The organism is Prochlorococcus sp. MIT 1318 (genome assembly GCF_047304505.1).
GTDB classification, from domain to species: domain Bacteria; phylum Cyanobacteriota; class Cyanobacteriia; order PCC-6307; family Cyanobiaceae; genus Prochlorococcus; species Prochlorococcus marinus_D.
Genome location: NZ_CP138958.1, coordinates 2,279,904 through 2,395,246, shown reverse-complemented (window position 1 = coordinate 2,395,246; position 115,343 = coordinate 2,279,904). Strand labels below are relative to the sequence as shown.

106 protein-coding genes and 1 tRNA gene (2 of these 107 cut by a window edge) are annotated in these 115,343 nt (G+C 51.1%); 53 read left to right on the top strand and 54 right to left on the bottom strand.

The annotated features are described in order from the left end of the window. From ffh to SIB66_RS11990, 8 genes are all read left to right on the top strand, one after another. Positions 1-809, top strand: partial view of a signal recognition particle protein gene (ffh, locus tag SIB66_RS12025; protein ID WP_063406127.1) — the 3' portion only. It extends 685 nt beyond the left edge of the window; 809 of the gene's 1,494 nt are visible here — the last part of the coding sequence; the start codon falls outside the window, past its left edge; it ends in the stop codon at positions 807-809. A gap of 80 nt (positions 810-889) precedes the next feature. Continuing rightward, positions 890-1,258, top strand: a complete 369-nt coding sequence (gene rpsP, locus SIB66_RS12020) for a 30S ribosomal protein S16 (protein WP_011826578.1) — start codon at positions 890-892, stop codon at positions 1,256-1,258. A gap of 8 nt (positions 1,259-1,266) precedes the next feature. Next, entirely contained in the window at positions 1,267-2,238 is a 972-nt protein-coding gene (locus SIB66_RS12015) for a PhoH family protein (RefSeq protein WP_063406128.1), read from the top strand. A gap of 76 nt (positions 2,239-2,314) precedes the next feature. Then, complete coding sequence (locus SIB66_RS12010; RefSeq protein ID WP_011129731.1) at positions 2,315-3,055, top strand: Bax inhibitor-1 family protein; 741 nt, start codon at positions 2,315-2,317, stop codon at positions 3,053-3,055. A 109-nt stretch (positions 3,056-3,164) separates the two neighbouring features. Next, a complete protein-coding gene (locus SIB66_RS12005) occupies positions 3,165-4,607 on the top strand; it encodes a sugar porter family MFS transporter (protein ID WP_236073702.1) in 1,443 nt (480 codons plus the stop codon). 98 nt (positions 4,608-4,705) lie between these two features. Then, complete coding sequence (locus tag SIB66_RS12000) at positions 4,706-6,028, top strand: carbohydrate porin (RefSeq protein ID WP_236073704.1); 1,323 nt, start codon at positions 4,706-4,708, stop codon at positions 6,026-6,028. A gap of 3 nt (positions 6,029-6,031) precedes the next feature. After that, the gene (locus SIB66_RS11995) at positions 6,032-6,214 is read left to right on the top strand and encodes a hypothetical protein (RefSeq protein WP_236070195.1); all 183 of its coding nucleotides are present in this window, start codon (positions 6,032-6,034) and stop codon (positions 6,212-6,214) included. A 53-nt stretch (positions 6,215-6,267) separates the two neighbouring features. After that, positions 6,268-7,122, top strand: a complete 855-nt coding sequence (locus tag SIB66_RS11990; RefSeq protein ID WP_063406130.1) for a bile acid:sodium symporter family protein — start codon at positions 6,268-6,270, stop codon at positions 7,120-7,122. A gap of 131 nt (positions 7,123-7,253) precedes the next feature. Here SIB66_RS11990 and SIB66_RS11985 read toward each other — a convergent pair whose 3' ends face one another. Next, the gene (locus tag SIB66_RS11985) at positions 7,254-7,775 is read right to left on the bottom strand and encodes a hypothetical protein (protein WP_063406131.1); all 522 of its coding nucleotides are present in this window, start codon (positions 7,773-7,775) and stop codon (positions 7,254-7,256) included. Between the two features lie 66 nt (positions 7,776-7,841). Between SIB66_RS11985 and era the strand changes: the two genes are divergently transcribed. From era to larB, 4 genes are all read left to right on the top strand, one after another. Then, positions 7,842-8,777: a GTPase Era gene (gene era, locus SIB66_RS11980; protein WP_063406196.1), complete on the top strand. Its 936-nt coding sequence runs from the start codon at positions 7,842-7,844 to the stop codon at positions 8,775-8,777. A gap of 177 nt (positions 8,778-8,954) precedes the next feature. Continuing rightward, a complete protein-coding gene (gene trmD, locus SIB66_RS11975) occupies positions 8,955-10,187 on the top strand; it encodes a tRNA (guanosine(37)-N1)-methyltransferase TrmD (RefSeq protein WP_074160826.1) in 1,233 nt (410 codons plus the stop codon). Next, positions 10,184-10,618 (top strand): TIGR03792 family protein, encoded by a 435-nt coding sequence (locus SIB66_RS11970; protein WP_063406132.1) that lies wholly within the window; start codon positions 10,184-10,186, stop codon positions 10,616-10,618. Before trmD ends, SIB66_RS11970 begins: the two co-directional genes overlap by 4 nt. Beyond that, the gene (gene larB, locus SIB66_RS11965) at positions 10,615-11,298 is read left to right on the top strand and encodes a nickel pincer cofactor biosynthesis protein LarB (RefSeq protein WP_063403358.1); all 684 of its coding nucleotides are present in this window, start codon (positions 10,615-10,617) and stop codon (positions 11,296-11,298) included. The genes SIB66_RS11970 and larB overlap by 4 nt, the downstream gene beginning before the upstream one ends. On the opposite strand, the gene SIB66_RS11960 is transcribed toward larB, so the two are convergent. The 6 genes from SIB66_RS11960 to SIB66_RS11935 form a co-directional block, all read right to left on the bottom strand. Continuing rightward, positions 11,292-11,459 (bottom strand): hypothetical protein, encoded by a 168-nt coding sequence (locus SIB66_RS11960; RefSeq protein WP_011129738.1) that lies wholly within the window; start codon positions 11,457-11,459, stop codon positions 11,292-11,294. The genes larB and SIB66_RS11960 overlap by 7 nt on opposite strands. A gap of 65 nt (positions 11,460-11,524) precedes the next feature. Further along, positions 11,525-11,692: a hypothetical protein gene (locus tag SIB66_RS11955; protein ID WP_236070211.1), complete on the bottom strand. Its 168-nt coding sequence runs from the start codon at positions 11,690-11,692 to the stop codon at positions 11,525-11,527. A gap of 128 nt (positions 11,693-11,820) precedes the next feature. Continuing rightward, complete coding sequence (locus SIB66_RS11950; RefSeq protein WP_063406133.1) at positions 11,821-12,798, bottom strand: DUF1517 domain-containing protein; 978 nt, start codon at positions 12,796-12,798, stop codon at positions 11,821-11,823. Between the two features lie 25 nt (positions 12,799-12,823). Then, the gene (thiS, locus tag SIB66_RS11945) at positions 12,824-13,036 is read right to left on the bottom strand and encodes a sulfur carrier protein ThiS (RefSeq protein ID WP_011129741.1); all 213 of its coding nucleotides are present in this window, start codon (positions 13,034-13,036) and stop codon (positions 12,824-12,826) included. Further along, a complete protein-coding gene (locus tag SIB66_RS11940; protein ID WP_063406134.1) occupies positions 13,033-14,094 on the bottom strand; it encodes a thiamine phosphate synthase in 1,062 nt (353 codons plus the stop codon). The genes thiS and SIB66_RS11940 overlap by 4 nt, the downstream gene beginning before the upstream one ends. A gap of 178 nt (positions 14,095-14,272) precedes the next feature. Beyond that, a complete protein-coding gene (locus SIB66_RS11935) occupies positions 14,273-15,205 on the bottom strand; it encodes a bifunctional riboflavin kinase/FAD synthetase (protein WP_074160827.1) in 933 nt (310 codons plus the stop codon). Between the two features lie 45 nt (positions 15,206-15,250). Here SIB66_RS11935 and SIB66_RS11930 point away from each other — a divergent pair, with 45 nt between their 5' ends. Beyond that, complete coding sequence (locus SIB66_RS11930; protein WP_063399584.1) at positions 15,251-15,814, top strand: DUF3611 family protein; 564 nt, start codon at positions 15,251-15,253, stop codon at positions 15,812-15,814. Here SIB66_RS11930 and surE read toward each other — a convergent pair. Then, positions 15,799-16,608, bottom strand: a complete 810-nt coding sequence (gene surE / locus SIB66_RS11925) for a 5'/3'-nucleotidase SurE (RefSeq protein WP_063406135.1) — start codon at positions 16,606-16,608, stop codon at positions 15,799-15,801. The genes SIB66_RS11930 and surE overlap by 16 nt on opposite strands. Positions 16,609-16,678: 70 nt before the next feature. Between surE and pheS the strand changes: the two genes are divergently transcribed. The 3 genes from pheS (at position 16,679) to SIB66_RS11910 (ending at position 19,221) form a co-directional block, all read left to right on the top strand. Then, complete coding sequence (gene pheS / locus SIB66_RS11920; RefSeq protein ID WP_063406136.1) at positions 16,679-17,686, top strand: phenylalanine--tRNA ligase subunit alpha; 1,008 nt, start codon at positions 16,679-16,681, stop codon at positions 17,684-17,686. A gap of 102 nt (positions 17,687-17,788) precedes the next feature. Then, positions 17,789-18,697, top strand: coding sequence for an NAD(+) kinase (locus SIB66_RS11915; RefSeq protein ID WP_063403353.1), 909 nt, complete (start codon positions 17,789-17,791; stop codon positions 18,695-18,697). Beyond that, positions 18,694-19,221, top strand: a complete 528-nt coding sequence (locus SIB66_RS11910) for a DUF192 domain-containing protein (RefSeq protein WP_328585316.1) — start codon at positions 18,694-18,696, stop codon at positions 19,219-19,221. Before SIB66_RS11915 ends, SIB66_RS11910 begins: the two co-directional genes overlap by 4 nt. On the opposite strand, the gene SIB66_RS11905 is transcribed toward SIB66_RS11910, so the two are convergent. After that, positions 19,218-20,513 carry a bifunctional cobalt-precorrin-7 (C(5))-methyltransferase/cobalt-precorrin-6B (C(15))-methyltransferase gene (locus tag SIB66_RS11905; RefSeq protein WP_063406137.1) on the bottom strand — a complete coding sequence of 432 codons (1,296 nt, stop codon included), beginning with the start codon at positions 20,511-20,513 and terminating at the stop codon, positions 19,218-19,220. The two genes, SIB66_RS11910 and SIB66_RS11905, sit on opposite strands and share 4 nt — an antisense overlap. Before the next feature lie 77 nt (positions 20,514-20,590). Between SIB66_RS11905 and SIB66_RS11900 the strand changes: the two genes are divergently transcribed. Further along, positions 20,591-20,875: a hypothetical protein gene (locus SIB66_RS11900; protein ID WP_063406199.1), complete on the top strand. Its 285-nt coding sequence runs from the start codon at positions 20,591-20,593 to the stop codon at positions 20,873-20,875. Between the two features lie 320 nt (positions 20,876-21,195). On the opposite strand, the gene SIB66_RS11895 is transcribed toward SIB66_RS11900, so the two are convergent. Both SIB66_RS11895 and SIB66_RS11890 read right to left on the bottom strand, forming a co-directional pair. Then, positions 21,196-23,517 carry a tetratricopeptide repeat protein gene (locus SIB66_RS11895; protein ID WP_063421518.1) on the bottom strand — a complete coding sequence of 774 codons (2,322 nt, stop codon included), beginning with the start codon at positions 23,515-23,517 and terminating at the stop codon, positions 21,196-21,198. Positions 23,518-23,889: 372 nt separating this feature from the next. After that, on the bottom strand, positions 23,890-24,123 hold the full coding sequence (locus tag SIB66_RS11890; protein WP_236070197.1) for a guanylate-binding protein: 234 nt from the start codon (positions 24,121-24,123) through the stop codon (positions 23,890-23,892). An 85-nt stretch (positions 24,124-24,208) separates the two neighbouring features. On the opposite strand from SIB66_RS11890, the gene SIB66_RS11885 reads away from it, so the two are divergent. The 4 genes from SIB66_RS11885 to ribD all read left to right on the top strand — a co-directional run bounded on the left by SIB66_RS11885 (position 24,209) and on the right by ribD (position 29,011). Further along, the gene (locus SIB66_RS11885) at positions 24,209-24,664 is read left to right on the top strand and encodes a calcium-binding protein (RefSeq protein WP_063421520.1); all 456 of its coding nucleotides are present in this window, start codon (positions 24,209-24,211) and stop codon (positions 24,662-24,664) included. A 105-nt stretch (positions 24,665-24,769) separates the two neighbouring features. Then, positions 24,770-27,283, top strand: coding sequence for a GH116 family glycosyl hydrolase (locus tag SIB66_RS11880; RefSeq protein WP_063406141.1), 2,514 nt, complete (start codon positions 24,770-24,772; stop codon positions 27,281-27,283). An 81-nt stretch (positions 27,284-27,364) separates the two neighbouring features. Then, positions 27,365-27,901, top strand: a complete 537-nt coding sequence (locus SIB66_RS11875) for a DUF3122 domain-containing protein (protein WP_413681310.1) — start codon at positions 27,365-27,367, stop codon at positions 27,899-27,901. A gap of 3 nt (positions 27,902-27,904) precedes the next feature. Further along, positions 27,905-29,011: a bifunctional diaminohydroxyphosphoribosylaminopyrimidine deaminase/5-amino-6-(5-phosphoribosylamino)uracil reductase RibD gene (ribD, locus tag SIB66_RS11870; RefSeq protein WP_063406201.1), complete on the top strand. Its 1,107-nt coding sequence runs from the start codon at positions 27,905-27,907 to the stop codon at positions 29,009-29,011. 902 nt (positions 29,012-29,913) lie between these two features. Here ribD and SIB66_RS11865 read toward each other — a convergent pair. From SIB66_RS11865 to SIB66_RS11855, 3 genes are all read right to left on the bottom strand, one after another. Continuing rightward, the gene (locus SIB66_RS11865) at positions 29,914-30,549 is read right to left on the bottom strand and encodes an ion channel (protein WP_413681309.1); all 636 of its coding nucleotides are present in this window, start codon (positions 30,547-30,549) and stop codon (positions 29,914-29,916) included. Between the two features lie 560 nt (positions 30,550-31,109). Continuing rightward, a complete protein-coding gene (locus SIB66_RS11860; protein WP_063406143.1) occupies positions 31,110-31,766 on the bottom strand; it encodes an SOS response-associated peptidase in 657 nt (218 codons plus the stop codon). A 102-nt stretch (positions 31,767-31,868) separates the two neighbouring features. Beyond that, the gene (locus SIB66_RS11855; protein WP_236073708.1) at positions 31,869-32,081 is read right to left on the bottom strand and encodes a hypothetical protein; all 213 of its coding nucleotides are present in this window, start codon (positions 32,079-32,081) and stop codon (positions 31,869-31,871) included. 1,099 nt (positions 32,082-33,180) lie between these two features. Between SIB66_RS11855 and ftsH the strand changes: the two genes are divergently transcribed. From ftsH to SIB66_RS11835, 4 genes are all read left to right on the top strand, one after another. Further along, on the top strand, positions 33,181-35,058 hold the full coding sequence (ftsH, locus tag SIB66_RS11850) for an ATP-dependent zinc metalloprotease FtsH (RefSeq protein WP_063406144.1): 1,878 nt from the start codon (positions 33,181-33,183) through the stop codon (positions 35,056-35,058). A gap of 54 nt (positions 35,059-35,112) precedes the next feature. Continuing rightward, positions 35,113-36,069 (top strand): ornithine carbamoyltransferase, encoded by a 957-nt coding sequence (gene argF, locus SIB66_RS11845; protein ID WP_063406145.1) that lies wholly within the window; start codon positions 35,113-35,115, stop codon positions 36,067-36,069. Positions 36,070-36,204: 135 nt separating this feature from the next. Beyond that, on the top strand, positions 36,205-36,828 hold the full coding sequence (gene lexA / locus SIB66_RS11840; RefSeq protein ID WP_063395477.1) for a transcriptional repressor LexA: 624 nt from the start codon (positions 36,205-36,207) through the stop codon (positions 36,826-36,828). A 61-nt stretch (positions 36,829-36,889) separates the two neighbouring features. Beyond that, positions 36,890-36,962 (top strand) — tRNA-Ala (locus tag SIB66_RS11835). Between the two features lie 357 nt (positions 36,963-37,319). Here the strand turns inward: SIB66_RS11835 and SIB66_RS11830 are convergent. Further along, positions 37,320-37,553 (bottom strand): hypothetical protein, encoded by a 234-nt coding sequence (locus SIB66_RS11830; protein ID WP_063406147.1) that lies wholly within the window; start codon positions 37,551-37,553, stop codon positions 37,320-37,322. After that, complete coding sequence (locus tag SIB66_RS11825; protein WP_236070199.1) at positions 37,550-37,732, bottom strand: hypothetical protein; 183 nt, start codon at positions 37,730-37,732, stop codon at positions 37,550-37,552. The genes SIB66_RS11830 and SIB66_RS11825 overlap by 4 nt, the downstream gene beginning before the upstream one ends. A 234-nt stretch (positions 37,733-37,966) precedes the next feature. On the opposite strand from SIB66_RS11825, the gene SIB66_RS11820 reads away from it, so the two are divergent. The 3 genes from SIB66_RS11820 (at position 37,967) to SIB66_RS11810 (ending at position 39,338) form a co-directional block, all read left to right on the top strand. Continuing rightward, entirely contained in the window at positions 37,967-38,290 is a 324-nt protein-coding gene (locus SIB66_RS11820) for a lactate dehydrogenase (protein ID WP_328585317.1), read from the top strand. Next, positions 38,274-38,597 carry a hypothetical protein gene (locus tag SIB66_RS11815; protein WP_063406149.1) on the top strand — a complete coding sequence of 108 codons (324 nt, stop codon included), beginning with the start codon at positions 38,274-38,276 and terminating at the stop codon, positions 38,595-38,597. The genes SIB66_RS11820 and SIB66_RS11815 overlap by 17 nt, the downstream gene beginning before the upstream one ends. Before the next feature lie 462 nt (positions 38,598-39,059). Then, positions 39,060-39,338, top strand: coding sequence for a hypothetical protein (locus tag SIB66_RS11810; protein ID WP_063406150.1), 279 nt, complete (start codon positions 39,060-39,062; stop codon positions 39,336-39,338). A gap of 1,240 nt (positions 39,339-40,578) precedes the next feature. On the opposite strand, the gene SIB66_RS11805 is transcribed toward SIB66_RS11810, so the two are convergent. The 3 genes from SIB66_RS11805 to SIB66_RS11795 all read right to left on the bottom strand — a co-directional run bounded on the left by SIB66_RS11805 (position 40,579) and on the right by SIB66_RS11795 (position 43,048). Continuing rightward, entirely contained in the window at positions 40,579-41,157 is a 579-nt protein-coding gene (locus SIB66_RS11805; protein ID WP_063406204.1) for a peptide deformylase, read from the bottom strand. 128 nt (positions 41,158-41,285) lie between these two features. Next, positions 41,286-41,945, bottom strand: coding sequence for an alpha/beta family hydrolase (locus tag SIB66_RS11800; RefSeq protein ID WP_063406152.1), 660 nt, complete (start codon positions 41,943-41,945; stop codon positions 41,286-41,288). Positions 41,946-42,307: 362 nt separating this feature from the next. After that, the gene (locus SIB66_RS11795) at positions 42,308-43,048 is read right to left on the bottom strand and encodes a 3'-5' exonuclease (protein WP_063406205.1); all 741 of its coding nucleotides are present in this window, start codon (positions 43,046-43,048) and stop codon (positions 42,308-42,310) included. 248 nt (positions 43,049-43,296) lie between these two features. Between SIB66_RS11795 and SIB66_RS11790 the strand changes: the two genes are divergently transcribed. Together SIB66_RS11790 and SIB66_RS11785 are read left to right on the top strand one after the other, a co-directional pair. After that, on the top strand, positions 43,297-43,758 hold the full coding sequence (locus SIB66_RS11790) for a peroxiredoxin (RefSeq protein ID WP_063406153.1): 462 nt from the start codon (positions 43,297-43,299) through the stop codon (positions 43,756-43,758). Then, on the top strand, positions 43,755-44,483 hold the full coding sequence (locus SIB66_RS11785) for a DUF1350 family protein (RefSeq protein WP_063406154.1): 729 nt from the start codon (positions 43,755-43,757) through the stop codon (positions 44,481-44,483). Before SIB66_RS11790 ends, SIB66_RS11785 begins: the two co-directional genes overlap by 4 nt. Positions 44,484-44,495: 12 nt before the next feature. On the opposite strand, the gene acs is transcribed toward SIB66_RS11785, so the two are convergent. Beyond that, a complete protein-coding gene (gene acs, locus SIB66_RS11780; RefSeq protein ID WP_063406155.1) occupies positions 44,496-46,472 on the bottom strand; it encodes an acetate--CoA ligase in 1,977 nt (658 codons plus the stop codon). 966 nt (positions 46,473-47,438) lie between these two features. Between acs and SIB66_RS11775 the strand changes: the two genes are divergently transcribed. Further along, positions 47,439-48,116 (top strand): HAD family hydrolase, encoded by a 678-nt coding sequence (locus SIB66_RS11775; protein WP_063406206.1) that lies wholly within the window; start codon positions 47,439-47,441, stop codon positions 48,114-48,116. 5 nt (positions 48,117-48,121) lie between these two features. Here the strand turns inward: SIB66_RS11775 and sds are convergent, their stop codons facing one another. From sds to SIB66_RS11750, 5 genes are read right to left on the bottom strand one after another with little or no spacing between them, the layout of a single operon-like run. After that, entirely contained in the window at positions 48,122-49,093 is a 972-nt protein-coding gene (gene sds / locus SIB66_RS11770; RefSeq protein ID WP_011129771.1) for a solanesyl diphosphate synthase, read from the bottom strand. 22 nt (positions 49,094-49,115) lie between these two features. Then, the gene (gene murI / locus SIB66_RS11765) at positions 49,116-49,922 is read right to left on the bottom strand and encodes a glutamate racemase (protein WP_063406156.1); all 807 of its coding nucleotides are present in this window, start codon (positions 49,920-49,922) and stop codon (positions 49,116-49,118) included. Continuing rightward, positions 49,919-51,013 (bottom strand): N-acetylmuramoyl-L-alanine amidase, encoded by a 1,095-nt coding sequence (locus SIB66_RS11760; protein WP_063406157.1) that lies wholly within the window; start codon positions 51,011-51,013, stop codon positions 49,919-49,921. Before SIB66_RS11760 ends, murI begins: the two co-directional genes overlap by 4 nt. A 4-nt stretch (positions 51,014-51,017) precedes the next feature. Further along, entirely contained in the window at positions 51,018-51,839 is an 822-nt protein-coding gene (locus SIB66_RS11755; protein ID WP_063406158.1) for a carbon-nitrogen hydrolase family protein, read from the bottom strand. 42 nt (positions 51,840-51,881) lie between these two features. After that, positions 51,882-52,613: a 2-phosphosulfolactate phosphatase family protein gene (locus tag SIB66_RS11750; RefSeq protein ID WP_063406159.1), complete on the bottom strand. Its 732-nt coding sequence runs from the start codon at positions 52,611-52,613 to the stop codon at positions 51,882-51,884. Between the two features lie 64 nt (positions 52,614-52,677). Here SIB66_RS11750 and SIB66_RS11745 point away from each other — a divergent pair, with 64 nt between their 5' ends. The 5 genes from SIB66_RS11745 (at position 52,678) to SIB66_RS11725 (ending at position 61,823) form a co-directional block, all read left to right on the top strand. Continuing rightward, positions 52,678-54,240 (top strand): UbiD family decarboxylase, encoded by a 1,563-nt coding sequence (locus tag SIB66_RS11745; RefSeq protein ID WP_063406160.1) that lies wholly within the window; start codon positions 52,678-52,680, stop codon positions 54,238-54,240. Between the two features lie 351 nt (positions 54,241-54,591). After that, positions 54,592-55,614, top strand: coding sequence for a cyclic nucleotide-binding domain-containing protein (locus SIB66_RS11740; RefSeq protein ID WP_063406161.1), 1,023 nt, complete (start codon positions 54,592-54,594; stop codon positions 55,612-55,614). 10 nt (positions 55,615-55,624) lie between these two features. Beyond that, a complete protein-coding gene (locus SIB66_RS11735) occupies positions 55,625-58,420 on the top strand; it encodes an ATP-binding cassette domain-containing protein (RefSeq protein ID WP_413681308.1) in 2,796 nt (931 codons plus the stop codon). 42 nt (positions 58,421-58,462) lie between these two features. After that, positions 58,463-59,581 (top strand): efflux RND transporter periplasmic adaptor subunit, encoded by a 1,119-nt coding sequence (locus SIB66_RS11730; protein ID WP_063406162.1) that lies wholly within the window; start codon positions 58,463-58,465, stop codon positions 59,579-59,581. A 19-nt stretch (positions 59,582-59,600) separates the two neighbouring features. Next, positions 59,601-61,823, top strand: coding sequence for an NHLP family bacteriocin export ABC transporter peptidase/permease/ATPase subunit (locus SIB66_RS11725; RefSeq protein ID WP_063406163.1), 2,223 nt, complete (start codon positions 59,601-59,603; stop codon positions 61,821-61,823). A 666-nt stretch (positions 61,824-62,489) separates the two neighbouring features. Here SIB66_RS11725 and SIB66_RS11720 read toward each other — a convergent pair. Both SIB66_RS11720 and SIB66_RS11715 read right to left on the bottom strand, forming a co-directional pair. Further along, positions 62,490-62,744: a hypothetical protein gene (locus tag SIB66_RS11720; RefSeq protein ID WP_236070202.1), complete on the bottom strand. Its 255-nt coding sequence runs from the start codon at positions 62,742-62,744 to the stop codon at positions 62,490-62,492. A gap of 1,348 nt (positions 62,745-64,092) precedes the next feature. Continuing rightward, positions 64,093-64,695: a hypothetical protein gene (locus SIB66_RS11715; protein ID WP_413410182.1), complete on the bottom strand. Its 603-nt coding sequence runs from the start codon at positions 64,693-64,695 to the stop codon at positions 64,093-64,095. Positions 64,696-64,972: 277 nt separating this feature from the next. On the opposite strand from SIB66_RS11715, the gene aroA reads away from it, so the two are divergent. The 3 genes from aroA to glmU all read left to right on the top strand — a co-directional run bounded on the left by aroA (position 64,973) and on the right by glmU (position 69,015). Beyond that, positions 64,973-66,298, top strand: coding sequence for a 3-phosphoshikimate 1-carboxyvinyltransferase (aroA, locus tag SIB66_RS11710; RefSeq protein WP_063406165.1), 1,326 nt, complete (start codon positions 64,973-64,975; stop codon positions 66,296-66,298). Next, positions 66,273-67,220, top strand: coding sequence for an MnmC family methyltransferase (locus SIB66_RS11705; protein ID WP_063406166.1), 948 nt, complete (start codon positions 66,273-66,275; stop codon positions 67,218-67,220). Before aroA ends, SIB66_RS11705 begins: the two co-directional genes overlap by 26 nt. A gap of 454 nt (positions 67,221-67,674) precedes the next feature. Beyond that, positions 67,675-69,015 carry a bifunctional UDP-N-acetylglucosamine diphosphorylase/glucosamine-1-phosphate N-acetyltransferase GlmU gene (glmU, locus tag SIB66_RS11700; RefSeq protein WP_063406167.1) on the top strand — a complete coding sequence of 447 codons (1,341 nt, stop codon included), beginning with the start codon at positions 67,675-67,677 and terminating at the stop codon, positions 69,013-69,015. Between the two features lie 26 nt (positions 69,016-69,041). Here the strand turns inward: glmU and SIB66_RS11695 are convergent, their stop codons facing one another. From SIB66_RS11695 to menD, 6 genes are all read right to left on the bottom strand, one after another. After that, on the bottom strand, positions 69,042-70,439 hold the full coding sequence (locus tag SIB66_RS11695; RefSeq protein ID WP_063421524.1) for a UDP-N-acetylmuramoyl-tripeptide--D-alanyl-D-alanine ligase: 1,398 nt from the start codon (positions 70,437-70,439) through the stop codon (positions 69,042-69,044). Next, the gene (locus tag SIB66_RS11690; RefSeq protein WP_063397455.1) at positions 70,439-71,158 is read right to left on the bottom strand and encodes a hypothetical protein; all 720 of its coding nucleotides are present in this window, start codon (positions 71,156-71,158) and stop codon (positions 70,439-70,441) included. The genes SIB66_RS11695 and SIB66_RS11690 overlap by 1 nt, the downstream gene beginning before the upstream one ends. Before the next feature lie 120 nt (positions 71,159-71,278). After that, positions 71,279-72,778 carry a glycogen synthase GlgA gene (gene glgA / locus SIB66_RS11685; RefSeq protein WP_063406169.1) on the bottom strand — a complete coding sequence of 500 codons (1,500 nt, stop codon included), beginning with the start codon at positions 72,776-72,778 and terminating at the stop codon, positions 71,279-71,281. Positions 72,779-72,837: 59 nt separating this feature from the next. Then, a complete protein-coding gene (locus SIB66_RS11680) occupies positions 72,838-73,416 on the bottom strand; it encodes a L,D-transpeptidase (protein WP_236070203.1) in 579 nt (192 codons plus the stop codon). A gap of 21 nt (positions 73,417-73,437) precedes the next feature. Next, on the bottom strand, positions 73,438-74,331 hold the full coding sequence (gene menB / locus SIB66_RS11675) for a 1,4-dihydroxy-2-naphthoyl-CoA synthase (protein WP_063406170.1): 894 nt from the start codon (positions 74,329-74,331) through the stop codon (positions 73,438-73,440). Between the two features lie 5 nt (positions 74,332-74,336). Then, complete coding sequence (menD, locus tag SIB66_RS11670; RefSeq protein WP_413410181.1) at positions 74,337-76,163, bottom strand: 2-succinyl-5-enolpyruvyl-6-hydroxy-3-cyclohexene-1-carboxylate synthase; 1,827 nt, start codon at positions 76,161-76,163, stop codon at positions 74,337-74,339. Positions 76,164-76,213: 50 nt separating this feature from the next. Here menD and lepB point away from each other — a divergent pair, with 50 nt between their 5' ends. Both lepB and SIB66_RS11660 read left to right on the top strand, forming a co-directional pair. Continuing rightward, positions 76,214-76,834, top strand: a complete 621-nt coding sequence (gene lepB / locus SIB66_RS11665) for a signal peptidase I (RefSeq protein ID WP_011129786.1) — start codon at positions 76,214-76,216, stop codon at positions 76,832-76,834. Between the two features lie 15 nt (positions 76,835-76,849). Then, positions 76,850-77,200 (top strand): DUF760 domain-containing protein, encoded by a 351-nt coding sequence (locus SIB66_RS11660; RefSeq protein WP_011826503.1) that lies wholly within the window; start codon positions 76,850-76,852, stop codon positions 77,198-77,200. Here SIB66_RS11660 and SIB66_RS11655 read toward each other — a convergent pair. The 3 genes from SIB66_RS11655 to SIB66_RS11645 form a co-directional block, all read right to left on the bottom strand. Further along, positions 77,190-78,413 carry a DUF4336 domain-containing protein gene (locus SIB66_RS11655; protein ID WP_063421526.1) on the bottom strand — a complete coding sequence of 408 codons (1,224 nt, stop codon included), beginning with the start codon at positions 78,411-78,413 and terminating at the stop codon, positions 77,190-77,192. The genes SIB66_RS11660 and SIB66_RS11655 overlap by 11 nt on opposite strands. A 54-nt stretch (positions 78,414-78,467) precedes the next feature. Further along, positions 78,468-78,710 (bottom strand): hypothetical protein, encoded by a 243-nt coding sequence (locus SIB66_RS11650; RefSeq protein WP_063406172.1) that lies wholly within the window; start codon positions 78,708-78,710, stop codon positions 78,468-78,470. Between the two features lie 595 nt (positions 78,711-79,305). Further along, positions 79,306-79,608 (bottom strand): Nif11 family protein, encoded by a 303-nt coding sequence (locus SIB66_RS11645; protein ID WP_063399547.1) that lies wholly within the window; start codon positions 79,606-79,608, stop codon positions 79,306-79,308. 330 nt (positions 79,609-79,938) lie between these two features. Here SIB66_RS11645 and SIB66_RS11640 point away from each other — a divergent pair, with 330 nt between their 5' ends. After that, complete coding sequence (locus tag SIB66_RS11640; protein WP_236070210.1) at positions 79,939-80,670, top strand: prohibitin family protein; 732 nt, start codon at positions 79,939-79,941, stop codon at positions 80,668-80,670. 578 nt (positions 80,671-81,248) lie between these two features. On the opposite strand, the gene SIB66_RS11635 is transcribed toward SIB66_RS11640, so the two are convergent. From SIB66_RS11635 to SIB66_RS11595, 9 genes are all read right to left on the bottom strand, one after another. Then, positions 81,249-82,343 (bottom strand): type III polyketide synthase, encoded by a 1,095-nt coding sequence (locus SIB66_RS11635; protein WP_063403318.1) that lies wholly within the window; start codon positions 82,341-82,343, stop codon positions 81,249-81,251. Further along, on the bottom strand, positions 82,334-83,491 hold the full coding sequence (locus tag SIB66_RS11630; protein WP_063399545.1) for an NAD(P)/FAD-dependent oxidoreductase: 1,158 nt from the start codon (positions 83,489-83,491) through the stop codon (positions 82,334-82,336). Before SIB66_RS11630 ends, SIB66_RS11635 begins: the two co-directional genes overlap by 10 nt. Position 83,492: 1 nt before the next feature. Continuing rightward, positions 83,493-84,212, bottom strand: a complete 720-nt coding sequence (locus tag SIB66_RS11625) for a class I SAM-dependent methyltransferase (RefSeq protein ID WP_063421528.1) — start codon at positions 84,210-84,212, stop codon at positions 83,493-83,495. 22 nt (positions 84,213-84,234) lie between these two features. Then, entirely contained in the window at positions 84,235-84,531 is a 297-nt protein-coding gene (locus SIB66_RS11620) for a hypothetical protein (protein WP_063421530.1), read from the bottom strand. Positions 84,532-84,757: 226 nt separating this feature from the next. Beyond that, positions 84,758-85,627 (bottom strand): metal ABC transporter permease, encoded by an 870-nt coding sequence (locus SIB66_RS11615; protein WP_063421532.1) that lies wholly within the window; start codon positions 85,625-85,627, stop codon positions 84,758-84,760. After that, positions 85,624-86,421 (bottom strand): metal ABC transporter ATP-binding protein, encoded by a 798-nt coding sequence (locus SIB66_RS11610; protein WP_063406175.1) that lies wholly within the window; start codon positions 86,419-86,421, stop codon positions 85,624-85,626. Before SIB66_RS11610 ends, SIB66_RS11615 begins: the two co-directional genes overlap by 4 nt. Beyond that, positions 86,421-87,377, bottom strand: coding sequence for a metal ABC transporter substrate-binding protein (locus tag SIB66_RS11605; protein ID WP_413410178.1), 957 nt, complete (start codon positions 87,375-87,377; stop codon positions 86,421-86,423). Before SIB66_RS11605 ends, SIB66_RS11610 begins: the two co-directional genes overlap by 1 nt. A 189-nt stretch (positions 87,378-87,566) precedes the next feature. Continuing rightward, a complete protein-coding gene (gene psbA, locus SIB66_RS11600; RefSeq protein ID WP_011129798.1) occupies positions 87,567-88,643 on the bottom strand; it encodes a photosystem II q(b) protein in 1,077 nt (358 codons plus the stop codon). Positions 88,644-88,800: 157 nt separating this feature from the next. Beyond that, positions 88,801-90,168, bottom strand: coding sequence for a YcjF family protein (locus tag SIB66_RS11595; RefSeq protein WP_063407003.1), 1,368 nt, complete (start codon positions 90,166-90,168; stop codon positions 88,801-88,803). Positions 90,169-90,183: 15 nt separating this feature from the next. Here SIB66_RS11595 and SIB66_RS11590 point away from each other — a divergent pair, with 15 nt between their 5' ends. The 4 genes from SIB66_RS11590 to SIB66_RS11575 all read left to right on the top strand — a co-directional run bounded on the left by SIB66_RS11590 (position 90,184) and on the right by SIB66_RS11575 (position 92,935). Next, positions 90,184-90,393 (top strand): hypothetical protein, encoded by a 210-nt coding sequence (locus tag SIB66_RS11590; protein ID WP_063406609.1) that lies wholly within the window; start codon positions 90,184-90,186, stop codon positions 90,391-90,393. Further along, positions 90,390-90,992, top strand: coding sequence for a hypothetical protein (locus SIB66_RS11585; RefSeq protein WP_063403232.1), 603 nt, complete (start codon positions 90,390-90,392; stop codon positions 90,990-90,992). Before SIB66_RS11590 ends, SIB66_RS11585 begins: the two co-directional genes overlap by 4 nt. Before the next feature lie 3 nt (positions 90,993-90,995). Continuing rightward, entirely contained in the window at positions 90,996-92,009 is a 1,014-nt protein-coding gene (gene trpS / locus SIB66_RS11580; RefSeq protein WP_063403233.1) for a tryptophan--tRNA ligase, read from the top strand. Between the two features lie 320 nt (positions 92,010-92,329). After that, on the top strand, positions 92,330-92,935 hold the full coding sequence (locus SIB66_RS11575) for a glycoside hydrolase family 104 protein (protein WP_063407005.1): 606 nt from the start codon (positions 92,330-92,332) through the stop codon (positions 92,933-92,935). Between the two features lie 192 nt (positions 92,936-93,127). Here SIB66_RS11575 and SIB66_RS11570 read toward each other — a convergent pair whose 3' ends face one another. Beyond that, positions 93,128-93,268: a hypothetical protein gene (locus SIB66_RS11570; RefSeq protein ID WP_236070291.1), complete on the bottom strand. Its 141-nt coding sequence runs from the start codon at positions 93,266-93,268 to the stop codon at positions 93,128-93,130. 379 nt (positions 93,269-93,647) lie between these two features. Between SIB66_RS11570 and thrS the strand changes: the two genes are divergently transcribed. From thrS to SIB66_RS11535, 7 genes are all read left to right on the top strand, one after another. Beyond that, a complete protein-coding gene (gene thrS, locus SIB66_RS11565) occupies positions 93,648-95,570 on the top strand; it encodes a threonine--tRNA ligase (RefSeq protein ID WP_063406611.1) in 1,923 nt (640 codons plus the stop codon). A gap of 468 nt (positions 95,571-96,038) precedes the next feature. Further along, positions 96,039-97,100, top strand: a complete 1,062-nt coding sequence (glk, locus tag SIB66_RS11560; RefSeq protein WP_063406613.1) for a glucokinase — start codon at positions 96,039-96,041, stop codon at positions 97,098-97,100. 14 nt (positions 97,101-97,114) lie between these two features. Then, entirely contained in the window at positions 97,115-98,065 is a 951-nt protein-coding gene (gene thrB, locus SIB66_RS11555) for a homoserine kinase (protein WP_063406614.1), read from the top strand. Between the two features lie 56 nt (positions 98,066-98,121). Then, a complete protein-coding gene (locus SIB66_RS11550) occupies positions 98,122-99,693 on the top strand; it encodes an NAD(P)H-quinone oxidoreductase subunit 4 (protein ID WP_011826484.1) in 1,572 nt (523 codons plus the stop codon). Between the two features lie 3 nt (positions 99,694-99,696). Continuing rightward, a complete protein-coding gene (locus SIB66_RS11545) occupies positions 99,697-101,844 on the top strand; it encodes a M3 family metallopeptidase (protein WP_063421733.1) in 2,148 nt (715 codons plus the stop codon). A gap of 4 nt (positions 101,845-101,848) precedes the next feature. Beyond that, a complete protein-coding gene (locus SIB66_RS11540; RefSeq protein WP_063406616.1) occupies positions 101,849-103,339 on the top strand; it encodes a hypothetical protein in 1,491 nt (496 codons plus the stop codon). A 437-nt stretch (positions 103,340-103,776) separates the two neighbouring features. Continuing rightward, the gene (locus SIB66_RS11535; RefSeq protein WP_063406617.1) at positions 103,777-105,378 is read left to right on the top strand and encodes a hypothetical protein; all 1,602 of its coding nucleotides are present in this window, start codon (positions 103,777-103,779) and stop codon (positions 105,376-105,378) included. 850 nt (positions 105,379-106,228) lie between these two features. Here the strand turns inward: SIB66_RS11535 and SIB66_RS11530 are convergent. The 8 genes in view from SIB66_RS11530 to SIB66_RS11495 are tightly spaced (at most 58 nt apart) and all read right to left on the bottom strand, a layout consistent with a single transcriptional unit that may run on beyond the window. After that, positions 106,229-107,314, bottom strand: coding sequence for a hypothetical protein (locus SIB66_RS11530; protein ID WP_063406618.1), 1,086 nt, complete (start codon positions 107,312-107,314; stop codon positions 106,229-106,231). 20 nt (positions 107,315-107,334) lie between these two features. Next, on the bottom strand, positions 107,335-107,847 hold the full coding sequence (locus SIB66_RS11525) for a hypothetical protein (RefSeq protein ID WP_063407007.1): 513 nt from the start codon (positions 107,845-107,847) through the stop codon (positions 107,335-107,337). Between the two features lie 52 nt (positions 107,848-107,899). Continuing rightward, entirely contained in the window at positions 107,900-108,601 is a 702-nt protein-coding gene (locus SIB66_RS11520; RefSeq protein WP_063403242.1) for a hypothetical protein, read from the bottom strand. Between the two features lie 58 nt (positions 108,602-108,659). Then, on the bottom strand, positions 108,660-109,280 hold the full coding sequence (locus SIB66_RS11515) for an esterase/lipase family protein (RefSeq protein ID WP_063406619.1): 621 nt from the start codon (positions 109,278-109,280) through the stop codon (positions 108,660-108,662). A gap of 21 nt (positions 109,281-109,301) precedes the next feature. Then, positions 109,302-109,715 (bottom strand): dihydroneopterin aldolase, encoded by a 414-nt coding sequence (locus SIB66_RS11510; protein WP_063406620.1) that lies wholly within the window; start codon positions 109,713-109,715, stop codon positions 109,302-109,304. Next, on the bottom strand, positions 109,682-110,998 hold the full coding sequence (locus SIB66_RS11505; protein ID WP_063406621.1) for a glutamate-5-semialdehyde dehydrogenase: 1,317 nt from the start codon (positions 110,996-110,998) through the stop codon (positions 109,682-109,684). The genes SIB66_RS11510 and SIB66_RS11505 overlap by 34 nt, the downstream gene beginning before the upstream one ends. A gap of 34 nt (positions 110,999-111,032) precedes the next feature. Further along, complete coding sequence (locus SIB66_RS11500; protein WP_063403246.1) at positions 111,033-111,947, bottom strand: ROK family protein; 915 nt, start codon at positions 111,945-111,947, stop codon at positions 111,033-111,035. 4 nt (positions 111,948-111,951) lie between these two features. Further along, positions 111,952-115,343 carry the 3' portion of a translocation/assembly module TamB domain-containing protein gene (locus tag SIB66_RS11495; protein WP_063406622.1) on the bottom strand. The gene runs 1,045 nt beyond the window's last position, so the window shows 3,392 of its 4,437 coding nt (coding positions 1,046-4,437); its start codon lies beyond the right edge, outside the window; the stop codon is at positions 111,952-111,954.

The window sequence follows — 115,343 nt, the reverse complement described above, 5'->3', positions numbered from 1 at the left end:
CTGAACTCACTCGGGCCTTCCACGACAAGGTTGGTATCACTGGATCTGTTCTCACCAAGCTGGATGGTGATTCCCGCGGTGGGGCTGCGCTTTCGATTCGCAAGGTGAGTGGTCAGCCGATCAAGTTCATCGGTACTGGAGAAAAAGTTGAGGCTTTGCAGCCTTTTCATCCGGAACGCATGGCCAGCCGCATTCTCGGTATGGGCGATGTGCTCACCCTGGTGGAGAAAGCTCAGAAGGAGGTGGAGCTCGCTGATGTTGAGAAGATGCAGAAGAAGCTGCAGGAAGCTTCGTTTGATTTCTCCGATTTCCTGCAACAGATGCGACTGATCAAACGGATGGGTTCTCTCGGTGGTTTGATTAAGATGATGCCGGGCATGAACAAGCTGGATGACGGCATGCTCAAACAGGGTGAGCAGCAGCTCAAGCGCATCGAGGCCATGATTGGCTCGATGACTGCTGATGAGCGCAATCAGCCTGAATTGCTTGCTTCACAGCCTTCTCGTCGTCGTCGTATCGCTGGTGGGAGTGGCCACAGCCCCGCTGACGTGGACAAAGTTTTGGCTGATTTTCAGAAAATGCGTGGCTTTATGCAGCAGATGAGTAAGGGCGGTGGCATGCCTGGAATGCCTGGAATGCCTGGAATGCCTGGAATGGGTGGTGGGTTGCCCGGTATGGGGGGGGCTGGTGGTGGCATGCCTGGCATGGGAGGCGCAGGCATGCCAGAGCCAGCTTCAGGTGGTCGCGGTGGTGGTTCCCCCAGGCGTCAGCGACCGGTGAAAAAGAAGAAGGGATTTGGAGAGTTGTAATTGGCCGCAGGTTATGGTTGTTGTTTGGCGTGTGTGTAAAACACCGCTGAACCATCCACCTTTTCGAACTTAGGGCCACGATGATCAAGCTCCGCCTGAAGCGGTTTGGCAAGAAGCGGGAAGCGAGTTTCCGCCTTGTGGCCTGTAACAGCACCTCTCGTCGTGACGGTCGCCCTTTGCAGGAGCTTGGCTTTTACAACCCTCGCACGAAGGAAACGCGGCTCGATACTGAGGCACTGCGTTTGCGTCTTAGTCAGGGAGCTCAGCCCACTGATGCAGTTCGATCTTTGTTGGAGAAAGGCGGGCTGATCGAAAAGACTGTTCGTCCTGCTGAGGTTGTTGGTAAGGCTAAGCAGGCTGAAGCTCGTAAGGCTGGTGCAAAGAATGTGGCCAAACAAGCTGCAGAAGCAAAGGCTGAGGAAACTCCTGCTGACAACACAGAAGCCTGAGTTGTTGCATGGCCGGAGTTACCTCAGAGGGTCACTTCGTTCTGGATCTTCCCGATACTGACGCTGCGCTAGCTCTTGCAGGCAACGGTGAACAGACCTTGCATCACCTTCAGGCCTTGACCGGGGCTTCTTTGGTGATTAGGGGTCTTCAGCTTGTGATCGGTGGCCGCCCCACTCAATTGGAACGTGCCGCAGCAGTTGTTGAGTTGATCAGACCTCTGTGGCAAGAAGGCCAGGCTGTTTCAGCTGTTGATTTACAAGCGGCGCTCACGGCTCTTGATACCGGCCGTAGGGATGCTCATGCGGAATTGGCTGATCAGGTGTTGGCCCGCAGTCAGCGAGGCAACCTGCTGCGGCCGAGGACATTGCGTCAGAAGGCTTATGTCGAGGCGATGGAGCGCCACGATCTCACCTTCGCTCTTGGGCCTGCAGGAACTGGTAAAACTTTTTTGGCTACAGTGTTGGCAGTGCGCATGCTCAGTGAGCGAAAGGTTGAGCGCCTGGTGCTAACTCGGCCAGCGGTTGAGGCTGGTGAAAGATTGGGCTTTCTGCCCGGTGACCTACAGCAGAAAGTGGATCCTTATCTGCGTCCGCTTTATGACGCTCTTCACGCCCTACTAGGAGCTGAGAAAACCACCACATTGCTGGAGAAGGGGGTGATAGAAGTGGCCCCCCTCGCTTATATGCGAGGACGCACCTTGGAAGAGGCTTTTGTGATCCTCGATGAGGCTCAGAACACAACGCCGGCTCAGATGCGCATGGTGCTTACTCGACTTGGGGAGCGTTCGCGCATGGTTGTCACGGGTGACACCACCCAGGTGGATCTGCCACCGGGCCAGCTCAGCGGCCTTGTGGATGCTGCTGAGGTGCTCGCTGATATCAACGGTGTCGCTGTCTGTCGCCTCACCTCTGCAGATGTGGTGCGTCATCCGCTTGTGCAACGGGTTGTGGATGCTTATGCGCGCCGAGATCAACGATAGGGAGACCCGCACTCAACAAACTCAGCAAACTTTTTTTTTGATGGCAAAGTAAAGGGGTTACGTGATCTGGTGAGCCATGCCGGCAAGCAGCAATTTCCAGGAGGCCATTCGCGAGGCGCAATCCAGCGCCTTGGTTGGCCCCAATGTCGTTAACAAGGCCCTCCCCTATGTGGGTGGTGGCATGGTTCTCACCGCCGGTGGCGTGTTGGGAGGGATCGCCACTGTTCAATCCATGGGTTGGCAAGCGTTCCAGCCCTTGTCGCTGATTGCGATCATCCCTTGGTTCATCCTTTTCTTTGTTGCTCAGAATGCAGCAAAAAAAGGCAATAACGCCACCGCTCTTCCCCTGCTAGCCACCTTCAGCCTGTTGACGGGTTTCACCCTCACTGGTTTGGTTCTTCAGGCTGTTGCCGTTGCTGGTGCGGCCTCTATCGGTATTGCCGCTTTGGCGACTGGTCTCACCTTTGCGATTGCCTCGGTTGTTGGTAGGCGCATGAGCGACAGCGTCGGTCAGGCCCTCTCAGGTGTGGTTGGTCTTGGTCTGATCGGCCTGATCATCGCCATGGTTGTGCAACTGATTGGCAGCATTTTTGCTCCGCAGGTTTTCGCGATCGGCACCTTTGAATTGATGATCGCCGGCTTTGGTACGGTGCTCTTTGTAGGCATGGCGTTCGTAGACTTCTACACGATGCCTCGCACCTACACGGATGATCAGTACCTTTCAGGTGCTTTAGGGATGTATCTCACCTACATCAATCTGTTCATCTTCATTTTACGTCTAATCATTGCCATTCAAGGTGGCGGTCGACGTAACTGAACTCAGAAAGAAAACTGCTTCAGCCCCGCCTATGCGGGGCTTTTTTTGTTTCTTGATTCAGTTGAGATCTGTTGCGCTACTGGTTGAAGGGTCTTAAATCAGGGTTGCATTGCAGTTAGCAAATAAGCAGCTTTTGGACTCCTCTAATCAGCTTTCTGATCAGAGAAATAAGAGACGACGTTTACGTTTCATTCTTCAGATCGCAATTTCAGCAGCCTTAGGCGGGTTTCTCTTTGGCTACGACACGGCAGTGATCAATGGAGCTGTCGGTGCGATCGGTACCGCCTTCACCGTCTCCAAAGAAACCCTCGGCTTTGCTGTGGCCTCAGCTTTGCTGGGTTCCGCATTGGGAGCGTTCACCGCTGGTTGGCTGTCTGATCGAATCGGTCGTCGCAACAGCATGCTGGTTGCTGCACTGATGTTTCTTGTTGGTTCCCTCGGCTCTGCTCTTGCCCCAACGATCACCATCCTGATCCTCTGGCGGGTCGTTGGAGGTCTGGCTGTCGGTTTCGCCAGTGTGTTGGCGCCCGCTTATATCGCCGAGATCTCTCCTGCATCGATGCGCGGACAGCTTGGCTCACTACAGCAGCTGGCGATTGTTATCGGTATTTTCCTGGCGTTGCTGTTCGATTACGTCATCGTTCTTTTTACTTCTGATCAGAATCCCGTTTCAGTGATCGGTCCTTTAGCGGCCTGGCGCTGGATGTTCATGTCTGAAATCATCCCTGCAGCTCTTTACGCAGTATTGGTGATCGGCATTCCTGAGAGTCCTCGCTATCTCGTACAGAAAGGTTTGACGCAGCGTGCCAAGGCGGTGATTGAAAAAACGCTGCATGAACCTGCAGATCAGGTGATCGCCAGGATCCAGAGCAGCCTGGTTAACACCCATCAAGGAAAGTTAAGTGAACTGTTTGATCGCCACACCATCCTGCTGCCGATTATCTGGACCGGTGTGATGCTGGCGATCTTCCAGCAGTTTGTAGGCATCAATGTGATCTTCTATTACTCCAGCGTCCTTTGGCAGGCCGTTGGTTTCAGCGCCAAGGACAGTCTGATCGTCACGGTGATTACCTCGATCACAAATGTCGTCACCACTTTCATTGCGATTGCATTTATTGATCGTCTCGGCCGCAAACCCTTGCTTTTGGCTGGTTCGGTTGTGATGGCGGTCAACCTCGGTGTGATGAGCTGGGCCTTTGCCGGTGCCCCTCTCGTCAACGGATCGCCCCACCTTGCCGGGGCAGGAGCCATTGTGGCTTTGATTGCTGCCAATCTGTTCGTGTTCGCCTTCGGTTTCTCCTGGGGACCGGTGATGTGGGTGATGCTCGGAGAAATGTTCAACAACCGCATCCGTGCGGTGGCAATCGGGCTGTGCGCCATGGTCAATTGGATTGCCAATTTCTTAATTTCCGACACCTTCCCTGGCTTGCTGGAACGCTCGGGACCTGCACTCGCCTACGGCCTGTACGCCACGGCTGCTGCGATCTCTTTCTTCCTCGTGCTGTTTTTCGTCAGGGAGACCAAAGGCAAGGAGCTCGAGGAGATGGCCTGATGCTCTGATCAGCAAGGCTCTTTCTAAGGGTGTATTCGCCTCAAGCCTCTTTCTCCCTGTTCGTGATGCGTTCTTTTTGCGTTGGACTCCTAAGGGCTATGGCCTGCCTGAGCCTGGTGGCATCGTCATTGAATGCTGTTCATGCTGAAGCGCGCGAAGACCGCAGCGAGCTATCCCCTGATGTCGAACGGCTCGAAGTGATTGCGCAGCCCTGGTTGCATGACTGGCTCTGGCTTCCAGAGTGGATTCGCCTGTCGTTCAACTACACCAACGAGATTGACGCTAACCCGAGTGGAGGCAATCAGCAGACAGGAACCTATACCCACAACGTTGCCATTAATTCGGCCTTCTCAAGCGGCTTCGGCAAAGAGGCGAGCGAATGGCAGGAGATCGATCACTGGACGTTGAATATCACGGCGTCCCAGCGATCAGGCACCAGCCTTTCGCAGAAGATTCCCAACGAGCTCGCCGTTCAGCAGATCTACGGCTATGGGCAGACGTTCCGGTTGGCGGGACTCTGGCTGGAGCGCAATCAAGCTGAGGATGGCCTGCTGAAGATGAAGTTCGGCAAATTCGCCACCTTCGATGACTTCGCCTCATCGCCACTTTATTGCTTTTACACCAACAACGGTTTTTGCGGGCAGAACTGGGGGATTCCCAATTCCCTGCCGGTGATGGCCTATCCGGCCAACCAATATGGGTTCGTGTTTTATCTCGGTGAGGTGGACGGATCTCATCTCCGTTCAGGGACCTACCAGATCAACCCCGATGGGGCGGAACCGGCCTTTCATGGCGCTGATTTTCAGATACGCGATAGCGATGGTCTGGCCCAGTTCGTGCAGTTAAATGTGCCATTCGGTTCCGGGAAGCCTCAGGCGGCCAGACGTCTCGAGGATGGCTCCGTGGTGCTCGTTCCAGAGGATGAGCTGGAGGTTGACTACGTGTCAGGTCTTCCCCAACCGGGGTTGCAGCTGGGTGGATGGATTGGCAACTGGCAGTTCCCACTGGTGAATGGCAGTGGCAAGACCTCTGAGAGCAACGAAGGTGTCTATGGCCTCGTCTCAGTGCCCTGGGACTTCGGGGGGCTGGTGCTCGATGGCCGGTTGTGGGCCAATGCAACTTATGGTTTGACTCAGAGCGTCCAGGATGTTCCCAACACTTATGCCGGGGGCTGGGTCGGCAAAGGTCTGTTCCGCAATCGCCCTCACGATACCGTTGTGATCGGACTGGCGAATGCCAACTGGAGCCGAGACATCCCTGACGGACCGATTTGGGAATCAGCCCTGGAATTGGGTTATCAGTTCATGCTCGGCAGCAATGTCTCGATTCAGCCGGGGCTTCAATACATCTTCAATCCGATGGGCAAGGGCGATGTGGATGATCCATTGGTGCTCGGTCTGCAGATGAGCTTCTCCTTCTGATTGGTGAATTGGCTCTCGGCGATGGCGGCTTCAACACGTCAGCATCGCCTTGATTTGCGCCAGATCAAACGGGATGACTATTTCTATACCGATCAATTTTCGATCACGACGGCTACGGCGACTGCCCTGATCATGATCGGAGCAGTTGCCTTGGTGTTGCTCATTAAAGCCGCTCAGACCGGCTGAATTTGTTCGTTCTTATGGCTTCTCTTTTGTCCCTTTAAGACACAACTGTATTGATGAACGTACTGATTCCTGGAGCACTATTCCTGATCATGTTCGCGCTAGGGCTCAACCTGCGCGACAACCACTTTGATTTGATCCGAAACCGCTCAGCCTTGTTGCTGCGCGTTTTGCTGGGCACCTGCGTGCTGGTGCCGTTGGTGGCGATGATCATTCTCTGGCTTCCGCTCAGCTTTGAGTTATCTCAGCCTGCGAGATTGTCGATTGCTCTGATGGCGGTTTGCCCAAGTGCTCCGCTCACACTGCGCAAAGCGGGAAAAGCAGGCGGCAATGCTCAGATGGCTGTCTACTTGCAGATGGCTGCGGCGATTGCGGCGATTATTTCCATTCCTCTGATGGCTGAGTTGTTCACGACTGTCTTTAAAGGGCAAGGTTGGGAGATCAGACCTATGCAGGTGGCGATGAATGTGGGCCAGGTTCAGATCCTGCCGTTGTTGTTAGGTCTGTTTCTACGCCGCTGGTTACCAGCTTGGGCCGAACGTGCTGAGCCGTTCTTCAACAAGCTTGCCAATTTGCTGCTGCTGCTGCTCCTGGTGGTGATTGTTGTTAAGGCCTTTCCCTTACTCATTCCTTTTGCCAGCAAGAACCTGCTGGCGCTGGCATTGATGGCCGTCATGGTGATCGCATCGTTGCTGATCGGTTATCTGCTAGCGGGGCCGGACCCCAAAGAGCGAACCACTGTTTCACTGGTGATCTCCATGCGAAATCCAGGCTTGGCACTCTTGTTTGCCCAGATCAATGCTCCGCAGATGCTTGAACTCAAACTATCGATCCTGACCTATTTAGTACTCACAATTATTTTTTCGATTCCTTTCTTGAATTGGCGCAAGCGGTTGGCGATGGGAACTTGAGCTGTTTCTTTGATTTCCACTTTTAACTTCCACTGTTTTATTTTCACTGTTTGCTATCAAGCTGAACTCAACCTGAGTACTAGATCAATAGACAAATCAACAGGCCAGTCATTAGCCATTGCTTAAGCCATTCATGTTTCTGCGATGGCCTCGATTGAGGCTGTAATGGCTTGCTTTTGCTCGTCGTCATAACCCCAGCGATTGAGGAAAGCGACATCTTCCCCACGGGTGTGCTCAACAGCCTCAAGCAGTTGTTCCAGTCTTGTTTTGACGGACATAGGTTCGAGCAGACGCAGCAGTTCAGTGCAGCGAGATGTCACTTTCTTCGATCCAGCCTGCTGTGCCATATCGCCTGCGCGTTGATGGTGCATGGCCATCGCTGTGCTCATCGCTAGGTTGCGGACGGTCAGGTCAACGACACCTTCTCCAGCAGCCCTTAATTGCATCACCAGGGCTTCGGGGAGGCGATCCATCAGTGGGGAATCCCCTGCCAGGCTCACTACAAAGAATCCACGGGCGCCATCACGACTGGCCACCAATTCCGCGACCCGGTCGGCGAGTACTTCATCGCTGAGTTCGCCCTCTTCCCATAGCCTCAGCCACTGAGCGGTGATTTCAATCGCTTGTTCGAAGCTTGGCGCTGGGGTGCTCATGGATGTTATGCATGCTTTCAGTCAGGCTATGGGGCCACATTGAGCCAGGTCATGTCACCTGACGCCATGGAGTCTCTCCCTGAGGGATATCGTTCCGGTTTTGTTGCATTAATTGGCAGGCCCAATGTGGGCAAATCCACCTTGGTGAATCAGTTGGTGGGAGAGAAGGTGGCGATTACTTCTCCTGTGGCGCAGACCACGCGCAATCGGCTGCGGGCCATCGTCACCACCCCCGAGGCTCAGATGGTGCTAGTGGACACCCCTGGAATTCACAAACCTCACCATTTGCTTGGTGAACGGCTGGTGCAAAGCGCCCGTGCAGCCATTGGTGAGGTTGACCTGGTGTTGCTTCTGCTTGAGGGCTGTGAACCTCCCGGTCGTGGCGATGCTTTTATCGTGGAGCTGCTACGCCAGCAGGATCTGCCGGTGTTAGTTGCTCTTAATAAGTGGGATCGTGTAGCCGAGCAGCAACAAGACCCGGCGGAGGAGGCTTATCGGCAGCTGTTGGCAGACTCTGCTTGGCCGCTCATACGTTGCAGTGCGATTAGTGGTGAGGGATGCAATGGTCTTGTAGAAGCTTTTGTGGGGCACCTGCCACTAGGCCCCCAGCTCTATCCAGCGGAGATGGTGTGTGATCAGCCGGAGCGGGTGCTGCTGGCTGAACTGATTCGCGAGCAGGTGCTGATGCATACCCGTGAGGAGGTGCCCCATAGCGTGGCGGTGAGCATTGATCGGGTTGAAGAGATGCCTGTTGCCAATGGACGGCCTGGTCGACAGGGGAGGACGGCTGTGTTGGCTACCGTGCTGGTGGAACGCAAGAGCCAGAAGGGGATCCTGATCGGCAAGGGAGGCTCGATGTTGAAGACCATTGGTCAGGGAGCGCGCTTGCAGATGCAGACCTTGATCGATGGCCCTGTCTACCTAGAACTGTTTGTGAAGGTGGTGCCTGATTGGCGCTCTAAGCCAGCGCGATTGGCGGAGCTTGGTTATGAGGGCAAGTGATTATTGCCCGTTTCAAATGGGCTACTGAGAGGATTGATGAATGCTTGATCATCCAAACCCCTTTTTTAAGTCTTTTGGGCTGAAGTTATTTCTTCAGGGATGCTCTGATCAGCGGATGAGCTTGCACAGCGTCTGTACGCAGATCCTTTGGTTCTCCCATTTAGCGGCCTGAAGGTGATGGCTCCTTTTCGCCTCGATGTAGTGACTTTGGTGCCACAGGCGTTTACGCCTCTTGGTGAACTCGGGGTAATTGGTCGTGCTTTTGCCTCTGGCATCGCTGTCTTGCACACCCATAATCCTCGCGATTACACCACGGATCGCTACCACAAGGTTGATGATCAGCCCTATGGCGGTGGTGCTGGCATGGTGCTTAAGCCAGAACCGGTCTTTGCTGCTGTTGAGGCGATTCCTGTTCAGGCACGACGGCGGGTGCTGCTTCTGACTCCTCAGGGAAAACCTCTATGCCAGAAGGATTTGCATCGTTGGGTAGAGGACCACGATCAGCTTGTGCTGATCTGCGGTCATTACGAAGGTTTTGATGAGCGGATTAGAGGTTTGGCAGATGAGGAGGTGTCTGTAGGGGATTTTGTGCTCACCGGTGGTGAGCTGCCAGCCATGACGGTGATCAATGGGGTGGTGAGGTTGTTACCGGGAACTGTTGGAACGGCAGAGTCGTTGCAGGATGAGAGTCATAGCGATGTTCTCCTCGAGCATCCTCACTACACAAGGCCAGCGAATTTTCGCGGCATGGTTGTTCCAGATGTGTTGCGCAGTGGTGATCATGGTGCGATTGCTCTGTGGCGACAGCAACAGCGGCAGCTGCGTACGCAGATGCGTCGTCCGGATCTCTATGTTTGCTGGTCTGATCAGCAACAATCGTCAACACTGACAATGGAGTCCCATGGTTCTGCCTCCATGCAGTTTCGTATCGGCAACGGGTATGACATTCATCGCTTAGTGCCCGGCCGCCCCTTGATTCTTGGTGGCGTGACACTTGATCATCCCGATGGGTTGGGGCTCGATGGTCACAGCGATGCTGATGTTCTTGTTCATGCGCTGATGGATGCCTTGCTTGGGGCTCTTGCTTTAGGCGATATCGGTAAATATTTCCCGCCGGATGATCCCCGCTGGAAAGGGGCCGATAGCTTGATGCTGCTTGAGCAGGTTGTGGCTCTGGTACGAGATCGCGGCTGGCAGATTTTGAATGTGGATGCTGTGGTGGTGGCTGAGCGTCCCAAGCTCAAGCCTCACATCAATTCGATGCGCAGCAACCTGGCACAACGGTTGGGGGTGGAATTGGATGCCGTGGGTGTGAAGGCCACCACCAATGAAGGGCTTGGACCGGAAGGTCGAGAGGAGGGGATGAGTAGTCAGGCAGTCGCACTGTTGCAGCAGATAGGCCTGACATGAATTGCAGAAGCTTGTCTAGGTTGATTTCCTTTGTTCTTAGCTTTCTGGTGATGTTGTCCGGTCATCCTGATGTCGCGATTGCCGCTCGTCATGATCCTGATGGCGGCGATGACGTTGCTGTCGTCGAGCATCTGCGCATCAAGGTGCCGGCCCATGCACGGGAGGCTTGGCTCAAAGCTGAGCAGGGCAGTTGGGAACCCTGGCTCGCGAAGCAGAGTGGCTATCTGGGGCGGGATATTTTTTGGGACGCTGAACAGGAGGAGGGCATCTTGCTGATTCGTTGGGCCAGTAGAGAACAGTGGAAATCGATTCCACAGGCTGAGGTGGATGTGGTGCAGGCACGCTTTGAACAGCTGGCCCGTGAGGCCACAGGTCAGGCCAGTAGTCATCCTTTCTTGATGCAATTTGAAGGCGAATTGGTGCCTCAGTGACTGAGCCGCAGGTACGGCTGGATCTACAGCGGCGGCAGCGGCTTGGCATGGTGGAGGCGATCTTTGGTGAACACAAGACCAGTGAACAGATCGCAGCATGCCTGAGTCGTCTTGAGGCTGCGGGTGAACTGGCCTTGGTTACGAGGGTTGATCAAGCCAAGGCGGCGGCCGTGGCAGATCTGCTTAGCAATGTGCAGTTTCATGCTCAGGCTCGTTGCCTCACACTCGGAGATCCGGCGATCTTGCTTCCTGCACTTGGTGAGGTCGTGGTGCTTAGTGGTGGTACCAGTGATTTGCCTATAGCGGCGGAAGCCGCTTTGGCGTTGCGTTGGCATGGCATCCAGAGTGAACTCTTGCTGGATGTGGGTGTTGCTGGTTTGCAAAGGCTTCTCGATCAGTTGGTACGGCTGCAACGAGCCAAGGTATTGATTGCCTGCGCAGGCATGGAGGGTTCACTGCCGACTGTGTTGACAGGGCTTGTGCCACAGCCAGTGATTGGTGTTCCCGTGTCAGTGGGTTATGGGGTCAGTGCAGGAGGCCGTACAGCCCTTGAGGGAATGCTCGCCAGTTGTGCACCTGGTCTGGTGGTGGTGAATATTGATAATGGCTATGGAGCTGCTATGGCGGCACTGCGAATCCTTAAAGCAGCCATCACAGGCGAAGTAGCTGTCAATCAATAATCAGGATCGTGAGACAGCAACTGGTGAGAATCCTGGGGGCTGAGTTCAAGTAGCTGTTCAACCCAGAGCTTCATTGATCGTGGCAAGCGATTCTGTTCGTAGCGCATTAGGGCTTCCGCCAAAACGGTTGTATTCACCCAATGCAACGAACGTGAACCCATGCATTTTTCTTGATTGAGCGAACGATGGGGTACCTAATTGAATCGCGCAAGGGGAGTGCCGGGATTCACTCTGTTTCTTCGTATTTGGCACCAAGTCGCCATAGTTCATTGCGGTGACTTGGCAATTCAACATCACGCAAACGGCGAACTAGTTCAAATAGATCACCACGAGCCAATTCACCATTGGTTTGCCATTCCATTGCACGGGGGTCAGGTCGGGACGCGGCAGACAAGGTGGGTGCGGGAATGTGTTCGAATCAAGGTATCAATACTTAGGCCTTGTGTTTGGTTCATGACGATCATTCTTTGTGGAAGATTTTGTGAAGACCTGTCTTTGGGCCTTCTTGATCGGGGTATGCAATCAGAGGTGCTGCAGGTTGGGGTAGGACGTCACAACCTCTTCTGCGCTCAGAACATCACCTCGACCTTCGGGTTGCCAGATCACCTCCAGGGCCATCAAATCAGTTGAAGAGGTGGATCCAAGGATGCGAAGGCTTTCTCGTAGCTGCTCGCTGCTGATTGATTCGCTCAGCTTGATGCGGCTGCTGGATGCAACCAAAATCGTGACGACGATGTATTCATTTGCTGCATCGGCCTCGCCGGCGCTCTTTTCTGAAAGCTCATCAGTTCGTCGTTCACCGGCAACGTTGGATGTCACCTCCGCTCGCAATTTGCTGCGTTCGGTCATCGAAAGACGGTTAAATGTGGATTCTGCGGAAGCAAACGGCACGCTGCCGGTTTCTACATTGGCGTAAACCCAGAGCTCTGGCTGACGCAGAAGGGCAAGGGTGGTTTCCTGCAGAACCCGTTGCAGCCCGCTTGAGCTGCCTGTTTGCGCTGAGGCCGCAAGCTCGCGCAGGTCTTCCTGCAGAGCCTTGGCGCTGGCCAGAAGCCCTACTTGCAATTGCAGCATGGTGACGGGGCCAGCCGCAGTGGGCCGTTGAGCGAGTTCGCTTGAATCATTAAGGGCGGCATTTCCCCTGCCACCACCCCGTACGGCATTGACCAGAACGCCCACAATCGACATCAGAATTAGGAAGCCAAAAAGGCCGCCGCCACCGAAACCAAATATGGGAATGAGGAAGGGAAAACCGATGCCACCTCCGCGGTAGCCCCCGCCGTATCCTCCATAACCTCCTCCATAGCCGCCGCGCATACCACCGCTGCTGCGTGGCATTGAGGGTGCACGGAAGCTTCCCCCTCCGATGCGTCCACCACGAGCGGCATGGCTTGGCTCGGGTTGAACCAGAATCAAGCCTGCTACCAGGAGCGGCAGCAATAGAGCCGTCAGCCAGCGGCTGAGCGTGCGTCTGGAGGGAAGGTTTGGCAAGCTGGCCAAAACGTTGCGGCGGTTGGTCTGAACTCTAGGAACCTCCGCCGACGATAGTGACGATTTCAAGTTGGTCCATCTCCTGCACCAGCTGCTCCTGCCAGTGATTTGGTGTCAGGATCGTGCCGTTGAACTCCACAACGACAAGGCGAGGGTGGTAGCCCAGCTGTTCGATCACGGCCGCCAGCGAGGTTGGCATCGGTTCTGGTTCGATGTCCCTGATTTCACCATTCACCATCAGTTTCATCTCAGAGCCTCCAGTAGTTGAAGGCTGGTAGCGGCAGGATCTTTGGAATTCATGATCGCTCCGATCACAGCGATTCGCTTTGCTCCGGCTTCACGTACTGCTTCTAGGTTTGAGATGTTGATGCCACCAATGGCAAACCAAGGTAGCTGGGTGGCTTTAGATGCCTCCTTCACATAGGCAAGCCCAATTGGTTGTCGTTCCGGTTTTGTGGCTGTGCTGTTGACAGGCCCCACTCCTAGATAGTCGCAACCTTCTGCTTCAGCTTTTTGAAGCTGGGCAAGGAATTGGGTGCTTCGACCCAGTAGTCGTTCGCTGCCGATCAGTCCCCTTGCTACGTCTGTGGGGAGGTCGTCCTGGCCGAGATGAACGCCATCGGCGTCCACCGCAAGGGCTAAGTCGATTCGGTCATTAACGATGAATAGCGCCCCATGCTTTCTGCATAGGCTGGCCAGTTCTTTTGCCTGAGTCAGTCGTTGCAAATCGCTAGCTTCTTTATTGCGGTATTGCACCATGTCGATGCCAGTGACTAATGCTGCGCTCACTGTCCTGAGCAGATCGTTGCTATTTAGATCGGATTGTGATGTCGTAATCAGGCAAAGATGGCAGTCCTGTAGTTGTTGGCGTCTCTTTTTGCCTGCGTTGGCCTGCAGCACGGTCACCTCTAGGTCGTAGAGGCCATAGCGGATTGCAGCAGCGCTGTCAGCCAGCTGAGGATCTGGCTGACGGGCGAACTCTTCAAGCACGCGTAGAGCTTCTTGAACGCGTGCGCAGTTGGCTGCCACAACATGCCATGGCTCGTGTCGCTCTTGTTGAGCAGGATGACTGAGGCCGATCCCTTGATCTGTAGCAGTGGAGCGTGCCTGTTTGTAGTTGTCGTGATGATGGCGACCCAGTCGCTGACGCCAGTCTTTGAGAGTCACCACAAGGTCTTCACGATCTAGGCCGAAGCGGCACCAGTCTTCGACGACTCGCAATCCTTCCCGAGCTCGATCGAGGTTGGCATCGATCAGCTGAGCCACACGTAGATCTGCGATCGGGGCGAAAGGCATCGATTTCATGGCAGTCTTGGCACAATTGCATCCCCATTCCGATCATGGACAACAGTGGTTCAGATAGCACCATGAACGTTCTGATCTGGGGGGTTGTTCTTTTAGGTGGGATCGGGGTGTTCATTGTTTGGGGTTTGACGAATGCTTATCCCACCCCTGCTTGATCTTGCCTTTTAACGCTGGCTGCTTATCGGGCCTTCAATTTGCTGCGTGCTAGGTCTGCATCGCGGCCAATCTGGGTGCTGAGTTCTTCAAGGTTTGCGAAGCGTTGCTGGCCTCGAAGTCTCTGGATCGGTTCAACCAAGATCTCGCATCCTTCCAGGTCCATTTGCTGATCCAGCAAATGGACCTCTACGGCGGAGGGTGATGTTGGATCCACTGTGGGTTGGGGGCCCAAATTCATCACGGCAGCAAGGGGTTCGCTTTCATCTTTGACTGATGCCCAGGCGGCATAGACCCCAAGGCCTGGCAGGCATTTGCGTCCATCAACTTGCAAGTTGGCTGTAGGCCAGCCCAGTTTTCGCCCAAGGCCGCGGCCGCTGACGACACGGCCGCGGAAGCGATAGGGCCGGCCCATCAGGGTCGTTGCTGCCTGTAGATCGCCTTCGCTGAGAGCGGAGCGAATGCGGCTGCTGCTCATTCGCCCCTCTGTGTCTTCCAGGATTGGCAACACCATCACTTCCACTCCGGCGGCTGCGGCGAGTTGTTTCAAGGTGGTTGTGTCGCCCTCACGATTATGTCCAAAGCGGAAGTTGGCCCCAACGGCAATGCGCTGCGCTTTGAGGGTGTGGATCAGCATTTGCTTTACAAAGGTTTCGGCACTGAGGGATGCCAGAGCACGATCGAAGGGCACCAGCACAAGTTGTTCGACACCAAGCGGAGCGAGGAGGCAGGCTTTTTCGCTAGGCAGGTCCAGTCGTAATCGTGGTTCGCCATAGAGCACTTCGCGGGGATGGGGCCAGAAACTCACCACCGTTGGCACGCCAGGCGCATTGTTTACAACAGCCTCAATAACGCGGCGATGGCCAGCATGAAGGCCATCGAAACTACCGAGGGCAAGCGCTGTCGGGGTTCTTGCCTGCTGAGGGGGGCAGAGAGGAATCAAGGTGGCCGTGCACATGGCGCGCGTAGATGGCAAGTTTGAACGACCGCCGCAAAAACTCGGATGGCTGACCCTCTCGATCTTCAAATGGTTTCGCTCGGGTTGCGCCGCATGGGATGGATTCGTTTTTGGATACAGACAATCCTTGGGGTTGTTGTTGTTGGCGTGCTGTTGTTCAACAACATCGGCAGCAGCTTGGCCCGCAACTCTGAGCGAGCACTAGGGCTTGGTCCTGGCTTGTCACTGACAAGCTTGGCGTTCTTGTTTTTGCTCTACAGCCTTTGGCAGGGTTGGCTGATCGTTCGCCTCGGTAGGGCTCTCAACAGTGCTGTTCGCCCCAGTCGTGGTGAGACCAGCCGTCTGCTTAAACGGGGCGTGATTGTTGATCTGCTCGGGTTGGTGTTCTCCTCCATTGGCTATCAATCGTTGGCTGGAAGTTTGTTTGTACAGGCGTCGATGCAAGCGCCGGGAATCTCGATTGGTGCAGGGCGTTCTGCATTAGATAATTACCCGATCACCTCCTTGGAGATGCTTTCGGTTCTGAGCAACACCCAGGTGTTATTTGCGCATTTGGTTGGTCTGATCTTTTCGCTTTGGTTGTTGCAGAGGATTTATCGCACTGGTTGATTGGCTACGCATGCTGCTGGTAGAGCAGAAAGATCACCACGCCAAAACAGATCGGGTTGGATGGGTGTCAAGGAGGGGGCATTTGTTTCGATTTGGGCCACGTCGCTGGGCCAGTCGCGTGGACCATCGCCGGCGGTCTCAAGATCTTTCACCACTTCTCCTGCTAACCAGAAGTAGGTGCGGCTGTGCGGATCGATACGTCGACTGAACTGTTCCTCGTAGTGGCGTATTGAAAGGCGAGTCCAGCGCAGTGATCCCATCTGCTCTGGATGGCAGGGGGGAATGTTGAGATTAAGCAGCAGGTTGTTGGGCCAGTTGTCTGCCAATGCATTCTCTGCAACATCCATCGCTAACTGGGCAGCAGCCTGGAAATCCCTCCATTGGAAGCAGGCGACGCTGACCGCAAGCGCCGGCAATCCCTCAAGGGTGCCTTCCATGGCTGCGGCCACCGTGCCTGAACAGAACACATCAGTTCCTAAGTTGGGGCCATGGTTGACCCCAGAGAGCACTAGATCGGGCTTCTCTGCCAAGAGTTCCGAGAGGGCCAGTTTGACGCAATCTGCCGGCGTGCCACTGCAGGACCAAGCCGTCACACCTGGCCCATAGAGCTCATCGACGCGTTCGGCTCGGATGGGGGTATGGATGGTGAGGCCATGGCCGGTAGCAGAGCGCTCATGGTCGGGACAGACCACTGTGACCCTATGGCCGCGGCTGGCGGCGGCAGCGGCTAGGCAGCGGACGCCTTCAGCTAAAACTCCGTCATCATTGCTAATCAGAATTCGCAACGGAGTCATCTCCTCGTATCCACTGCGGGGAACTTAATCATGATGACTGCCTAAAGTCAGTGGCTGCGATCTTTTTTCAGTGAGCGCCACTATCTCCTTACAGCAGCTCACCGACCAGCTTGATGCCCTCGAGGCTGAGGCGGTGTCTGCTATCGCTGCTGCCGCAGATGCGGATGCCTTGGAGCAATTGCGGGTGAGCCTGTTGGGCAAGAAAGGTCGCTTGTCTGGTGTTCTCGGGGCGATGGGCAAGCTCCCTAGTGAAGAGCGACCGCTTGTTGGTCAGCGCGCCAATGTGCTTAAAACACAGGTGCAAAACCTGCTTGGGGAACGGTTGCAGGTGGTGAAAGCGGCAGCTTTGGCTGATCGGCTGCTGCGGGAAACGATTGATGTCACTGCGCCTGCCAGTGGCATTCCTGCGGGCCATCGCCACCCCTTGATTACAACAACTGAGCAGATTGTGGATCTGTTTTGTGGTTTGGGCTATCGGGTGGCTGAAGGCCCGGAGGTGGAGACCGATCACTACAACTTTTCTGCCTTGAATATTCCCGAGGACCATCCTGCTCGAGACATGCAGGACACGTTCTATCTGGGCGGCAATCTGCTCCTGCGTACCCACACCTCGCCCGTGCAGATTCGTTATCTAGAAGAGAATCCTCCGCCGGTAAGGATTGTGGCGCCAGGCCGGGTCTATCGGCGTGATGCAGTGGATGCGACCCATTCGCCTGTCTTTCATCAGGTTGAGGTGTTGGCCATTGATGAAGGCCTTGATTTCAGCCATCTGCGCGGCACGGTGATGGCCTTCCTGAAGGCATTCTTTGGCGATATGCCGGTGAGATTTCGGGCTAGTTATTTCCCCTTTACCGAACCATCAGCTGAGGTGGATGTGCAGTGGCGTGGGCGTTGGCTGGAGGTGATGGGTTGCGGAATGGTTGATCCAGCAGTGTTAGAGGGCCTCGGGCTTGATCCAGAGCGCTGGAGTGGGTTTGCGGCAGGCCTTGGCGTGGAACGCTTCTGCATGGTGCGTCATGGCATCGACGACATTCGCAGGCTTTATACGAGTGATCTGCGCTTCCTTGAGCAGTTTTGAGTTGATAGCCGATTGTGCACTGGATGAAGCATCGCCGCGTTGCTGCATCCAAAAACAGTTGAATCCCCATAAAGTGAGGTCGTTGTTTGCTTCATTCGATCGGTGCCCTGTGTCGGACTGATCGTTAATGACGGCAAAGAGTTGGCGGTAGAGACCGCATTGACCCTTCAGTCGCGGCTTGAACAGGCTGGTATCGAAGTTGTTAGAGCAAGTAGTTCTGGCGGAATGGTTGGCTTTGCCAATCCAGATCAGCATTTGCGCCTGCTTGGTTACAACGCGTGCGTACCTGAGGGATTCGATGCCTCGATGGCACTGGCGATTGTCCTGGGGGGCGATGGCACCGTGCTTTCGGCGGCACGGCAGACAGCTCCTGTGCAGGTGCCAATCCTCACCATCAACACCGGACACCTTGGCTTCCTAGCTGAGGCCTATTTGGCTGATCTCGATCGCGTGCTTGAGCAGGTGCTTAACAAGCAGTGGACGATTGAGGAGCGTTGCACCTTGGTGGTGAGCGTGTTGCGCGGTGATCAGTGCCGCTGGGAGGCACTCTCTTTGAATGAAATGGCCTTGCATCGTGAACCACTCACCAGCATGTGTCACTTCGAGGTCGCGATCGGTCGCCATGCGCCGGTGGATATCTCTGCTGATGGAGTGATCCTTTCAACTCCTACGGGATCAACGGCTTATGCACTCAGTGCAGGAGGCCCGGTGATTACACCTGAGTGCCCGGTGCTTCAGCTTGCACCGATTGCTCCTCATTCGCTGGCGTCAAGAGCGCTGGTTTTCAGCGACCAGGAGCCAGTGACTGTGTTTCCAGCGACGGCGGACCGATTGATGATGGTTGTTGATGGCAGTGCGGGTTGTTATGTGTGGCCGGAAGACCGAGTACTGATTCGTCGTAGTGATCATCCTGTGAGATTTGTGCGTTTAGCAGATCACGAGTTCTTCCAGGTGTTGCGCAACAAGTTGGGCTGGGGTTTGCCGCATGTTGCCAAACCTGATCGACCATGACCTGTAGGGCCCTCTGCTTGCATTGGGGGAAGAGATTGCGGTTCCCTTTGCTCTGGGGAGGGCTGGCGGTAGGTCTCAACGTTCTTTCATCTATTGGGCTGCGGGCAGAACCCCCGCCTCAGTATTTGCCTCTCGAGGCTCAATGGTGTCTGAAAAGCGGTACTTGTTTGTTGTTGGAGGTAGCGGATAAGGCAGAGGAACAGCGCTTGGGATTGATGCAGCGCCATGCCTTGCCATCAGGCCAGGGCATGTGGTTTCCGTTTCAGCCTGCGAGGCGATTGCGTTTTTGGATGCACAACACCTTGGCTGCGCTTGACATGGTGTTTGTTGATCAGGGTCGGGTGATTGCGATTGAGGCGGCTGTACCTGTTTGCCCGCATTTACCTTGCCCGAGTTATGGCCCAAAGAGGCCGGCGGATGGAGTGGTGGAGTTGGCGGCAGGGGAGGCAGCACGGCTATCAATCAAGGTTGGTGATGTTGTGCAGATTCAACCTTTGCCGAAGCCTGTTGATTGGCAGCCTTAAGGCATCGTGCCTTTGAGGATCATCACCGGGTTCATCGGCGCCATGCGTGTGCCGTCTGCAAGCGGCAGGCCCCTCCAGGCTTGATGTTGACTTACTTTCACTGTGAAACCTAAGGCTTCAAGTAGAGGCCTGAGTTCTGCGATGGCCTCAACGGTTGCCAGTGGAATCACGACGACTCCATGCGGTTGAAGTTTTTGCAATACGGCCTTGAGGAGAGCAGCTCGCTGGCGCCCGCCACCGCCTAGCAGTACCCGATCGGGGTTGCTGAGTTTTGCTGGTAGATCAGTTCCATTCAGCAGACTGAGGGCCTCGGCTTCAAGTACTGCAGCAGGCTGAACAGCAAGCCGGGCAGCATTGGCCTTAATCAGCGCTGCGCCGCCGCTACGCTTTTCAACAGAAAGCAATTGCAGTTGTGGGCGCAGGCGTAGGGCCTCTAAGCCAACGCTGCCAACTCCAGCGCCTAAATCCCAGAGCACGCCGTGTTCTGGCAGCTCTAACTCTGCGAGGAGCTGAACACGGAGCTCCCGTTTGCTCATCAGGCCAGGGCGATCGTCGTGTTGCAGGAACAAGCCATCGTCAAGACCGAACAATGGAAGCTTGGCTGGATCTCCTGGTGGAGCAGCTTGTTCGGCAAGCAGCACCAGCATGTGTAGGGGATGAAGATCCGATGGCAAGGCATCCTGTGGCGTTAGCCGTTGCACCCGTTCATTGGCGTGTCCGAGCTGTTCGCAAAGCCACATTGCATAGGCAGCTTCTAGGCCAGAAGCGCGCAAAATCGTACGCACCTCTTCGGCTCCACCGCGGCTGGGATCGGTGAGTACAGCTAGAGCTGAGGGGCGTTGTTGCAGCTTTTGAGCTAAGGGGGCCGGGTCACGGCCATGCAGGCTGATCCAGGCGGCATCCTGCCAAGGCCGCCCAAGCCGGGCAAAGGCAAGTTGCAGCGAAGAAGGTGCTGGATGAAAGTGCAGCTGATCAGCAGAACATGCTTCGAGTAGTCGCCTGCCGATGCCGAACCAGAGCGGATCGCCGCTAGCGAGCACGACAGCTGTGCCCTGCCGCTGGCGCAACCAGGCGATTAGAGCCTCTGGTTGATCGCTGGCCATCAGTTCTGGCAAAGGTTGATCCGTTTGCTGCTGCTGCCACCAGCTCGGTAGTTGCGGCAATAGGCGACGGGGTGCAGCCAACCCTTGGGTTGAGAGCACCAGCTTTTGCAATGGAGTAGCAAGGTGATCTAGGCCTGCGGCATCGGTGCCGATGACGTGGATCGCTGCGGAGCTGATTGAGGCGGGCATGTTGTCATTCTCGGCTGAGAGGTTGTATGGCTGACTTGTCGTTGCCTTGAATGGTGAAGAGCGCGTTGGTGGGCAAGATGGCGGACGAGATAGCGGGCAAGCTGCGAAAAACTGAACAGGAACAGGATGCTTTTGTGCTTGATCGCCGTCGGCGTTTGCATGAGTTGGTTGTTGCCTTGATTCAGCAGCAGGGCGAGCTGGAATTGCTTGATGGCGAAGCCCCACGCCTTGATGTTGCGGCAAGTTCAGCTCAGTCGCATGATCCAGCGCGCTGGTTGGATCGCAATCGCCGTGTTCTGCAGCGCTACCAGGCCTTGGTTCGATCTGCCGTCACCATCGATGCTTTGTTGGATGCCGAGTAGGACGTCAGAGTGCGGCAGCTTGTTTGGACTAGGGGCGCATTTATAAATTGATGAGTTGATTAGCTACAGGTCGATCATTGCTATTAAGCGGGGGATGTGAAGTTTCTTTTTAGAATTGTTAGGTGTTTTCGCCGAGAAAAAAACCTAGGCCTATATAAGGTGGAGCGAGGCGATTACTGCCAGTACAGATCAGATAAAGCAACAGATCTACTGAGTAAAGGCAGAAAAACAATTAAAGCTGCAGAAGCTTGCTCCCATTGGATTGGATAACTAAAAAATCAAATTGTGACATTAGGGAAAGCACGCTCATGCCTAGGATCTTAAATATATCTGCACATTGAAATTGACTCAAGCTTGCTGGATTTTGCCTGCGAAATCGAAATGAGAATATAGCGTGATTGCTTGCCTGTTGAATCCTTTTCTGAAAAATGGTGGCGATTTTTGTCTGCGGCGAGGCATTTTGCCCCCCTCAATGCAGGCACAATATTGAACCCTAGTTCAATCGCAGGATTGTAATTTTCAAATATTGCCTGTACATTGGTTCTTATATATAAACAATTTTTATTAAACGAGAGCACGACCTCTCTCGGGTGTACTGGGAAAGGCAACTCAATTATTGCGTGATAAGTTCTATTGTCTTGAATCTCTGTAGATTGTTGGGACACTTCTCTTGGCATGAATTCAGTCCCTGATTCCCATCCGGGAATGTTGCCAATCAGAATTCTACATAAAGTTGTTATCTCAGTTCGGTAATAATTTGCTTTGAAGTGCTTGCTTCTCGCAATTGCCCCTTCTAGCCTTGCTTTTAGCAAGGATTGGATGTAAATTCCTATAATGTTTGGCGGAGTATGCAAATGGTGAAAATCTCTAAAGAGGGAAGTATTCTCTAGTAAGGTGCTTTGATCTACTGCAAGATCAAATAGCGTTAGAAATGGCACAGATCTAGCCATGCACTCTGATGCGAGTTTGTCGTTGATGTAAGCACATGCATTATTCCTTTCTGTGATGCTCGCTGTTATTGAATATTCAATAAATGCATCACCCCCTCCGCAATGGGGCCCGCTTATTATTACATCGAAACCCCTGCCCCTAATTTGATCAATAAAATTGAGATACAATTTCAGGACGCCGTTACACACTTCTTGCATGGATTTGTTTTGATTCTTGATTATTCTATTAATATGCATTCGAAGGTCTATCTCTCCAAAGTCAAAGACCACTATTGTTTCTGATGGATCTCGATTCCTTAGTGTTGAGTTAATCTTGCCGTTGTGTCCTGTTCTTGAATTTGGATTATCGATACTAAACATTGTTCCTGCTCCTACTAAGACAACAGTTAATCCGGGTATTCCATCAAAAATTCTCGCGTGACTTACACCAAATACAAGGATTTCTTTGCAGTGCCTATCGAGGCTAAGAATACCACTTGCATTTTCTTCTCGAGACTCAGCTATTTTTATTTTGTGGCTTTTTGGTTTCATTGCTTTCCTATGCACTTGTTTTTGCCGTAAGAAGGAAAGCACTCTAAGGACTTCGCTTGGCAGACTATTTTGCCTTATGCTTTTCTGTATTTCATTAATTATGGTGTCTTCCTCTGCCTTGATTGGCTTGTCGATATCTTCTAGATTGAGGTCTATAGCAGTCCATAGAGACTTGCTTAATGCATGGTATCTGCCATGATATTTATTCCAAATACTATTTAATAGAAGTTCTTTTTCTCTAACTTTTCCTGAAGATGTCCACCAATTGAGTATTGCGTTAATTGCTGGTTCGTATTGCTGCGTGTTGTAAAGAGCTAATCCAAGGCCTTGGTAGGCATCCCATTCTTCATGAAGAGTAAGTGATTTATTGAATGCCTCTATGGCTAGTTGGTATTGCTGCGTGTTGTAAAGCGCCCACCCAAGACCTTTGTAGATATCCCAATCCTCATCAAGAGTAAGTGATTTATTGAATGCCTCTATGGCTAGTTGGTATTGCTGCGTGTTGTAAAGCGCCCATCCAAGACCTTTGTAGATATCCCAATCCTCATCAAGAGCAAGTGATTTATTGAATGTCTCTATGGCTAGTTGGTATTGCTGCGTCTTGTAAAGCGCCCATCCAAGACCTTTGAAGGACTGCCAGTCTTCATGAAGAGTAAGTGATTTATTGAATGCCTCTATGGCTGGTTGGTATTGGTACGTTTCGTAAAGCGCCCATCCAAGGCCTTGGTAGGACTGCCAGTCTTCATGAAGAGTAAGTGATTTATTGAATGCCTCTATTGCTGGTTGGTATTGCCGCTTGAGATGCAGCGACCATCCAAGGCCTTGGTAGGACTGCCAGTCTTCATGAAGAGTGAGTGATCTCTTGAATGCCTCTATTGCTGGTTGGTATTGTTGAGTATTGCCCAGCGCTAATCCAAGACCTTTGAAGGACTGCCAGCTTTCATGAAGAGCAAGTGATTTCTTGAATGCCTCTATTGCTGTTTGGTATTGGTTCGTATTGCACAGAGCCCATCCAAGACCTTTGAAGGACTGCCAGTTTTCATGAAGAGCAAGTGATTTATTGAATGCTTCTATTGCTTCTTGATAGGCTCCAATATTGTGCTTAGCTTTCGCTAGCGCGTACAAATCTGAAGCCGTGTTTAGTTTAGGGAAAAAGGGCATGCTCAGATGCCATCAGCCTTATTTAAGGCAGTCTGTCTCATAGCTAGGACTCCAAAAGTCTGGCATGAAAAGGGCCCCGGCGTTGGATGCCCACAAGTCCAGGTCAATTTTTCAGGGTTTCTACTTCCTCGAACTCCTGATCTAGGTCTAAGCAGTCAGTAACAAGGCGTCAGTAGGAAGAATTGCTGCTTTCTATCAAGCATCTCTCAATGCTCCAGCAGCACCTCTTCGAACCAATCAGTGACTGAGAGGCATCAGTCTTTTTGTCGCTACTAAGAAGATAAAAAAGAACTCCCCGAATCTGAATAGGGAATTGAGGTAGACATTATCTTTAAAGGCGATCCCAATGTCCGACTATATCCCTTGAAACCCTTACGGGCACTGCTCACTGCTAGCTAACTCTTTGGCTGGCTCAGCTTCTGGAAGTGCCGCTTGGAGTTCGTCGCTTTGCTTATTGAGGCGCTCAATTACCTGCGAGGGCTGATCTTTGCGAACTTCTAGTCTGGCAACTTGGCGCTCATTTTCTTGTTCACGCAGCTTGTTGTACTCCGAGTCAGGGATCACATAGACGTGATCACCAAAGTCGATGGTGATTTGAACGGTCAATATGATGGCCTCAATGAAGGCGATTCAGTGGGGAGATTTAAAAGCGAGAACGGAGACACTCTTGATCTGTTTGTGACCTAGCAAGGTGGATATCGAGCTCTACACGAAATCATTCTTTGGTGTTCTTCCTGAGAGCTTGAGTGAACAAAGAATTATTGGTTCTGATGCTGATGACTCCTTCACTGGAACGTCTGCAAATGAAGTGATCTTTGGTGGACGTGGTGAAGATGTTCTGCTTGGTGCTCAAGGAGATGGTCACTTCACCGGAGACAATCGTGATGATTGGCTTGCTGGTGGCTTAGGAGATGAGATCCTCAAAGGAGATCGAGGAGCTGATGATGACTTCCTCTGTAGCGGTGAGGATATTTATGAGTCCTTCTCCATCGACGAAAATGATCAGCTTGTCGTTGGAGAAGGTGTTGACTTGTCTTTTAAACACACGTTTCATGATCTATTGATCAAACCTGATGGCATGCACACCACATTTCTTGATGTTGATAAGGATGAGTTCCTGGCTGCTGATTGTATTGACTACATCTGAGCCTTTGAGGAGCCTCTTTTGCTCCTCAAAGGTTCAAACGATGCCTTGATGGCTCTAGCTGAGCGCTTGATCTGCTGACAAGCTGGGCGCATCATCTCTTGCCTCATGGCCCTTTTTGGCTTGTCAGCTTTCAGATCCTTATTGAAGCGTGGATCGAGCTTGAAGCCTTGGAGTGTGCCTGCCGCTAGCTGGAGCCGTGCTTTCGGATTGCCTTGGCAACAGCCTTACACGGTGCGTTATGCCAGCAATCTCGACGATGGGCCTTGGCATGGCATGCCCCTGGGAGGCTTCGGGGCCGGTTGTATCGGGCGTAGCCCGCGCGGTGATTTCAATCTCTGGAATCTTGATGGTGGTGAGCACTGGCAGGGCAGCATTCCTGATTGCCAGTTCGCTTTGTTTGAGCGGCAGGGGGATCAGGTGCGTGCTCATGCGCTGGCTACAGCGCCACAAACCGATAACTCTCAGCCTGAGCTAGACAAGCCTCTCTCCTCTTGGAGCTGGTATCCAGCTAGTACAGAGCAACGCACGACTGGTAGCTATTCAGCTCGCTATCCGCTCAGTTGGACCCATTACAACGGAGTCTTCGCGGCTGAGCTGGTTTGTGAGGCGTTCAGTCCAATCCTTCCTGGTGATTACCGACGCACCAGCTACCCCCTGGCCGTGTTTCGTTGGCAGCTTCAGAACCCAACATCGCAATCTCTGGAATTGTCGCTGCTGCTGAGTTGGCGCAACACCTGTGGCTGGTTTACGAACACTGATCCCTCCGCCAGCGTTCATTTCCGCGATGACGGCAGCCCTGAACACAGTTATGTACCTGCCATCGGCCGTGGCGAGGGGCAGTGCAATCGTTGGATTGATCAGCCAGGCCTGATTGGTGTCTTGATGGAGGGTGAGCGAGCTGACCCCTTGGCTGAGGGGCAAGGGCAGTGGTGTTTGGCTGTCCCGGATCATCTGCCTGGAGTGGAGGTGATGCGTTGTAGCCGTTGGGATCCCAGCGGAGATGGCAGCGAACTGTGGAGTTCCTTCGCTAGTGAAGGAACCATTCCAAACAGCAATAATGCGCACAAGAGCTTGGCGGGCGAGCAGACCAGTGCTGCTTTAGCGGTGAAGGTCACCCTGGCGCCTGGCGAAAGTCTTGAGATCCCTGTGGTGATCAGTTGGGATCTACCGGTGACGGCTTTCGCTACAGGCGTTCGCGATTTGCGCCGTTACACCGACTTTCACGGCAGTGATGGGCAGGGGGCTGCTGCACTTGCTGCCGAGGCCTTGCGTGATTGGCCTGATTGGCGTGAGCAGATTGATGCCTGGCAGGCGCCGGTGCTGGCTCGTGAGGATCTGCCGGAGCGCTTGCGAATGGCTTTGTTCAATGAGCTCTACGACTTGGCTAGCGGTGGCAGCCTTTGGACGGCAGCCCGTCCAGGAGATCCGGTGGGTCGCTTTGGGGTTCTTGAGTGCTTCGACTACGCATGGTACGAAAGTCTTGATGTGCGCCTCTATGGCTCCTTGGCTCTGCTGCAGTTGTGGCCTGAGCTCGATAAGGCTGTTTTGCGTAGTTTTGCTCGAGCCATTCCAGCGGCAGATGCCACGCCACGACCAATTGGCTGGTACTTCACCCAGGGGCGTGGCCGGGTCGAGGCACCCCGCAAGAGGGCGGCTGCTACCCCCCATGATCTGGGAGCTCCGAATGAGTCGCCGTTTGATGCAACCAACTACACCGCTTATCAGGATTGCAATCTCTGGAAAGATCTGGCCAGTGATTATGTGTTGCAGGTATGGCGAACGTTTCTTCTCACACCGAATGGTGAAGATCTGAGCTTCTTGGCTGAATGCTGGCCGGCGGTAGTGCAAGCCCTCAGTTATCTCAAGCGGTTTGATGTCAATCACGATGGTCTGCCTGATAACGGTGGTGCTCCGGATCAGACCTTTGACGATTGGCCTTTACAAGGCGTGAGTGCCTATTGCGGTGCTCTTTGGATTGCAGCTCTTGAGGCTGCTCTAGCCATGGCACAGCGCTTGCAATTGGACTTAGGACTGAATACGGCAGAGGAGCAACATCAGTTCAGCGGTTGGCTTGAGCAATCACGGGCCAACTTCGATCGGCTGCTTTGGAATGGGGAGTACTACAAGATCGATGCTGAGAGTGGTACGCCTGTGGTGATGGCTGATCAACTCTGTGGTGATTTCTATGCTCGCTTGCTTGGGCTGCCCTCTGTTGTTGCTGATGAACGCAGTCGCAGCAGTCTGAATGCAGTCAAAGAGGCCTGCTTTGAAGGCTTTGAAGGCGGCCGTTTGGGAGTTGCCAATGGTTTGTGCCGTGATGGCATGCCACTTGATCCCAAGGGAACCCATCCTTTGGAGGTATGGACTGGCATCAACTTCGGTTTGGCGGCCTACTACCGGCTGATGGGCGATGCAACGACGGCTACAGCCATCTGTTCAGCGGTGGTCAATCAGGTGTATGGCGGTGGTTTGCAGTTCCGCACCCCAGAAGCGATTACTGCAGTGAAGACCTACAGGGCTTGCCACTATTTGCGTGCAATGGCGATCTGGGCCCTTTGGGCAACGCATACCGATTGGCAGTTGATTCCAGGTGCCGAACGGGCAGGGTCTCAGGGGTGAATGAGTGGCGCCAATCTGTGAGGGATGTCCTATCGGCATCGATGGTTTTTTGCATACGCTGTTATGACCTTCTTTGAGGTCATGTCCAGCGCAGGGAATTCTGCATCGCATCGATGGCCTGGCCTTTTCATGCTGAAGAGGGCTTTGGCTTGCTTCTTTGTGGCCGTTGTGCTGTTGCTGCTCAGCCCATCTCTTGCCCAGGCGCAGGTGTTGACCAATGAAAGTGATGAAAGTTCTTTATTTGTACGCAGCTTTGAGACCCTGCGTGATCTTGAGTATCACAGTTGGCAGGTGGTGGCTTACCGCCAGGGCCCGCCAGGTGAGCCAGTGGTGTTGAGGATTGTTGGTTATCCCGGCAAGGTTCGTCTCAATCATCCAACCGCACTGCTCGTGCATGCCGGTCGCCGCGACTGGGCCTTGGATGACATCACAATGGCCAGTCCGCAATTGGCGAAGGATGGCCGTGAAGCAGCAGCAGAATTCGATCTCAACCCTTTGCTAGATGATTTAACCAACAATCGCCCGCTGCGCTTGCAGCTCGCCGGTGTGTTTACTGAACTGCCTGTGCCTCCTTATGTCGTCGGCGAGTGGCGTTCATTGCCGCAGGCTTCTCAATAGTTGATGAGCGTCAACCCGTCTGCGAGTGCTGTTTGGCTGCCATGGATGCGGCGGGCGTTGCAGTTAGCTGCGCTCGCAGATGGTCGCACCAGTCCCAACCCTCTTGTTGGGGCTGTTGTTCTAGACAAGGCTGGCAAGCTTGTCGGAGAGGGGTTCCATGCATGTGCTGGTGAGCCCCATGCTGAGGTAGGCGCTCTCACACAAGCTGGTGAACAGGCCAGCGGTGGAACCCTGGTGGTCACTTTGGAACCCTGTTGCCATCAAGGCCGCACGCCTCCCTGCACGCAGGCCGTCATCGCTGCCGGACTTCGCCGAGTTGTGGTGGCAATGCAGGACCCAGACCCTCGCGTTGCTGGAGCCGGCATCACTCGTTTGCGTGATGCCGGGCTGGAGGTGATCACTGCTGTGTTGGAGCCGGAAGCAGCACATCAGAACCGGGCTTTTGTGCATCGTGTTTGTACTGGGCGCCCCTGGGGGATTCTCAAATGGGCGATGAGCCTCGATGGACGCACGGCTCTGCCCAATGGTGCCAGTCAGTGGATCAGTGGTGGTGAAGCGCGTCGCTGGGTGCATCGCTTACGTGGCCAATGTGATGCTGTGATCGTTGGCGGCGGCACGGTGCGTGCGGACGATCCGTTGTTGACCAGTCGTGGGCACTCTGACCCCGAACCAAAGCGGGTGGTGCTGAGTCGCAGTCTTGATTTGCCTCAACAAGCTCAGCTTTGGAACACTGCAGTGGCTCACACCCTCGTTGCACATGGCCTAGAGCCTGGCCATGAACAGTTGGCTCATTTGCCTGAGGGGCCTGAGCTACTTGCTTTGCCTGCCTCTGAACCGCTTGAGTTGCTGCAGGCCTTAGCTCAACAAGACTGCAATCGTGTGCTGTGGGAATGCGGGCCAGGTTTAGCAGCCGCAGCATTGCAGCAAGGCTGTGTTCAAGAATTGGCGGTGGTGGTAGCTCCCAAGCTGTTGGGTGGCCTGCCGGCCAGAACACCACTTGATGATCTTGGCTTCACAAGCATGAAAGAGGTTGTTGGGCTCGCGTCTGGCTCATTGCAGTCGTTGGGGACTGACTGGCTCTTGCAATATGAGCTTTCTAAGCATTGCTGAGATATACATAATATTTATCGCTTGAATATTGCTGGGGCAAGTTGTATCTATGAATTATATTGGCAGCTATTTTTATAGGCTGACTACAGAAAGTTATCACGACAATGTTGGAAGCATCAATCGATGGTTGCTGTGGTGTATTTAGCAATTGACAAGACTGCGAAGACCTTATAGGTCGTGTTGATTTTAATCGCAATGTTTGTCAAGCCATCTGTCAATCGAGCTGAAATCACCACAAGGCTGATGAACAGGAGAGAGGTGTGAGATTTATGCTTGTGCAAGCTATTTGATGATTGTTTTGATGCAAGATATATTCCATTAATAATTTAAGACCCTCGAAGAAATTGGTTGGTGTAGGCAATCTTCCAAGGCTTAAAACTTAAAGGAGAGGCGCTGACATATTAAGGCGATTTGTAGCATGGTGAGATGATCACTGGCGCGAGGCAGAGTGCCTAATCAAAGAGATGGCTTGCAATTGCTCACGCGATTCCAGTCGTTATTCTCAATCACTAGCGCTTGCTTCGATAGGCTGGCACTGAATCCAGCAATGTTTATCTTCAACTAGAAATCGAGATGAAGCAGGGCTGGTCATAAGTGTAACGACTAAATCATTAAGCTATTGCGATAGACTGCCTGTTCAAAAGTCTATGCCTGTTTAAATAATACTTGATAACAGCGTTAGCAGTGTAGTCATTGTCGGACTAGTCTGCCTTGTGTTTCTAGCATCTTAGGATTTTAAATAGATATTATCTTGCTCTATGCTTGCCCATGGGATTGAGAAGGCTTGGGATTGATATAGCCATTAATTGATCTCATTCGTCTTCGTCTTAGGAATTCCATGCTCGCCTCTATAGCATAAAGCTTATTCTTTGATCTTGATGTTAATAAGGCAGAGGCAAGATTCATCGATCTTTTTGATCAGTAGTGACCTCCTGCTGTGAAGACTGAGTGTCTTTTGGGTTCGATTCTTTGTTAAGCCACCTGCTGTTGGTATTGCCGGAGAATCTGCTGATCAGAGCACCCATCATCAGCGTGAGATAAAGAGGGCCAACAATGCTGGTGGCCACGCTCACCATCCTTGCTGCGGGCAGAATCGGCTTGATCCCCCCGAAGCCAACGGTGGTTAGGCACACGAAGGCAAAGTAGTTGAGCTCGGCAAATCGATGAGGCGTATTCATCACACTGTGATTGGTGCTGGTGACGGCCTGGTTGGGTAAACCCAGGAGCGCAAAGCTGTTGGGTTCAACCGTATACAAGGCATTCATCACCAGGCCGGCGCTGATTCCTAAGAGTAAGTATCCAGCGGCTGCTCCCATCAAAACCATTTCGCTGACTTGGCGCTCACTACTCAGCTGTTTTACTAGTCGAATTAAGCTCCAGCCCACGAACAAAATCCAGCTCCATATCAGGGGAATACCGCTGTAGGTCCAGTGACTTGGCGTGAGCAGCCAGAACCATAGGCTCAGAAATGCTGCCCATCCCAGCCATTGATAGAGCCGTTCTCTCCAGGCATGGTGTTTGACTTTTCTCGCCAGCAACCTGGTGATAAGAATTGCGATTACTGAATAGCAAATTGGAGCAGGCCAATAAACTTGCGGTATCGCAAAGCTTGCCAATAGCAACAGTGTAAAAGCGAGCAAGAGGCGATAAAGCCTTTCTCGATATTGATGTTTTCGTTGCCGTGGTGTAGTAGTCACCCGAAACAATCAGCTCATAAAATGCTTAGTGTAGCGATGCGTTTGTCAAGCACCTGCTTGCTGAGAAGAAACGGTTTCGATGATTATTCGGTTTGAGTCATGATCTTTTTCACAATAGCCATGAGAGACTCCGTATCAGCTCACAATGTACAAGGCTTGGGTGCTAACTTGGATGTATTATTTAGGTTCTTAGAGGCTTTATATCGTTTTGGTTTCGGTAGAGCTTTTGCTTAGAGCATGTATAGATCTTCTTTGAAGGCATCGGTAACTCTTTGTTTGCGAAGATTTCCGCCTCGTAAATGACTTAATTCTCTTCTCTTTTAGTCAGTCAAGTTGTATTAGTGAATGGTCATTCCTTGAGAGACCTGATTTGTGTTGAGAGAGATCAGCACAGCCCTGGATCAGAAAAGCTGTAATTGATTTGGATTGGTCCTTGAAGCCATGTTGGGGGCTCGGCTCACACACCAATCATGTGGATCCCAAGGGTTAAGCAAGCTTTCAAGTGCATGCAAGTGGGTGGCATCCCCGTCTTCCATCCAGGCCTCTTCTAAGCCATTTGGCACGATGACAGGCATCCGCTTGTGCAGTGGACGCACTAAGGCATTAGCTCGCGTGGTGATGACGCAACAGGTTTCTACTTCGCTGCCATCGGGCCCGATCCAGTGATCCCACAGCCCCGCTAGCCAGAACGGTTCACTATTGCACCGATGAATCCGTTGCCCTTTTTCATAAAAACCATCGCTAGGTAATAGGCAGCGGTGATGACGCCAAGCTGCGCGAAAAGATGGCTTCTCCGCAATGGTTTCGGCACGAGCGTTGATTGGCCTTGGGCCTCGCCAGGGATCTTTCACCCAGCTGGCCAAAAAGCCCCAAAGAAAATGGGTTGCATCCGTATGTCTTTGATGCTCTCTTAGCGCTAGCACAGGCTCGCCTGGGTGGATTTCAGCGCGAGGGGCGTAGTGGCTTAGCCATGTTGACGAAGAGCTGTTGGCCAGCCAAGGCGCCAGGACCTTTCGCAGAGTATCCCTTGGGGTGGTGAGGCTATAGCAGCCACACATCGTTCCTCTCTCGCTCCCAGGGCTTGATTGTCTCTGATAAGACCTTTCTGTTGATCTGCTTTGTGTGTTTGCGTTGAAGGATGGTCGAGATATGTAATTTGCTTACTCGTCAGCCTCTCTTAGCTGCTCAACACAGCTGGTGAGACATTCCCTGTCATCAAGTGAGCAGGTTGAAATACATTCAAAGTAAGTCTCAACAGCATCCCAAGTCTGCTCTGATTCTAATGAAAACTCATGATTTGACTTCGTGTTTTCAGTGATACCTGAAGGATTGGCAGAGTCGTTCTCCATTAAGACGTTTGTTGCCGTATCCATCAGCAGGGCAAGTGGTGGATATGGCCATAGCTCATCTGGCTGAAGAGGAGAAGATGGAGGCAGCAGCATTGCAGGAAGTCCTTTAGACCTCTCTAAATAGTCAAGATGTGATTTTGCTGAGTGCAGCCCTTCGCAATAAAGGCATTGAGATCTTGAGCAAACTCGAAACAGGCGTCCTCTGTCGCCCTCGAAACACTGAATTGTCCCGCCTTTTGCGCTTACGTAGAATGGATTGTACTTCATGGCGGTGAGTTTTTTCGTTGCTTAGATCAATAGACTTCAGGGTCGACCTGTTGATGCTTCAACGCCTAAAGTCTTTATCGGTACTGGCTTTTTTTGAGAAGTCAAGATGACTTTTGCTTTAGATATTTCTGCATAGAGACATCAGCATTTATTTGCTATTTACACGCACTTGAGAAACTCCCTTGTGGGGGTTGCCTTGCTGTTGCAGGATATGAATTTGTGAATGCCTGCAGGAGAATGCAGCCGATTGGTTGCGGTAACAGCCAGGCGCGGCTTAGGTTTTTATGGTGAAGCGAATGCCTCCCTTTTGTTTAATTAATCCTAGCCCACTTTCTCAGGGGTTGAATGTTTGATTAATAATAATAAAGCACCTAAGTTACATCGCTTAGGCGCAATTGCTTGAGAGTAAATACCTTCATGGCATTGGTTTGCTCTCATGGCTCAAGAAAAAATGTCTTGCTTCTACAGAAACTAAATTGATTGTTCAGGCAGCGCTTTTCAGAAGAGGGCTGACATCAAGACTTGTGGTGCCAATGCACGACAAGATTCTCTTTTTGCCCTAGGGCTGTCGTTGGTTGCCTTAAAACTGTCTTTGCAGCATCGGTTTCACTAGTAATCAGATGGCAGTTAATGGCTTGGTTTGGGGAAAAAACTAAGTGTCTTTGCTTGGCAGTGAACTCCTTAAAACCCTTAACGAAAAGGCTTTGTCTTAGCGGCCACTGACAACGATGCATTGACGTCTCCAAGGCAGCCAGCAGCGCTTCGTTTGGGGTGACGTTCGGTTCTCACACCAGTAAAGGCAAGCGCTTACGGATTGATCGTCTTAGCGTGAAAGCCCGGAAATCAATTTTTTTCGATGGCGATCCGTGAGGATGACAACAAACCGAATCGACGCTTTGGCATCGTCAATTTGGTGTTGATCGGTTTCGGTGTTTTGTTGCTTTTCAGCAGCTTCTTACCCAATCCTGCTGCACAGGTGCCGAGGGTTCCCTACTCACTATTTATTGATCAGGTTGACGATGGCGCCGTGAAGAGGGCATTTATCACTCAGGATCAGATCCGATACGAACTGGCCAATCCTGAGGAGGGAGCACCTTCGTTGCTGGCCACGACGCCGATCTTCGATATGGATCTGCCCCAACGCTTGGAAAGCAAAGGAGTTGAATTTGCAGCAGCGCCGCCGAAGAAGCCCAATGTTTTCTCCACCATCCTCAGCTGGGTTGTGCCTCCGCTGATCTTCATCCTTGTACTGCAGTTTTTTGCCAGGCGTTCTATGGGTGGCGGTGGTGCCCAGGGCGCTCTTAGTTTCACGAAGAGCAAGGCGAAGGTTTATGTGCCTGATGAAGAGTCACGAGTCACCTTTGCCGATGTGGCAGGGGTCGATGAGGCAAAAGATGAGCTAACTGAGATCGTTGATTTTCTCAAAACACCTGAGCGATATACAGACATAGGTGCGCGCATTCCTAAGGGTGTCCTGCTTGTGGGCCCGCCTGGTACCGGTAAGACCTTGCTCTCCAAGGCTGTTGCTGGGGAGGCAGAGGTTCCCTTTTTCATTATTTCTGGTTCGGAGTTTGTCGAGCTGTTTGTCGGCGCTGGTGCGGCCCGCGTCAGGGACCTGTTTGAGCAGGCTAAGAAGAAGGCTCCTTGCATCATCTTCATCGATGAACTTGATGCCATCGGTAAAAGTCGTTCTGGCTCAATGGGTGTCGTAGGAGGCAACGATGAGCGTGAGCAGACCCTTAACCAGCTGCTCACGGAAATGGATGGCTTCTCGTCCACCGATAAGCCCGTCATCGTGTTGGCCGCGACCAACCAGCCCGAGGTTCTTGATGCAGCCCTGCTACGGCCAGGTCGTTTTGACCGACAGGTCCTTGTGGATCGCCCAGACCTCTCTGGCCGCAAGACGATTCTCGAGATTTATGTCAAGAAAGTGAAATTGGCGGAAGGGGTTGATTTAGACCGCATCGCTCAGGCGACCAGCGGTTTTGCTGGAGCTGATCTAGCCAATGTGGTGAACGAAGCGGCCTTGTTGGCAGCTCGTGGCAAACGAAAAGAGGTAGAGCTGCAGGATCTCAACGAAGCCATCGAGCGTGTTGTGGCAGGCCTTGAGAAGAAGAGCCGAGTGCTCCAGGATGACGAGAAGAAGGTTGTGGCCTATCACGAGGTGGGGCACGCCATCGTTGGACACCTGATGCCTGGAGGCAGCAAGGTCGCCAAGATTTCAATCGTGCCAAGGGGGATGAGTGCTCTTGGTTACACCTTGCAGTTACCTACTGAGGAGCGTTTCCTCAATTCCAAGCAAGACCTTGAAGGTCAGATTGCCACTTTGTTAGGAGGGCGTTCAGCAGAAGAAATCGTGTTTGGCAAGATCACCACTGGTGCGGCTAATGATCTACAGCGCGCAACTGACCTTGCTGAGCAGATGGTGGGGACTTATGGGATGAGCGATATTTTGGGCCCTCTGGCTTATGACAAGCAAGGTGGGGGGCGTTTCCTTGGTGGTAACAACAATCCACGCCGAGTTGTGAGTGATGCCACTGCTCAGGCCATCGATAAGGAGGTGAGGAGTTTGGTTGATCAAGGTCATGAGAGTGCCCTTGCGATTCTTCGGCATAACCTCACCTTGCTGGAGACCATCGCCCAGAAGATCCTCGAAAAGGAAGTGATCGAAGGCGATGAGCTGATCGAGATGCTCGCTTCCAGCACTCTCCCTAGAGGTGTTGTTATTGCCTGAAGGCTTGACGGCAGGGGGGCTGGTCTCCGATAAAGACTCTTTGAAGCTCCCCTAATGGCTGACAATCCCCAAGGTGTTGCAGCCGTCCTTGCTGACCTCAAGGGGCGAGACTTTCTCTCCTGCGCTGATTTCACTGCGGAGCAGACGGTTGCCTTGCTTGAGCTTTCCCGTCAGCTCAAGAGCGGGGATCGCCGCATTGATTTGGGAAATCGAGTTCTCGGATTGATTTTTACCAAGGCATCGACGCGCACTCGAGTGAGCTTTCAGGTCGCGATGGCACGCCTTGGCGGGCAAACGGTGGATCTCAATCCTCAGGTGACCCAATTGGGACGAGGCGAACCCCTTCAAGACACGGCGAGAGTGTTGAGTCGTTTCTGTGATGTGATGGCGGTGCGGACCTTTGCTCAGCAGGAACTGCTGGATTACGCCCATTGGGCTTCGATTCCGGTGCTCAATGCCTTGACTGATTTGGAGCATCCCTGTCAGGCAATGGCTGATTTCCTAACGATGCAAGAGGCTTTCGGCTCATTAACCGGCCAGACCTTGGCCTATGTGGGCGATGGTAATAACGTCTCTCATTCTTTGATGCTCTGCGGCGCTCTCTTGGGGGTCAACGTTCGGATTGGCTGCCCGCAGGGGTTTGAACCTCTGCCTGAAGTCATTGATCAGGCCCGCAACTTGGCAGTTGCTGATGCTCATATTGAAGTGATGGCAGATCCAGCTGATGCAGTGCGAGGTGCGCAAGCGTTGTACACCGATGTTTGGGCCTCGATGGGACAGGAACAGGAACAGTCGCAGCGGGAAGAGGCCTTTCGTGGTTTTTGTCTCAATGAGGATTTGCTTGCTCAGGCAGATCCCAACGCGATCGTGTTGCACTGCCTACCGGCTCATCGAGGGGAGGAGATCAGTTCAGGCGTGATGGAAGGTGAGGCCAGTCGAATCTTCGATCAGGCTGAAAATCGTTTGCATGTTCAGCAAGCTTTGCTTGCGGCCGTGCTTGGTGGTCTCTAGTTCCAGGCTGGACTGCTGCTTTCGGTTTTGAGCATTCTGGTCAACTCAGGATGTTCTTGCGGCTGCACTTTTTGGTGTTTAAACCCTTGCCAGATTCAGTGCCTATAGGTACACATGTATTGACGAATCAATGCATTGCCCTTGGCTGCCTCTTCTCCTGAGTTGCTTACTTCTGCCCAGCAAGAGCTTTATGACTGGTTGGCCGATTACATCGGCAGCCATCACCACAGCCCTTCGATTCGACAGATGATGCAGGCCATGGGTCTGCGCTCACCAGCGCCGGTGCAGAGTCGGCTTCGACATTTGCAGCAGAAGGGATGGATTACTTGGCAGGAAGGGCAGGCGCGTACCTTGCAGCTGCTTGGTGGGTTGGTGTCCGGTATTCCGGTGTTGGGGGCAGTTGCCGCTGGTGGTTTGGTGGAGACGTTTGATGATGTTCAGGAGCGGTTAGATCTTGCACCAGTTTTGGAGACCCGTGGCCTGTTTGCGCTCACCGTGAATGGTGATTCGATGGTGGATGCCTACATTGCAGATGGCGATGTGGTTCTGATGGAGCCAGTGCCTGAGCCTTCGCGGCTGCGAGATGGAACGGTGGTGAGTGCACTTGTGCCCGGAAGTGGCACCACGCTGAAGCACTTTCACCGCAACGGCGCTTCGGTGCGGCTGGAGGCTGCCAATACTGCCTACGAGCCGATTGAGCTACCAGCCGATCAGGTCCAGGTTCAGGGCAAGCTCGTGGCTGTTTGGCGTCAGGTTTGAGGCCTTGCCGTTGTAAGCTCTGTTTTGACGGCGGTACGAGCCCACTGTTACCGGCGTTTATGGGGCCATAGCTCAGCTGGTAGAGCACCTGCATGGCATGCAGGGGGTCAGGAGTTCGAGTCTCCTTGGCTCCATTTAGATTTCATCTAGATGGTGTGCCCAGATAGTGCAAAAGAGATACAACATTTTTGTTTAGGACTAACTTCTCATCCTTTTTGTGCATCATTAAGGATGCATTCTTGTTGTTGATTAAGGGGCAAGATGTGTATCTCTCTTTCTGCGGTCAGACGAAAGACAATCGCAGAATTATTAAAACGACAAAGTCTCTTGGCTTCGAGATTGACCTGCTATTAGCCAGCAGAGTGGATGGAGCGAAACAGCAGAATTCATTTAATAATTGAGTGATGCAACTTGCTCTTGGTGTGTGTAATAGGATTGATTGAAGCGAATTAAGCAAAAACTAGAATAACATTTCTTTTTTTGCTTGATTGTCATCCCCAAAAGCCCCCGCCAAGATCTAGCAAATGTGCATTATAAACAATTCCTAAATAATCAAAGCTTGAGTTAAAGACAGTGTCGTTGTCTACATGCTGAGATTGTGCTGAAATGCCTTGATCGATTTTAATTATATCTTGACCAGCTTCGAAATCAAGGATTTCTGTATATTCTGAGACTTCTTCAAGAATAAATGTGTCGCCTCCGTCGCCTCCGGAAATAGTATTCACCTTCTTCCAATCAAACTACCATCACCTTTTAATCCTTCCACGGAATTTTCCTCGTTGATTTCTTTACCACCTGCCTGCAGTGGAATAAGCAGTAAAGCAGCAAGTAGCCACCAAGCGCCAGCTGAAATATTTCTCAAATCATCGATGTTCATCTCTTTGTCAAATTGCTCGTTGATCATTGGTTTGAATGGTTGTGAGGGACCTATCCCTCTGATGTACACATCCTCTACCAATTCCTCTCCTACTCTATTGATCCCAATCATTGCTAGTTGTGAGGTTGGTCACAGCTTTCAAGGCCAACAGAAGTCAAAATAAAAAGTATTCATCTACTGAAGATTAATTAGCGTCTATTCTTTAAAAAGGTTTCGGGTATCGGATGGCTAATCACCTTCACTCTCTGCACAAGCCAGCCCATGCAAGCAGCTGCCGAGGCTCATGCATTTCTCTGGGGGAGCAGCACGATGGGTGAAGTACATGTCTCACTAATGTTCCGTTGCGCTGCTTTTGGTCTGCTGACATTGCTGCTTTGCTCAGGTTCTACAGGTGCCCAGGTCCGCTTCGATGACTGTGAGCCTTCCGCCGCTGGAGGCGTTACCTGCAACACCGTTCCTGAAGGAAACACCCGGATGCAGATGATTGATGGTGAAAGCGGTTTGCTCGATGATGCCAGCCCGGGCTGGTCGGAATATGACCCTTATGAGGGATATGAAGACATGCTGGATGACAATCAGACCTGATGCGAATGGAGCAACTCGGCAAGAACACTGCCGGCAATCCATTGCCGCGTTTTGCCAAGCTTTAAGAGCGACCCTGATGGCGGATAGCCAACTTCTCGAAGCAATGGAGCGAGATGTCTCTAGAGAGGTTGAGAGACCAACACCGCCTTCCTTGGGATTCGGGTTCAATCAAATTTCATATGACTGGTTGTCTATAGTGGCAAGCTTTAATAAAAACAATCGAATCAAGCATGGCGATAATCAGTTTATTTTCTTAGATTTAGTTAAAAAGATAGAGCCCAGGATAGGTTTAATAATTGATACGTAGTTTATTGTTTTGAATCATCACTGCCAGGCTTATCTCACCCAAATAGTAAATCTAATTGAGAATTGAATAGACAAGCAGAGGCCAGTTAACAGATCGCTCATCCTTCAGTATCAGGCGGTCTGATCTAGGTTGAATGTGATGAGATTAGATGCTAGTGCGATAGCTTATGTCCGCAGAAAAGCCCTCTAATAATAAATTTTACTTATTATTAGAGGGCTGCATAATGTGATTAATTCAGGGCCGTCTAAGAGGCTTCCCTGAGCAGTGGCTTGACGAGATAAGTATTTAACCAGTGGCTTGATTGGATGTTTTGGGCAACACTAGCCTGTTCACATGATGGGTGATTTCGCCTAGGCAAATTATCATTAAGCTAGGCAACTCATCCATGTTAACAAGTAATGCTAATAAGATATAATTCTTTTAAAATCATTGTTATCATCGCATTTTCTTTCTATGCCTGACATGTCAGAGCAGCCCATCATCGACATTTCTGCTGAAACCACGGAAGCCCACCCTCTGCTCAATGACGAGGATATTCATGAAAAAGTGGCTGAGCGACTCAAGCACTCAAAAGAATTTGGGGCTTTGGTTTGGGAGGCCACTAAGGAATACTTGCAAAAAATGAACCTTACTCCACAAGAAAAGTCAAATGTAAGTGACTGGCTGGCCAGTAAAAAAGATAAATTACAACAATCAGTTGTTGCGAAATTGAATGATCTTCACCAAGGCGATCGAAAGTAGTGGTTGGCATGTGCTGTAAAATCTCGTTCCAATCTCGATGCAATGTTTTGTTTTGATAAATAAGTCAGCCCATGATCTCGGGTGTTAGATAGTCACTCAGGCTGATAGTCATCATGCCCAGACCTGCAGCGGTGCCTTTTGCTTGTTTGCCTACCTTTCCTGTTTAAGTCTTGATGTTGATCTCTTTGGCAATTATTTTTGCTGCTTGAACGGCAACAGTCATGCCGACAACAACTGAGGAAACGAAACCAAAGGAAAGTCGGCATCGCATTGGTTAGGAACGACGTCAGCAGAAGGTGCCTTGTTCTTACTGCGGTGCATTCTGTAGTTGGCCTTTAGGCATGTGCTGACAGGTCTCTAGGCATTAAAAGAAACAACATGCGATGGGGCGGTGTTTGGAAGCTTTTGTCGGGAGATGGATCGCGATAACTAGGCCCCCTGCTTTCCCCTTGCGAGTTTTGTATTGCTTTCAGTTAATGGGCTTGATGCTTCCCGACTAAGAGGCAACGGCACACTTAATTCACGCGGCCATCAAGTAACAGCTGAGGATCAAGGCCTTTCCATATTGATTCGTCTGCATTGATCTAGTATTAGCTTATATAATCAGTTTTAGGCTATCAACGTGATCGGAAAGTCCTTTCTCGATCAATAAGTCGTTGTCATGAACCTGTCTATGTTTAGTGGAATTCTATATCCTGGCATCTAGAGCAGTTGCTAATAAGTAAAACCATCAGTGCTGGTTTTACTCAGTGTCCTTCAGATTTTCTAATTCAATGGAGAAGTGATATAGGGCGATGCCAAGAAATGCACCAAAGACAACTTGGCCGTCGGTATTAGGTGCGATTTCTGTCGCAACGATCAGGATAAAACTAGTTAATGTCAAGGCGCGTAGAGTGCGCCGCTTTATTGCTCTATTCCTCAGCCTTTTGTGGAGGAGGGAGTTGGTCTCACTCATCCATTGTTCAAGCTGTTCTCTGGATTTAGTCACTCCTAAGTCGTCAGCAGCTGTTGATTTCTCATCTTACTGTGCTTTGTCTAAGCTTTTAAGCGTGTGCACTAACAGTCCGATCAATAATCCAGATAAGGTTCCCACAAGAATTTGTCCATCGTTGGGAGCAACTTCTAGCATCATGATAAATACAAGAACTGTCCATATTAATAGCCTCATGTTGACCATTGTCACTGTTTAACTCTTGGCTAATGATGGTGCGTTGTCTCTTTAAGAATAAGATTTAATCTTTCAATCTGATCTGCTCTGTTGTGATGCTTTTTGCTCTGCCCTGGCAAGCTTCGCAATGATGCCAGCAGCTTCTAACTCCCCTGTGAAGCCAAATGAGGCAGAGTCAACCAGACGATCGGGAAACAAAACCCCATCTAAGTGGTCACATTCATGTTGGATAACTCTTGCTGGGAAGCCCTCAAGGCAATGCTCAATCTCAAAACCATTTTCATTGAGCGCCCTGTAGTGAATCCGACTCCAGCGCGACACCTTACCGCGAAGGCCTGGCACACTCAAGCACCCCTCCCAACCATCCTCTAGATCAGACCCGATTGGTGTTAAGACAGGATTGATCAGAATTGTTTGTGGAATCGATGGGGCCTCGGGATAGCGGGGATTAGGGCCTCCTCCACCAAACAACACCACTCTTAAAGGCACACCAATCTGGGGTGCGGCGAGTCCTGCTCCTTGATGGGTCTTCACCGTGTCTTGTAAATCCTTGATGAGTGAAATGATCAGCTCATCAGAGGCATCATCGACGACATTGGACACTTGCCTCAGTTGAGGATTGCCCATACGCAGGATTTCCTTCACAGCCATGATCATTAACCTCCTTTTCTCTTTTCTGTAGTTTTCGCCAACACAACAAAACCAGCCATAAGGATGAGCAAGATTCTGTCAATGGATAAGTGAGTTATCAGGTTCATTGTTTTGGCTTTTGTTGATGTTCAGCTGCTTACCAGTCTCTTGCAAAAATTACTTGAGTGAGTCACTGCTGCGGTCCAGTTGTCGGCTTCAGTGAGTCCAGAGTTTCGGGTGGGTTTGAAGCTGTGATCTCCGGCAGGCATCCATTGCAATGAGACCATTGGCGACAAATCGTAGCTTTCAACTTCGCCTTGTCGACCCATCCCATCGTGTTCGCCCTGCAAAATTAAGGTCGGAGTTTTTTGCACGGCAAGATGTTCAGTTCTTAACTGCTGAGGCTTCCCTAATGGATGAAAGGGGTAACCCAGGCAGATGCAGCCAAGTACGTTCATATTGGCTGAGAGTTCATCTGCCAGAAGACTGGCGACCCTACCCCCCATTGACTTACCGCCAATGATTACAGGTCGAAGCGCAGCTTCGCTTTCGACCTGCTCGAGGAAGACTTGCTTCAATTTCGGCATTCGATCAGGGGGAGAGCGTTTGCCACTAATGCGTTGTTTAGCCATGTATGCGAATTCAAAGCGCACCACCCGCCAACCGACTTCAGCTAAGCCACTGGCTATCGCTGTCATGAAAGGGCTATCCATTGCTGCACCAGCCCCATGGGCTAAGAGCAGGGTGGCAGGTGCAGCGCTAGAACCATTCACCAAGCGTGGAGTGGGATCCATCGATGAGTTATTCATCTAGGCATTCTCCTGATTTTTGGCAGCTAAGTAGACATGCTTGGTGAGTCATCGTTTTTGTCAGGAAGGAACGGAATGGCTCAATAAACAATCGTAGGTAGCTATTCAATGGGGTTGTGACCTAGGGCTGATCTAATCCCCGATAAAGCGTCGTTACTTAGTAAGTGCAGTTTTTCTAATTGCCTTCCAACCAGAATTCGCAAGCTTGATCGCTTATGCGACAGCGGCAGCAAGCAAGTGATAAGACTGTTAGGAGAGTTCAGCTCTTGACTAAGGGAATCAATCAGAATTCAACGCTCTCGGATCAAGGATGTTTGGCAGCTCAACCTTTTCTCAAACGGATGACGCCATTGAAGGCAACGTTATGCACTCAATGGCTGCTCTTCTTGTTGATCAATAGCAACCACTTGGAAGTCAAGCTTGGCGGCCTCTCGATCACTTAAGCGTCGGGTCCAGGCACCTTGAATTGGATCATTCCAACGAAAGCCAGCATCTTTGGCCAGGTGTCTTTGTGCATAAGACACCTGGGCACGCATCAAACGCCTTGGCTCTAGCCCATGAAGCAGGAGCGTTTCGAGATCCTTGCAACGGGCGAACACCTCGGCGAGATAAATGCAGTCGGTGAGAGCACGATGAGCGGCCCATACCGGCACGCCATAAGCGAGAGCCAAATCTCTTACAGAAGGCCTTGAACGAAGCTGACGATCAACTGGCCAAGCGATGTCTTCCATCGTGCACAGCCAGGGCTTGGAGACAGCTGGAAGCTGATCCTTTCCGAACCACTGACGATCGAAGCCAGCATTGTGAGCAACTAACAGATCAGCGGCATCCAGTAAGGCTTGGAAATAGTCCAGCCCTTGTCGCCAAGGTTGATCTAAGCGAGTGACCTCAGCGGGGATGCGATTGATTGATTCAGCCGCATTGGTTTCCACAGGTAGCAAAAAGGAATGCTGGGCAAGCACAGCACGCTGCGGTGAATGGAAAAGGATGGCTCCAACCTCTAGGCATTGACCTCGCTTTGGATCCAATCCAGTGGTTTCCGTATCGATGATCAGCAGCATCTCTGGCAGTGAGCTCAAAGCTTCTCGATGCAAAGAAGGCAGTGCTACTGGTGCATGAGGTTGCGGTAAAGAGACAGCCTCTGAAGTAGAGACAGCCTTTGAAGTAGAGGCAGCCTTTGAAGGAGTGACAACTGACTCTTCTGCATTGAGATCTGGGAGAAGATCCAACTGACCCGCTCCAAAGAGATGCTGCTTTGCTTCCCCCACGCCGAGTTAATCGATCGATTGCTTGTATTCTCCCGCACCCATCAAGGGGCTCTCTAGGGTGCTTCATAGATGCAAGCTTCTGGATGGCCCTTCAAGTTGGTGATAAGGCTCCTGCCATTGATCTGGTTGATCAAAATGGCAACAAGCGGCGGAGTAATGATCTCAAAGGCAAAGTACTCGTGTTGTTTTTCTATCCCAAGGACGACACTCCTGGATGTACAGCCGAAGCTTGTAGCTTTCGAGACAATTACTCAGTTTTTGAGAAACTCGGTTCTGAAGTCTGGGGGGTGAGTGGAGACGATGACATCAGTCATCGGCAATTTGCAGAACGACATGGCCTGCCCTATGCATTACTGAGCGACAAGGACAACACACTGCGGCGAGCCTTTGAAGTTCCTCGCACCCTTGGGATACTGCCAAGCCGAGTTACTTACGTGATTGATGGCCAAGGAACAATCCGCCATATTTTTAATAATCTCCTCGATGGTCCTGCTCATATGCGTGAGGCATGTCGCGTCGTGGAGGAAATCAAAAAGAAACGATGACCAGATGGAGACGCCTCGGCAACGTCTGGGGACTATGGCCAGCTCAGCCAATCGCACTGGTCGAGATGGTGGGGGGCAGTTATTTGGCGGCGAGCCCCCAGCTCAGCTACCGACGATTGCTTGAAGGTTTAGCTGACCACAATCTGGCGGTTCATGCTTGGGGCTATGTGCCAGGCTTCGACCATCAGGCTCAGGCCAATGAAGCTTGGAAACATTTGCGTCGTTGTCGACAACAACTTGAGGCCAGAGTCGGAGCGCTCCCCACACCCCTTCGCTTGGGCCATAGCCTTGGCTGTAAGTTGCATCTTCTAGCCCCAGATGGAGGTCGTAACAGCAGGGCTTTGGTGGCATTGAGCTTCAACAATTTCACGGCTGATCGTTCGATTCCCATGCTTCGCGAACTTGCACCAAAGCTTGGCTTTTACACGGAATTCAGCCCAAGCCCCAATGAAACATTGCGATTGATCCGCGAGAGTTACCACCAACCTCAGAACTTATTGGTGAGTTTTGGGAATGACAGCCTCGATCAGAGCCCAAGCCTTTTGCATAGTCTCCAGCAGCGATTGGAAGATGCAACACAAAGCTTGCATCTTCCAGGTGATCACCTCACCCCAGCCAGTGCAGGGTTACGGCAGAACCTTCTCGGCGACTGGGCGGATGACTCCGCCCGGGCCGAGACTCTCAATCAATTGGTGGAAACGATCTCTTCTTGGGCAAGCCCATGAACGATGTCGTGATCAGGCTCTAAGCCGATCCAGCACGGAGCGATCTTCCAGGGTGCTGGTATCACCCTTGACCTCCTCTCCAGCGGCCAAAGCCCGCAAGATACGCCGCATAATTTTGCCGCTGCGGGTCTTGGGTAAGGCATCACTGCAACGGATCTCATCAGGTCGAGCAATGGGGCCGATCTCCTTGCCCACATGAACACGAAGCTCCTGAATCAAAGCATCACTCACTTCCCTGCTTCCCTCCAAGGTGACGAAGGCCACGATCGCTTCACCTTTAAGGTCATCAGGTCTTCCAACCACTGCCGCTTCAGACACTGCCGGGTGACTCACCAATGCCGATTCGATTTCCATCGTGCCAAGACGATGGCCTGAAACGTTAATCACATCATCCACCCTGCCCATCACCCAGAAATAACCATCACCATCTCGACGAGCTCCATCGCCTGCGAAATAGATGAAACTGCCATCCTTAGGGCGTAAGTATTCCCAATAGCTCTCTCTAAAGCGTTGAGGATTTCCGTGCACGGTGCGCATCATTCCTGGCCAAGGACGTCGCACGATCAGATATCCACCTTCGTCAACGGCTACTGGCTCGCCTTGTGCATCAACCACCTCAGCCTCAATGCCTGGTAGGGGAAGGGTCGCAGATCCTGGTTTTGTTGGCGTCGCACCAGGCAATGGGCTGATCATCACCCCACCTGTCTCCGTTTGCCACCAAGTGTCGACAATTGGGCAACGATCACCACCGATGACCTCGCGATACCACATCCAGGCCTCAGGATTGATGGGTTCTCCGACGGTACCTAGCAAGCGCAGACTGCTCATGTCGTATTGATCGGGTACAGCCCGACCACTTTTCATGAATGCCCGAATTGCCGTAGGTGCGGTGTAAAAAATCGTGATCCCGTGCTTCTGAATTAGCTCCCAAAAGGCTCCAGGCTTGGATGGGCGTGGTGCCCCCTCATACATCACAGTTGTCGCCCCATTAGAAAGAGGCCCATAAACAATGTAGCTATGGCCTGTGATCCAGCCCACATCGGCTGTGCACCAGTAGACGTCTTCGTCGCGAATGTCGAAGATCCACTTGAAAGTGAGGTGAGCCCAGAGGTTATAGCCTGCCGTGCTGTGCACAACGCCCTTTGGCTTTCCAGTGGAGCCAGAGGTGTAGAGCACAAACAGGCGATCTTCACTCGCCATGGGTTCCGCCGCGCACTCTTGAGATTGAGCTGACACAAGCTCGTGCCACCACTGATCTCGACCAGCTTCCATCACCACGCTTTCTTTCGTGCGTTGCACCACCAGCACCGACGTCACGCTGGGGCAGGCACCCTCGGCTAATGCAGCATCCACTGCCGGCTTCAAGGCAACGGCCTTGTCCTTACGAAAACCACCATCAGCAGTGATCACTGCTTTGGCTTCACCATCCACCAAACGATCTCTAAGGGCTTCAGCGGAAAAGCCACCAAAGACAACAGAATGTGGGGCTCCGATACGGGCGCAAGCCAACATGGCAATGGCCGCTTCTGGGACCATTGGCATATAAAGGGCAACTAGGTCACCTTTGCCAATGCCAAGAGCTTTCAGCGCATTGGCAGTCCTGCACACTTCAGCATGAAGTTCTCGATAGGTGAAGCGCCGTACATCACCTGGCTCTCCCTCCCAGATCAGGGCTGTTTTGTTTGCCTTCGGTCCATTGAGATGGCGATCAAGACAGTTGAAGGAAAGATTTGTCGTGCCTCCTTCAAACCAACGCGCAAAGGGAGGATTCGACCAATCGAGAACGCTATCAAAGGGTTCAAACCATTCCAGCTCAGTGCGAGCGGCTTCACCCCAGAAACTGTCAGGATCAGTTTTGGCTTGCTCTGCCATCCGACGATAGGCTTCCAGGCTTCCAACCATCGACTGTGAGGCCAACTCTGCGGAGGGATGAAAGACGCGCTGCTCCTGCAGGACTGACTTAATGGTGCCGGATGGATCAGGGGACATAAGGCAATCAATGACCAGTGATTTCCCGCATTCAAGCGATTAAGAGCAGGGACTACAGCGCTGTGACACGCTTGTTTAAACGAACCCCCGAAGCGACAGTCTCTGAAGGGCATCCAAATGAGTACAAATTGAAAGAGTAAAAATCTGAAATCAGATAAAAATACAAAGCAAAATAATCAATTTTAAAGTCTTTTCCTATCTGCTTGCAGTCCGCCAAATATAGTCAGAAAATACATTCCTGCTAATGGTGAAAAGAATGCTGGTAGCAGCACAACGATGGACTAACTCTGCCGGCAATCTATTAACTCGGAATCACTTCACTATGACACTTGTGACTGGGTCGTAAAGTCGATTGTAAAAGTGATGCTGAGTTGATTTGTGCGATTGATAAACTTGAAAAATGTATTCATCCTCTGAGCTGGATGCTGATAAAATATACAGGTGTCGAATTTTTTGTCAGGTCGGCTGTCTTGTGCTTCCAAAATCTCTTGAAGCATCTCAGCAGCATGATTCCTTGGTGGCCATATTCACTATTTCAGTTTAGTGGAAGCTTAGAGATTTGTTTAATGACTTGAATGGCAACTTTCTTTGAATAAGGGGATTGTCTTGCTTAAGTCATTACATCATGCTTGGCCAGTCTGACAAGTGTTAGTTTTTGCTTCATGGCAGAGTTGTCTTTGGATTGACGATAAGATCATCTGATGGACCAATAAGCCGCAAGTCAAGTAGATCCTACATCTCAATGCAAAATCGCAGCTTTCAGATGAAAATGCGATAGCGGCTTCTTTTCATGACTGATGAGCAGTCTCTCTTGCTAGTTGAGCCACTTTTACAGGAAAGGTGTTAAAAGGATGAGTTGAGCCACACAACCTCCTGTTAAACCATTGACAACTTGCATCCAATCGAAAATAACTGAGCTGGATATTGAGTTTTAATCAAGTCAACCGAGAGGCTGCGCATTGGTTCATGTCCTTCCCTGCGGCCTGCTTGTTTGATCTCGATGGAGTGTTGTTGGATACTGAACCTCTACATGCTCAGGCCTGGTCTCAAACAGCTGCTGTCTTTGCTACCAGTCTCAGTACAAGTCAGTTGTTGATGTTAAAAGGTCGGCGTCGGCTTGATTGTGCTCAGCTGGTCAACAACTGGTTGAACAGCCCGGTAGGGATCGAACAGCTCTTAGCCGTGCGCCAGCCGATCGCAAAGCATCTGCTCAGTCAGGCCAAAGCCATGCCTGGAGCGGAGGAATTGGTTCGCTGGTGCTACGACCACAGGCTGCCAATGGCCATGGTCTCCAGTAGTACGGCAGATGCCGTGGCATTTAAAAGTATCCATCACAGCTGGCTTGCACAGATTCAGACTCGAGTTCTTGGCGATGATCTATCTCTTACAGCAGGCAAACCCGCTCCAGATCCTTATCTGCTTGCCGCGCGGCGGCTGGCGGTCAAGCCGACTGCCTGTTGGGCATTGGAAGACTCTCAGGCCGGCACAAAGGCGGCTCTAGCCGCAGGGTGTCATGTCTGGGTGCTGAGCGAAAACGAAGTCCACATCAATTGCGATGGCAAGTTTAAAGATGAGAATCCTCGTCAAATCGCCCAGTTAAAAACCGTTCTTGACCATCTCCAGCAGGCTTGGGATGCACTCTGAAAAGCTCAGTAGAGACGGCTTAAAACAAAATCAGGTAGTTCCATTAATGCACGCTGGCAAGGTGAATCTGGTAGCCAAGCGATGGCTTCACGAGATTCCCTGGCAAAATCTTCAGCCAACTGACGGCTGCGTGAAATGGCCTGCGAATTGCGCACCAGCTCAAGGGCTTGATCAAGATCGTCCTCTTCGCTGAACTCTCGCTCAATCAGACGAGCTAGAGCTAAATGCTCTTCTAGCGCATAGAGAGCCGGTGCCGTTAGATAGCCACTGGCCAAATCACTCGCGGCAGGTTTGCCTAATTGCTGTTCACTGCCTGTGAAATCGAGGATGTCATCGACAACCTGAAATGCGAGTCCAAGCTGGCGACCGAAGTGATGCAGTAATTTCTGATGCTCAACACTCTCACCACTGAGCACGCCGGCAGCCTGCACACTGTTGGCCATTAGAGAAGCCGTCTTGCAATAGCTCTTCTCCAGATATGTCGCAAATGATTGGCCTGTGTCATAGCGATAGAGGCCCTGCTTCACCTCCCCATCGGCGAGGTCCATGATGACCCGACTGAGAAGCTTGACCACAGCTAAGTTATCCAGATTAGCCAGATGCCAACTGGCCTGTGCGAATAGAAAATCACCTGCCAAAACCGCAACGCGATGATTGAAACGGCTATGAACAGTGGCCACGCCTCGGCGAGTAGCTGCCTCATCGACGACGTCGTCGTGAACAAGAGAAGCCGTGTGGATCATCTCGGTAATCTCCGCCAGCCGACGATGACGGGCCGAGAGATCACCATCGGCAGATAAAGCTCTTGAGATCAACAGCACAATGCCCGGGCGAAGGCGTTTGCCCCCGGCACTGAATAAGTGCTCTGCCGCTGCTTGAAGAATGGGATGACCGGCACCAATCAAGCTGCGCAGATCAGTGAGCAGGGTCTCAAGATCCAGCTCGACCGGCTGCAGCAGCTCAGTAACGGTGGCCATGGATTCCCTCGGTGGAGTGATCTTACGAGGCGCAGGCAGGACATTGCAGTGAAACCAACTCAACTTGAGGACGCTCGCCCAACCATGGAGTAGCACGTGTGGCAAAGCCCTCGGGATTGGCAGTCACGCAGAACCGTGTAGAGGTCAGCGACAGTGATGTTCCCAATGGGATCGTTGGGCTACCCAACAGAACATCCAGCTCGCGCGCCACACCGATAGCAGGATCAATCAAGCGCACATCTTGCGGCAAAATCTGACGCAAGATCGGTTCAAGAAGAGGATAGTGAGTGCATCCGAGAATCACTGCTTCCACCTGTGCAGCCAAGAGTGGATTCAGATACTCACGCGCCGCCTGATAAAGCTCCTCGCTGCTGAGTTGACCAGTCTCAATCAATGGCACAAAGGCCGGACATCCCTGCTCAATAACCATCGTGCCTGGTCGAGAGATCTCAATTTGTTTGCCATATGCGCCTGATGCAGCAGCAGCAGGAGTGGCCAGTACTCCCACACGCTCTTCCGAAAGCATGTTGGCTGCTGCCTCGATCAACCTCACGACAGGGATCCCTCCCGCAACCGCTTCAGCCACATCAGAAGCCAACGCATTCGTGGTGTTGCAAGCCATCACAACCGCATTCACTTGCTGGTCTCGTAACCACTGAACAACCTCCTTGGCGATCACTCGGATTTCATGCGGCATGCGGTTTCCGTAAGGGACTCGGGCGGTATCACCGAGATAGAGGCAAGGCACCTGCCCATGGCGCTCCAGCACTCGCCTGAGCACAGTCAACCCACCCACGCCGCTATCAAATAATCCCAAGCGAGGCTTCAACGGACCCCCTGCAAATAGTTGAGGATGCCAGTAGCAATAGCCAGAGCCAACTTGCGGCGATGGGCTGCTGAAGCCAGCCGAGGAGCATCTAGCCGTCCTGTTAAAAAACCTGTCTCAACTAGGGCGGAGGGCATTGTGGTTCGCCGGATGACAAAGAAACGGCCCCGTCTGACCCCTCTGTTGGGGCTCCCAGGGGAGACGTTCAGCACCTGTTGCTGGATATGAGACGCCAACCTGGCTGAACGGGAATCAGAGAAATAGAAAGTTTCGATTCCATTGACCTGTGGTCTGGACATGCTGATGGCATTGGCATGAATGCTTACAAATGCAGTAGCACCTACTCGATTGGCGATCGCCACTCTTGGCGGTAGATCCACATCCACATCAGCCGTGCGGGTCATGATGACCTGCACCCCTCGAGCTTCTAATAGCTGGGCCACCTGAAGGGAAACATCGAGAACAACATCCGTCTCACGTAGACCGCGAATCCCTATAGCACCAGGGTCTGGACCACCATGACCAGGGTCAATGACAACTCTAAAGCGCCCGCGGGGGACATTCGGCAAACCAGAGGCATTGATAGGCGTCCGTGTGGGTGTAATCCTGATTCCAGGAGCCCATCGGCTCAAAGTTGATGCTTTCAGGTCTCCTTCACCGATAGGGCGAAGCCCGCGGGTCGGTAAGCCTTCGAAGTTGAGCTTCCAGCGGTCCGGAGAGGTTCCTATCAGCTTGAGCTGATTTGGATTCAGAGAGATTGATGGTTTGAACTCAATCACCAGTCGAGTTGAGCCAGGCGTTGGTTTCCCCAAACGAATCGCACGCACCGGCCCGCTACCCCGCAGGCTGCGGGAGCGGCTCAATTCTCCAGGAAAATCAATCCAGACCTTTGCTCCTTGGGCCCCATCCGCTGGTTGAAAGAATGCTTCTAGACGAGCCCCTCTTGATGTACGCAACTGCAACACCCCGTCGCTTCCAAGTGCCCAGGCCGCTAAAGCACTTGCCGCTCTGGCCGGCAACGCTGCCAAAACCAAAGGGATCTGCAAGGCACCAACCACCAGCAGGATGAGAGGGCGGGATGGAGCCGAGGCCATTGGCTCAGAACAGTGCTGACTGCCGGTGTTGGAGGCTTGGCATTTGCGCGCGAATGCGACCAATGTGCGAGTTATCCACAGGAGCAATAGCTGCACCCTGACTCACCCCTGCATCAGCCAAGACGGTTCCCCAGGGATCAATCACCATGGCATGTCCATGGCTCTGTCGACGGTTGTAATGACGACCTGTCTGGGCAGGTGCAAGCACATAGGAGGTGTTTTCGATGGCCCTGGCTTGAAGTAAGACCTGCCAGTGATCTTTTCCGGTGAAAGCCGTGAATGCTGCTGGAATCATCAATAACTCGGCGCCAGTACCGACGAGATGGCGATAGAGCTCAGGGAAGCGCACGTCGTAGCAGATGGATAGTCCCACTCGACATAGTCCTGGCACATCCACGACCGGTGGTAGTTCACGACCAGACGTAGTCGTGGCCGACTCCTGATAGGTGTTGCCTTCAGGTAGATCCACATCGAAGAGATGAATCTTGTCGTATCTCGCTAGCAGCTGACCATCACGACCAACCAACTCGGCTCTGTTGACCGTGTGATTGCTATCTCCTGCAGGTACAGGGAAGCCCCCGCCCAGAAGCACTACCTGGTAGCGCCTTGCCATGGTGACCAGAAAGCGGCTGCATTGCTCAGCTAAGTCTTGTGCCAGCTCCAGCCGTCGCTCGTCATCACCCATAAAGGCAAAATTTTCAGGTAATCCCACCAATTCCGCCCCACGGCGGGCAGCCAGTTCGATCTGCTCCTCGGCAGCAGCAAAATTGAGCTCTGGCTCCGAGGTGCTCGTCAGCTGCAAAGCGGCTGCCAGAAAGTCGGTCACAGGGTTGAAACAGAGAGCGAAACTTTAGATCGCAGTGTGGTTTCAAGAGGCACAAAGGACTCCGGGTTTGACCTGAACAGGAACCACAGAAAGCCGATCCAATTCAGCACAACATCTGAAATCTGCATCGTGATCGCCAAGCCCAATTAAGCGTTGCCCATGGCTGGCTTGACGAAGACAGGCTTCTGGATCGTGCTTCCACTGCTGCCAAAGGGCTAGTGCAGCAGTGAGTTCGTCGTTCACGACACAAGCCTCATCAGCGGCAGCATCCAATAGCAAATCGGCCAATGCTCCGGCCGCCAAAGAATCCTCCAGGGAGTAGGCCCCTTCCCAACCACTACCAACAATCCAAAGTTGCTCAGGTGGATCCATCAACAAGTGGTCTGCAACAGCTTTGCGGTTTGGTAGTGCCAAAGTGAATAAACGCTGAACCCCTCGTACTCGCTGCAACGAGCGCGTGCCGTTAGTCGTGCTCATAAATAGTCTTTTGCCAGCCACTTGCTCGGGCACCACAGCGACAGGGGAATTCCCCAGATCAAATCCCTCAATGCGCTGTCCGCCTCGCTCACCAAGCATCAAACGGGAAGACTCCGGCCATTGAGCCGCGCTCTGCCTCAGTTGGTCCAAGTCAGCAAAGGCTTCAACAGCTTCGGCACCGTTGTTTAAAGCCCAGGCGATGGTGGTGGTAGCTCTGAGAACGTCGATGACGACAGCAGCATCAGGCTCAGCCCCCTGAGGCACATCCGCGGCCACATGGAAATAAGCGAGCTGCATGGCCTCGATAGGGAACGACGTGCGCCACAGTAACTAGATCATTTTGCTGACTGTCTTACCAACCATGCCCCTGCTTCGTCCCGGACCTGCGTCCCAAGACATGCGGGACTTCCTAGCCCTACTTGAGCAACGTGGCCAACTAAGGCGGATCAGTGCTCCCGTAGATCCAGATTTAGAACTCGCCGCTATTACTGATCGGGTGCTGGGCTTGGGTGGGCCGGCCCTGTTGTTCGAAAACGTGATTGGTTCATCGATGCCAGTGGCAGTGAATCTGATGGGCACCTTGGAGCGAGTGGTGTGGAGCATGGGTCTGGACAACGCTCAGCAACTTGAGGATCTGGGAACTCGTTTGGCTCTGCTGCAGCAACCAAGGCCGCCAAAGGGTCTGCAAGAAACCAGACAGTTTGCAAGTGTGTTTTGGGATCTGATCAAAGCGCGACCAGACCTGGATCTCACACCTCCCTGCCATCAGCAGGTGCTGCGTGGAGATGCGTTGAATCTCGACAACCTGCCTTTGATCCGTCCCTGGCCAGGCGATGCCAGTGGTGTGATCACCCTGGGTCTTGTGATTACCAAAGACCCGGAGACGGGAGTGCCGAATGTGGGGGTCTATCGCCTACAACGCCAATCGCCAAAGACCATGACGGTGCATTGGCTGAGCGTTCGCGGCGGAGCCAGGCACCTACGCAAAGCTGCTGCCATGGGCCAGAAGCTTGAGGTGGCCATTGCTATTGGTGTACACCCTCTGCTGATCATGGCCGCAGCAACTCCGATTCCTGTGCAACTCAGTGAATGGCTTTTTGCTGGTCTTTATGCAGGAGAGGGTGTACGTCTCACAGGTTGCAAAACACTTGACTTGCAAGTCCCTAGCCATAGCGAAGTGGTGTTGGAAGGAACGATCACACCTGGCGAGGAATTAGAGGATGGTCCATTTGGTGACCATATGGGCTTCTACGGAGGTGTGGAGTCCTCGCCATTGGTGCGCTTCCACTGCGTGACTCAACGCCGCGATCCGATTTTCCTCACCACGTTTAGCGGCCGCCCTCCCAAAGAAGAAGCGATGCTCGCCATCGCCTTGAACCGAATCTACACGCCCATCTTGCGTCAACAGGTGTCGGAGATTGTTGACTTCTTTCTACCGATGGAGGCCCTCAGTTACAAGCTGGCGGTGATTGCAATCGACAAGTCTTATCCAGGCCAAGCCAAGCGTGCCGCGATGGCTTTCTGGAGCGCATTGCCCCAATTCACCTATACAAAATTCGTTGTCGTGGTAGATGCCAACATCAACGTGAGAGATCCACGTCAAGTGGTATGGGCTATCGCTGCACAGGTGGATCCGCAAAGGGATCTCTTTGTACTTGAGAACACCCCTTTCGATAGCCTTGATTTTGCTAGCGAACATCTGGGGCTCGGAGGCAGGATGGCCATCGACGCCACCACTAAGATTGGGCCTGAGAAGCGCCATGTATGGGGGGAGCCACTCAGCCGGGATGCAGTTCTAGAAAGCAGGGTGGATGCTCGATGGCAGGAGCTTGGGCTTGGGGATCTGGGCAGCGAAGAACCTGATCCAACTTTGTTCGGCTATGTTTTGGATGAACTCCTGAAACCTAGAAGCGTTATTAGATGATTAGACTCCATTTTTTTTAACTGATCTAGGAAAAGAAACATCAACTCGAAACACGAAGTAAGGTTATAATGATTAGTTTTGATTCAAGACATGAGAAATTTTTGCGCATGCCTATTCCACAAAACTCTAATGTAAGATCTTAGGCTAAATGCAATTGATTATCGATGTAATAAAGTTGTCTTGGATGGTGTCATCATGACAATTCACTTTTGGCTTGTGCACATCTGCTTAAATTGATAATCCGTGGGAAGCAATAATGGCGCTACATTGTTAAACACACTTATTAACTAAATCCGTAATCTTAAAGAGCTTCTCTGAAATACATTACAATTGGCTTGAGTCGAGAAGTTTATGGAATTTAACTTTTTCTTGATTGCGGAAGAGAAATTGATTGAGTGGGTTGCAAGCAATTCCACTGTTGTTTCTGCCAAGCAATCCCTAACACTGATTCGCGAAGGTGATTATTGTAAGGAGTTTTATATTTTGCGTCATGGTCATTTATTTGTAACTACTTCCAGGCGCAGTGAAGATGGTGTTTTGCTTGCCAAGCTTTCTGAAGGCGCACTGGTTGGTGAGATGTCATTTCTTGAGTCACGTCCGCCTGTTGCAACTGTAGTGGCCGAAGCAGGCAGTGAGATCCTTGCTGTCAACAAGGACACCCTAAGCTCTGCGATCAAGAATGATTCTTCCCTTGGCCGTGCTCTTTATCACTTGTTGGCGCAAAAGCTCTCGCAACAGATTCAGCAGCAGAATGCAATGGTTCATAAGTTCTCGGGAAATGTTGTTGAACCTTTACGCAAGGTATTAACGCTATTTAGTGATCTTTCGGAATCTGATGTTATCTGGATTTCAAATAAAGGGCAATTGTATCGCCTTAAGCCGGAACAGGCATTAATCCGACAGGGAGAAACTCTCCCAGAAATTTTTCTGATTCTTGCTGGTGATGCAAGTGTAAGTGTTCAGCTTGATGATAAGGAGAAAATTGTTGGCAGTTCAACTCGAGGTGAATTACTTGGAGAGATGTCGATGGTCAATAGTCAATATAATCTCACCACGGCTACGGTACGTGCGGCCTCTGGTATGGAAACCATTGGTATAGATAAAGCTGCTCTTAAAGATAAGATTCAATCAAATGCTGGATTTGGTATGCGCTTTTATAGAGGGATGTCGCGTATGCTTTCTCAACGTGGTCGAGATCAGCTGGCTAGTATGGGATTAGCTTATCGTAGCCAAGAAAAGGAAACAGATGGGAAGGTCACAAGTTCTGATGATTCCATTGACTTTGACATCCTTTCTGGTATCACAACAGCTGGATCCCGCTTTGATTGGCTTTGTAAGCAATTTCAGAACAAAACTGCTACTAACCTTCAATAGTTGATTGCGAATGTCACCTTCTTCTTTGAATGTTGGCCAATACATTTCGTGGCCAATAAAGGCCTATTGCCTTCGCCAAGGTGAGTTGGCTGTGGTTGCTGAGTCAATAGGAAAGGAAGGGATCTTGTTGCAGAGACGTGGTCTACTAAGTTTCAAAGCAGGAGACACAATCCCAGTTCTTTCCTTGAATCAAACTAGTCTTAAGTTGCAACTCAAGGCTGTTACAACATGCAACTTTGAGGAGATTGATCCAATCAGTCTAGAGGCTAATATAGATAAAATTTGGCATGTAATAATATATCGCCTGATTCAGGAAAATTTAGACATTAAGACTCAGCAGATAACTGCAAAATCGCAGACTTTAGATAAGCCATCAGAGGAAGATTTTTTGTGGTTTGTAAATAATTTGATGTTGGCACATTTGGACCAGAATAAGGAGAAGATACAGCAATCTAATATCATTGATGATCGCTCAGAGCGGCGACTTTTTCTATCCTTTGAAGATGGGAGCTCAAGTGAAACTAACTCTGAAGGTCAGCTAGATAGTATTAGTATTATTCATCATCAAAATGATCAACTTCTTTCTGGCCTTGAACTTATCGCTAAGCGCTTAAACCGTAGTCTTAAGTATTCAAGTTATGAGCCAAAGGATTCACGCCAAAGATTGATTAGTATTTTGGATCGAAGTGGTTTTATACATCGAGAAATCCTTTTGAATGAGATGTCACTAGACAAGGATTGTGGCCATTTGATTGGATTTCAGGATGACAATGATCAATCTCCGGTTGTGCTTCTTTCTGAGAGTTCTGGTTATCAAGTTTGGCAACCGGCAGTAATGCAGAAACCGCTTCCTATAAAGGAATGTAATCATATACTGAACCAGTTAAATCCTCGTATGATTAATGTCTTTCCAGGATTTTCACAAGAGGATCTTACGACAGTCGGCTTGTTGAAGTTTGCCTATGGAAAGCCTCAACAAACTGAGAAATTCATTATCGGTGGATTATTGACTGGCCTTTCTATTGGCTTTTTATTGTCAATTGGAAAGGATGTTGGGGCGGCAAGGTGGATCTTTGGCATGGGAGCAACTGGATTGCTTATGGGTGGAACACTAGGTGTCCTAAGTGGCGGATTTCGTACAGCTACTGCAGTTGTTTTAGCTTCTACTTTATTAGGCTTGCTAACACCAACTTTTAACACAATTCTTGTTAATCAGGCACTCCCAGATAAAGATTTAGGCCTACTTTTACAGATATCAGGTATTTTAATTGTCGCTGGTTTGACTAGGGTAACCTTTGAATGGACGAAATCTCGTTCATTACAGATTGCGCAGCAACGTGGCGCGGTGCGATCACAATTTGCAGCCATGAATCGGATGTTGTCATTATCAACTGATTTCTTTCGCAAATATACTTTTGGCGATATCCAACTACGGTTTTCTGCGCTCGAGCAACTGCGGAATGAAATTCAGACCCTACTTGAGGGGGGGCTACTTAGAACCTCTCTTACCAGTATATACATCCTCTTTATGTTGAGGATTAGTGTCAAATTGACAGTTTTGGCAATTATTGTAGCCCTAATGTTGATGATACCAACAGCAATTGTAGGGTTACAGTCTAGAGAACTTGCTCGCAAGCAACAAATAGTTGCAGGTGCTGCACAAACTCGCAATTTGGAACTGATTAGTTCTGTCTCAAAACTAAGGATGGCTGGAGCTGAATCGGCTGCAGCTCATTGGTGGGGTGAAAGTTTTAGGCGTATTACCACACTTGAGCAGCTAAGAGATGCTAAAGACTCAATCTCAACTTTGCTACAGACGATCATACCTAACCTTGGCAACTTATTGTTATATATAGTAATTACTAAGTTAGCTTCAGAGGCTCTGCAGAATCCCAACATTAGTAGTCCAGATATTGGTCAGTTACTTGGTTTTTTCTCAGCCTTTGGAACTTTTATTGGTTCAATGGCCAGCCTGGCTGGTTTGTTTGTTGGTGCTTTTGATATGCCTATTATTTATGAACGTGCCCGTCCAATCCTAGAAGCAAAGCCAGAAGCACTTGATGATCTTGTCGATCCTGGTTTATTGAACGGAGCTGTTTCACTTGACCGTGTTAGTTATCGTTATGAAAGTAATCAGCCTCTTATTCTTGATCAAGTAAGCATCACAGCCAATCCTGGAGAATTTATTGCCCTAGTTGGTCCTTCAGGTTCTGGGAAGAGTACGATTGTAAGAATGCTGCTTGGATTTGGTGATCCTGAGGAAGGAACGGTACGTTTTGATGGTCAACCTTTAAGAGGTCTACGTAAGGATCGGATTAGGGAGCAGATTGGAACCGTAATGCAGAATTCCAGCATCATGGCTGGCAGCTTGTTCGAGTGCATTGCTGGTGGAAGTTTGATTTCACAAGAGCAAGCCTGGAAAGCTGCAGAGCAGGTCGCTATGGCAGATGACATTCGTGAGATGCCCATGGGTATGCAAACTGTTTTACCTGAAGGTGGAGGAACACTGTCAGGAGGGCAAAGACAACGATTATGTATTGCTAGGGCTTTAGTGAGAAATCCCAAGATTCTTATTTTCGATGAAGCGACAAGCGCATTAGACAATCGTACTCAGATGATGGTTACTGAAAGCTTGCAAGCAATGTCAATTACTAGAGTTGCAGTGGCACATCGGCTGAGTACAATACGTAATGCTGATCGAATTTTTGTTTTGCAGGATGGTCAAATCCAGCAGATAGGTAGTTTTGATCAACTTATTTCTAAAGAAGGTCTTTTTGCTGAGCTAATGAAAAGACAAGTGACATAGCATCTAGTTCAATTAATCCAATCTGTTCCTTGCAAAAGTGTAATGTCAATCTTCCGAAAAAAGGCACTTGATGCCCTCAGTACTCCTGAACAACTTGACCAGCCTATGCAGCTCTTGAGACCTGGCCAATGGGCATTATTATTCGGTCTGATGAGTTTCGGTGGATATATTCTGATATGGTCTATATTTGGTCGTCTTCCTATACGTATCCAAGGTAATGGAGTGTTAACAACTCCAAATACCATTCATTTAATTCAAGCAGAAATATCAGGTAGAATAAAAAGCATGCCTTTTGATATAGGGACTTGCATAAAGAAAGGAGAGACTTTGGCTTTGATCGATCCTGTTGAATTGAAATTAGAACAGAAAAAAGCTGAGGATCAGCTTGCTCAACTCATTAATGATGATCGTGGTGAGGAGATTTATGCCCAAAAACGTTTTAAACTTCTAGAGAGAGAGTTGAAACGTGTCACTCAGTATGCCCGTAGTGGCGCTATAAGTGCTGATGATTTTGCTAGACGTGAGCAGAAGACTAGAGATTTAGAAGCTCAGATTTTTGCTGAAGATAATCGACGCAACCAAGGGATCAAGCAACAACAGCTGACTTTATTTAAGATTAAAGAAAAAATTAGTCAAATGGCTGCGGTAAAAGCTCTTCATAATGGCTGTATTGTTGGCCGCCAAGTTCAAACTGGTCAATATATTCAGCCGGCCACAATACTATTTGAATTGAATGTTTTGGAAGGTAATGATGATCTGATTAGTTTAGGATTCTTTGCTGCTAAAGATGGCAAAAGGCTAAAGTTGGGCCAGCCTGTAAGAGTGACACCGACAACGACTAAACAGCAACGTCATGGAGGTATACAGGGCATGATTACAGAAATCAGCCCTTTGCCTATAAGCCAAGCTGCCTTGAAACTTAGACTGGGTAATGAAGCTACAGTGAATAGTATCAACCCAAATCAACAGCCACTAATAGAGGTTACTACTTCACTTAATCGTAGCAAGAATACTCTTAGTGGCTATGATTGGGGTGGTGGATCTGGACCAGATCTTTTGCTTACTCCAGGTACAAATACTAATATTAGTGTTGTTGTAGAACAACGCCCTCCAATAAGTTATGTTATTCCGTTGCTCAGAGACCTGAGCGGCATCTATTGATCCTTAAGAAGAAAAAGTTATGACGCTATTCAGTGAAATAAAACGGATCTGGCTAACACAAGTTGCAAAGTACGACGGCAGCTGGGTACGCACGCCAACAGTTCTTCAAATGGAGAATACAGAATGCGGAGCTGCCTCATTGAGCATCATTCTACAGCATTTTGGAAAGTATGTTCCCTTGACTCAATTACGTGAATTGTGTGGCGTGTCTAGAGATGGAAGTGACGCAGCAAATCTTCTTTTGGCAGGTGAATCTCTTTCACTGAAAGGTAAAGGATTTAAGAAGGGATTGGTTCAACTCCAGAAAGTTAAGCTGCCTGTAATTCTCTTTTGGGAATTTAATCATTTTCTGATACTTGAAGGATTTGTAGGCGACAAAGTTATGCTTAACGACCCTGCTGTTGGCCCACGCACAGTAACGATGGATGAATTCGAAACAAGTTATACTGGAATTACATTAACTTTCGACCCTACACCAGAATTCAAGAAAGGGGGTAAGGCCCCTTCGGTTTGGCCAATTGTTTTCCGTAGGATGTCAACAGAAAGATTTGCCTTGTTATTTACTTTATTAAGCGGTCTTGTATTGGTTCTTCCGCAGCTAGTAATACCGATTTACGCGCAAATATATATGGACGAAGTAATTGGCAACCAACTGCAACAATGGCTTAAGCCAATGCTTTGGGCATTTGCTTTTACGATCATATTTCAAGCCATTGTTCAACAGCTCCAGTTGATGAGCACCATTGCTCTCGAAAAGCGATTGACTCGACGTTTTGCAGCACAGTTTGAACGGCATGTTTTATCCCTTCCGGAACGTTTCTTCTCACAGCGCTACTCTGGAGACATTGCACTTAGGATGCAATATAATAACGAAATCTCTGATTTTATTGCTAGCAGGTTAATTCCATTGACAACTGGTTCGACACTGTTAGTTTTCTATTTGATACTTACTTTTCTCTATAGCCCAATTCTTGGTTCAATTGTAATCGCCACGACTACTATTAATGCGATAGTTGTCAGCCTCAACTTGCGATACCTTGAAGATGCTAGCTTGCAAATTAGCAAGGATACCGCTAAGACAGGTTCTGTTGTTGTAGGTGCAGTAAGAGAAATAGAATCGATTAAGTCAGCCGCACTTGAAAATGATATTTTCAAAAGATATAGCGGCTATCAAACACGTTTGCTAAATTTTTCTCAGGAAGTAAGCATGCGCAATGCACGCATGGCATTAGTCCCAAGCATGTTGACAACAACTAATGAGGTTTTAATTCTATCTGTTGGTTTCTTACTGGTTATAAAAGGAGAGTTGACAATTGGAATGTTGCTTGCAGCGCAGACAATAGCCATGAGCCTCAAGCGTGAGATCGAAAGTGTTATTAATTTTGTCCGCGAACTGCCTGATTTCACTGCAAGTGTACTTCGCCTTGAAGATGTCTTAGAACAGCCTATAGACCCAATACTTAATTCTAATCAAACCCTTTCTTCTTTTCCCGATGAGCGTAGTCGTCTTTCTGGTGAAATAGAGATTCGTTCACTGAGTTTTGGATATGTTCCAGTTAAAGATCCACTTATCAATAGTCTAAATGTGTCTATCAAGCCGGGTCAAAGGATTGCTTTTGTGGGTGGCAGTGGTTCTGGTAAGAGTACAGTCGCCCGATTGATTGCTGGCCTATATCAGCCTACAAGTGGCGAGATTCTATATGATGGAATTCCTTTAACTCAAATACCGAGAAAAATAGCAGTGGCTTCACTGGGAATGGTGCAGCAGGATATCGCAATTTATGGCTGCAGTGTTAGGGATAACCTCACTCTTTGGAACCAACTGATTCCAGATGCGACACTACAAAAGGCCTGTATGGACGCACAGATTTTGCAGACAATTTTGCAGTTATCAGATGGATTTCAAACAAAACTAACCGAAGGTGGGCGCAATCTTTCAGGTGGTCAGAGACAACGTCTTGAGATAGCCCGGGTATTAGTTCAAGATCCAGCAATCCTAATTCTTGATGAGGCGACTTCAGCATTAGATGCGGAAACTGAACGTTTAGTTGATGAGGCATTTCGGCGTAGGGGTTGCACCCAAATCATCGTTGCACATCGATTGAGTACAATCAGAGATGCAGATGAGATTATAGTTTTAGATAAAGGAGAAGTCGTTCAACGGGGTACTCATAGTCAGATGGCTGCTATACAGGGAAGCCCTTATTCCTCCCTGCTTAATGAAGTTGCTGAGAGCACTTGATCAGACTGATTTCATCATAGGTAAAAAATTTTATCCTGACTTGAGATCTATTAAAGCAATCATTTGCTTTAACTCCTTCAGGTGTTTTAATTAATCATCTCACTAGATCAAAAATTATTTTTAACCATAGTTCATGAGATGTCTTCCTCTTCGTTCTAAGTCTAATTATTATTCCAAAAATTAACTACTTTTATTTCTCCTGGGTCTCTCTTATCTCTAGTTTTATTATGAGGATAATCCTACTGATATCATAAGCAAACGAATATCAGCCTTTTCCCTCAATGAAGTCTGTAATATGCACAAGCTCACCATCGTCCTTTACTGCAATTGATTCAACCCAACCCTTTTTTAAACTGTTGAGCATAGTCTATGCACTATGCGGTGTCTTAGCAGTGCAATACGCTCATTTGGGATTGACCTTGATCTGATTAATTCTTCTAGTTTATAAGCCCGTTGTAGGGCATATGTGTAGACATTTGGCACATCTTTCGGATTCAACTCTCTTGAATATGTATGAACACTGCCATTTATCTCTGTTGTTGAATCGATATTCAGTCCGAGTTCCATTCTAGAATTATCTGTTGAGAATATTTTTAGTGATTTCAGCATTCCTAGGGTATCAGCAATTAATTCATCATAAAGGTTGAGCCGCATTTCACCTGTTAGTCATTTGGTGGCTAACAGTGTAATTTCATGTTCATGTCGCCAATGTTGAGATAATTCAATCACTTTCTCATTAGTTGGATTTCTTGCTGATAATGAGCTATAAGGAGACCGATGTAAAATGATGAGCTTTGCTCTTAGTAGATTGTTTACTTTGAGGATCAAGCCCCAGTGAATTAAGCCACTGATTGCCTCAGCATGTACAGACGGTTGAATTGTATTTAGTCCGCAGCGATAAGCTTGGCGCTCGACACTCAAAAAGTCCTCACGGTCTTGGATTTCTATTACGGGTAATATTGGTAATGTTATGCATGGGTGCTTCGCTATTCGAACTGAAAATCCACCTGCATCTCTGAGCTCAAGAATCGAATCTTGCTAGGATTGATTTTAACACTCTTCTCCTTTAAGTGCTAAACACTTGGAGGTTTCAGATTTACTGGCTTCTTTTTGTGGTTTAATCCATAGTCTTGGAAGATAATTACTTATACCCGCAAAATGCTTGTTTGGTAGATCTTCTTTTCTCCATTCGCTCCACCAGCTTAGATCTGTCTGTTCTTCAAGAGGTAACTCAGGCCATTTGTAGTCAGCTCCAATAAACCCCTTACAATATTCCTTTAGTGCAATATTTCTTGTCAGTCATAAGTCATTGTTAGGGCTCATTTTCATTGTCTCCTGAGCAATACTGCTGTAATCTGATAGGCTAATGTTGTAGATGTTTAAATTTTTGACTGTACGCTATCTTTTCACTTCTGTTAACTTAACGTTGGATTTAGGCCTGGCTAATTGAGCTTTTGCTAGAGCTAGTAGATAATTACCTATTAATTTGTCGACATGAAGCTTCATTCAGAGTAATCTGTCGATATTTGCATGGTTTTTTTATCCTTTAGATTTGGAGAACTATTTCGCAAGCATGTTGCCAATATTTCGAAACTTTATTTGAAAATCATAGATCTAATTCTGGCTTTTCTCTCGTTGAACTGTATCAGATATTTAGCTTTTTGCCGGCAATCTTGTTTGTACAATGGTTTGGCGAATATATGATTCATTTATTTTTATATTGGTTATCATTTGTAGAGGCAATATTGCCAGTAGGCGGTAAATGGGTGCTGATTGGTATGTGGGTTCTGTTTTGTCTGTGCAAGTCTGTCTGAACAGATTGCTGGGTTAATTCCTTTGCTTTCTGTTGCGCTTTGTGAATGTTTTTATTGTTCTATTTGGCCATTACTGCGACTTTTATTGTCGCCATTTCTAAATATCAATTGTTATTTTAAAATAATTTGACAAGCGTTGCTTGTCTGCCTTCTGGGTAATTATTGATGCCTAAGTAATGCTTCTTTTTTTTGGATCGGCTATGCTTGTCTTCAAGCAGTAAGCATTCTAGGGTTATTTCGGAGGATTGGCTCATCATTAAACATCCTATTAGGGCTGTTTAATGATGAGCTAAGCGTTGATTCATGGCCGATACTAGTGATTATTTTCTTCACAGTCTTGGCTTGGTGTTTGATTCAAACTGATGATTTCTTCGATTATCCACTTGTCTGTATGATTTTAATACTTAGGTCTCGATATTTTTTAAATCGAGACCTGGAGTGTTAACTCGCTTTCGCTATGGGGGGGGTGGTGTAGCGCCACCGGCGCCTGGAGGTGGCGTGCCTTGATCACCGCCCATTGGCGGAGCACCTTCAGGTGGCACGCCTGGATCGCTGCCCATTGGTGGCCCCCCTGGCCCCCCTCCCCCTGGAGGTGGCGTGCCTTGATCACCGCCTGGAGGCGGCGGCATCCAACCTTCACCGCCTGGAGGCGGCGGCATCCAACCTTCACCGCCTGGAGGCGGCGGCATCCAACCTTCACCGCCTGGAGGCGGCGGCATCCAACCTTCACCGCCTGGAGGCGGCGGCATCCAACCTTCACCGCCTGGAGGCGGCGGCATCCAACCTTCACCGCCTGGAGGCGGCATGCTTGGATCATGTGGATGTGGCATTTCACTATCCCCGCCCGCTCCGCCGCCATAATCAAAGCCAACCATGCCTTGACCTGGCATTGGTGGCAGGGGTTGCTCGCCTGGGGGGAATTGGCCAGGAGGCATCCCTGCTCTTGGCCCACCACCTGGAGGTTGCATGCCTGGATCACCACAGCCGCCAGCGACTCCTTTCAATTCTTCTTTGGATAGCTCATCAGAGTTTTCCGTCGAAGCCTTTTTTTTAGACATGTGTTTAGTCAAAGGGCTTAATTTTTATTTGTAGGTCGTTTTTCAGATTTCGTCAGCCGGTTTGAGCATATTCACTTAGTTGCTGGCCGTTTAATTATTCATCTCAGCGTTGCTTTTTGGTTGTTCACTTGAAAAAAAAAACTCCAGGCTTTGCTCGATGCTTAAAAAAAAACTCCAGGCTTTGCTCGATGCTTAAAAAAAAACTCCAGGCTTTGCTCGATGCTTAAAAAAAACTCAATGTCCCCATATAAAATCCTACTGATTCGGGCCACACCCATTGAGCGTTACAAGCACTGTCTCATCGACACGTGAGCTTCGAGCAGGTGGCGGGCTTTCTGGAACGGTACGAGTCCCTGGAGACAAATCGATTTCCCATCGAGCGCTGTTATTTGGAGCTATCGCAGAAGGGTTTACCACCATCGAGGGCCTTTTACCTGCTGAAGATCCCATTAGTACCGCCGCCTGCCTTCGAGCGATGGGCGCCACGATCAGCCCGATCCATGCAGGGCAAACAGTTCGCGTTGAAGGCGTCGGTCTCGATGGACTTCAAGAACCGCAAGATGTACTTGACTGCGGTAACTCCGGCACAACAATTCGGCTGATGCTAGGGCTGTTGGCGGCACGCAAGGGCCGCCATTTCGTGCTTAGCGGTGATGCCTCTTTGCGCCGTAGACCGATGAATCGGGTTGGCCAGCCATTAACAATGATGGGAGCCAAAATTAAAGGACGATCCAACGGCGACTTCGCACCACTTGCCGTGAGCGGTCAGAAACTTCGTGGTGGTGTCATCGGTACACCTGTAGCAAGTGCCCAGGTGAAGTCAGCCCTGCTGCTGGCAGCCCTTACAGCCGATGGGGCAACGACTGTGATCGAACCAGCCCATTCGAGAGACCACAGCGAACGCATGTTGCGGGCATTCGGCGCTGATCTCGAAGTGGGAGGAGAGATGGGTCGCCATATCAGAGTGAGCCCAGGACAAAAGCTTTATGGGCAAAATATTGTCGTGCCAGGTGACATCAGTTCCGCTGCTTTTTGGCTTGTCGCAGGAGTGCTTGTGCCTGGAGCTGAGCTCGTGGTGGAAAACGTTGGTTTAAACCCCACCCGTACCGGCATCCTGGAAGTGTTGCAGCAAATGGAAGCTCGCATTGAGGTGCTCAACCGCCATGAAGTCGCCGGTGAACCAGTTGGAGACCTACGGGTGAGGCAAGGACGGTTAAAGCCCTTCAGCATCAATGGGGACATCATTCCTCGCCTGGTCGATGAGGTGCCGATCCTGGCGGTGGCTGCTTGTTTCTGTGATGGTGAAAGTAAAATTACTGACGCCAGTGAACTGCGCGTCAAGGAAACCGATCGGCTCGCTGTGATGACCAGGCAGCTCACGGCTATGGGAGCAGATATCGACGAACATGCCGATGGGCTCACCATCCGAGGGGGACGAACACTGCGAGGCACAGACCTCGATAGTGAAACGGATCATCGAGTCGCCATGAGTCTGGCGGTGGCTGCGTTGCTGGCGGAGGGCAATTCTCGCTTGACTGGTAGCGAAGCTGCGGCTGTGTCCTACCCCAACTTCTGGGATGACCTTGAGCGGCTGCATCGCTAATGCCGGCCACTCTCGCCCTTTGGGGGCACTGACTGTTTTCCCAACGGCGGATGGTAGCTTCAGCCTGCATAGTGAGTACTTCGACGAAGCGTTCCACAACTCCGCCGGAGCGCTGAATGAAGCATGCGCGAAATTCGCACAACCGGCAGAGTTGACGCGCTTTAGTGGCGGACAAACTCTTCGGATCCTCGACGTATGCATGGGTCTTGGCTACAACACTGCGGCTGTGCTGGATGCCATGCCAACTCCAGCACCGAATGTGCTGTGGTGGGGTCTAGAGATTGACAGGCGACCACTGGAACTCGCTTTGGCGCAGACGGGGTTCTGTAGTGCCTGGTCAGCATCGGTCCACCAGAAACTTATTTTAATCCGAGATTGTGATGGTTGGGATCAGCCAGAGAGCAGGGGAACAATGTTGTGGGGTGATGCACGCCAAATGCTTCATCAGCTACCCCAAGATCAGCAGTTTGATTTGATTCTTCACGACGCCTTCTCCCCAGGTCGCTGCCCACAGCTATGGAGTGAAGAGTTTCTGCATGGCCTGGTCATACGATTAGCTCCAGGCGGGAGGCTCCTGACCTACAGCCGTGCAGCGGCCATACGTGCCAGTTTGCAGCGAGCAGGGCTGAAATTATTCTCGCTACTGCAAGTGCCCGGGGAGCGCGGAGGTTGGAGCAGTGGCACCATGGGGATGAAGCAGTTCAAGATCAGCTTTGGAGAGAAAGGTCCTGGTTGGCGGGCGCTTACTGCAATGGAACATGAACATCTACATACACGCGCAGCCGTTCCGTACCGCGATCCAACTGGAGAAGATCAGGCAGAAGTGATCCGGAGGCGGCGCAGCACTGAACAACAGCTCTGCGGATTAGAGGCGACCAATACCTGGCACCACCGTTGGACAGCCAAGCAAAGGCATGGTTGATTCTTGTCAGGAAGAAACGAGTGGAAAATTAGAATAGATAAGACTTGAAAGAGATTGTTTAAAGTCATTCTTGAATCCTTCCAACTCAACGCAAGTTCATTCTTTACAGCTGATTAATCCCAAAGGAGATGTTGTTGCAGCGTTTGATTTAATGGATCTTCTTTTACTGGGTGATTCATACCAATGATTGGCAGCTTGCTTTCACCTGAGATTGTTGATCATGATCTATAGGATTGCTTGAACAATGACTCATCAATAAGGAGGCTTTTTATGTGGGGTCATCGTGTGCTTCATTGCCAGCAAAGTGCCAGTGCTAGTGAAAGTAGAAACTTCTCTGGCGCTCTTCTGGCTGAATCATCACCGCTAGAAGCTGAGCTGATCTTGCTTAAAGGCTGTTAACTGCAGTGAAGTTGTCGGAATTCAATTAGATTCCGGCCGATTCGCCATTCGCTCCATGCTTGCCGTCGCCATCTTGGCTGCTGGGAAGGGCACCCGCATGAAGAGCTGCCTGCCGAAAGTCTTGCAACCGCTCGCAGGTTCCACATTGGTTGAGCGGGTGTTGACCAGTTGCTCGGGCCTTCAACCTCAACGGCGCTTGTTGATTGTTGGCCACCAGGCGCAAGAGGTGCAACAGCAGCTCACTGATTGGCAAGGCTTGGAGTTTGTTGTTCAACAACCTCAGAACGGCACAGGTCATGCGGTGCAGCAAGTACTGCCCGTATTGGAGGGCTTTGATGGCGAGCTTTTGGTTCTCAATGGCGATGTCCCATTACTTCGACCAAGCACGATCGAACACTTGGTGAACGAACATCGCTCAAGTGGTGCCGACGTCACGCTGCTAACAGCCCGACTCGCAGATCCCACGGGCTATGGCAGGGTGTTTTCAGATCAACAAGGCCGCGTAAGCAGCATCGTTGAACATCGCGATTGTAGTGACGAACAGCGCCACAACAATCTCACTAACGCAGGCATCTACTGCTTCAATTGGAAGAAATTGGCCGCAGTACTACCCCAACTTTGTAGTGATAATGATCAAGGTGAGCTCTACCTCACCGACACTGTGGCCTTACTACCTATTGCGATGCATGTAGAGGTGGCTGATCCCGATGAGGTGAATGGCATCAACGATCGTTGCCAACTTGCCAACTGTGAGGCGCTGCTTCAAGAACGGCTACGTAACCATTGGATGAAGGAAGGGGTCACTTTTACTGACCCTGCTAGCTGCACGCTTAGTGAAGATTGTCAGTTCGGTAGAGATGTGGTAATTGAACCCCAAACCCATTTGCGGGGCTGCTGCAACATTGGCGATGGCTGCCAGCTTGGCCCAGGAAGCTTGATTGAGAATGCCGAACTTGGCCATGGAGTCAGCGTTCTTCATTCCGTTGTATGTGATGCCAAAGTGGGAAATGAGGTGGCTATTGGCCCTTTCTCACACCTACGCCCTGGTGCAGGCATCGCTGATCAATGCCGTATCGGCAACTTTGTGGAGATTAAAAAAAGCCAAATTGGCGAGGGTTCAAAGGTGAATCACCTCAGTTATATCGGTGACGCACAACTTGGTCGCCATGTCAATGTCGGGGCCGGTACGATCACTGCAAATTACGACGGTGTGAGAAAACATCTCACCGTGGTTGGTGATAACAGCAAAACAGGGGCTAATTCCGTTTTGGTGGCGCCGATTGTTTTAGGGTCGGACGTGACAGTAGGAGCTGGCTCCACTCTCACTAAAGATGTTCCCAATGGTGCTCTCGCCCTTGGCCGCTCCAAACAACTGATTAAAAATGGTTGGCAGTGAAACGAGAGGATTAAGGCTTAGCCCTCTTAGAGCAATGGGATCAATTTCTCTAGAGCGACACCACGACTAGCCTTAAGCAGAACCACATCGCCGGCCTCTAGCCAAGCCTGCAATGGCTGAGCAGCCTGCTCTGGGTTGGCAACGACGGCCAAATGCGGCAAGGACCCTGCTGCTGTTGCCATGGCCTCAGCCTCAGCGCCTGCAGCAACGACGACGAGTCCATCTAAACCAACTTGTACCGCCCGTTCAGCAACTTGGCGATGCAAAGCCACGCTCTGGTCTCCTAGCTCCAGCATGGTTCCGAGGACTGCAAAGTGACGTCCCGGTTGAATTGCTAATAGTTCCAATGCTGCTTGCACGGCTTCCGGCGAAGCGTTGTAGGTCTCGTCTAGAACAGTGAAGTTGCCAACTTTTAGCCGTCGACTACGGCCACCAGGAACGTCTACTTTTAGATTGGATAGCGATTCCTTGCAGACATCTAATTCACGGGCAACTGCGAGTGCCAGTATCAAATTGCAAGCGTTATGCATCCCTTCTAAAGGCAGGGTGTAGGCATTTCCTTCTAGCAATAGTTCACCCTTTGCCAGGTCAACGCAGCCAACGAGATCAGCCTTGGGTAGAGGTCTTCGATGCAGATTTGCAATCTCTGGTGGCTCTAATTGTTGATTGTCTTGAACTGCCACGCGGATCACCCGCCCCCGCCAGATCCGTTCAAGAGCATCTTCCAGGAGCGAATCCCCTGCTGGGATGACGATCACTCCTCTGGGTTTCAGGCAAGTGGTGATCTCACACTTGGCGGAAGCAATCGCCGCACGACTACCTAAACGACCGACGTGTGCATTGCCGATATTGGTGATCACAGCGACGTCTGGTTGGGTGCAACAGGAGAGACGCTCTATTTCCCCAATTCCACGCATCCCCATCTCCACCACAACTGCGCCATGATCTGAATGCGCCTGCAACAAGGTGAGCGGAACACCCACGTCGTTGTTGTTGTTGCCTGCACTTGCCAAGACCTCACCAAGGGGTGTGAGTGCAGAGCGGATCAACTCCCGAGTCGTGGTTTTTCCTGCTGAACCTGTGACGGCAACCACCGGTACATTCAACTGACGGCGATGCAGCAACCCCAGTTGCTGATAAGCCTCGAGAGTGTCTTCCACAATCCAATGGGGGAGACCCTCGGGCACTGGATGATGATCTTTGCGAGCCACCACAGCCGCCTGGGCCTCAAGCTTCAGAGCTTGAGCAAGAAAGGCATGGCCATTGAAATGCTCCCCCACCAACGGCACAAAGAAGCTGCCTTCGCTCAACTGACGACTGTCTGTGCAGATCGGACCAACAGCTTGGTCAAGATCTAGGTCAGACGCGTGAACATGCATCGGAGCACCCCAAAGCTCGACCAGCTGCCCCAGACGCAGTCTCATCAAGCCAAATCCTGATCGAAAATGATCATGCCCACACCCACTCTTGCTGTCCTGGCAAGCAGTTGATCATCCTCGCTTTGAAGTTGAAGTTCGTCATAACTGAGCTGTTCAGCAAGAGCCTGCCAACGATCGGCAAGTTCACGCTGTCGAGATGAATTGAGGTTGTTCCAAGCTGGACTAAGTCTCAACACAAGATCATTGTCCAGGGGTCTTGGTTCGGCTGCAAGAAGCAAGCCACTGGGGAGATCATTGTCTGCCAGCATCGTTAAGAGAGGCTCAAGCTGAAGAGGTACAGCTAAAGGCGTTGAAAGTTGTGTGGATTCCAGTTCAGAAGGCTCCGACAACGTTGCAACAGGTTCTGACTCCGCAGTGGAGGGGCTAGACATCACAGCCAATGCAGCTGAATTGCTGGGATACGTCTCTGCAGGATCTAGTTGTGCCACAGCTGCAGGTTGGTCAATCAGCAGACTGCTGAGGAACACTCCCAAGACCAGTACTGTTGCAAGTGTCAATGGCCAGAACATTGGTGCCATTGCAGAAGGCCAGAACCTTGGTGTGGAGAATTCGCCTTGCCGGTTGAGACGCCAGAGTTGCCTGAGTCGCAGACCAAGGTCTGCGAAGACATCACGAAATCCCTCTCTCAGGGATACCCAGGGATTGGTATAGGGGACTGGGAGTTGTCCCGTTTGCTTCTCTGGCCGGGGGGGCGACTTTCCCATGCTGATCAGGAGCCCTGACGACCAAGCGGCAGATTGAAAAGATTGGGGCGCAGCAATGGAGTCGTCTGCAAAAGAGCCGCTAAATCTGCAAAACCAACAACCAAGTTTAAACCTCTTTTTTTAATCATTCCCCTTCTTCTTGCGTCTGGTTCTTTTTTTCGCATTGCTGTCCTGGTTCTGACGGGAAGGATCTGAACCCTGGCCGAGAGAAAATTGCTCCACAACCGCCGCATCAGGAGACGGCTCCTTAAAGCCACAGACATCCCGATACATCTGCTCATAGTCGAGAGCGGAGCGATCCCAGCTGTAGCTTTGAGTCATTCCACGTTGCTGCAACTCACGCCAGCAATCACGATGACGGAATGCCTCCCAAGACCTCACTAATGCTGTATAGAAGTCAACAGGCTCAAATCGATCGAAGCAGAATCCAGTACCGGTTTGATGAATAGGGTCGTAGGAAGGCACCGTGTCGACAAGACCACCCACTTTGCGCACCACCGGCACGCTGCCGTAGCGCATGGCCAACAGCTGACTAATGCCACAGGGTTCGAAGCGACTCGGCATCAGAAATGCGTCACTGCCGCCGTAGATCAAACGTGCTAGGTCATCGTCGTAAGTGAGGAAAACCGAGAAGCGGCCAGGGTTCTGAATTGCCAATTGCCACAGGCCGGATTCCAAACCACGCTCACCAGTGCCCAGCACGACGATCTGGGAATCTGTGTAAGCAAGCAATCGCTCTGTCACCTGCAGCAGAAGATCAACCCCTTTCTGATCCACCAACCGACTCACCATCCCAAGTAGATAGGTGTCTGGATTGACCTCAAGCCCCATGCGCTGTTGAAGGGTCTGCTTGTTCACAGCACGACCTGAAAGGTCATCGGCATTGAAAGTGGCTGGCAAAGACTTGTCATTGGCAGGGTCCCAATCCTGCAGGTCAATGCCATTGAGGATCCCACGCAGTTTTCCAGAGATGTAGTTCAACAAGCCATCAAGGCTCTCCCCGTATTCAGATGTACAAATCTCTCTTGCATAGGTGGGGGAGACGGCATTCACCCGATCGGCATAAAGCAAGGCTGCCGCCATGGTGTGATCCCCTTGCATGTACCAGGGGCACCAAGTCATCCGATCAAGTTTCCAGCGCCAGGGGCCCTGATATTTGAGGTTGTGAATGGTAAAGACCGTGCTGATTTCAGGGTCCTGATGCATCCACACAGGAATCATCCCGGTATGCCAGTCGTGGCAATGCAGCACTTGCGGTTTCCAAACGTTCCAGGCAAATTCCGTTGTCGCGCTTGCGAAAAACGTAAAACGCCAATCTTCGTCTTCTCCGCCGTAGATCCTTTCAGGATCAAACACTGGATGCCCCACCAGATAAAGGGGCAAACCATTGCTGGGATGACTTGTCTCATAGATGGCGAACTCGTTGCCCATGGTCTGACCCCGCCAAATCGGATCAGTAGGGATATCCAGCAAGCTCCAGAGCTTGCCGTAACCAGGCATGATCAGACGCACATCATGATCAAGCTTGGCCAGAGCTGGGGGCAATGAGCCCACCACATCACCCATTCCACCGACCTTGACCATCGGCGCGCATTCCGCAGCAGCAAATAGCACGCGCATTTTCAAGTCAGTCGAGAGCCGCGAGACTCTAAATGTGCATCAGCTCAATCAGATCACGATCATGGGAGAACCTTGAGCGGTGTGCCGATTTTGACCAGCCGATAGAGGGATTGGATGTCCTCTTCAAACAGCCGAACACAACCATGGGAAACGGCTCGGCCAACAGTCCAGCGGTGGGGCGTTCCATGGAAGCCAGACGTGACGCAGCCATCAATGGTTAGCCAACGATCACCATCGTGAGCGTCTCTACCGTTGCAATCTCGATAGAAGCCGATCCAGCGACTACCAAGGGGATTATTCGGCCCAGATCTGATTCGCTTTCCGCTCTGGGGATGCTCCCAAATGGGATGGGGAGTCTTGCTTAAAACTTGAAACTCACCTGTCGGAGTCTCCCAGCCAGGCATGCCAACCGCCACTGAGAAGCTTTTAATTAAGGAGCCATCTTCCAAAACAAGCAGCCGACGGCTACGCCGATCCAAGACCAGATGCCGCCCCTCACGTTCAATCACAGCGACGGGGAAGCTGGCGACGATTTGGGGAAGAGAGTCCTGAACAGCTGCATGAATCAGGGAGGGCAGCAGCGGCAGTGGAAGCGGTAGCAAGAACTCCTTCCCCAAAGCAAACGATGCGTCAATCATGACGCTGCCTAGAGCGGCTGGTTAGGGAAGCCAGCCTGAGCCTGAAAAATCTGGACGTCGTTTTTGTAGAAAAGCATTTCGCCCTTCCTGGGCTTCATCCGTTCGATAGAACAGATGGGTGGCCTGGCCGGCTAGCTCCTGAAGTCCTGCCAAGCCATCGGTTTCAGCATTGAATGCGGCCTTCAGGCAGCGGATGGCTGTGGGGCTGTGTTGCAACACCTCTCTTGCCCAACGCACTCCCTCTGCTTCAAGACCATCAAGAGGAACAATCTCGTTGATCAACCCCATTTTCAGTGCTTCTTCAGCTCCGTATTGACGACAGAGAAACCAGATTTCACGAGCCTTGCGTTGCCCCACGACTCTGGCTAGGTAACCAGCACCAAAGCCACCATCAAAGCTGCCCACCTTGGGACCGGTTTGCCCAAACACGGCATTCTCTGCCGCCAGACTGAGATCACATAACAAGTGCAGCACTTGGCCGCCGCCGATCGCATAGCCAGCGACAAGTGCAATCACAACCTTTGGCAAGCTGCGAATGATGCGCTGTAGGTCGAGAACATTGAGGCGCGGCAAACCTTCCTCATCGAGGTAGCCACCGTCGCCGCGCACACTTTGGTCACCACCTGCACAAAAGGCATAGCCGCCATCGTCAGCAGGTCCAACACCGGTGAACAAAACCACGCCTAAACGTTGGTCGTCTCGAATTCTGGTAAACGCATCACAGAGTTCCATCACCGTGCGTGGTCGGAAAGCATTGCGCTTGGCCGGACGATCAATCGCAACCCTGGCAATTCCTTCTGAACTGCGATCGAGCAGGACGTCTTGATATTCACCCCAGGGTTCCCATTCGATCGTGGGCTTGCCAGGCAAAACCTGTCTTGGCCTCCTATCAAACCGATTGGAATCCATAGCCATCGGGATCAAAGATCAATGTGGCCATTTTGGGAAATCGACTGCAGATGCATCTTCAATCCCTCGCGAAGCTGTTGCCTCATCGATGAATCTTGACGCCGATGCGTGCACACACGTATCAAAACAGGTCCAGCCTGGAAGAGCCCCCACTCCAAGGCTGCTGGTAGGTCTTCGAGACAGGCCACCTGCCGGTGAGGAATGTTATGAGCCCCTGCAAGAGCAAGAGGGTCAACCGCCTGAGGCATGGCAAACAGCTGCTCAAATGCTTCGCTAGGAGCTGTCTTCACCAGAAGTTGCTCGAAGATGCCTCCGCCACCATTGTCGATCAACACCACCACCAAAGGCGGGCGCTGGGGATGAGCAAGCAACCAGCCATTGCTGTCATGGAGGAGAGCCAGGTCGCCGCTTACAAGCAAAGTGGGCCCAAGAGCCATCGCTAAACCCATGCTTAAAGAAAGGGTGCCGTCGATACCAGACGCGCCTCGAAAACTGAAGCATCGTCTCGAAAATAAGCTCTTGTCCGCATAAGCCAGCCAGTCCCTCACAGGACTACTCGCTGCCAACATGATTGGTAGCTCAGTTGGCAGAAGACGGGATAACCAGCGAGCCAGGGCTGGTTCTGTGATGGCACCCTGGAGGGGTAACTGCTGATCCAGCCACTCCTGAGCAAAACGATCGCTGATCTGCCATTTCCTCAGCAGAGCCTTGGTTGCCTTTTGAGAGGCGGCATCAGCATCGATCCAGCGATGGTGATGGTGTTGCCACCAGCTCGTCAATCCATGACTCCATTGCACTGACAAACCAAGGGGATCGAGACAACGGGAGTCTCCCTCTGTAATCAGGAGCTGACCGTCACCAAAGCTTTTCAACCATGCCTCAAGGCTCCGACTGGCTGACATTGGTCCTAGACGCAGCACTTGAAGCTGCTCATGAGAGCCTAAAAGCCCAGCAGCCAAAAGCAGCTCCCAGGAGCGGATTAGACCAGGTTGGTCTGAAGGCAGAGCCGATAGTGGATCGGCCAGCACGGGCCAGCCACTCAAGGCCTGCCACTCCCGCAAGGATTGCTGAAAAGCAAAGAGGTCTTTGCTTAGGCCTCGCCAAGGACCAGCTATCACAACGCCGGGTCGTAAAGGATCCAATGCAAAGGGAGCCTGATCGGTAACCCCATTAGTCCCCTCAGCTGCCATTGCCAGATTGATTGGCTTGATCGGAGATGAACGTGGAATCTTGGGAGACCACCGCTTCCAGATCATCCTCTGCTCTTCTTCACTGAGATGTAGAGGCTCCTCAAAAGGCAGATTGAGATGAACGGCCCCTGCGGGGTGATGAGCTCGTTGCCAGGCCTTCTCTGCGAATGATTCCAGCGTTTCTTTACTGAAAAGATGCAACCCCTCTCTTGGGCCCTGCCCAATCCATCGACAGGCAGGACTCAAGAAAGTCTCCTGATTCACCGTTTGATTGGCACCGCAGTCTTTGAGTCGATAGGGACGGTCAGCAGTGAGCAGCAACAGGGGCTGACAGGATCGATCAGCCTCCACCGCTGCAGGCAAAAGGTTGGCTACAGCGGTGCCCGAAGTGGTCACTACAGCTGCTGCAGTGCCTGTAGCAGTGCTAAAACCCAAAGCCAAGAAAGCAGCAGAGCGCTCATCAATGGCAGTGCTAAGCCGCAAGCGATTGGTACGTGCCATTCCTCCTGCAGCCAGTGCAAGGGGCCCCGAGCGGCTGCCGGGACAAAGCACGAGATGGCGCAGCCCCAAGGCATGAAATGCCTCGAGCAAGCTCAGGCAAACCAACAGATTGTTGTGAGCAAGAGACAGAGCTTGAGCCTTAGCCAATGCGATTCTCGGTCAATACCGACCGGCGAGGGCCGACTTAATCAGTTTCGATGACCCCGACACCTTCTCCTCCTCGAAAAGAAGCAAGCGGTAGCTGGCGCAGCCTGCTGCTCTGGGTGGTTCTGGCCTTGTTGATGCGCTGGCAGGTGGTGGAGCCTCGCTGGATTCCCTCCGGTTCAATGCTGCCAACCCTTCAGTTGAAGGATCGCATTCTTGTTGAGAAGGTTCGCCCTCGACTTGCACGTCAACAAGAACAGCCTTTGCCGCTGGGCAGCGTGGTGGTGTTTCACCCGCCATCCGCACTACTGGATGCTGGCTACGACCCCAAAGCGGCCTTGATTAAACGCGTGGTGGGGCGTCCGGGCGATCAACTGGAAGTTCATCATGGTCAGCTCTTGCGCAACGAGATCGCCATCAAGGATGACTGCCGTGATGCCCCAATGAACTACGAGATGGCGAAGGTGACCGTTCCTGAGCATGAACTTTGGGTGATGGGGGACAACCGCAATTCCAGTCTTGACTCTCATCTCTGGGGGCCATTACCAGAAGAAGCTGTGATCGGAACAGCTATTTGGAGGTACTGGCCACTCAATCGGTTCGGTCCAATACGGTTCCCCTCCCAAGGCAAGAGTGGATCAAACGACCTAGCTGCGATAGGGTCAACATCGTGACGAAAAGCACACCGGATGTTCAACCCGGAGTTCCTGACCACCGATAACAACGATTGCCAGGACGGTAATGGGCTAATTCAGTACCTTCAGGATCAATCCCCTGATGTATTGCAGCGAGTCGCCAAGTCCGCCAGCAATGATATTCAGGACATTATTCGCCACAATGTTCAGGGCCTGCTGGGCATGCTCCCAGGTGAGCAATTTGAAGTGAAGGTCACAGCCAGTCGCGATAATCTCGCCAGTTTGCTCGCATCAGCAATGATGACTGGATATTTCTTGCGCCAGATGGAGCAACGCAAGGAATTGGAAGAGTCGTTGTTTTCAGATGAAGCGATGGCAGTCGACACAGATGATCTCAATCTTTGAAGGCTGCCTGAGGATCTTTCGGCACCACACCAAGGCTGAGCAGGCGTTTATCAACGCTGCCTAGAAAGCTCCAGCTGGCTTGATTGATAGCCCATGGGCGTCTGGAAATAGATTCACTTAAATCTCGAACGTGATGAGGCTTGAAGGCCACGATGTCGCTGAAGTGAGCAGACACAAGCCAGCGCATCCCTTTTAGGCGCCGCATCTCATCCAACCATTCCAATAAGACGTCCTTCGCTCTTGGAAATACCAGCCGTTCCAACACTGGCGCAACTTGTAGGAGCGGGCCGTTCTTCCCGAGACGCTCCTGAGCCGCAGCTTCCCATCCGGGCTGCCAAGCAAATGGAAACAGGCCGAAATGGGCTTTAGGGCTAAGTGTTCCGGGCCTGAAGGCATTGCGCAGCACTTCCAACAGGGGAGGAATCACAAGCGGCCCTGGCTTCAGATAGGTCGCGAACAACACCACACGGGCCCATCCTCGGCGGCGCGCTTGTGGCGAATCCTCAAGGGGTTGATCACCCCGATCACGGGCGTGGAATAACAAGGGTGTGGGGTCTAGATCAAACAGAGCTGGAGGCTCTGCCTCGATGCCCACTAGAGCATCTGTTACCAATACAGCACCGGAAGCTCGGTGAAAACAAGCCACCTCTTCAAAACGGCCAAGCCCCAAATCCAGGGGGCCTAAAGGCAGCCAAGTACAACTGTCCGGATGGGGAAAGCCGTCCTCCTGCAACACCTTGGTGCGGCGCGCTGGAATGCCCAGCCAAGATGAAGGCAAGGAAATTGGGAAACTCCACTGACCAGGACAAACCCATACCTCTGCCTGTGGGAAGGCTCGTGCCATTGCCGGTAGAGACAGTTTGTGCTCTAGGCCAGACGCGGTGGGGAGCACAATCGTGACCACATTGCCATGGGTGGCCTCCAGATCAGCTAGAGCTCGGCGCAACTCGGGAGTAGGCGGAAGGGGATTGAACAACATCAACCCACCTGGCACCTTCACCACGGTGAGCCTTACAGGCACAGCGACGTAATAGAGGCCTTGGAGTTGTTCAAAACTCCAGATCTGATTGGGTATTAGTTCCCGGACCAGGGTGCGGCGCTGACCATAGGGATAGAGAGGTAACAGCGGCCACCAAGGCCACTCTTGATCAAGCCAAGAGACGCTCTTAGTTGCACTCACTTGACCAGAAATAGCTTGATTCTCGGGACTCATAGTCTCAATCTGTGCAAGTGGTCAACATCTTGTGCAACTGGTTTTAGGGACAAGCTAGAGATAGAACAGGCGAGCAAGCGAGTCTGTCCCTGGATGACGCCCAACTACGGGATGCGTCGCAACAGCGCGAGGAGGCCGAGGCAACTTGCCAATTATCTCAGAGGAGTTCACTCTGAGTGGCATGGCTTGTCTCTGCGCAGCAAGACCAAGCCGAATGGCCAGGGGTTGATATAGCTGCTCTTCAATATCGCTACTGAGGGGAAGGCTCTTAACTCCGGCAAAGAGAACGTTTACCAAAAGCCCTCAGCAGGTCAAGGAAAGCCTGTTAAACCAGAAAAGACCAGCGTGTGATTATGGGCGTATGGGTTAGAGCAGAAGCTGAAACCTCGAAGCTTGCACATGCCGTCGCCTAATCTTCGCGGCGAGAAGTACAAAATAAAAGCTAATGCTTCTACCATTATCCATACATAGGCCTACGCAAAAAAAAAACCTCAAAATCATTAAAATAGTTTGAACAGAAAGAAGGGACCGGTTGAGATACTGGAATGATTTAAATGTCAAGGATGAGAATAGTAACTGTTAAATTATTTACTACTCTCATTCTAACCCGTAGGCGTTAGCAACAAGAAGGTGCCGGTATTTGCTATTAAGCTAATTGTTAACTCTGTTACTCCTGAGGCTACTTTTTAGAGTCTTTTTATTGATCTAAGCATTGATTGATATGCGAAAATTGCAAAAGAAAGTGGCCTAAAATGCATGGTTAGCATCGTTGATACTAAGGAAGAATTCGTTCATGAATGTCTGCCTCAAGTCTGTTAATTCTAATCAAAGATAGAGACATAATGAATTCAGCCTAAATAGTTTTGAGCTTTTTGGGGCTGGCAGAGATTGCTCAGTATTTGAGATTCAAGAAGACACCAACTAAAATCAAGAGGACTGTAAGCAAGGCTGCCCATATGATAATCGGGCTAATTGAGGGATTGTTTCTTTTGCTGAGGGCATCAAAAACCTGCTCCTGAATCTCCTGGTCAGAGAGCTCGACTACAGCTTCTGTCGTGGACTCGTTTGAGTCAATAAAGAGTGAAGCGACTTTTGCTATTGAAACTATATCTGCACCTTCAGCGGTTAATTGACTTTGCAGCAAGGGCTCTGATTTGAGCTTGGCAAGAAAAACTTTGAGCTGTGCTGCTTGCATTGCAATCTTGCTATTGTTAATTACTCTATCAAGATCATGTGCAATATCAACCTTTCGTAACCAACTATAATTATAAAAAATTCTGCCAATGAAGGATGATGATGAAAAGACTGTAAGGTTTTGACGAATGAACTAAATCCCTTTGATTGTTTTTTATACATTGAAATTTGACTGACCTTTCTCCTAAGTCAATTGAATCTTTTCGATTGCCATGGCTTTCCCTCATGTTGATTGATAAACGCATATGCTTGCGTCTGCTATAATGGATTTTAAATGCGTTCACCAATCAATAACATTTCATCAGTCCGAGCAGGCGTTGCTCCTACGGTGATGATTGTAGGAGCTTCAATTGCAGCGATTGTTGGTGTTTCAGCAATATTCGTCGTGCCTGCTGGTGAAGTAGGAGTCGTAACGACTCTTGGAAAGGTTAGTGAAAATCCACGACTACCTGGCTTGAATCTAAAGATACCCTTCGCTCAATCAGTTCATTTCTTCAACATAAGAACACAAGTACGTCCAGAAAACTTCTCCAGTTTAACTAAAGACCTGCAAGTTATAGAAGCGACTGCAACTATTAAGTATGCTGTGAAGCAGTCTGAAGCGCCAAGGATTTATAGTACCATCGCAACAGGTAATGCTGAGATTTACGAACGGATCATTCAGCCATCATTACTCAAGGCTCTTAAGTCTGTGTTTTCAAAATATGAACTTGTAACCATCGCAACTGATTGGAATAATATCTCTCAGATTGTAGAAACTAATGCATCGGCTGAATTGGCAAAGTTTGACTATGTTGAGGTCAAAGGTCTCGATCTGACTGGGTTAAAAATCGCAGAAGAATATCGTTCCGCAATTGAACAGAAGCAAATAGCCGAACAGCAATTATTAAAGGCACAAACTGAAGTGAAGATCGCAGGACAAGAAGCAATCAAGTTTGAAACTCTTAATAGAGGTCTTAATGACAGGGTTCTTTATAAGCTATTTCTTGACAAATGGGATGGCAAAACTCAGGTTGTGCCAGGCTTGAATGGTCGGATGCCTCCAGTCATCGTCGGCCAGTGATAATCTGTGTATATTTATTTGTTGATGATGGCCTGAAGTTGTAGGTGCAAATAAAGGCCTAAGTGGACTATTCGTATTAAGAACAGTTAGCCTTCTTTGCCTTTTCACTCTTGTCTGTGCTTGATTTCCCTATGGCTAATTTTTAGAAGCTGGCTGATTGTGAATGAAGGCAATTTGAATCGGTCCTATTGTTTCCGACCAGGCGACAAATTTAAGAGTTGTACCTAGCCAAATTTCACTGCTCAAGCAATATTTGCTTGGCTCTTTTTCTTGATGTTGAGGTTGGCTAGAAACCTTGTATATTACGATTCATGATTCAACTCTCTTCTCGCCTTTGACTTACGCTGAAAACCTAAAACACTTCGCGAGGTTGCCCTGATTATTTGCTTGGTGCCAATTGTAGTACTTGTTATGGCCTAGTTACAGCAGAGCTTCGTCACTATCAAGTTGGAAACTCCATTGGCTATTTAGATCCAATTAGATCAATTGCGTTGTTCGTTTCTCCTTCCATTATCGCTCACTGAATCCTCGATTAAAGAAGAACTGAGTAGCTCTGAACTCTGATCCAAAGTTCGAATTCAGTTGCTGTTGCAAAGATCGAACAACGCCACTTCGGCACAAAGGCCGGGACCAAAGGCGAGTGCCAGGCAAGGTCCGCTGCAAGCCTTATGACGCATGCGTTCAAGAATGAAAAGAACGGTGGCCGAAGACATGTTGCCGTGAGCTTGAAGGACGGACCGGGATTCAGCCAGGTGCTCATGCTTGAGGGCTAAGGCGTCGGCGCAGGCCTGCAGGATCCTCGGCCCCCCAGGGTGGAGGGCCCAGCTGCGGATTTCAGTCAGATCGGATCCATGGCCCCTCAACCAACTGCTCAGCCAAGGTTGCAATGCATCAGCTATCGCCTCTGGCACCTGTGGTGATAAACCCATAGCGAAACCATGATCTCCGACCTGCCAATGCATCAGACTGCTGGTGTTTGGAATCACGGTGGAGCCAGAAGCCTTCAGGGTCAGAGATTGTTTCGATTGCGCCAAAGCTTGAGAAGCAACCAAAGCTGCGGCTCCATCCGCGAACAGGGCATTGGCTACCACCTTCTCGGGGTCCCAGCCGTAATGAAGATGGAGACTGCACAGTTCGACAGAACACAGCAGCACTACAGCGTTGGCATCAGCTTCAGCGAACGCCCGCGCCACACGTAGACCGTTCAAGGCACCGTGACAGCCCATGAATCCCACATGAGTCCTCTGAACACCGGGGTCAAGTTCAAGTTGGTCGATCAGAGCAAGGTCAACACCCGGAGCCTTGAATCCGGTACAGCAAACGGTCACAAGATGAGTGATCACATCAGCGGCTAGCTCGGCCTCCTCGAGGGCAAGACGGCATGCATTGATTGCTAGCGCTGAAGCATGGTGATCAAACTCGTTCATCCTTGCTGCAGTCGTGGGGCTTTTGGCCCCGTAGAAGGGCAAACGCTTGCTGATCGGCTCACTCGCGTCGTCTCCCAGCAGAACGCTGCCCCTGTTCTGAACCTGAGTTCGTCGCTGAATCCGGCGGACCAGTGCCGCTCGTTCGGGACTGTCGGCACTGACCAACTCGGCAAGCGCCATGGAATCGCTCTGATTGACTTGTTGTTCCGGCACTGCAGTTCCCATGCCGCGAATGGTCAGAGGCATTGCTGACTTCCGGCGGAGGGGAGCGTCACATGGTTCAGGCTGGCAACAATCCGTTCAGACAGTGCCGGCCAGCGGCTGCTCAGTTCAAACAATGCCCTCGTCGGCTTTGGCTGCCTCAGCACCATGGCAAGAGTGCGACAGATCCGCTGGCGACGACCGATCCGCAGCTTCAGCTCTCTCGTCCAGCGTTTCTCCAGATCATGGCTCCAGCGCAGGAGGCCTTCTTCAACGAATGGTGCCGCTGCGGCACCTGCAGTGAGGGCCCAGGCAATTCCTTCTCCTGTAAATGGCTCCACATAACCCGCTGCGTCACCCATTACCAGAAAGCGCTCTCCGGCAACAACTTCAGCGCCGCGACTAAGAGCTGGTGTCAGCTGCCATCGCCCCTGTCTCAGAGCAGCAGGTGGTGGGAAACCAGCCTGCATAAGCACATCCTGGGTCGCTCCGGCCGCTCCTTGCCCATGGGCTAGCGCCTGCCGATCGAAAGCGGCTGCCAGATTGAGTAAACCGTCCTCTCGGCGCACCAGACCCACATAACCACGTTCGCCGATTGCCATGTGAATGGCGCCTGCGGTGTAGTGCTTCTCATCATCAACAAGAACACAACCCGCCCCAACCCTGGAACGACTACGGATCCTGGTGATGCCAGCATCCTGCTCGGGCAAGCAACGCTGGGCAAGCCCAGCTGCAACAAGCACGACACGCGCCCTGACGTGGTTCTGCTGACCGCTGCGCTGATCCTTCAGCCGCACAATCCGCCAGCCTGGCTGGACTTCTTCGACCCCGGCGCTCATTTGACAGCGAACGGAAGCTCCAGCTTCAACGACCGCGTCCATCAGTGCCTGATCGAACCGTTCCCTGGAGAGAGCAAAACCATCGGGAATGGCTAGAGATGTTTGACGACCATTCAGGCCGAGGCGAAGGGTTTGCAGTCGTACGCCGCCGCGATCAATGATGAGATCGTTCTGCCCTAGAGAGGCGAGAGTCGCCTGAGCCTGTTTGTTAAAGCAGCAACCACACACTTTCCAGCGGGGGAAAGCGCGTTTTTCCACAAGTAACACCGTTAATCCTCGCCTTGCGCAATCCAGGGCGGCTAGTCCCCCTGCAGGACCGGCCCCAACCACCAGTACATCCCACGACTCCTGCATCTCAATGTCGCTCCCAGCTGAGCAGGTAACGTTCAGGCCAGCAGCGATTCAGTTGAACACCCTCCAAACCTGCGCGCCGGGCTAAAGCCATGATTTCCGCAGGACGGAAAGCGGCACGAACCGAAAGGGGGCCATCGGTATGGACCACCCAGGAGCGACTCAGGAGACGTGTTCCAGCCCAGGCCATCACGTAGCCCAGACGACTGCGGATCAGATCATTAACCAGCACAAGCCTGCGGGCCCTTGTTGCCATTCTGGCGAAAAGCCGTTCTACGTCGCTGTCGTCTAAGTGATGGGTGAAAAGGGTGCAGAACACCACATCGAACGATTCATCATCAACGTTTTCAGAGAGTGCGTCGGCAGAGAAGAATGTCAATTTGGCATTCCGTTTCCATGCATTGGCACGGGCAATACGCACGGCTTCTGGGTTGAAATCACAGGCTTGAATCTCGAGCTTCAGGCCCTGGCGCTGTGCCATCAGAGCAAGATCGATCGCTGTGTCTCCACCTCCGCAGGCCAGCTCGAGCACCCGTAGGGGAGTCTCGGGGTGACGGATGGCTAGAGCCTGAATGGATTGGAATAGACCTGCAGAACAGCGGCTGATGGCATTGATGCGACGCAAGCCGTTTAAGGCCCTGGCATGTTCAGTGGGATCAAGCCCTGGCTGATCCATGACTTCCGGTTGACGATCACGCCGGTTGAGAGCCTCACCCCAGGGCATCGGGCACGAACGTGGTGTTCCCTCAACTTAGGCAGAAGGCTGGTGCGGAAATTGTCAGATCATCTTTAATCTCGATCGAACCGTAGATGCAGGCAATGCGCCCTACCACCGAACCGGTCAAGGCCTCAAAAATTCTCTCAACAACAAGCTGCTGAACATTGCCAGAGAGCACAGGAGAGGACTCATTGCTCAGGCAGACGACGTGCAATTGCAGGAAACATGACTCTTTGCACAAATCCCTAGGGACATCCAAGGGATAAGGCCTGCAAACAAATTGCAACCACAGCCGCAAAGCGGCAGCAGCGGCAATCAAAGCCACGCTTAATCAAGTCAAGTGATTGTTTGAACTGGAGTCTCAGGCGCTTTCAGTGGATTTTCTATTGAAAGTGCACATCATGAACAGAACGTGGCTGCTCAATTTAAATCTGAACTGAGATTAGCTATTGAGCAATTGGTGTTCCTCAAACCACATTGAGCAGAGCCGAATTGAAGAGGCCCATAAAAATCAAGTCCTCTCTAGTCAGACTTGCGCTGTTCGGCCACGCCTATGGAGCAAGTGAACGCTGAACTTTCAAAATGCCGTATCGAGGGGAGAATAAGAAAGTCAGCAGGAAAAGAACGGTCTGCACCAGCACAATGCAGCCTGCAGTGGAACTATCGGTCCAATAGCTGATGTAGACACCTAGAACACTTGAAAGGGCACTACTTAGGATTGCGAGCAAAGTCATCCGATCAAAGCGGTCTGTGAGTAGATAGGCCGTAGCGCCAGGAGTGATTAACATCGCAACCACAAGGATGATGCCTACGGTCTGTAGACCAGCAACGGCAGCAAGTGATAACACTGATAACAGCAAATAATGCAGTAGTCCTGTATTGATGCCGATCGATCGTGCATGGGTTGGATCAAAGCAGAACAACATAAAATCCCTGCGAAGAACCAACAGAATTGCCACCACAATTCCAGAAATCAAAAGTGTTTGCTGGATATCAGCCATTGAGATTCCCAGCACATTGCCAAAAAGAATATGGGTGAGGTCGATGTTGCTTCTGGTTTTGGATACCAGTACCAATCCGAGCGCAAAAAATCCTGTAAAGACAAGGCCAATCACAGTGTCTTCCTTGACCCGTGACTTTTGTTTTACAAAGCCAATCAAAGCCACAGACCCCACGCCAAAGACAAAGGCCCCCATCGAGAACGGCAACCCCAGGGCATAGGCCACAACCACTCCGGGCATCACGGCATGGGAGACCGCATCGCCCATTAACGCCCAGCCCTTGAGGGTCATGTAGCAGGAGAGCAGTCCACATACCCCTCCAACAAGAGCACTCACCACCAAGGCACGCACCATGAACTCATGACTAAGGGGTTCCAATAACCAAGACAGCGTTGTCGTTGTTGCCAGAAGCTCTGTCATTGCTTGAAGTCCTCCGTGGAGGTCGGACCACCGCTCAGGACGTTCGGAACCATGCCGCCGAATGTCATGGCGAGGTTCTCTGGAGTAAAGACCTCTGCCGTTTGGCCATAGGCCAGCACCGTCTTGTTGATGAGTACCACCAGATCGCAGAACTCGCGCACATGACTGAGGTCATGGGTGGAGATCAAGATGGTGTGACCCTCATGACGAAACTGAAGGAACAGCTCCGCCATGAGCTTTTCGGTTCGTACATCAACACCGTTAAATGGCTCATCGAGTAGGAGTACAGAGGCGCGCTGGGCAATTGCGCGGGCCAGGAATGCCCGCTTGCGCTGGCCGCCGGAGAGGGCCCCAATGGGGCGATGTCTCAAGTCGAGAAGCTCCACCCGTTCGAGGGCATGCCAAACCGCCAATCGATCTGATTCCCTAGGGATGCGTAAGAGATTCATCGAGCCATAGCGACCCATCATCACCACTTCCCAGACGCTTATTGGGAACGAGCAGTCGATTTCCTCGCTCTGAGGGACGTAGGCAACAGCCTGATCGCGCTGGGCACGGGGAACGGATAGCCCATTGATTTGGATCGTTCCTCGTGATGGTCTTACAAAACCCATCAGGGCCTTGAAAAGGGTTGACTTGCCAGAACCATTCATTCCAACTAGCCCGCAGATGCAGCCAGCCCGCAAATGCAGGCTGGCGTCATAAAGCGCCACGACGCCGTTGTAATCCACGCAAATTTGATCGGCCTCAATGCGCAGGCGATCGCCGAAAGGAATTGAACGACACTGATCCATTATTTTTCGCGATTGACTGGTACCAATTCATCCAGAATCAGATCGACGTTATGTCGTTGAAGATCGAGCAAGGTCGAGGCCGGCCCATCGGCTTGCGAAAGAGAATCAACAAAGAATGTACCGCCAAAGCGAGCGCCGCTAGCCCGTGCGACCTCACGCTGAGCCTTGGCGCTGACAGTGCTTTCGCAGAAGATCGCTGGCACTTCACGCAGCTTGACGGTCTCGATGAGTTTGGCCATACGTTGAGGGGTGACCTCACTCTCGGCATTGACAGGCCAAAGGTAAGCCTCCTCCATGCCGTAATCCTTTGCCAAATAGGTGAAGGCTCCCTCACAGGTGACCAGTAAACGACGTTTGGCTGGAATCGTTGCCAGAGATGTCCTTAGTTCATCATCAAGTTTTTGGAGCTGGTCTTTGTAGCGACGACCATTAATGGCAAAGGTCTTGGCACCTTCTGGATCAAGCTTGCTAAAGGCTTTCACCAGTTGATCGACGTATTGCATCGCCCGTTGCGGAGACATCCAGGCATGAGGATTGGGCTTGCCTGCGTAGGCATCCCCCTCAATTAACAGTGGCTCCATCCCCTCACTAAGAGTCAGCGTTGAGACCTTGCCAGCAGCGGCAGTGAACTTGCGCGCCCAGAGTTCCAACCCAAAGCCATTTTCGACAATCAAATCCGCACCAACAGCTTGGGCCAGGTCACTTGGCGTGGGCTGATAACCATGAATTTCAGCGCCCTGCTTGACAATCGAGCGCACCTGTAAACGGTCGCCGGCAACATTGCGTGCCATGTCTGCCAGCACCGTGAAGGTGGTGAGCACAAGAGGTTTGCCTGAGTCTTGGGCCTGGGACTGGCTCGCCATCCTGGTTGGTGGTGTGCAGGCACCTAGAAGTGCAAGGCAGCAGAAGGCAAGCGCAAAACGGACGGCTTGACGCCCAGAGATCAATTGAGACACGTGATAGGTCCGATTGCCAAAGGACTCTCAGGGGTTATTTCATGTTCCCTGAAGCTCCTAAGTATGGAATCTTGCTGAGCCCAAAAAGAGGCTTTTCAAAGAAGTTGCGACTTAGCAACAAACAACCCCCTCTTGAGAGGGGGTTGTGAGGTTCAGCTGCTGCCAAACCTTGTATTGAGGATGATCAGATCAGCCAATCGCAGGAGCAATCAGAGCCACAGGTGTGGACTCAGCAGCTGCCAGGTCGAGAGGGAAGTTATGAGCATTGCGCTCGTGCATCACTTCCATACCGAGGTTGCTGCGGTTGAGCACATCAGCCCAGGTTGGTACAACTCTGCCTTGGGCATCGAGAACCGACTGGTTGAAGTTAAAGCCGTTCAAGTTGAAGGCCATGGTGCTAATACCCAGTGAGGTGATCCAGATGCAGATCACCGGCCAGGCAGCCAGGAAGAAGTGCAGACTGCGGCTGTTATTGAAGCTGGCATACTGGAAGATCAGACGACCGAAATAACCGTGGGCAGCCACGATGTTGTAGGTCTCTTCCTCTTGGCCGAACTTATAGCCGTAGTTCTGAGACTCGGTTTCGGTGGTTTCACGAATCAACGATGAGGTCACCAGTGAACCGTGCATGGCGGAGAACAAACTGCCGCCAAACATGCCCGCCACACCAATCATGTGGAAGGGATGCATGAGGATGTTGTGCTCTGCCTGGAACACCAACATGAAGTTGAAGGTTCCAGAGATGCCTAAAGGCATGCCATCCGAGAAGGAACCCTGACCAACGGGATAGATCAGGAAAACAGCAAAGGCTGCCGACAGCGGTGCGCTGTAGGCCACACAGATCCAAGGGCGCATGCCCAAGCGGTAGGAGAGTTCCCATTGGCGACCCAACCAGCAACAAATGCCGATCAGGAAGTGGAACACAACAAGCTGGTAAGGACCGCCGTTGTAAAGCCACTCATCAACAGAAGCAGCTTCCCAAATGGGATAAAAGTGCAGGCCGATGGCGTTGCTGGAAGGAACAACAGCACCAGAAATGATGTTATTGCCGTAGAGGAAAGAGCCAGCAACAGGCTCACGGATACCGTCGATATCAACCGGCGGTGCCGCAATAAAGGCAATGGTGAAGCAGATGGCAGCTGCCAACAGCGTGGGAACCATCAGGACACCGAACCAACCCACATAAATGCGGTTATTGGTGGAGGTGACCCAATTGCAGAAGGATTCCCAGCCACTGAGGCGACCACTGCGAATGGTGGTGGTCATTGAGTATGAAGAGGACGTTAACGAGCCTCAACCCATGGTTAGGGAAGACTCGCCAATAGCATATAAAAATTGGGCAGCAAAGCTCACTTGCTGCAAGTGCTTTCCTCACATTGCGACGCAGTGCGCAAGCAAACTTCATGAAGTTTGCTTGCGCAGCCTACGCAGGGTTTGGCGAGGCGCCTGGTTGGCGAGCCAGCTCCTTGATCCAGCTGATTCCCTGTTGTGAAAAGCTGGACCAATCGAGACGTTCCTGCTCTGCAGCCTTAGCAACCAGCAGCGGTGCCTGAATCTTTAAGGCTTCCAAATCCGGCTCAGCAACGCCACTGTTCAATGCCAGCCAATCGGCCATTGAGCGTCCAACAACACGGGTTAGGTAAGCAGCGCTGAGCGCCTGAACAGTACCCGCTGCAATCCAGCTGCTGCTGTCAAGTTTGGCTACGCCCAATAGAGCTTGGCCACTCCACTCCACCACTCCCTGGGCTAGAGCCGCCCCAGCTAACTGGCGAGCTGCCAACTGCAGAACCTCTGGCTTCAAGGAACACTTCCAAATCCCCGCCATTTCTTTAATCATCAAGCCGTTGACCACAGCCACGGCTAGAAGATCCGTTGTGGGTAAAGGAGAGGCAAAAACAGCTCCTGCAACCAACCATTGAGTGCGCTGTTGGAGTCCAAGGAACCTCTGCCTGCGAAGTTGCTCTAACTCGGCTTGCCAATTGCGGTGAAGACTGCCCAACAAGCGCTTACGCGTGATCTCAAGATTTCGCTGAGGGTGCTCTAACAGACGTCTCACCGGTGCAAGGGCTTCTGAAAGATCGTCTTGATTGCCTGTCCAACGAAGCACCTGTCCGCTCAAGCGTTGTGGCAACTGAGCTTGAAGTGCCTGCAGCTGATCGACCCAAGTCGATGAATCTTGCCAAGAGACGATCAGCCAGATGGGTTGATTGGCTGGCACCCTCTCTAACCAAAGAAGGTCTGCTGCCATCAACGGCAAAGGTAAGACATAGAGCAAGACATCCTGCTCTTGAAGAGCTGCGGGCCAGACCCAAGACTCGCCTGTCTGAGAGAGAGGCCGCGCCCAGCTGATGCTCAGTGGAGTGGATCCTGCAATGGCTGTCTGAACATCGGGATGATCCTCAAGAGAACCCTCTCCGGAATTCACAAAAGAAACTTTTTGAGGTTCGGAACGCTGTAGAACGGCATCAAGGGCCTCGCTGCGCTGTTGGCGAAGCGCAACCACATCTTCCTGACCCTCTTCTAGGTCCTCAAACTGATCAAGGACCTCTTTGCAGCGACGGATCCAGCCCTGCACAGAATCTGGTGCATCAAAACGGGCCGGTATTGAGGGCCTTGACAACCACCAGACGCCCGCACCAGCAACCATCAAGCCAAGACCACCGCCAGGCAGATGAATCACATCAGTGAAGACCCACTGACCGAGGACGAGGGACCCTGTGATGAGTGCTACCCGGCCAATTAAGGCAGGGGAGCGAGGCACAAGATTGATCAGTAGGGCTGGAAGCTTCACGGGGCACCACCTGTCGTGCAAGCCTTACCAGCCTACGTGACCTTCTTCGTTCAATTAATGGCTGAGAGAAGACTTTGCGTTCCTTTGGCTCCTCAAATGGGGTCACAAACGAAGCGTTTCTCTGATGAAGATCAAAAAAAATTTAATCCCGTCATGAACCCCAGGCATGTCGCGAAAGACGACGATGCGTCACACTTGCGCCTGATTGAAGGCCGTAGGCCATGACTGATTCTTACAGCGATCCGCAACGACAAGAAAGGCATGGTGATGGTGCCCGGGAGAGCGGAAGGGCTGGATTCCGAGGTGGGCGCGGTCCTGGGAACCGTGAAGCCGGCGGATTTCGTATCCGTTTGAGCGACAACGAAATGCGCTCTGCCAGAGCCCTGCAGGAAGCCTTTCAACTGCGCTCCACAGTGGCGGTACTGGGATTTGCCTTGCGCACCCTTGGCCAGATGTTGGAGGACGGCCAATTGGACGAACTGGTGGCCAGTGAGCGTTCCAAGGCCCCAAGTGGTGGCAGACGAAGAGAAGAAGGAGCTCAGCGAACGCGTAGTGATCGCTCTCATAGAGACAGACAGCCAATGCATCGAGGGGCTCGACCTGATCCTTTCGCACGGCCAGCCAAGCCTCAACCATCGGTTCAAGAGCCCGAGAAGGCTCTTGAAAGTGAACAAAACCGAGCTGAAGAACAAACTCAAGAACAGGCCCAGACTGCTGAAAGCGAACAATTGCACTCAGCAGAGCAAGAGCAGGACCAGGCTGCTGAAACTCAACAAGTGCAGGCAATAGAGCATGAACCTGACAATGCACCTAGTGAGGGCTGATTAATGCAGCGCCCGCGGGTCCTTTCCGGCGTCCAGCCGACTGGTGCCCTCCATCTGGGTAACTGGTTGGGGGCCATCCGCAACTGGGTAGATCTTCAGAGCAGCCATGACACCTATGTCTGTGTCGTGGATTTACATGCCATTACCGTTCCGCACGATCCAGAACGTTTGGCCGAGGAGTCCCTCTCCACAGCCGCTCTCTACCTGGCCTGTGGGATGGATCCAGATCTCTGCAGCATCTTTGTGCAGAGCCAGGTTTCCGCCCACAGTGAGCTCTGTTGGTTGCTGAACTGTGTTACGCCTCTGAACTGGCTAGAGCGAATGATCCAGTTCAAAGAAAAGTCAGTCAAACAGGGGGACAACGTTTCTGTGGGACTGCTGGACTATCCGGTGTTGATGGCAGCAGACATTCTTCTTTATGACGCTGATTTGGTGCCTGTGGGCGAAGACCAGAAACAACATTTAGAACTCGCCCGTGACATCGCTCAGCAGCGCATCAATGCTCGCTTCGGTAGTGAAGAGAAACCTGTCCTTAAAGTTCCAGATCCCCTGATCATTAAAGAGGGGGCAAGAGTGATGAGCCTTAGCGATGGCCGCAGCAAGATGAGTAAAAGTGACCCCAATGAAGGAAGTCGTATCACACTGCTTGATCCGCCTGAACTGATCACAAAAAAAATCAAGCGGGCCAAGACAGACCCCCAAATGGGCTTGCAATTTGGCAACCCAGACCGCCCAGAGGCTGACAATCTGCTTGGGATTTACGCCATTCTTAGTGGCCGCGGAAGAGAAGCAGCTGCCCAAGAATGCGCAGAAATGGGATGGGGAACCTTCAAGCCTCTGCTGGCCGACGCCACGGTGTCAGCCCTTGAGCCGATACAGCATCGCTATCAACAACTCATGGGCGACCGCATTGAACTCATCAGAGTTCTTGACCAAGGCAGGACAAGAGCGGAAGAGACCGCCCAAGCAACCCTTCAACGAGTCCGCCAGGCCCTTGGCTTCCTGATAGCCAGCTAATCAATACAGGCCGAAAGAAAAGTTTGGCTAATCATTGGGGATTAGTGATGGTCGAGGCCTCCTTGTGGCACTGAAGGTAGCGAGTTCTAGCCATCAGAAAGGGTCTCGTGAGACGCAGGATCTGTTGTCAATGTCAACTTCAGGCTTATGCACACTCTGGTGCGTGAGTCAAGGGTATTAGTCACCATCTCGCCAGACGGGGGAGGTATTGATCAATGTGACAAACCGTTTAGTTGGTTTACGTGCTTCGCTCGTTCCCATTGAAGTTTGGCTTTTCAGGTCAATCGAATCATTCGAATTGGTTCACGGCAACTTCCGCCATGATCAGCCTGAGTGTTCTCATGGGTACTGGCGAGACCTTGCAAGCTGAACGCATTCAGTTACCTAAAGAACATGCTTTTAGGGTGAACGTTGCTGATCAAAGCAATGGAAGCCAAAAACTGCACTATTTAATAACGCCCGAACGTCGAGCCCTTCTGAACACCATCCGTTATGCAGAAGGCACTTGGAAAGAAGGAAAAGACCTCGGATATCGCACAATGTTTGGAGGGGGTATCTTTGAGGACCTCTCTCAACACCCCAATCGAGTTGTGGTGAAGTTCTACAGCAGTGCAGCAGCAGGTGCCTATCAATTCATGCCATCAACTTGGATGGCAGTAGCGAAGGAGCTGAACTTACCCAATTTTCAACCACAACATCAAGATCAAGCAGCGTTGCACTTGGTTAGCAAGCGCGGTGCTCTCAAGGAAATAGATTCTATTGGTTTAACGCACTCCGCGATGGCTCGTCTTGCACCGGAATGGGCTTCGTTTCCTAATTGGGCTGGCAACAGCAGTTATGGACAGCCAGTCAAGAGCCATGCAGAGTTGGCAAAATTTTATTCAGCCAATTTGCGTCAATTGCAGCAGCAGGCCTTAGCAAGCTAAAAGCATCTAACTTCAGAACTAGAAGAAGTTGTGTGCTTCTACTCGAAAGACATCCCTTGATTGCAACCAAATCCTAGCGTTCCCTTTGCGGATCACTCTCTAAAAGAGACATCCAAAAAGGATGACGATCACAACAGAAGCAGACAATCTCGGCAGCTTTCTTGCGACGAGCAAAGCCCATAGTCGATGCCCTCAACCATGACCCTGAGCATTGCGATCAGGGCCGTAAGCGATTTGCTCACTTGTTTTGCTGACGGGCCTGCTGGTAGCTGGATTATCAGCAAAGCTCGAATTCCATGACAGACCATTCCCTAAGCAGAAAATGTTAGGCATCAAGCGTCTCTCGGATTGATTACGATCAAAGCCATGTGTGCTGGGGGTAGGCAGGTAATGCCAACATCTTTTGCTCACGACAGCCAAGAACGCCTACAAAAACGCCTAGGCGGTTAGATCGGCTGTATAAAAAACCATTTTGAGATCGTAGCAAATAGCTCTGACGAATCTAAGCAAGACCCCATTGAAGTCTATGCTGGTATTTTGCTTGTTGGACTTGCCAGGAAGTTTTATCCTATGTCCCTTTTTTGCAGTGTTCCTCTACGTTTTTGCTAATGTGCAAAATATTTTAGTTCAGCATTCAGAGGTGCAAGGATTGCTAATGATATAGCTGATAAAATAGAACACTATTGTAACTCATCAAAGAAAACTCCTTGCTATGCCTATTATTACACTTCCAGACGGAAATAAAAAGAAGTTTGATCAACCCGTAACCATTATGGAGGTGGCCGAAAGCCTTGGGCCTGGATTAGCAAAGGCGGCTATCGCAGGCCGAGTCAATGGCGTATTGCTTGATACCTGTATCCCTATCGAGAAAGACTCTGAAGTCAATATCATCACGGCGAAAGACCAAGATGGAATTGAGACTATTCGCCACTCATTCGCTCACTTGATTGGTCATGCCGTAAAGCAATTATATCCCGAAGCAAAAATGGCCATTGGTCCAGTTATTGAAGATGGATTTTATTATGATATTGCTTATGATCAGCCTTTTACTCCTAAAGACTTGGAAGCGATTGAGGCTCGTATGAAAGAGCTGGTTAAGCTTGACTACGACGTTAATGTTGAAATAGTTTCAAGGGAAGAGGCTCATAAGGAATTCGAAAAGCGATGCGAGCCCTACAAGATCGAAATCGTAGATGAAATTCCTGAGAATGAAATTATTAAGCTATATCGACATCAAGAATATACTGATATGTGTAGAGGTCCACATGTGCCTAACACAAGGCATTTGCGCACTTTCAAATTAATGAAAGTATCAGGTGCTTATTGGCGAGGTGATTCAAATAAAACAATGTTGCAGCGCATCTATGGCACGGCCTGGGGAAGTTCCAAAGAGCTAAAAGCTTATCTCAAGCGCCTTGAAGAAGCTGAAAAGCGCGATCATCGCAGGATCGCCAAGCAAATGTCTTTATTTCATACTCAAGAAGAAGCTCCTGGGATGATTTTCTGGCATGCCAAGGGTTGGGCTATTTATCAGGTTTTAGAGCAATATATTCGCGAGACCCTGAGCCTGCATGACTACCAAGAAATCCGAACACCTCAGGTTGTAGACCGCTCCTTATGGGAGAAATCAGGCCATTGGGAGAAGTTCAAAGATGACATGTTTACAACGACATCTGAAAATCGTGAATATGCCATAAAGCCTATGAATTGTCCCTGCCATGTACAGATCTTCAACCAAGGCCTAAAAAGTTACCGCGACCTGCCAATTAGATTGGCAGAGTTTGGTTCATGTTTAAGGAATGAACCCTCGGGTTCACTTCATGGTCTCATGCGCGTGCGCAATTTTGTTCAAGACGATGCTCACATCTTTTGTACTGAGCTTCAGGTTCAGGAAGAGGTTTCTAAGTTTATTGATCTAGTCTTTGAGGTTTACAGATCATTTGGGTTTGACTCGGTGCTTATAAAGTTATCAACCAGGCCCGAAAAGCGTGTTGGTAGTGATGAGATCTGGGACAAATCAGAGAAGGCCTTGTCCGATGCATTGGACGCTAAAGGTCTTGCATGGGACTTATTGCCAGGGGAAGGTGCATTCTACGGACCTAAAATTGAGTTTTCTTTAAAAGACTGTCTTGGTAGAGTTTGGCAATGTGGAACGATCCAGGTTGACTTCTCGATGCCGGAACGTTTGGGAGCATCTTATGTATCAGAAGACAGCCAGCGCAGAACACCAGTAATGTTGCATCGAGCAATTCTGGGTTCTTTTGAACGTTTTATCGGAATTCTGATCGAGCACTATGCTGGACGACTCCCTATTTGGCTAGCACCTGTGCAGGTGGTAGTGATGGGGATTACAGACCGTAATGCTCAGGCTTGTCAGGATGTTTGCAAGAAGTTATTGGCTCTAGAATATCGAACTGAAGTTGACTTAAGAAATGAAAAAATTGGTTTTAAAGTTCGCGAACATACTCTTCAGCGCGTACCATTTTTAATCATTATTGGTGATAAAGAACAGCAGAGTGGAGAGGTGGCTGTGCGCACTCGAGAGGGCAAGGACTTTGGTAGCATGCCTTTGAAAGGCTTCACATCACTTCTGGATGAAGCAATTGCTCTTAAGGGTAGATCAGGTAACTATTGACAAAAGTTGTCAATAGTTAGGTGATGATAATAATTGAGGAATACCTCGCTTTGGAGTGAATCTCTCTTCCGTCTGGATGAGAAGCTGAATGGCAAATTGGGCCTGGCGATAGGAGAAGCTGATTGCTTCTCGTTGGTCGTTCTGGCTCTCTCGTTGGAGCAGGCTCTTTCTGTTCTGCGCAGAATCAGAACTTCTTTATGGTCTCCGATGCAAGCACTACTCAACCATCAAAAGAAATGACTGGTCTTGCGAAACGTCAATCAAACCAGTGGGGAATCTCAATCCGTGATGAGCAGGGCCAAGTCAGGTGGGGGCTAATTAGAGCTTGCTAATGAGTTCTTGCCAACCGATCTAGGCATGGGAATCACTATCCCTTGAGCTAATCAGCAATCTATCCAACGTAAAAGTTGCAGATCTCTCGCTGTCAATGCAGCCTGAGGGAAGCTCTTTGCCTCATTCGTCATCACCATGCCGTCCCCGAGAACCTTTCTGGCAGGTGATTTGGGGGGCACCAAAACCTTGCTTGCGCTCTATAGCTGGGACGAAAAGCAACTCAAGCAACAGCACCGGCGGAGGTATTTATCCAATCAGTGGACTTCGCTTGAACCCATGCTGAGCCACTTCATCGCCCATTTGCCAGGGGAGATGGAGCAACCCAATAACGGCTGCATCGCTGTTGCAGGACCGGTTCGCCATGGTGAGGCACGTATCACCAATCTGCCCTGGAGCCTGAAGGAGAAGGACCTTTGCTCAGCCACGGGACTGAAGCATTTGGAACTGATTAATGACTTTGGCGTATTGATCTACGGCCTACCCTTTCTCAACGACGCGCAGCAGGTGGAGCTTCAGCTTCCACAGCAGCATTTGTCTGCACAAGGACCAATAGCAGTTCTGGGGGCAGGTACTGGACTTGGAATGGCCCGTGGCCTGCCCACAAAAGATGGGATGGTGGCGCTGCCCAGTGAAGGCGGACACCGTGAATTTGCTCCTCGCAGTGAATGCGAGTGGCAACTTTGTGAGTGGCTCAAGGCCGATTTGCAACTCGAACGCCTTTCATTGGAACGTGTTGTCAGTGGCACCGGCCTGGGACACGTGGCGCGTTGGCGCCTACAGCACAGTGACGCAGATGGTCATCCTCTGCGAGATCTGGCCGATGCTTGGCGCCATGGTGCTGATGATCATCCCGACCATTTGGATCTGCCTGCTCTTGCTAGTCAAGCCGCAAGCCAAGGCGATTCAATTCTTCAAGAAGCCTTACAGCTCTGGCTAGCTGCTTACGGTTCTGCTGCGGGAGATTTAGCTCTGCAGGAACTCTGTGTCGGAGGCCTCTGGGTGGGTGGTGGTACCGCTGCGAAGCAGCTTCAAGGTCTTCGCTCAAGCACCTTTCTTGAAGCCTTCCGCAACAAGGGTCGCTTCCGTCCGTTTCTAGAGCAATTGCCAGTGATGGCAGTGATCGATCCCGAGGTGGGCCTGTTCAGTGCAGCCTGCAGAGCAAACATGCTTGCTGAGCAAGGTGGGACACTGACCTAAGTAGACAAGTAGGGATGGCGCAGCCGAGTATCGGCCAAAGAATTGTGGTTGACGTACCGTCCACCACAGCCAACATTGGTCCTGGCTTCGACTGCCTTGGTGCTGCCCTTGACCTCAACAACCGTTTTGCCATGCGGCGGATCGAAGGGGATAGCGGACCCTTTGAACTCATTATTGAAGGCAATGAGGGAAGCCACCTGCGCGGTGGGCCCAACAACCTGATTTATCGCGCTGCCCAGAGGGTGTGGAAAGCCGCAGGGCTCGAACCGGTGGGACTAGAAGCCAAAGTGAGGCTTGCGGTACCCCCCGCAAGAGGCCTAGGAAGCAGTGCCAGTGCGATCGTGGCAGGGTTGGTCGGAGCCAATGCCTTGGTGGGAGAACCGCTCAGCAAAGAAAAACTGTTGGAACTGGCCATTGACATTGAGGGCCATCCCGACAATGTGGTTCCTTCTCTTCTAGGAGGTCTTTGCTTGACTGCCAAGGCAGCCTCGCAACGCTGGCGGGTGGTTCGTTGTGTCTGGATCAATTCCGTGAAAGTCGTTGTAGCAATCCCCTCCATTCGCCTAAGTACGAGCGAGGCAAGGCGCGCCATGCCTAAAGACATTCCGATCAGCGATGCCGTAGAAAACCTTGGTGCCCTTACGCTCCTGCTGCAGGGACTGCGCACAGGAAACGGAGACCTGATCACAGATGGGATGCACGATCGATTACATGAGCCCTATCGCTGGCCATTAATCAAAGGAGGTTTGGAGGTTCGCGATGCGGCTCTGAATGCCGGTGCCTGGGGTTGTGCCATCAGCGGAGCTGGCCCCAGCGTGCTGGCTCTGTGCCCTGAGGATAAAGGGCAAGCAGTCAGTCAGGCAATGGTAAAAGCTTGGGAGGCTGAGGGTGTAGCAAGTAGGGCACCACTGCTTAGCATTCAGACAGGAGGAAGCCACTGGCAACCTCAAATTGAGGATGAGTAGATATACTCAAGCGCCCGCTCGGGGCTGATCAGTTCCTTCGCATTCTCTTGCCTGCCATGGACGCCAATTTGCCGCTGACGGCTGCGTCCCAGGCCTCATTTCCCTGGCTTTCCCTGATCGTGTTGCTGCCGGCGATGGGTGCCCTGCTGATGCCTCTGTTGCCAGGGAATGAAACAAGTAACTCCCAGGCACCACGCAATTTTGCACTGGCCTTTCTGCTGGTGGATTTCGTGCTCATGCTGGTTGTATTTAGCCGCATGTTTGATGGCCAGGATGGAGGGCTTCAGCTGGTTGAACGGGTTAGCTGGATTCCCTTCATCGGCCTGGAGTGGTCGCTCGGAGCAGACGGCCTTTCGGCTCCTCTGGTTGTGCTTAGTGGGCTGATCACTCTTCTTGCCGTGGCAGCTAGCTGGAAGGTGCAAAGCAAGACAAGGCTTTATTTCGCCCTGTTGTTGGTTCAGGCTTCTGCTCAGGGGCTGGTTTTCCTCTCTCAAGATTTCCTGCTGTTCTTTCTTGCTTGGGAACTAGAGCTGGTTCCGGTCTACCTGTTAATTGCCATCTGGGGCGGAAGCAGACGTCTATATGCCGCCACCAAATTCATTCTCTACACCGCTCTAGCGTCTTTACTGATTCTGATTAGCGGACTCGCTCTGGCACTGTCGGGTGGTGAGTTCACTCTCAACCTCACTGAGCTGGCAAATCGATCTCCAGAAGGCAGTCTTGGACTCCTCTGTTATCTGGGCTTTCTGGTGGGCTTTGGCGTAAAGCTACCGATGTTTCCTCTCCACACTTGGCTGCCAGATGCCCATGGAGAAGCCAACGCACCAGTGTCGATGCTGCTGGCAGGGGTACTCCTAAAGATGGGTGGCTATGCCCTTTTGCGCTTCAACGTGCAAATGCTGCCTGATGCTCATCTTCAGCTAGCGCCGGCCCTGATCGTGATTGGGATCGTCAACATCATCTACGGAGCACTCAACGCCTTTGCTCAAGACAACGTGAAACGACGAATTGCCTGCAGTTCTGTGAGCCACATGGGCTTTGTTCTTTTGGGTATCGGCGCGATCGATGCTCTCGGGATCAGTGGGGCCATGCTGCAGATGATTAGCCATGGCCTGATTGCAGCAGCCATGTTTTTCGTCACAGGAACGTTCTACGAACGCACGCAGACCCTCTCCATCCCCAATATGGGTGGCCTGGCCAAGGTCTTACCAATTACCTTCGCTTTTTTCTTGGCCAGCTCCCTGGCTTCCCTCGCCCTGCCAGGAATGAGCGGCTTTGTCAGTGAAATCACCGTCTTCCTCGGCATCATTAGTCAGGAAGGATTCACTTCAATATTCAGGGTTATCACGATCGTGCTGGCGGCGATTGGACTGGTCCTTACCCCCGTCTATTTGCTGTCGATGTGTCGACGGGTCTTTTTTGGCCCCAGGATTCCCGCCCTTGCAATGATCGAAGACATCAACCCCAGAGAGCTGACCATTGGGCTCAGTTTGATTGTGCCCACGTTGGTGATCGGATTTTGGCCTCGAGTCGCCATCGATCTCTATGAGGCTTCAACCAATGCTCTCGCTGATCGACTGATTAGCCATAGCTTGGTAGCTCAAGGTTCCCTGCTACCCCTTGGCTGAATAATGCCTGTTGCTGTGAACGAAATAAAGACACCAGCCCTACTCCAGGGTGAAGGAATCCCAAACTTCAATGCCATTACTGCTCAACAAGTTCAGGATCACATTCCTGAACTTCTCTGTGCTCTTACCAAACAATTCAGCCAGCTGGAACAAGACCTAGACAAAGTTTTGGTATCTGGCAAGAGCATTAATTGGGAACAAGTCATGGTTCCTCTGCATCAGCTGCAAGAGCAATTGCGTTGGAGCAGGGGAGTTGTATCCCATCTCAACAGCGTCTGCAATACCTCCGAATTACGGCAAGCTCACGCTGCACAGGAACCAGAGGTGGTGCGCTTTGGAAACCTTATGGGCCAAAGCCAAATACTTCATCGTGCCTTGCGCCGGCTTAAAGACCAGACCTCAAGGCCATTGCTGGATTCGACTCAACAGCGGATTTTGAACGCGGAATTACTCTCCATGGATCTACGAGGCGTGGGTCTCGATGACCATGCACAGCAGGCTTTTAATACCACCAGTGAGCAACTGGCCGAGCTGTCGACCCGCTTCAGCAATCACGTCCTGGATGCAACCCAGGGATGGAGCCTGCTCCTCAATCGATCAGCACAAGTTGAAGGACTGCCGCAGAGGGCCTTGGAGGTTTTGTCCTCAGCAGCCAAGCAAGCCGGAGATCACCGAGAAGACGGTGGAGAACCTACAGCGGAGCAGGGTCCCTGGCGATTAGGTCTAGATATGCCCCGCTACATCCCCTTCATTACCCATGCAAAAGATCGAGGGCTACGTGAAACGCTCTACAAGGCTCATGTGAGTAGAGCGAGTGCGGGTGAGTTAAACAATCAACCATTGATTGAAGAGCTGCTAAGCCTTCGGCTTCAGCAAGCTCAAAGGCTTGGCTACAGGAACTGGGCTGAACTCAGCCTGGCCAGCAAAATGGCCGAGGGCGTTGAGGCCGTCGAGCAGTTGCTTGATGAGTTGCGTGCTGCCGCTTTACCCGCAGCCCAAAAGGAGTTAATTGAGCTCGAGGCCTGTGCCAAAAAACATGGAGCTCCAGAGGCCAGCCAGCTCAAACCATGGGATGTGAACTTCTGGGCTGAACGGCTGAGGCAAGAGCGCTTTGACCTTGATCAAGAAGCGCTGCGCCCTTGGTTTCCCCTGCCACAGGTTTTGGAAGGTTTGTTCGGACTTTGTGAACGTCTTTTTGGCATTCGCATTCAAAGTGCCGACGGCGAGGCTCCGATCTGGCATCAAGACGTGCGTTTTTTCCGGGTGTTGGATGCCAATGGTTCAGACCTGGCAGCGTTCTACCTCGATCCCTATAGCCGACCAGCCAGCAAGCGAGGGGGGGCATGGATGGACGAATGCCTGACACGCAGCAAAAGCCTCGAGGGCCAATCGATTCTTCCTGTGGCCTATTTGATTTGTAACCAGACTCCACCGCAAGCAGAGACACCAAGTCTGATGAGCTTCGATGAGGTGGAGACTTTGTTCCATGAGTTTGGCCATGGCCTTCAGCACATGCTCACGACCGTTGAGTATCCACAGGCTGCAGGAATAAACAACGTGGAATGGGACGCAGTGGAACTGCCTAGCCAGTTCATGGAGAACTGGTGTCTCGATCGCACCACGTTGATGGGGATGGCACGTCACTGGCGTACTGGCGAACCGCTTCCGGAGGAGGAGTTCGCAAAATTGCGCTCCAGCCGTACCTTTAATGCCGGTTTGGCAACTCTGCGCCAGGTGCATTTCGCTCTCACTGATCTGCGTTTGCATAGTTGCTGGACACCAGATCTCGGCGTGACCCCAGATCAGCTTCGCCGTCAGATTGCTGAGACCACCACGGTGATGCTTCCGATCGCCGAAGATCAATTCCTTTGTAGCTTTGGCCACATCTTCGCCGGTGGTTATTCCGCCGGGTACTACTCCTACAAGTGGGCAGAAGTTCTTAGTGCTGATGCCTTTGCTGCCTTTGAGGAAGCTGGTCTGGAACTTGAAGATCAAGTTCGACTCACTGGCGCTCGCTTTCGCGACACAGTTCTCAGTTTGGGAGGTAGCCATTCCCCAGCAGACGTCTATGAGCAATTCCGTGGACGACCAGCTACCACTGAGGCATTGATTCACCATTCCGGCTTAGCCGCAAGCGCTGCGGATCAGTGAGGAGATGGCTGAAGAGATACCGCACTCTCTGAACCCCCTAGCGTTATCACAAAGCTGGGGCCAAGACGAGCATGACGATATCCACACGGCACCACTGATTGCACTTGAGGAGGTGCTTGAAACAAGCAGCTTGCGTCGCGGCATAAGCCGAGAACAATTGCTAAGTGAGTTGTTACGTGATCTCGATCATCGCCGTGTAATCCCACTGATAGGAATGCTGCCGAGAGGCTGGAGGATGGCCCCGGCCGTTCTTCCTGAACGTCTACGAGGGATTGCAACCCTATTAGAAGATGGTTTGCTAAGCCCTCTGCTGTTGGCAGCGTTGGCTGATGACCTACAGCATCTGCTGCCGATTCGGGAGAACGAACCGCCCAGTGCCCTGGAACTCTGGCGCCAACCCTCAGTTGCCTTAAAGCCAGGACATGGTGTGGGGGTGCCGTGCAATTTAAAGAACTGTCGATTACTGGCCAACCAGCCAATCACTAGTGATGCACTTTCTGACCCTAAACAGCTTGCTCCAACCGCTTTAGGGAAAGGCCTCACGGCACTCGGTAGTGGCCTGGTCTGGCACAACGAGGGCTTGGTCATGCTTCAGAACGAGTCTTCTCAACGCATGAATGAGCTCATGGCTCAGGTGCTCAATTGCCTCGCTGCCAATCGTCTACCAGAGGCATTGCATCCCTCGGAACCTTTCTTATTCGAGGGGCTATCCTCAGGACGTCAACTGATTGAGTTGCTGAACCGACAGGGTTGGCACTGTTGCGGACGAATTAGAGCCAGTGTGGCCAGCTTCGGCCTGGGAGCTAGCCAAGCCAATGAAAGCGGGAGATGGTTTCAGGTCCCTTTGGCGATTCCATATCGCACGGGTCTAGAGGATGATCGCAACCAGGAGATTCTCAGCTTGTTGCCGCATTGCAGCTTCGAGCTTGAGCTGCAACCACAGGGCAATGATTCCATTTTACTGCAGTATTGCCAGGGTATAGAAGGCGTGAATGGCTGGGCTGCGATGAACGACCTGCATCGGCCCTGGCAGAACGATCGCCACAATGGAACAGTCGCGTACCCCAGTCAGCCATTGACACAGCAACGCCTCGCCGATGCAATAGAGATCACCGAATTAATCGCAGCGGTGCACAATATGGAGGCAAGCTCGCAAAAGCTACGTCTAGGGGGGTATGGAGCCCTGGGCTATTGCATTGATTCAACAGCACTACTGGAGCAATGCCTTAACGGCTCTACCCATTTATTTCCACTGACACTGGGAGGAATATGGCGAGAACGACTACGCCGTAGCCTCGACATCCTTCTTGATCAGGGTTTTTGTATCAACACTAGTGTGGTAGATCGCTACCGATGGGGCCTTGACACGTTGCCCCAGGATCTGAGCCTGCAAGGCTCTGCACGATTAGAGGCAATGAAGAGGCTTTTAAGCTGTCAACCCAGCCACAGTCCATTTGCGCTTGTGAGGGACCTCAACGGCGAAGTGGATCTCTAAAGCGATGCCAACGCACGTTTTCAGTTATAGATAGATCAACCGGAAGCCGAGCGAGCCAATGCCAAGCAGATGATCTACTGCCACATCAGTGAAGTTAACAAGCCTATCGAAAGAACGACTTTGCTCTGGGGGGATTTCATCAAGCTGCTTAGTCACGAGAAATCAAAGTAGATGCTTTTGATCATGATGCATAGAATTGGTTAATCATCAAGTTCATTTAAGCCTTTAATACCTAAAAGAAGCTAAAGGCAATTCAATCAAGGGAATCGTGCTTGCGAAAAGTACACGTGCTAACTAAGCAGACATGAAGCTTGAAAAAGCATAAATCGTCCACTCGAACTGCCTCCTACTTAACAAGCAAGGCTCTTTTGAAAAGACATTGTCTTGCAACATCAGGAAGTAGCAAGACATGATTGAACTGGTCTTACCAAACTGCCATGCATTCAGATCTCAAGCAGAAGCACTGGAGGCCGCAATGGTTTGTCCGTGGAGATGTCGACGGATTCCTAGGACTTGGCCTCGATAACTTGATTCAAGTCCTCTTGATAATTGCCTTATGCCGCAACGTGCTCGGCTATCCGAATGAATTAGTTTTCGGCACAATCCTTCCTGCCACAGGAATAAGCCTGCTGATAGGCAACCTTGCCTACGCGCATCAGGCTCATCAACTTGCCAGCATCGAAAAACGTAGTGATCGGACAGCTCTGCCCTACGGAATCAACACCGTGAGCCTGTTTGCGTATGTGTTTTTGGTAATGCTCCCTGTGAAACTCACCGCATTGGGCCAGGGAATGGATGAGGCAAGCGCTGTTCGCCTTTCCTGGCAAGCAGGGATGGTGGCTTGCCTGGGCTCAGGGCTGATCGAAACAGTAGGGGCTTTTACAGCAGGGGTACTGCGTCGCTGGCTGCCTAGGGCTGCATTACTTGCCACTCTCGCCGGCATTGCTCTTGGCTACATCGCCCTTGGCTTTCTGCTGCGTACCTATGCCCAACCTGTAGTGGGGCTGACAGTACTAGCAATTGTTCTGGTCACCTATTACGGACGCTTGCGATTGCCCATTCCTGGTGGCTTGCTTGCTGTTGTTATTGGCGTGGGGCTTGCTTGGAGTACTGGATTAATCGATAGCGACGCTAGCCGTTGGAGTCAGGAAGCAAGTCAGATTGGCTTGCGCCTTCCTCACCTAGAAATCGCCAATCTTTGGAATGCTCGTGGCCAGCTGCTGCCCTGGCTAGGGGTGATTGTGCCAATGGGCCTATTCAACGTGCTGGGATCTCTTCAAAACATCGAAAGCGCAGAGGCGGCAGGTGATCGTTATTGCGTTCGAAGCTCTTTATTGATTGATGGCATCGGCACAATGGCTGCCGCAGGTTTGGGGTCTTGTTTTCCTACAACTATTTATATCGGCCATCCAGCCTGGAAGGAAATGGGGGCTCGCATTGGCTATTCCTGGCTAAATGGCTTGGTAATGGGTAGCGCTTGTCTTCTAGGTGTTTTTGGTTTGGTCGCTGAGTTGGTACCTATTGAGGCAGGCATGGCGATCGTGCTCTATATCGGCATCGTGATTGCTGCTCAAGCCTTTCAAGCCACGCCCAGCACCCATGCACCGGCAGTAGCTCTCGGCCTGCTTCCTGGACTAGCAGGATGGGGTGCATCACTGATCAAGGCTGGTTTGCGCGCAGGAGGAGCCGGAAGCAATTCAGAACCTTTTAATTCAGCTTTATTGGGAAGGCTTCAAGAAGCTGATGTATGGGCAAGTGGTGCTTTTGCCCTTGAGCAAGGACAAATTATTACCGCCATGCTGCTAGCGGCAATGTTGGTTTATGTGATCGAACAACGCTTTTTAGCAGCAAGCATTACTTCTTTCCTCGCATCTGCAGCCTCATGGATTGGGATCATCCACGCTTGGCGATTCACCCAGACTGATACTGTTCTGGAGCTTGGCTGGGGAGTTGGTAGCTCCTGGGCAACGGGCTATCTACTAATGGCAGTTGTGTTCATGCTCGCCGGTTTGCATCAGCGCAGATTGATTTCTGGTTGACAAAACTGTTTTTAAAATGCATAAGTTAAAGAAATGAGCGTAGATAACACTACTGGATCAATTCTGCCAGGCTGCTGCATGTCACGCCTCTTCGTTTGTAGAATGGATGCCAAAAAAATATTTACAACGATGACTGATGCCTAAGAGAATGACTCGATCCCAGTGAAAGGGAGGCAGATCTTCTCTGATAATAACCTTGAGAATGTTATTGGTGGATTTATGAGAGAAAGAGTTTTGAACGAAGATGCTGATATTAGGCTTGAGGGATTGTAAGTATTGGTTTAGAGCTAAGAAGTTGATGACTGAATTTATAGTGCTAAGTAATTACTTTTAAGTTTGAGATAGTCTCAGCACACCGTTTGGGATGAGTGTTCAAATACCAAGACCAAAGTAAACCTAGCCACCCTATGATTGTAAATTATTTATTTGTCTCTATGAAATACAACATCATTGATCCCCTAGATCTTATCCTGAAAAATGGTAGTCACTATTTAGTGCGATAGTGGAATTCTGGAAACATGGATTCGTTTTACCAACAGAGATGACACATTGAGCAGTTAATCTGCCCCAGCCACCGAAAGAGTTTGACCAGCTACACCTTCTAGCGCTTTATTGGAAAGGTTTTGGCGGCCTTTATTGTCTGCAGCTAAGTCTTCAGGGGCTTTTTGGGAGTCGCAAGAGATATCTTTATGATGGGATAGAAAGCCGAGAGGTTGTAGCTTAGTTGGCTAACATGTTAGATAGTTCCTTCACTAAAAATTTCAATCTTCAATCATTGTGTGCAAGTCTGGTCGTACTAACAACTTGTATTAATGCGAAAAAAACATGTAAAGACTGACTTTATAGGCGCTTATCTGGTCATACATAGTTCACAACAAATTGCATCAACTACTTTAGAGCTGAAATCATCACTGAATGGTCCTGAGTGACCACAATGATTCATGCCGGAAATTTCATAGCGAGTCAGCTTCCTTTTGCGTTGCCATCGATTCCAGTTTGACAATGGCAACAGTGGAGAACGCCCTGGGTAAGCCACTTGACCAAGAGCCGCAACAGGGTCTTTCCCGCCAACGACCATAGCCACACGATTGATCTCTTCTAAAGCACCATTCCCACTGAACACTCCACAGACAGTGATCACTTGTACTGGAACACGACAGAGTTGTTGCAAGATCTCCGCTGTCCCAATAGCCATCTCTCCTCCTCCGCTGTAACCCACTAATACCAGGCGCACAGCCTTACTGGGATGGAAGCCAAGCGATTCAAGACGATGGGCGATTTTCAAGGCAAGCTCATAATTCATCACCGGGCCATAACGGCGGTCAGAGGAAATTCCCACTTTGATGACATTATTGGCTTGTACACAAAAGGCGCTTAGAAAACGAACTAATGAATTGGGATGATGCTCTTGTAGAGAAAATAACCTTCGCCAGAACCACTGACTGTATGAATCTGAACGCAGTGCAACAGGCATGATTGTGTAAGCCTCAATGCCTTTGACTAAAATAGACTCATGATCAATTCCTTCTTCTAGTTGCGAGAGGAATCGACTAACCCGTGGAGGATGGTCTTCTTCACTTTGATGAATGCCATCCAGGTAAATGATGTAATTCCGATGTCCAGAAATATCCGGGGATCGTTCAGCAAATAGATGACTTGGGTTAGGAAGACCATCAAGCCACCCTTCCCAAAAGACAAAGTCAAGCATCACTGAATAAATACCTGACAGAGGGACCAAGATGATCACCAGAAGTGCCGCAAGCTTAAGGAGCTCATCAATCGATTCGCTGGTTACTAATGCAATAGCATCGCGACGAATCACAGCTACGCACAGGAACAAAAGGATGGCTGAGGCCAGCATCAAAACAACAACTGTCCTGCGGCTTGTAAGCAGCAGCTCACGATGATGGCGAAGCGAAGATCTAGTCTTAGTCATGATCTCAGATCAGATCCAACTCAATGATTAAGAGCCACTTCTCGTGCTAGTTGGGCGTAACTTGATTTCCACCTCTGAGCGAACAAGAGCGCAATTAAAACAAGTGCCAAGGCAAAACCAGGAAGGGCCATGACCAAGCCTTGCTGGAGAGGTATACCATAAATAGCTTTTAATAAAACAACTACATTGAGGTGAATCCATGCGAAAAGTGTTACAGCAATTAGATCACTAATATAAGGAGCTCCGGCAAGAATATAAAATAATCCTGGCCAAATTGCTGGTAGTATATGGTTTGCAAAAGTAATCGGATGTAAAGGTACATCCTTTAGAGAAGTAAGGATCAAGCTGTCACAGAGAATCCCCAATAGAAAAGCTAGGCTTAGGCCTAGCGCATCAAATAATAAATGCACGGCAATTTGAACAGGACCTAAACGATTAGCAAGGAGAGAAAAGAAATGTGCTGCTGACATTGAAAGGCCAACTGCCAGCAACAATTCAACTCCAGCCTCCATTTTAAGCAGTACTTCGGCCATGGAATCAAGGCCTTGGCTGAGTCCGCTTAAGCCCTGCAGAAGAGCAAGAGCATCAGGCACGACGCATCTCCGGACGATTTACGATCCAGAGAACAAAAATTGAAAGAATAGCACTGTAGAAGCACCATACTGAATTGAAAGCCATGCTATATGTAAACAGTGTCAGAATGATAGATAATACAATTAATGCTCCGAAGAGTTTGACGGCTTTGTCTTTAAGAATCAGCAAAGGAATGACAATCCAGCACCAATAAATTAGTTCTCCAATAGGTTCTGTATTGATGAAATTATGGAAGATGGTGTTGACGTTGTAGACGATCCTTCCGCCTGTCACTAGTCCTGGCTGGATCAACGGTGGATGTATTAATAAAGGCAGCCAGAATGAGATTCCAAGGATGGAACCAATAATCCAAACCCAGCGTAAAGCTCTCTTGACTCCTTCACTTTCGGAATGACGCCCAATCGAGTATGCGCTCCATGGAATCCATATCATCCAGAAGCAATAGGCAAAAAATAGAAAGCCAACAGAAGTAATTGACGTGAGAGGTTCGACCGGTGAGGCTACTGTTTCTCCATGACCTAATCCCACCCATACAAAACCCTCAATAAATTGCTGTAGCCCGAAGAAGAACGGTACTAGGGCTAGAGGTTTGTATCCGGGACGTTTCGCTTCAGACGCAAGATGGTGGGTATAAAGCCCTAAGGGCATGAGGACCGCTGCAGCCGTAAAGCTGGCTGACGCCGAGAAACACATCTGTATGCTTGTTTATGAGTATTTGCTCATTTTGGTCAGGTAACTCGACTTCGCCAAGTTAATTACTGAGAAGCTTTGAAATCAGCAACTTCAATGCCAGCGGATGAGACATCAATTGTTGATGCGTGAATACTGGAACGGCCTGTTGCTCACCCACCGGTAATACGGCTTGCCAGCCTGGAACAACCATGACATCCCATCGACAGAAATAGCTGCTGCATTCAATGTCTTCTAAGGCTGAAAAGTCTCCGTTGAGCTGGCGCAGTAAGGGGCTGCCGCGCTTCATATCCGCTAAACCAGCAAACAAACAGGCGGGAATCCACTGGGCTGTGAGGGTGCCTCGCTGTGGACTTCCTACACTCAGAAAACGATGCGTTCGTCGTGATCCACCTAGTTGTTGCAGCCAAATTCGACTGATCACCCCTCCCATCGAAAATCCAAGTACATCGATAACCGTCTCGGCCCCCCACTTCTCAACGATGAGCTGATCCAACGTCTCCGCCAGCTTGGAAAGCGGAACAGCTCCCAGGCGATGAGGCAGATGGGGGATCTGTAGAGGTAGCTGATGCTGTTCGAGTGCCTTCACCAACCGCCTAAAAAGATGCGGGGTATCCCAAAGACCATGTACAAGCACCAATGGTCGACGGGGTTTATCCACTGATGCGACATGCGTAAACATCGCGAAAAGCCTTGACAAAGATCAGGGTGTTGGCCAATTGCGACACCTTTCAACAGCCACACTGCCACTAAACCCAGGCACCGGCGCAGCACATTTACGCACAAGCACTCGCATTGGCACAGGACCGTAGAGATCTTCCAAGAGCACTAGCAATCGCTCGCTGAAGTGTTCGATGGTGAAACACTTCAGTTCAAAGGAGAGTCGTTGCATTGCACCAATAGCCAAGCTGTAGTCCGCAGTGGCATTGAGGTCATCATCCAGGGCAGCCTTGTCAAGGTCTAACCAAAGGCTGAAATCCAAGCTGAACCACTGCCCTTCACGTCTTTCATGGTCAAGCACACCCACGTGAGCCCACAAGCGCACATCGTTAACATGAATGGCTCCTAAAGGGAGACGATTGATCACAGCGGTAGGTCCCGGTGAGTGAACATGCATTCACCATTGGCATAGTCCGCCACAATGTGGCCTTGTCCACGCAACCGATAGCGATAGGTCACCAGCCCTTCCAAGCCAACCGGCCCCCTTGGAGGCAGTGTTTGAGTACTGATTCCAACCTCGGCGCCAAAGCCATAACGGAATCCATCGGCAAAACGCGTGGAGCAATTGTGAAAAACACCGGCACTATCGACAGCTTGGAGAAAACGCTCAGCCGTCTCCTGATCATTGCTGACAATTGCCTCCGTGTGACGGGAGCTATAGCGACGGATGTGATCCAGGGCTCCCTCTAGATCAGGCACCACTTTCACTGACAGAATCAGATCGAGATATTCCGTAGCCCAATCCTCTTCACTTGCTGACTCTTCTACTCCTAAAGCCCGGCTCGCTGAATCCCCAAGCAGACGAACCCCGGCGTGACGAAAGGCAGGAATTGCAAGCTCTAAAAACGACGGTGCAATGGACTGATGAATGAGCAGAGTTTCAATAGCGTTGCATGCTGCGGGGTACTGGGTCTTGCTATCGATTGCAATCTGTAGGGCCTGCTTCAGATCCGCCGCGGCGTCGAGATAGAGATGACAGATTCCGTCCGCATGACCAAGAACCGGAATTCGTGTGTTGTCTTGAATGAAACGCACCAGTTCGTTGCTGCCGCGAGGGATGATCAAATCCACTAGGCCATCAAGGCGAAGTAGGGCAAGGCTTTCCTGACGGGTCTTGAGTAAGGCAATTGCCTCGGGATCGATCTCTGTTTCAGCCAGACCATTCTTCAACGCCTCAATGATGGCCTGATTGGTGTGGCTTGCTTCGCTGCCGCCCTTGAGAAGTGCGCCATTGCCAGAGCGAATTGCCAGTGAAGCGATCTGAATTACGGCATCTGGGCGCGCCTCAAAGATTACCCCCAGGACTCCAAGAGGAACGGTGATGCGCTCCAGCACAAGGTCTTGATCCAGTTCACGATGCAACTGACGCAAACCAAGGGGATCAGATAATTGAGCCAACTGCCTGAGCCCCTCGATAGCCGAGTTGAGTTTGCTTTCATCAAGCTTGAGCCGCGCCATCAGGGCAGAAGCAAGTCCCTCAGTTCGAGCCTTCTCTAAATCGAGTCGATTAGCCCTCACGATCTGCTCAGAGCTTGACAGCAAAGCATTGGCCATTGCCATCAGGGCCTTACTCCGCTGGTTGTCATCACTTTGCCCAAGAGCCATGGCTGCTTGCCGCACCTCTGCTGCAAGTCGCAGCAACTGGGCGGAAGGCTCAGGAACTCCAGGATAAGTTGTCATCACAGCGCGGCACAGCTGTGCTCATCATTACGCCTCAAGGGGCATTGCCGACACTTAAGAGACGTTGAAGGGCAAGTCGAGCTGCCCCCAGGCGACCAGCTCCATTCCCAAGGGCACAGGAGCGAATCTGCAAACCCTCTCTGCTCACAGCTTGCACCCGCTTCTCTACTTCCTGACGGACTGTTGGTAGGAAATGAACTGCTCCACCTGCAAGACCTCCTCCGACCAGCACCAGCTGAGGGGTGAAAACATAGACGAGAGAACTGATTCCTACCCCAAGTTTGCGGCCATAGGTTTCCCAGATCTCGAGAGCCTCGCGATCGCCAGAAGCAGCTCGGTCGCTTAATTCTTCTGGGTCCCCAGCCCATAGACGTTGAAGGGCGCCAATGCTGGCGTACTGCTCTAGGGAGCCTTGGTTTCCACTGTTGCAGCTGGGACCTTCAGAATCCACCCCAATCAGACCAGGCTCGGCTGCAGCCCCGTTATGACCGACAAACAATTGACCCCCAAGCATGACGCCCCCACCTACTCCAGTGCCAAGAGTGAGCAGAACGACGTTTTCAAAATCTTGGGCCGCGCCCTGCCATGCTTCACCAACGAGAGCACAGTTGCCATCATTCGCCAGGGTGACGTGCCGATTCAGTCGTGGTTCCAACCAGTCGGCTAAAGGAACCTCCAGCCATCCAGGCAGGTTGATACAGACCCTGGCGACCCGCCCTTCAGCATCCATTGGTCCTGGTAAGCCCACTCCCACGAATGCAGCATGATGGTTTGGATCAACAGTCTCGATAGCTTCGCAAAGAGCAACTGTGACAGCACCTGGCACCGAGGGTTGAGGGGTTGGCAACTCGGTTTCTGCCAACAGATGGCCCTGCTGATCAAATCGACCTAACTTGATCGCGGTACCTCCCAAATCGACACCGATGAACTGAGCTGAGTCGGTTGCCAACTGGTCAAAAGCGGAAAAATAATTGCAATTGGCTCTGCCAAATTCCCTGGCTGTCTACAGAACCTGAGAGATTCATGCTGGGACTGATTTGATAAGTAAGGGTACCTTGCGGAGGAATATCGTTGCGGTCTGGTGTCGCCAAAATAGAAACGTTAAGTCGCTTAGTGATATCAATACCAATGTCTGTGACTAACTCGAGCGTGGGTGGGACTTGCCCAGAAACGCGCTCTTGTTGACTCGTCACAACTGGCGAGACGTATGCAGGATAAAGGGCAATTTGCATTCGTTGACTGAAAGCATCAGAGATTGTTCCAAGAACAGGGGTGAGAAGAGATTGACCGATCACAGTCGCTAGTGCCGCACCACCACCTTCTCCCGACAACCCTGCCAGTGAATTTCCTCCAATTAACCCCAGCAATTGAGCACGAGGCAGTGACGGCGAGCTGCGTAATTCAATGTTTTGGAAAAGACGATTTGCAGGTCCCTCGGCCTTCACCATCACTTTGATCAAGCGGAACTGTCCTCCGGCTCCAAGAGCACCTGTTCCATTGGTATCAAATACATTCGCTGATGCGGCATTACTGTCGGTGCCGATGCTGATGCTGTCGGATACCTGGCTGTTCATGGCGACATCAACGTAAGGGATTAGGCCCAGAGAAGGAGTAAAAACAGCGACATTCGCAGCTCGCTGATCAAGACTGAAGAACGTCGTAAACAGATTCAGCCGTCCATTCAGTAGCCGAATTACACCACGAGCCTGAAGCTTTGGATCTAGGGGGCCATTCAAACTGAGCAACCCTTCTGTACTGAAATTGGCCAGCGCATTAGCAGTGATGCGCAAATTTGGCCCCAGCTTTAAACGCAGGTTGTCGAAGCTGACAGAGGGGATGTTGGGAATAACGGAGCTCAACATCCTGCTCCGACTGACCTCTACATCTGGTCCAAGCAAGACCAAGGGTTTCTTGAAATCCCACTGCTCCTCAAGCAGGGTGTTGGCATTAACAAATTTGGGGCTGCTTGAAGTTGCTATCGCCTCTCCGGCTCCAGGCCTTTTGGTGGATTGAATGGCAGAGTTGATCGGTCGCAGAAGCCCTGAGCCGGCGGGTGAGATCGTTCCTTCTTTGATCGTGAGCTCACCGCCAATCAAGGGTTTCAGCAAGGCACCCGTGAACTTGATCTTGGCTGCCACCCCTACATCAGCCTTTGGCAACTTAAAACGGGACTGACTGATCTCGATCGTCAGGGGCTGGTCTTCAGGTGCAGGGCGAAGCAAGGCAATGGATCCCGCACCTTGCAAGATGCCCTTCGAACCAATCTTTGCTTTGAGACGCTGCACCTCAAGGCGATTGAAGTCAAAAACCATGGCAGCCTCCAACCCTTTGACAACTTGTTCCATGACGACGAATTCGCCGTTTTGCACCACCAAAAATCCATTCGCCTGAGGAGCGCTAAGGCTGCCGCTAAACAACAACTTGAGGTCGGAATTACCGCCCTTCCAGGTGACCGTACCTTCAGCAAAATCAGCCAGAAAATGTAGGCCGTCGCCGTGGCTCTCAACCCTGACGTCTATTGGAGAGGAGGGATCCAGAGGCACTTGACCGGTAATGGTTACAGCCTCTTTGGAAGAAGAGCTTCGCAGCGCCAAGTCGAGGTTCAGGAGGGCATCATTCAAGAGAATCTGTCCTTTGTCCAAGCTCAATTTGCTTTCAGCCAACCTGGCGCTTTCCATCACTAGATCAGCTGTGATCTCAGGGGTTCCCCGTCTCAGGTTGTATCGACCCGAAAGTCCCAGAGCGCCCCGCAGTGCTTGAGGTAGAGGTGCAACCAACGAAAGCAGAGAAAAGGGAACGTGAAGCAGTGAAAAAGACCCTTCCCCACCATGCAGTGGTCCTTGAATCGAGGCGAAAATGGGTTTGACTTGTAGGGCGTGATCCTGATCCTCACCTTCTGTCCAGAGATGACCGCTGGCCTTTAGCCCCAGATTGAGCTTGGACAGATTGGGACCCTTCAGATCGATCACCGCATCAATCTGCCCACGTAGATCTTCTTGATGGATGATCTTGCTACGACGATTTTGCTGGTCGAAACGATTTACGGAAGCCTGCGCCGCTGCCAAGACTTTGAGCTGATCATCTAGAGACCTTCCCAAGGTTTGCATCAACAGACTGCCCAGATCTTGGGCTCGCCCAATCGAAGCTGGAAGAACATCATTAAAATTAGAAAGTTGCTCTGCACTAGAGATCAACCAACGCGCGCTTAGACCGCGTGCATTTGCCTTACCAGAGAGTTCGCCACCAAGGCGACCTCCCGCTGCAAGATTGATCTGGCCTGTATCCGCTGGTAGCAGCTCACCAGTCAGCTTGTAACGCTGGTTGGCAACCCTCCCCTGAAGCCAAGCCTGTTGAAATTGCAGACCCATCAGCCCTGGATTGCTGATGGTGACTTGGCCTTCCATGGCCAGGGGCTGAAGGCCCAGGCGGCCTGATCCGCTGAGTTGACCATAAACGCCTTCAAATCGCTGCTTTGAAGACAGGGCCGCCTCAATTCCATCCACTTTGAAGTTGTTCAACTCCCAGCGATAGCGAGCTGGGATGCCGTTTAGCGAGAGACGGCCATCTCCACGGTTAATCGCCAACTCCTGTGGCAACCAGTCGCGTCCCAATCGAGATGAGAGCTGCCCAGGGATCACCGACCGCACTGATTCCATCAGCAGAGTGCTACCCCCAGCAGGGAGTCCGGCCAAGTTCCCTTGCCAATCTTCCAACAACCGCAACCCTCCAGCCTCTGGATTCACCACCCGGAGGGAAAGATTTGGACGAAGGGCCGACAATGGCCCTCTCACCTGACCCGAGGCAGCAAGGGTTCCAGCCAAAGAGGTGCCGAGAAGCGGACCAACACGAGCTAAAGGGAAAGGACTCAAATTCAGATTGGCCTGCAGTTCTCCACTGCGTAGGCGTCCTTGATCAACTGAGAGAGGCAAGTCCGCCACAACTTTGAGCAGGGGACTGTTGAACTGCCTTAAGCGGAGCAAACCGGAATCTGCTGACCACCCCGCTCGCAGAGACCAGGTTTCCAGCAAAGGATTACGTTGCTGAGCAAGGCTTAGCTGAAGTTGGGGGCTCGATGAAGGGCCCTCAAGCTGAAGCTTGCCTTTGATTAAGGATTGGCTGCCGAGAAGATCAGCAAGCACAGGGATGCGCTGCCATGCAGGTCCTGCAAACTCCAGGCGCTGGGTGTTCAGCCCTAACTCGGGATAGAGGGGGCCCCTTGCTCGGACCTGAAGACCTGGACCACGAACATCAAAAGTGTCAATAACGGCCCTGAAGGCCTTGGGATTGCGCCAGTTGGTGCGCATCTGCAAGTTCAGTTGCAGCGGACCATCAACGGGGATCTTTG

Coding starts and splice junctions, on each gene's coding strand:
- SIB66_RS11635 (WP_063403318.1), bottom strand. CDS start 82,343: ATGCCTCTGACCATTCGCGGCATGGGAACTGCAGTGCCGGAACAACAA.
- SIB66_RS11895 (WP_063421518.1), bottom strand. CDS start 23,517: ATGCCCTTTTTCCCTAAACTAAACACGGCTTCAGATTTGTACGCGCTA.
- SIB66_RS11535 (WP_063406617.1), top strand. CDS start 103,777: ATGCATTCAGATCTCAAGCAGAAGCACTGGAGGCCGCAATGGTTTGTC.
- SIB66_RS11910 (WP_328585316.1), top strand. CDS start 18,694: ATGACCTGTAGGGCCCTCTGCTTGCATTGGGGGAAGAGATTGCGGTTC.
- SIB66_RS11775 (WP_063406206.1), top strand. CDS start 47,439: ATGTCCTTCCCTGCGGCCTGCTTGTTTGATCTCGATGGAGTGTTGTTG.
- SIB66_RS11740 (WP_063406161.1), top strand. CDS start 54,592: ATGGAATTTAACTTTTTCTTGATTGCGGAAGAGAAATTGATTGAGTGG.
- SIB66_RS12000 (WP_236073704.1), top strand. CDS start 4,706: ATGGCCTGCCTGAGCCTGGTGGCATCGTCATTGAATGCTGTTCATGCT.
- SIB66_RS11970 (WP_063406132.1), top strand. CDS start 10,184: ATGAATTGCAGAAGCTTGTCTAGGTTGATTTCCTTTGTTCTTAGCTTT.
- SIB66_RS11545 (WP_063421733.1), top strand. CDS start 99,697: ATGCCTGTTGCTGTGAACGAAATAAAGACACCAGCCCTACTCCAGGGT.
- argF (WP_063406145.1), top strand. CDS start 35,113: ATGGCTGACAATCCCCAAGGTGTTGCAGCCGTCCTTGCTGACCTCAAG.
- lepB (WP_011129786.1), top strand. CDS start 76,214: ATGACCCCGACACCTTCTCCTCCTCGAAAAGAAGCAAGCGGTAGCTGG.
- glmU (WP_063406167.1), top strand. CDS start 67,675: ATGCTTGCCGTCGCCATCTTGGCTGCTGGGAAGGGCACCCGCATGAAG.
- trpS (WP_063403233.1), top strand. CDS start 90,996: ATGCAGCGCCCGCGGGTCCTTTCCGGCGTCCAGCCGACTGGTGCCCTC.
- SIB66_RS11855 (WP_236073708.1), bottom strand. CDS start 32,081: ATGGATACGGCAACAAACGTCTTAATGGAGAACGACTCTGCCAATCCT.
- SIB66_RS11730 (WP_063406162.1), top strand. CDS start 58,463: ATGTCAATCTTCCGAAAAAAGGCACTTGATGCCCTCAGTACTCCTGAA.
- thrB (WP_063406614.1), top strand. CDS start 97,115: ATGGCGCAGCCGAGTATCGGCCAAAGAATTGTGGTTGACGTACCGTCC.
- SIB66_RS11615 (WP_063421532.1), bottom strand. CDS start 85,627: ATGACAGAGCTTCTGGCAACAACGACAACGCTGTCTTGGTTATTGGAA.
- menB (WP_063406170.1), bottom strand. CDS start 74,331: ATGGCTATGGATTCCAATCGGTTTGATAGGAGGCCAAGACAGGTTTTG.
- SIB66_RS11735 (WP_413681308.1), top strand. CDS start 55,625: ATGTCACCTTCTTCTTTGAATGTTGGCCAATACATTTCGTGGCCAATA.
- SIB66_RS11880 (WP_063406141.1), top strand. CDS start 24,770: ATGGCCCTTTTTGGCTTGTCAGCTTTCAGATCCTTATTGAAGCGTGGA.
- ribD (WP_063406201.1), top strand. CDS start 27,905: ATGAGCGTCAACCCGTCTGCGAGTGCTGTTTGGCTGCCATGGATGCGG.
- trmD (WP_074160826.1), top strand. CDS start 8,955: ATGGCTCCTTTTCGCCTCGATGTAGTGACTTTGGTGCCACAGGCGTTT.
- SIB66_RS11640 (WP_236070210.1), top strand. CDS start 79,939: ATGATTGTAGGAGCTTCAATTGCAGCGATTGTTGGTGTTTCAGCAATA.
- SIB66_RS11680 (WP_236070203.1), bottom strand. CDS start 73,416: ATGATTGACGCATCGTTTGCTTTGGGGAAGGAGTTCTTGCTACCGCTT.
- SIB66_RS11900 (WP_063406199.1), top strand. CDS start 20,591: ATGGCGGACGAGATAGCGGGCAAGCTGCGAAAAACTGAACAGGAACAG.
- SIB66_RS11760 (WP_063406157.1), bottom strand. CDS start 51,013: ATGGCCTCGGCTCCATCCCGCCCTCTCATCCTGCTGGTGGTTGGTGCC.
- ftsH (WP_063406144.1), top strand. CDS start 33,181: ATGGCGATCCGTGAGGATGACAACAAACCGAATCGACGCTTTGGCATC.
- rpsP (WP_011826578.1), top strand. CDS start 890: ATGATCAAGCTCCGCCTGAAGCGGTTTGGCAAGAAGCGGGAAGCGAGT.
- thrS (WP_063406611.1), top strand. CDS start 93,648: ATGCCTATTATTACACTTCCAGACGGAAATAAAAAGAAGTTTGATCAA.
- SIB66_RS11790 (WP_063406153.1), top strand. CDS start 43,297: ATGGCCCTTCAAGTTGGTGATAAGGCTCCTGCCATTGATCTGGTTGAT.
- SIB66_RS11525 (WP_063407007.1), bottom strand. CDS start 107,847: ATGGCCGAAGTACTGCTTAAAATGGAGGCTGGAGTTGAATTGTTGCTG.
- SIB66_RS11695 (WP_063421524.1), bottom strand. CDS start 70,439: ATGAGACTGCGTCTGGGGCAGCTGGTCGAGCTTTGGGGTGCTCCGATG.
- SIB66_RS11570 (WP_236070291.1), bottom strand. CDS start 93,268: ATGCCTAACATTTTCTGCTTAGGGAATGGTCTGTCATGGAATTCGAGC.
- SIB66_RS11820 (WP_328585317.1), top strand. CDS start 37,967: ATGCAAGCAGCTGCCGAGGCTCATGCATTTCTCTGGGGGAGCAGCACG.
- SIB66_RS11750 (WP_063406159.1), bottom strand. CDS start 52,613: ATGCAGCTCGCTTATTTCCATGTGGCCGCGGATGTGCCTCAGGGGGCT.
- SIB66_RS11585 (WP_063403232.1), top strand. CDS start 90,390: ATGACTGATTCTTACAGCGATCCGCAACGACAAGAAAGGCATGGTGAT.
- sds (WP_011129771.1), bottom strand. CDS start 49,093: ATGGCCACCGTTACTGAGCTGCTGCAGCCGGTCGAGCTGGATCTTGAG.
- thiS (WP_011129741.1), bottom strand. CDS start 13,036: ATGAAACTGATGGTGAATGGTGAAATCAGGGACATCGAACCAGAACCG.
- SIB66_RS11705 (WP_063406166.1), top strand. CDS start 66,273: ATGACCTTGAGCGGCTGCATCGCTAATGCCGGCCACTCTCGCCCTTTG.
- SIB66_RS11875 (WP_413681310.1), top strand. CDS start 27,365: ATGTCCAGCGCAGGGAATTCTGCATCGCATCGATGGCCTGGCCTTTTC.
- SIB66_RS11630 (WP_063399545.1), bottom strand. CDS start 83,491: ATGCAGGAGTCGTGGGATGTACTGGTGGTTGGGGCCGGTCCTGCAGGG.
- SIB66_RS11810 (WP_063406150.1), top strand. CDS start 39,060: ATGTCAGAGCAGCCCATCATCGACATTTCTGCTGAAACCACGGAAGCC.
- SIB66_RS11520 (WP_063403242.1), bottom strand. CDS start 108,601: ATGTGTTTCTCGGCGTCAGCCAGCTTTACGGCTGCAGCGGTCCTCATG.
- SIB66_RS11940 (WP_063406134.1), bottom strand. CDS start 14,094: ATGAAATCGATGCCTTTCGCCCCGATCGCAGATCTACGTGTGGCTCAG.
- SIB66_RS11960 (WP_011129738.1), bottom strand. CDS start 11,459: ATGGGTTCACGTTCGTTGCATTGGGTGAATACAACCGTTTTGGCGGAA.
- SIB66_RS11715 (WP_413410182.1), bottom strand. CDS start 64,695: ATGTCTAAAAAAAAGGCTTCGACGGAAAACTCTGATGAGCTATCCAAA.
- SIB66_RS11985 (WP_063406131.1), bottom strand. CDS start 7,775: ATGAGCACCCCAGCGCCAAGCTTCGAACAAGCGATTGAAATCACCGCT.
- SIB66_RS11550 (WP_011826484.1), top strand. CDS start 98,122: ATGGACGCCAATTTGCCGCTGACGGCTGCGTCCCAGGCCTCATTTCCC.
- SIB66_RS11800 (WP_063406152.1), bottom strand. CDS start 41,945: ATGAATAACTCATCGATGGATCCCACTCCACGCTTGGTGAATGGTTCT.
- SIB66_RS11610 (WP_063406175.1), bottom strand. CDS start 86,421: ATGGATCAGTGTCGTTCAATTCCTTTCGGCGATCGCCTGCGCATTGAG.
- SIB66_RS11515 (WP_063406619.1), bottom strand. CDS start 109,280: ATGTTTACGCATGTCGCATCAGTGGATAAACCCCGTCGACCATTGGTG.
- glgA (WP_063406169.1), bottom strand. CDS start 72,778: ATGCGCGTGCTATTTGCTGCTGCGGAATGCGCGCCGATGGTCAAGGTC.
- psbA (WP_011129798.1), bottom strand. CDS start 88,643: ATGACCACCACCATTCGCAGTGGTCGCCTCAGTGGCTGGGAATCCTTC.
- SIB66_RS12015 (WP_063406128.1), top strand. CDS start 1,267: ATGGCCGGAGTTACCTCAGAGGGTCACTTCGTTCTGGATCTTCCCGAT.
- SIB66_RS11660 (WP_011826503.1), top strand. CDS start 76,850: ATGTTCAACCCGGAGTTCCTGACCACCGATAACAACGATTGCCAGGAC.
- SIB66_RS11825 (WP_236070199.1), bottom strand. CDS start 37,732: ATGATCAACGAGCAATTTGACAAAGAGATGAACATCGATGATTTGAGA.
- SIB66_RS11655 (WP_063421526.1), bottom strand. CDS start 78,413: ATGAGTCCCGAGAATCAAGCTATTTCTGGTCAAGTGAGTGCAACTAAG.
- SIB66_RS11990 (WP_063406130.1), top strand. CDS start 6,268: ATGAACGTACTGATTCCTGGAGCACTATTCCTGATCATGTTCGCGCTA.
- surE (WP_063406135.1), bottom strand. CDS start 16,608: ATGACTCCGTTGCGAATTCTGATTAGCAATGATGACGGAGTTTTAGCT.
- SIB66_RS11645 (WP_063399547.1), bottom strand. CDS start 79,608: ATGCAAGCAGCACAGCTCAAAGTTTTTCTTGCCAAGCTCAAATCAGAG.
- SIB66_RS11540 (WP_063406616.1), top strand. CDS start 101,849: ATGGCTGAAGAGATACCGCACTCTCTGAACCCCCTAGCGTTATCACAA.
- SIB66_RS11505 (WP_063406621.1), bottom strand. CDS start 110,998: ATGACAACTTATCCTGGAGTTCCTGAGCCTTCCGCCCAGTTGCTGCGA.
- SIB66_RS11935 (WP_074160827.1), bottom strand. CDS start 15,205: ATGTGCACGGCCACCTTGATTCCTCTCTGCCCCCCTCAGCAGGCAAGA.
- SIB66_RS11530 (WP_063406618.1), bottom strand. CDS start 107,314: ATGACTAAGACTAGATCTTCGCTTCGCCATCATCGTGAGCTGCTGCTT.
- SIB66_RS11905 (WP_063406137.1), bottom strand. CDS start 20,513: ATGCCCGCCTCAATCAGCTCCGCAGCGATCCACGTCATCGGCACCGAT.
- SIB66_RS11860 (WP_063406143.1), bottom strand. CDS start 31,766: ATGTGTGGCTGCTATAGCCTCACCACCCCAAGGGATACTCTGCGAAAG.
- SIB66_RS11575 (WP_063407005.1), top strand. CDS start 92,330: ATGATCAGCCTGAGTGTTCTCATGGGTACTGGCGAGACCTTGCAAGCT.
- SIB66_RS11930 (WP_063399584.1), top strand. CDS start 15,251: ATGGCTGACCCTCTCGATCTTCAAATGGTTTCGCTCGGGTTGCGCCGC.
- era (WP_063406196.1), top strand. CDS start 7,842: ATGGAGTCTCTCCCTGAGGGATATCGTTCCGGTTTTGTTGCATTAATT.
- SIB66_RS11805 (WP_063406204.1), bottom strand. CDS start 41,157: ATGGCTGTGAAGGAAATCCTGCGTATGGGCAATCCTCAACTGAGGCAA.
- SIB66_RS11725 (WP_063406163.1), top strand. CDS start 59,601: ATGACGCTATTCAGTGAAATAAAACGGATCTGGCTAACACAAGTTGCA.
- SIB66_RS11815 (WP_063406149.1), top strand. CDS start 38,274: ATGACAATCAGACCTGATGCGAATGGAGCAACTCGGCAAGAACACTGC.
- acs (WP_063406155.1), bottom strand. CDS start 46,472: ATGTCCCCTGATCCATCCGGCACCATTAAGTCAGTCCTGCAGGAGCAG.
- SIB66_RS11625 (WP_063421528.1), bottom strand. CDS start 84,212: ATGCCCTGGGGTGAGGCTCTCAACCGGCGTGATCGTCAACCGGAAGTC.
- SIB66_RS11745 (WP_063406160.1), top strand. CDS start 52,678: ATGCCCCTGCTTCGTCCCGGACCTGCGTCCCAAGACATGCGGGACTTC.
- SIB66_RS11510 (WP_063406620.1), bottom strand. CDS start 109,715: ATGCATGTTCACTCACCGGGACCTACCGCTGTGATCAATCGTCTCCCT.
- SIB66_RS12010 (WP_011129731.1), top strand. CDS start 2,315: ATGCCGGCAAGCAGCAATTTCCAGGAGGCCATTCGCGAGGCGCAATCC.
- SIB66_RS11690 (WP_063397455.1), bottom strand. CDS start 71,158: ATGGGAAAGTCGCCCCCCCGGCCAGAGAAGCAAACGGGACAACTCCCA.
- glk (WP_063406613.1), top strand. CDS start 96,039: ATGCCGTCCCCGAGAACCTTTCTGGCAGGTGATTTGGGGGGCACCAAA.
- SIB66_RS11785 (WP_063406154.1), top strand. CDS start 43,755: ATGACCAGATGGAGACGCCTCGGCAACGTCTGGGGACTATGGCCAGCT.